Source organism: Arcicella sp. BE140 (assembly GCF_031456255.1).
GTDB lineage: Bacteria > Bacteroidota > Bacteroidia > Cytophagales > Spirosomataceae > Arcicella > Arcicella aquatica.
The window spans coordinates 403,700-519,042 of the sequence record NZ_JAVDUE010000002.1 but is presented as its reverse complement, the minus strand read 5'-3'; the positions used below and the strand labels follow the sequence as shown (position 1 = coordinate 519,042).

Here is a 115,343-nt window from a genome sequence, read left to right as displayed (position 1 = left end):
TAACAACAATATTGGCGTCAGTTACCTGAGAATCAGTGTGGGTGCTTCGGACTTAGACGACCATGTTTTTTCTTATGATGATTTGCCTAACGGACAAACAGATACTGAACTAGCTAAATTCAGCCTTGCTCCCGACCAACAATATCTTATCCCTGTATTAAAACAGATTTTGGCCATCAATCCTGACATTAAAATTCTTGCTTCACCATGGTCGCCCCCAACGTGGATGAAAACCAATGGCAATTCAAAAGGAGGAAGTTTAAAGCCTGAATACTATACTACTTATGCTAAATATCTGGCTAAATATGTGCAAGAAATGAAAAAGGAAGGTATCAGGATAGATGCCATTACTGTTCAGAATGAGCCATTACACCCTGGTAATAATCCAAGTTTGTTGATGTTGCCAGAAGAACAAGCATTGTTTGTAAAAAAACACCTTGGCCCAACTTTCAAAACAGCGAAAATAGATACGAAAATTATTATTTATGACCATAATGCCGACCGTCCAGATTATCCTATCAGTGTTTTAGACGACCCCGAAGCTAAAAAATACATTGATGGCTCGGCATTCCATTTATATGGCGGAAGTATCCACGCTTTGACGGATGTTCACAATGCGCATCCTGATAAAAACCTATATTTTACGGAACAATGGATTGGTAGCCCAGGGAATTTCCCAGGCGATTTAGGCTGGCATATCAAAAGTTTGATTATCGGTGGCCCACGAAATTGGTGTAAAACGGTGTTGGAATGGAACTTAGCCGCCGACCCTAAACAAAACCCACATACTGAAGGTGGCTGTACGGAATGTTTAGGAGCGATTACGATTGATAAAAATAATATTATCCGTAATCCTGCTTATTATATCATTGCCCATGCCTCAAAATTTGTCCGACCAAATTCTGTAAGAATAGCCTCTAACAATACGATGACGTTGACAAATGTAGCATTCAAAACGCCAACAGGCAAAAAGGTATTGATTGTACAAAATGAAAGCATAAAGCCTCAGAAATTCAATATTTCATACCAAGGCAAAAAAGCAGTGCAGACTTTAGAAGCAGGCATGGTGGCTACTTATGTTTGGTAAGTGTGTTTGATGAGTAGTATTTATTAACAAGGTAAATGCTACTCAAAGTTTTATTGAAACATCTAAATATCCGCCTAAACCAAGTTCAACAATTCTTTAAAATTTTTATACCCTTTTTCTAATTTCTCACGCCGTGCTGAGCCACGTTTGCCGTAATACTTATCCTTAAATTCATCAAGGGTTAAAATATTATTTTCTGTTTTCATATTCTTCTTTTATTGCATCAAAAATAACACTTCTAACGATAACACGATTCTTAATCAATTAAAAAATATCCCCCACTATTATCCACAAATCCATTAAAGTCATTATTTTTGTTCATACACTTAATACTTTAATACCATGAACGAAGCCTTTCTACACTTTCTATGGCAATTTCAATATTTTGACAAATCTTGCCTACAAACTACTGACAATGAAACAATTCAAGTTTTAAGAATTGGACAACCAAATACCGATGCTGGGGCAGATTTTCAAGATGCCCGATTATTAATTGACGAGGTAGAATGGGCTGGTACTGTTGAAATCCATGTAAAATCTTCTGATTGGAATATCCATGCCCATGATGCTGATGTGGCATATCAAAATGTAATTCTTCATGTGGTTTGGCAAGATGACCAACCTATCGTGAGAAGCGACCAAACCAAAATTACAACACTGATTCTTTCTGATAAGACGGATTATTCTTTGGCACAAAAATATCAGGCTTTGCTTGAAAGCAAACAGCCAATGGCCTGTTATTCGCAGTTCCAAAAAGTATCTGCCTTGAAAAAATACGCTATGCTTGATAAGGTATTGATGCAAAGATTAGAAAATAAAGCCCTGTTTGTGCATCAGTATTTAGCTGAAAACAAACAAGATTGGGAAGAAACGGCTTATCAAACATTGGCCAAAAACTTTGGGTTTAAACTGAATGCTGAACCCTTTTTTCGCTTGGCAAAAGCTTTGCCCTTAAAAATACTCGCCAAGCATCGTGATAACCTTTTTCAGCTTGAAGCATTGCTTTTTGGGGTAGCTGGTTTTCTATCAGCCAATAGTTTTGAGGACGAATATCAAACAAAACTAGCGAAGGAGTTTCAATTTCTTTCAACGAAATACCAACTGCAAGACAATATACTTGGGACGCACGAATGGAAATATTTACGGCTAAGACCCGCTAATTTCCCGACAGTAAGGCTAGCACAATTTGCTAAGCTCATTCAAGAAAATATTAATTTGTTTTCGGTAATCCTGCACCTCGACAACATCGAAAATGTTTCCAAGACCTTTAAGATAGTACAATCGGGCTATTGGCAAGAACACTATGTTTTTGGGAAGAAAGCAACGGGAAAAGTGGCGATTATTGGTGAAACTTCGGTAGAGAATATCGTCATCAATACCGTTGTACCGTTGCTAGTGGCTTATAGCAAACAAAAAGATGATGAAAGATACCTTGAAAAGGCTATCCGATTTTTAGAAGAATTGCCTGCTGAAAACAATAAAATTACCAAACATTGGCAAACGTTGGATTTGCCAATGAAAACAGCTTTTGATTCCCAAGCGGGTATCGAATGGTTTAATCAGTTTTGTACTATCAAAAAATGCCTTTCTTGTGAAGTAGGCATTAGTTTGTTACGAGAAAAACTATAGTTTCAAGCCAAAAGCTAAATCGCCAGCATCGCCTAAGCCCGGAACGATATAATATTTTTCATTCAGATGGTCGTCAACTGTTCCAACAAAAAACTCGGCTTCGGGCATATTTCGTTGCAAATAAGCCAATCCTTCGGGGGCAGTTATGGCAGCAGCAATAATTACTTTGGCTGGTTTGCCGTAGGCTAATAGTGCTTCATACGACTTTAACAACGATTTCCCAGTTGCCAACATGGGGTCTATTAAAATAATGGTTTTGCCCGTTAGGTCTGGACTTGCCAAATAATCCATTTGAATATCAAAAGTTTCGTCTGCCCGATGCTTACCACGATATGCCCCAATAAAGGCATTTTGTGCCTTATCGAATACATTAATAAACCCTTGATGAAAAGGCAAACTAGCCCGTAAGATAGCTACCAAAACAGGTTGTTGACTCAAAAGTTCTGTTTTAGCAATGGCTAACGGACTTTGAATAAAAGCCTTTTCATAACCAAGCGTTTTAGAAATCTCATACGCCAATACCTCTCCTAATCGCTCCATATTTCTTCTGAAACGCATCGCATCTTGTTGAACGGTTACATCACGCAATTCAGCGATAAAATGATTGGCAATTGTGTTGGTTGAAGTTAAGATGAACATAGAGGAAGATTATTAATAGTGATTGGCGAATCGTCCGCAGTCGCGGTAGTATTCCTAATTATCCGTTATTTACGATAAACATAAACGTTTCTACAATTGTATTGATTACTTAATTGTCTGTCTTTTTAGATACTATTTCAAAGATAATTAACCATTTTTGAACAATCAACTTACTCTATCACAATATCATACTGATACAACAATCCTTTCAGACCATCATAAGAGAATTTGGCTTTTTTGAGGGTATTCTTCTCAGGATTAATCGCAAAATGTTCTGCACTCCTAAAGTCTGCTTTTGACAAATTAGTTTGTTCAAAAACAGTATTCAACAAGTCGCAATGATTGAAGGAAGCTCCCGTCAAATCTGCCTCTGTAAAATTTGCTTCTTGAATTTGGCAATTATCAAATTTCGTTTTCTGAAGTTTCTTTTTGAAAAAGTAGGTATAATTTAACGAGCAATTGTTGAAATATACCGCAAACAAAAACTCTTTACTAATGCTGAAATCTACCCCTATTATTTTACAATCAATAAACTTTACGGTTTTTAAACTGGTATTATTGATGTTAGCACTACTAAGGTTGCAACTTTCAAAAGTACAATCTATAAAATCGTTATTGGAAAGATTAGCATTAGAAAAATCACAGTTTTTAAAGGTGCAGCTATCGTATTCTTTATGGGTAATTGCTTGTTTTGAAAAATCTATTTTCTCAAAAGTTTGCTCATAGAATTCTTCTTTCATTCACGCTTATTGTTTATTAGTGCTTTTATCCAACTTCTGATTAATCTCGTTTAGCAAAGCAAATTGTTTGGCTTGTGTTTCAAAAAGTGTTTTGATTTGTTCTTCTAACAATAAATCCATCTTTTGTTGTAAACTCCTGATTTGGGTTTCTGCTTTCAAGTTAACCAAATAATCGTTTTCGCTTTCTATCCTGTCTTTTTCTTCTTGTCGGTTTTGGCTCATCATAATGATAGGGGCTTGCAACGCCGCTATACATGATAAAACCAAATTCATCAGAATAAAAGGATAAGGGTCAAATCGGAATCTTGCAATTATCAAGCTATTAAAAGCTATCCATACCGTCAGGATGGTAACAAATATGATAATAAACTTCCAGCTCCCTCCAAATTTGGCTACTTTATCAGAAATAGCTTGTCCTCTGGTAACCTTTTCAGTAGGTGGATTCAATTTATCCTCCACAATAAGGCGTTCTGATTTAATCGTATCTTCAACAATTTGGTGAAGCTTTTCAATATGTTGACTTTCTTCAGCTAAAAGCTTGTCTATCTCAGTGTTTTTTTTCATGGGTATGGTTACTAGTTGTGAGTTAGTGGGTTGTGAGTTAGTGAGTTTTTAATTAGTGGGTTGTGAGTTAAGAGGAATTGTAAATTGTTGGTATTACTTATCAACGTAGAAAAGTTAATTAATTATCAATTAAAAATTCACTAACTGATAATTCACTAACTCACAATTCGCAACTCGCTAACTCACAAATTACTAACCAAAAACTCACAATTGAAACAGTTTCTCCAAATGATGGTATTCAATACCAAAATATGCTTTGGTGGCTTTTAGTTTTTCTAAAATCTCTGGATTCTTTTGTTGCGCTTTCGGGTTCCTGATACCTACTACTAATACATTTTTAGGCGTATGGGCATCCGAAATAAACTGAAATACCTTGGTCTTATACCCAAAATATTCCAAAATCATTGCTCTGATACCATCCGTCACCATCTCTGCCTGACGTTCCAGAAAGATACCATATTTTGTCAGGAAGTCTAGTTCATTACTGGCTTTATGTTTTTCGATTTCTCTTCTAATCTGTTTATGACAACATGGTGCTACCACAATCAAATCAGCTTCAGCCGTGATTCCTTTATAAATAGCATCGTCAGTAGCAGTATCGCACGCATGAAGAGCAATTAAAATATTCGTGCCAATGCTATTATAGTCTTCAATGGTGCCTTCTACAAAATTAAGCTTCTCAAAACCCGTATTTTGGGCAATACGATTACACAATTGCACCATATCGGGTCTAAACTCTACGCCTGTTACCTCCGCTTCTAGCTTCAACACATTCGTCAGGTAGTCGTACAAAGCAAAGGTTAAATATCCCTTCCCCGAACCCATATCGGCTACTTTCAAAAGGTTTTGCGTAGGAATATCTTTGATTAACGAGCTTAGAATTTCTACATAATGATTTATCTGTCGATATTTATCTTGTGCATTTTTATAGACATTCCCTGCTTCATCAGTAATCTTCAATTCATGCAAATAAGGCTTTTCTTGCGGTTTTATTAAGCGATTTTTAGCCTTGTCGTGTTCTAAAGAAGTAGCATTAGGATTGGTAGAAGCATTTTTTCGAAGTACTGTTTTCTGATTGATTTTCTCTATAATCAAATCAAACTGTGTGCTAAAAAGCGTAGCAATATTAAAGCCTTCTTGTAAAGCTTTTTCTATTAAACCGATGCCTTCTGCCACACCAAAGTTTTTTACAATATCACGGGTTTTATAGCGATATGTAAAACTAAGTTTCTCTTCTTTTTTTATTAAAACTCTTTTGATATAAATATTCTTGAGTTGTTCTTCAGCCCCTTTATAATTGCCTAATGATATTTTAACGAAAGAATTATCAAGCAGACTTTCGTGAATAGTCTGGATAAATGTCGCTAAGTGTTCTGGTTGATTCATGGTATGTGGATATTACTCAGCGATTTCAAATATTTTTGGCAAGCCCATTTCTCTAGCATAATGCGCTGTGCCATACTTGTAAACATATTCTAACAAAGTGTTAGTATCAGCATGAAAGTCAAACTGAATATCTGGGTGAAGTTTTACGACCTTTTTTAATAAAAAATCAACTCGTTTTACGATATAAAGGGCTAGCGTATCAGACTTTGAATTGTACTTTTCTATCCATTTTAGTTGTTTCTCAAAACAATCTTTCAAGAGCTTCAGCGTCAATTCTACTTCCCCATATTTATCTTTCGTGACTCTTACATGACGAGTAATCTGAGCGTTGGTATTGCGCATATCCATCATCAAATAACCCGATGAGAAAACAGGCGTATCGTATAAAGTATCAATGATGATTTTGATATCTTCTCGCCTCGACTCAATCGTCAGTCCTTCTTCTACCAAGGTAAAGGTTAATTGCTCAATCAATATCTCATCTTTGCCAATAAGCCTCAATAATAATTTATCTTTATCTTTCTGAGGCATCGAAACAATTGCCTGTTGTAGTTCTTTTTCTAATTTTGCCATTCCTAATACAAAAAGTGAAGCAATGATTTGTTGTTATCTTCATAACAAAGTTACGGATAAATGAGTTTTTAAAGTATTAAACTGTAATTACTTGCTCAGGTACATCTTTTCCATGAAACATAAAGGACTATTTTTTGCCATTAGCATTATTTCGCTTTGGGCTTTGTCGCTACTATATTTATTGAATTATCCAATCGATTTCGCTAATCCTTTGGTGTATGTTTTTGTATTAATACAAATGCAGTTGTACACAGGCATTTTTATTACTGCTCACGATGCAATTCATGGCGTAGTGACACCCGATAACAAACGATTGAATAATGCCATTGGCTTTGTCTGTGCTACGCTTTTTGCCTTTAATAATTATTATAAATTATCAAGGAAGCATCATCTGCACCACAAAAACGTAGTGACCGACGAAGATCCAGATTATTATGCAGGAGGATTTTTCAGATGGTATTTGAAGTTTGCCTTAGAGTATGTAACCTTCTGGCAGATTTTGTTAATGGCTATTACTTATAATTTATTGAAGCTGGTGTATCCGATGGAAAATCTCATTCTATTTTGGGAAATTCCTGCTATTCTGAGTACCCTACAGCTTTTTTATTTTGGTACATACCTCCCTCACCGTGGCGAACACGAAGCCCACGACCTCCACAAAGCGCGTAGCCAAAAACTAAACCATGTTGCGGCGTTTATTTCTTGCTATTTTTTTGGTTATCATCACGAACACCATGCTTACCCCTATCTACCTTGGTGGAAATTGGCGGAGGCTAAAGAACAAGAGGAATTAATAATAAAGCATAAAAGGGAAATGTAAATCCCGAAGGGATGTCAGGATTATAGCAATGATTGCATTGTTGTTTACAAAACACTGAAAGGGTGAAATAAAGGTTGTAAAGAATTCCTGTATCACCCCTTCGGAGTTTTATCTTATTTACTATTTCCTTGTCTATAATCCTCACATCCCTTCGGGATTCGCTTTATTCAGCTTTCTAAATTCACTCCACATTCAACACTCAAAACTCATCACTCAAAAGTCCTAACTGTTTCAAATGATGGTCGAGGTGGCGAACATAATCATTTGCCACAAATTCAAGGGTTACCAATTCTTGTCCTAACATAGGGGTCGTTGCATTTCCCCAATTTGTGATAGTGCCATAGTTCTCTTTGGGTAAATTAAGCAACACCCTACAAAAATGCTTGTTTAACAATACCCACAATTGAAGTAAATCTTTGCTATCATAATGTTGATAATCAGCGGCTTTCACCCATTCGTTTTGTCGATAAATGATGTGTGCATTTTCTTGGTATTGCCCCACTACCATTCTGCGAATATTACTTTGGGCAGAATCTATCAGATGTCCCAATACTTCTTTCTTAGACCACTTTTCTGGACTTTCCTTAGCTACTAATTCAGCTTCTGAGCATTGTGAAATATAGTTTTCTACAGCTATAATTCTGGCTTGAAGGGTGGATACTACTGCTTCCATGCTATTGATATTCGGGATGTTTGGCGATAAATTTACGAAGGTTTCCCATCGCTCGCTCTCTTACTTGTTTTTTCAAGAAGGGAGTCCAGCCTAATAGTTTACCTATCATTCCTAATGACTGTGACGACCAGCGATAAAAACTAAATTTATCACGATGCGTGAGAATCTTACCATCTTTAAAAGTAAAACTAGCCTCTATGATATTGTGTACTTTATTGCCCGATTGCGAGAATGTGTACCAAGCCTCCCAGTGTGCCTGCCCTGTATTGTCATCTGCTTTTACATCAGAATATTCTACAATAGTACTTGCCCCTACTCCGCAAAGCATTCGCCACATAGCAGGAATTTCTTTGCCTTTCAAGTCAAAGGCTTCGTCTTTAAAGGTAGCTTCTGGATGATAACAATCACCCATTGTCTTGAAGTCTTTTACCTTAAAAGCTTCATAAAATGTCTGAATTAGTGTTTCGTTGGGGGTCATTGTTTTTTTTAAGCTTTGAGCTATGAGCAGTGAGCTATGAGATTTCTTTAACTTATCAAACCTCTACATTAACATAGTCAAAAATATAATAGTTGAATTTAATTTCTATTTGCTTATAAATAAGTTGAAATTTATGTCAACCTATTTTAGGCAAACACACATAAAATCTCATAGCTCACGGCTTATAGCTTACAGCTAAAAAATTACACCTTTACTTCCTTACCAGTCTTAGCTGCTTTAAAAATTGCTTCAATCAGTTTCATATCTCTTAGCCCTTCTTCACCAGGGGTGATATTGGGTTTGTTATTGATGATAGCATCGCAAATACCCTCCATTTCCAGTACTTGGTGATATACAATTGGCAATTTCATTTCGCCTTTTGATGTTTTTCCTTTTAATGGCCCATAATCGTAAGCTGGCGACATCTCTAAATTTCCATTTTCATAGCCTACATACAAACGTTGCAAACCGCTGTTATAAGTAGTAGTATGATTTGAAACCGCTCCGCTCGGGAATTTCATTTGCCAGAAAAGCGTTTCTTCAATACCCGGCAAATATATGTCTGGTCGTGTTTTTACGGTTTGTGCCGTTACCGAAATCGGTTCTTCACCAGTGGCATACCTAGCCGCATTTAAGGCATAAATACCCACATCCATCATTGGTCCTCCGCCCGACAGTTTAGGGTTCAATCGCCATGCTTTTAAATCACGTAACGGAAAACCAAAACTTGCTTCTACAAAAGTAACCTTGCCAAAATCCTTATCTTTTGCCAAACGCATTACCTCGTTGGTAAATGGCTCGTAGTGCAAACGGTAGCCAATAGCCAACTGAACATTGGCAGCCTTGCAAGCGGCAATCATCTCTTCAGCCTCCTTTACCGAAACTGCCATTGGTTTCTCACAAATTACGTGCTTGCCAGCTTTGGCGGCACGAAGCGTAAACTCGTGGTGCATTGAATTGGGTAATACTACATACACCACATCAATGTCAGGATTATTAGCAATTTGGTCAAAATTTTGATAATTGTAGATATTTTTGTCTGGAATATTATACTTTTTCTTCCAAGTTTCTGCCTTTTCAGGCGTACCTGTCACGATACCAACTAGTCGGCAATTAGTCGTTTTTTCGAGTGCTGGGGCCAATTGATAGGTAGCATAATAGCCCAAACCAACCAAGGCTACTCCTAGTTTTTTCTCAGGAAAGGCTGCCTCAGCCTTTAAAGAAGCAAGCATAGGAACAGTAAGCGACGTAGCCGCAAAGGTTTTTAGGAAATCTCTCCGTGTGTTTTTCATAGTTAATCTGGAATATAAATTGGTTTTTATCGTTTTCAGTATTACAAAGCTATTAGTATCCCAATTGATTTTCTTAATTTTAACGAATACATTTTGAAACTATTCGTCATCGACATCCATTCAATAAATACCTTTATGAAAACATATTTGTGTGCAATTGCCTTCCTCCTATTTACTTGTTCGTTATCAGCAGATAAACCTGCCTATATGCTTTATAGCAAGCAATTAAAAGAGACTTCCTACCAAAAGATGATGAAAGAATTGGCAACAGCCGACATTGTTTTCTTTGGTGAATTACATGATAATTCTTTAAATCATTGGCTTGAATTACAGGTTACTAAAGATTTATTTGCGCTCAAAAAAGAAAAATTGGTACTTGGTGCCGAAATGTTTGAGGCAGATAACCAAACGGTATTGACAGAATACCTCAAAGGTTTTATCACTGCCAAACAATTGGAAACCGAAGCAAAAGTATGGCAAAATTATCAAACTGATTATAAACCTTTACTAGATTTTGCCCTGAAAAATAAGTTGAATTTTGTAGCCTCTAATATTCCTCGCAGATATGCCAGTATGGTTTCAAAAGGTGGATTAGAAGCCCTCAATCAACTATCAGACGATGCCAAAAAGAATATTGCTCCGCTACCCATTGAAGTAGATTTAACCTTGCCTGCCTATGCCGAAATGATGAAAATGGGCGGTATGCACGGCAGTGGTGGTACCAATATTTCAGCAGAAAATATTACTAAAGCTCAAATTATTAAGGATGCCACAATGGCAAACTTTATTTTGAAGAATTGGCAACAAGAACAGTGTTTTTTACATTATAATGGAAGTTATCATTCTAATAATTTTGAGGGGATAGTTTGGCATTTGAAAAGAAAGAATCCAGCGTTGAAAATAGTGACGATTAACACGATTGAAGAAAGTGATATTGAACATCCTTCAGAGAAGGCAAAAAACTCAGCAGATTTTATCATCGCTATCCCTGATGATATGACGAAAAGCTACTGAGGGGCCTAAGGACTAAAGGACTTTATGACTAGAAGACTAAAGGATATTAGACACTAGATATTAGACACTAGATATTAGACACTAGGATGTTGGGAATTAGAGAAAAAAAGTAAATCACTAACTCACAATTCACTCAATCACTAACTAAAAACAATCACTAATTCACAACTCACTCAATCACTAACTAAAAACAATCACTAACTCACAACTCACTCAATCACTAACTAAAAACAATCACTAACTCACAATTAAAAAAATGCAAGACATAGAACCATTTTATAATTGGGAAAACCTTTATGTAGCTTCCAAAGATCCACGTTCACCTTTTTATGAGCGGCTTTATAATACGTCCTATTATGAACATGATATTTATGGTTACTTTATTCATCCTTTTTGGGATGAATTTGAATCGGAAACACTATATTGTAAGATATTATTTTGTGATTACGACCTTCGTTTTGTCATCATCGAAATGTTTGGTGAATGGAATGATACCCTCCACAATGATATTATGTGGTTTAAACGAAATGTGATAGACCACCTCATCAATCAAGGTATCAATCAATTTATCTTGGTGGGCGAAAACGTACTGAATTTCCACGGAAGCCACGAGGACGATTATTATGCCGAATGGTTTGAGGAAGTAGAAGACGGATGGATAGCAGCTTGTAATTTCAGAGACTTTATTCAACAGGAGTGGACAAAATTTCGACTAGACTATTACCTTAATTTTGGCGGAACGCTAGATGTAGTAAATTGGAGAGTATTAGCTCCCCGACAATTTTATGAAGTAATCAAAGCATTAATGACAAGACGATTAAACTAATATTTTCCTTTCAAAACAATGAGCGTAATTTTCACCACTATCACTAAAGACGAAGAAATCTGGCAGTTATTGGATTTACAACAGAAAAACTTAACCCGAAATATTTCAGAGAATGTAGCCAACGACCAAGGTTTTGTAACGGTTGTTCATAACTTCAAATTGCTTTCTCGCATGAATGAGGCCTATCCGCAAATCATTGCCAAGGATGGTGACCAAGTGGTGGGCTATGCATTAGTAATGCCCGAAAGTTTTAGAAATGATATTCCAGTATTGACAGCAATGTTTACGATGCTCGATGAACTGGAGTATAAAGGCAAGTTGGTGAAAGATTACCGCTATTATGCCATGGGGCAAATTTGTGTGGCAGAGGGCTATCGTGGGCAAGGACTTTTTGATGGACTATACGCCAAACATAAAACTGAATTATCAGATAAATTTGAGCTTTGCGTGACTGAAATTGCCAAACGTAATACTCGTTCTTTAGCAGCCCATAAAAGAGTAGGCTTTGAAATTATTCATGAATATTTTGATACTACCTATCCTGAGCTTTGGGAAGTAGTGGTGTTGGATTTGAGGGGATAGATTGTTAATAAAATAACCTCACCCCCTGCCCCTTAAACCGTGGTCTGTGGCACACAGACCACGGTTATAAGTTTTAGCCACAAGTCAATAAGTGCTTCAAAATCAATAACTTATCACTAGCGAGGGACTTAAGTCCCTCGCTAGTGATAAGTTAGGAATTCCTAAACAATCTTTTTGCCAAAGCTAAATCTACCAATCCATTATCTGGAATTTCTAAGAAATACGCTAATTGCCATTGTTGGGTCTTCAAAGCTTGTTTGCTATTGGCAATATCCCAAGGAGGATATACTCTAATAGCTCTCTTTCCCTCTTTATGATTATCAGTCAAAATTCCTTTTTGGAGTAAAACAGCTTTAGGAAAGACAAATTGTCCAAAATGATTGTCGCTTCTGGTGCTAATTACGACTAAATCTATCTCATCATTTATATCATAAGGTTCAATTATTCCTTCGTTATTTCTTTTCCATAAAGTAACAAATTGTCCTGTTTTTGTCGGTGTAATTTTAGCAATACGATATTTGATAGTTAGACTATCAAGCCTAAAATCACAAGCACCATATTCAGCACTTTCAGTTGCTGGAATAGGTTCTGTACAATTGAACCCACATTGATTATACACTAATGCTTTGGCAAGAAGGAAATCTTTATTATTGGTTAATTCGTCTTTTGATTTCATTACTTACTTTTTACTCTTATATATTTCTCCACAATTACGCGGTCTATGCCTAATTTTTCTAGTTTCTCTACGCCTTTCTGGATTAAAGTATCGTTCTGGATTTTCACCACAAAAATGAATTTATTATTCTCCCAATTTTTGTCGATAAAATACTCCAAGTTTTCAGTGTAAACACTGTCTACTAATGTATATTCACCTCCACCTGCTGTAAAAGCAATGGCTGAATCTTGTTTAGCGATTGGATGACTCAAAAAAGCAAAATGACTTGGGTTGATAATCTTAATCATTTTTACTTTCGGATTAAAGGTTGAAAATGAAGTATCTTTTTCAATGGTCTCTGCCGAAACCAATTCCCAAGTTCCGATAATAGGAAGACTCTCGTTTTCTTTAACTTTACAAGCAAACATGGTAGAACATAGCAGCCCCCCTAAAATAATTCTAATTGTTAGTTTCATAGTTTTTAGTTTTTCACAAAAATCAAATTATTCCCTTGAATTTGTAGCTTGTACTGTACAGGTAGAAAACTTAGAATAATACCTAAACAAATAGTAATTACTTAATTGATATGAAAATAAACATTTTAATAGTCCGCTTGATAACCATGACCATTCTTTCCATAAAATGTTAGCCATCTAGCCAAAGAATAAACAATGTGTAATTTGCCTGCTATATCATTTTCTTCTGAATCAGAAGGAGCTCTTTGGTTTTTAAGATATTCTAGATTATTTTCCTTAGCAATATTATCAGCAGTATTCATTAACCTATTGCCATAATCTAATGCTTCTTCAGCAAGTTTGGTTTCCCAAGCTTCGTGTACTAAACTTTCATCTATCAAGCCAATACATGTTGTCAAAAATTCGCCTCTGAATACATGTTCCTCCTGTCCATAAGCAATATAGATAGGTAATCCATCAATCTCTTTTGCCAATTCAAGAATATAATAACCTTTATGTTTTTTGATAAAATCAGATTCAGATAGTTCTTTATTACTATCTTGGTATTTTACCTTAATCCAGTCCTCTGCTTCTTTGTCACGTCCAACTTGGGGAGCTTTAAGAGTTTCATACACTGAAATCTGATTAGCAAACCATTCTTCAAGAAGTTCTTCTTTAGATGGAAGTTTTTTGCCTTTTAATTTATCAAGAAAACTCAACTCAAGTGTTTCTTTCCCTTCTATTACTCTAAAGATTTGATTGAATCTTTTCTCAAATCCTTTTTTGGGTTTCCCCATTGGTATTAAATCTAAGCCCATCGTTTAAATATTTATTTATTAAAATGTAGTTTTTCTTTAAAGCAATTCTCTTTTTATTCAAAGACATGAGACACACTCATGGCATGACTTCCAATTAATCGGCAACTATCATAAAACTAACCAAGTCATGCCATGAGTAATTCACAGACCACGGGTTAGGAAGACGTTATTTCTTAGTCAGGAAATAAAGTTCTCTTTCTAATTCATGTTTCAATTGTGCAACACTTCTCTTCATCATAAAATAGGGCACTAATAACATAATGATACCGTGAATTATAAAAATTGGCAATACACTACTTAAGAATTCACTAGGCATTGTACTAATAAATGAAACAAGGAAGATAGCATATACAATACTTATCAGTATGTAAAAAGGAATTCCAAAAGTATTGAATCCATTTATTTCAGTTTCAATTAAAAGTTTTTCATTTTGTACAGTGTATGTTCCTTCAGCAATAGCCACATTAAATCCTCTATCAAAAAGCTTCTTTCGTTTTTTAATTTTAAAACCTTCATAATTTACTGTGCCTTTAAAGTCTTTTTTACTGGAAGAAAACACCTCAAAAGGATTTAAAAACAGTCTAGTACTACCTTCTTCTACGATAGTATCCATTTTGTTGACGAAGTCATTTCTACTGATTGGGAGGTCGATTGTTAAGGTGTCAATTAGTTTAATCTTCTTTAGGAATTCATCCATATTAATATTTGTTAAGATGTGGTTTATGTTTTGTGACTATGTGGATTATTAGTCCAATGAATTTATGTAAAATAATTGAATCTGTTAATTAAAGGAATAATATATTTATGTACCTAATCCCCCCTTAAACTTTTTAGCCTTTGAAAAATCTAAGACCAGTACAAGGATTATTGTCAACTTCAGATTCCTTACAGAATCCTTCCGTAACTTTGTTTCATCAACCAATTATACATCAGCATTTATCTAAAATCGTATGAATAAATTACTAATTGTAGTGTTACTTGTGATGAGTAACTTTTTTGTCTTTGCTCAAACTAAACCAAGTAACAGTCTATCTGGTAAATTGATTGATGGTACTACTAAAGAGCCTCTCCCTTTTGCTGCTGTTATTGTATTAAAATCGCTTGAAACTGGAAAAGATTCTTTGCTAAAAGGCGTTAATTCCAACGAATTGGGGATGTTTCAACTCACAAACTTGCCTGCTGAAAAACTTAAAATCAGGGTATCTTTTGTAGGGTATCAAAATTATGAACAAGTTGTTGAATTAACCAATCAAGAGACTGTCTTGGCTGACATCGCTTTGTTGCCAGAACCTAAAATGTTGAAGGAAGTTACAGTCACGGCTACCAAAAGTACTACCTCAATGGGGATGGACAAGAGGGTTTTTAATGTAGAACGAAACCTCACTACGGTAGGTGGTACGGCTGAAAATTTGCTACGCAATTTGCCTTCGTTAACCATTAATCCAGATGGTTCTGCCAATTTAAGGAATATGGGGGCTACGATTTACATCAATGGAAAACCTACGCAATTGAGTTTAGCACAAATTCCCGCAGGACAGATTGAATCGGTTGAAGTAATTTCAAACCCTTCGGCTAAGTATGAAGCAGCGGCTTCGGGGGGTATTGTCAACTTGATTTTGAAGAAAAATCGTGAGGCTGGCTATAACGGTACCGCTAGTGTAGGTATTGGCAATAATTCACGGTATGATGGCATGGTAAACCTGAACGTGAATCAAGGAAAATGGAATTTTTCGACCATCTATAACTTTAATGCAACTAAAAACCCGCTGAATGGTTATGCTTATCGTACTAATTTTACCAATACGGGGGCTGTCGCGAGCTATTACAATCAAAATACGGATGTTTCTTTGAACAATCTTTTTCATAATATACGTTTGGCAACAGATTATACCCTTAATAAAGCTAATACGCTTTCGTTGGCTGGTAGTTATGTGACAGGTGAATATAATTCAGAAACCAACCAACAGTACCAGAATTTAGATGCTAGTAAGGCATTAGTAAGTTATGGTGGCAGAACTACGAAGCCACACAACACTTTTAATAATGTTGGTGTTGAGTTCGACTGGAAGCATAATTTTGCTCAGAAAGGAAGAACTTTGAGTTTCGTGAGTTCGTTTACTCGTAATAATTTATCGAATGCGGCTAATTGGTTTACTACGGCATTGAATGCCGATGGGAATACCCAAGCGGGGTTTCCAGAAACGGATATTATTACAGGAAATACCGTGGGAAGCCAGATACTTGCACAGGTGGATTATGTAAAACCTATCAACGATTCCACTAAGCTTGAAATGGGTGTAAGAAGCTATACCTATATACGTGACCAACAATATCTTTTTTCAAAATTAGATGAGGCAAGTAATACCTTGATTCTTCAGAAGGATTTTTCACAGGATGCTAACATTACTGAAACCATCAATGCGCTGTATGTGATGTATGCTACCAAATGGAAAAGGAATATCAGTTTTGAAGCTGGTTTACGCTTTGAGCAGTCGAGCCTGACGGGCATTTCAAACCTTGATGCTAAATCTAATTTTGGCTATAAATTCCCATCAAGCGACGGCTCAAATTTAATTAAAGCGTTATTCCCTTCGCTATCTATCAGTAAAAAACTGAATGCCGACTCGGAGGTTGGTATTAATTTTAGTAGAAAGGTAGGGCGTCCTAATTTCAGACAATTGTTTGTCGGAATTCAGGCTAATGATAAACAGAATATTACGATTGGTAACCCACAAATTCAACCTGAGTTTGTTAATACTGCCGAGTTGAATTATAATACTTCATTAGGTAAAGTAAACTGGCTATCGAGCTTCTATTATATTTATGAAGACAACACCATTAAACCAATCGTACAAGCATCGCCAACAGACCCATCTGTTTATGTAACTACTTTCATCAATGCACAGGCTGATATTCAAACGGGTTTTGACAATACGTTGACTTTTGCGATAGGTAAACGCCTTAACTTCTTAGCCAATTTGAATGTATTCAACATGGTATTGAAATCGGCAGATTATGAAAAAAAGTTGTGGCGTTTTAATAGCAAACTGAACATTACTTATAAAGTAAGCAACAGTATTTCAGCTCAATTGAATTCAAATTATGACAGCAAAGCCCCACAATTACAAGGCTATCGCCAAGGGATAAAAGCGATGGATTTTGCCCTTAGAAAAAGCTTTATGAACAACAAGGCTAGCGTATTGTTTACGATTAATGATATTTTTAATTCAAGAAAACCGATTACGATTTACGACCAGCCAACATCATACCAAGAGTCGATGAATAGACGAGAGGTAAGGTTTTATAAAATCACGTTGCAATTGCCAATAGGCAACAGCACTGCCGCTAAGAAAAAGGAGCAAAAAATTACGCGTCCTGATGTTGATTTTAATAATTAGATTGATTACTGATGGCATGACTTGAAGTCATGCCATCAGTGAAACCTTTCATATTTTTTAAAATTACTCGTCAACGTATACTACAAGCGTTACAAAACACAAACAACTATTTCCACTCCTTGAATGACTAATACTAGATAGTCTTGTAGTGAAATGCCTACCTTTTGCTTTGGTAAAAAATACCACAGCACTGTAGAAGCAAAGCAGAAGCAAATACCACAGCACTGTAGAAGCAATGCAGAAGCAAATACCATAGCACTGTAGAAGCAATGCTAGTATAATAAAACTATTAAAACTTAAGAAAACTATATAAACCATTAAAACAATAACAACAACAATGATAAAAAAAAGTATTGTTGTTAAGATGAATAACAATGCTTTTTTTTGCCTTTGATTGCTATGACAAAATCAAGGGCAAAAATCAGGTAGAAAGGTTTTGTTTTTAAAAGAAAAATCGCTATATTTATATAAAGTTTTACAGCCTGTTATCTTCCGTGTTTTTGCTAAAATCAAAAAATCTTGTGTAGTTTTTATCAATGGAAATATTTAATGTTTCCTAATTAAGCTATTTTTTGTCCCAAAAAAACCTACGATTCCTACCCCGTGAGACCACAGGAGAGTTTTAGAGCCTTGTAACCCTTAATTTGTATTATCATTTAAAAAAGATAACATAGTCTTATTTTAATACAACGATTTCTTTTTAAATAGGACTTTATACATAATTCAACGCTATCACATTCAAGATGAATAAATTTAGGGCATTATTATTGGGTATTATTTTCACATTTTCTTCTTTGTACACTTTTGCTCAATCACCAACTAGCTTCAAATTTGACTTTGGTGCTGGAAAAGTTGCTAAAGGATATACACAGGTCTTACCTGAATCCATTTATACCAAAGAAAAGGGATTTGGTTTTTTGCCAAATGCACCCATCGTTTCAGAAACCAGAAAAGGCAAAGATGCGTTGACCTCAGATTTCTGTACCAGTACACAGTCTTTTTATTTTACGGTGGATATTCCAGAAGGGAATTATAATGTAAAGCTATACCTAGGAGATACAAAAGGTACTTCCACCACAACCGTGAAAGTTGAAAACCGCAGGTTGATGTTGGAGAAAGTAATTACACCAGAAGGAAAAGTGGAAGCCAAAGAATTTACCGTGAATGTAAGAACTCCTCGTATCAATGATACCGAAAGTGTAAAACTTAAGCCTAGAGAATTTGAATACTTGCATTGGGATAATCAGTTGACATTTGAATTCGCTGACGTGAATCCTAAAATTTGTGGCTTAGAAATCACCAAAGCAAATGACTCAGTAATAACTGTTTTTTTAGCGGGTAATTCAACCGTGGTAGACCAAATCCAAGAACCTTATGCGGCTTGGGGACAAATGATTCCTAGATTTTTTAAAGCGAAAGAGGTAGTTTTCGCGAATTATGCTGAATCGGGAGAGACTATCAAAAGTTTTGCAGGTGCCAAACGTTTGGATAAAGTAATGAGCTTGATGAAGGCTGGCGATTACTTCTTTATAGAATTTGCCCATAACGATCAAAAGGCAGGCTCTGGCGTTGAAGCGAATACGACGTACAAGGAATTTCTAAGATCATACATTCAGAAAACAAAAGAAAAAGGTGGTATTCCTGTGTTGGTAACTTCTATGCCTAGAAGAAATTTCGATGATAATGGTAAAATCATCAACACACTAGGCGACTTTCCCGATGCGATGCGTCAGGTAGCAAAAGACGAAAATGTAGCATTGATAGATTTGAATGCGATGAGCAAAGTGCTTTTTGAAACGATGGGTACTGAAAAATCAATGAAAGCCTTTGTGCATTACGAAGCCAATACTTTTCCTGAACAAACAAAGGCTATCCACGACAATACTCACTTTAGCAATTATGGTGCTTATGAAATCGCTAAATGTATTATTGAAGGCATTAAGCAAGCAAAATTAGGCATTGCTACTTCATTAATCAGTGATTTGCCAAGTTTCGACCCTGCTCGTCCAGACGACGAAGCTAGCTTTAGCTTGCCACATAGTCCGCTAGTTCATGTGGTAAAACCTGATGGTAATTAATACGCTCTAATTCAAATAACAATGAAATCAACTATCTTAAAAAGTATCATTATCCTTTGTGTAGTATCGTTCCAAACGTCGGCACAACGCTTAATGGAAAACCTCAACAGAGGTATCATCGCTATCAACCAAGGCGCTGGGAAAGTATTTGTAAGCTGGCGTTTATTGGGGACGGAAGCACCTGATACCAAATTCAACCTTTATAAAACAACTGGCAATGCCAAAGCCATTAAGCTAAATAAAGAGCCTTTGACAAAAGGCACCAACTTTGTAGATGAAAAGGTAGATTCTTCTAAAGTAAATACCTATTTCGTGAAAACTATTATTGGTAAAACAGAAGGAAATGCGAGCGAGTCTTTTGTATTAGCTGCGAATTCACCTGCACAAAACTATCTTTCTATTCCTTTACAAACGCCTGACAGATATACACCGAACGATGCTTCGGTGGGTGATTTAGATGGCGATGGAGTGTATGAAATCATCCTACATCAAGCGGGTATCGCTAAAGATAACTCTCAGAAAGGGGTGACCGACGAGCCTATTTTTGAAGCGTATAAGCTAGACGGCACATTACTCTGGAGAATTAATTTAGGTAAAAACATTCGTGATGGAGCACATTACACGCAGTTTATGGTGTATGACCTTGATGGTGACGGTAAGGCTGAATTTGCTTGTAAAACGGCAGACGGTACAACCGACGGCAAAGGCAAAGTAATAGGCGATGCGAAGGCTGACTATAGAAATGCTGATGGTAAGATTTTAGATGGTCCAGAGTTCTTTACCATTTTTGATGGCTTGACTGGTGCGGCTTTAGCGACTACTGATTATATCCCTGCCAGAGGTGACCTTGGCGGATGGGGTGGCAAAGGTGGAAACGGTGGCAATGACAAATCAGGTAACCGCAGCGACCGCTTCTTAGCGTGTGTGGCTTATTTAGATGGAAAACTACCGAGCGTAATCATGTGTCGTGGATATTATGGAAGAACCGTTTTAGCCGCTTGGGACTGGCGTGGTGGTAAACTAACTTCTCGTTGGGTGTTTGATTCTAAAGATGGCAGTAATCCTTTTTCAGGACAGGGTTATCATAACTTAACCGTAGCGGATGTGGATGCTGACGGCAAAGATGAAATTGTATATGGCTCGATGGTCGTTGATGATAATGGACAAGGGTTGTTTTCGACTGGCTTGCGTCATGGTGATGCCTTGCATGTTACTGATTTAGACCCTTCTCGCCCTGGCTTAGAAGTATTTGGTGTGCATGAAATTGAAGAAAAAACCGAAGGGCCAGGTGCTGCTTTGTATGATGCTAAAACGGGTGAAATCATCTGGCGTAAAAATGAAGGGCAAGACGCTGGCAGAGGCGTAGCTGAAGATATTGACCCTAGTAACGAAGGGGCAGAAATGTGGTGGTCGGGTTCAGGCGGACTGTTTAATGCGAAGGGTGATAAAATTGGTGATAATCCGAGTTCAACCAACTTTGTGATTTGGTGGGATGGTGATTTATCACGCGAGTTATTAGATGGAAACCATATCGACAAGTATAAAGTGGGCAGGCTGTTTACTGCGGAAAACTGTTCTTCGAATAATGGTACAAAATCAACGCCTGCATTAAGTGCGGATTTATTTGGCGACTGGCGTGAGGAGGTAATTTTTAAAACCAACGATAAAAAGGAATTGCGTATTTTTTCAACGACGATTCCTACCGAACACCGTTTACCGACGTTGATGCACGACCCGCAATACCGACTAAGTATCGCTTGGCAAAATGTAGGCTATAACCAACCACCACATACAAGCTACTTCTTAGGAACAGGCATGAAAACACCGACGAAGGCGAATATAAAAGTGAAGTAAGGGGTGAGTTGTGAGTTAGTGAATTGTGAGTTAGTGAATTATGAATGTTATAGCACATCTATAATTCATTCTCCACTAAAACAATCACAACTCACTCAATCACTAACTCTCAATTCACTAACTCACAATTCACTAACTCACAACTAACTCAAACAAAAGAACATGAAAAAAAACATTACAACGCTCTGTCTTCTTGCACTGATAAGTATTTGTCAGCTACAGGCACAGAAACTTCCTAAAAAACAGGAAATGTTAAAGGCTTTAACAGTAGCCAACGATTACTTTATGACAAAATGGGCTGATGTTTCTGCTCCAATTGTGCGTCCTGATAAAACTCGTCCAAGTAATATCTGGACACGTGGGGTATATTACGAAGGATTGATGGCCTTGTACAGTGTTGACAAACAAAAACGTTATTACGACTATGCTGTAGCATGGGGAGAAGCTCATAAATGGGGTTTACGCAATGGTATCAAAACCCGTAATGGTGATGACCAATGCTGCGGACAAACGTATTTGGATTTGTATTTGATTGACCAAAAGCCTGAAAGAATCCGTGATATCAAAGCGTCTATCGATAGTATGGTGAACAGTACTAAAAAAGACGACTGGTCGTGGGTAGATGCTTTGCAAATGGCAATGCCTGTGTTTGCTCGTTTAGGACAAATCTACAAAGATGATCGTTATTACGAAAAGATGTATGAGATGTATATGCACACCAAAACTATTCACGGAGATAAGGGGTTATACAACCCTGCCGAGGGACTTTGGTGGAGAGATAAAGATTTTGACCCTCCTTATAAAACGCCTGCTGGAAAAAACTGTTACTGGTCGCGTGGAGATGGCTGGGTAGTAGCGGCTTTGGTGAGAGTATTAGAAATTATGCCTAAAAATGCGCCACATCGTGAAGAATACCAAAAGACTTACTTAGAAATGATGAAAGCGTTGCCTCCACTTCAACGTGCAGATGGTTTCTGGAATGTGAGCTTAACGGATGAAACTGATTTCGGCGGGAAAGAATTAACAGGTACGGCTTTGTTTACTTATGGCATGGCGTGGGGAGTAAATCATGGGCTATTGAATAAAAAACAATACTTGCCTATCATTGCCAAAGCAAGCAATGCGATGCTGAAAGACTGTGTACAACCTAACGGATTTTTGGGTTATGTACAGGGCACAGGAAAAGAACCTAAAGACGGACAGCCTTTGAGCGTAGATAAACAACCAGATTTTGAAGATTTCGGACTAGGCTGTTTCTTATTAGCTGGTTCAGAGGTTTTGAAGATGAAATAGGCGATTAAGCATTAATCCTTCCTATTAGTGGGTGACTTAAGTCCTATTGATTACCAACATCTTTTAAAAAAATTGAAATGAAGATGTGATTATTGATAAAATTGGTTTAAATAGACTTAAATAGCCTCTCAAACCTCATCCCCCAGCCCCTTCTCCTTCAGAGAAGGGGAGCAGATTATCAAGCTTAAAGCTCCCCTCTCTGAAGGAGAGGGGTTGGGGGTGAGGTTGATACATATTGATTATCAATAACTTATATATTTTTGGGTAATCAGTAGTACTAAAGTCACCTGCTAATAGAAATAAATTTGATAATCAAAGTATAATAACAACAACATGAAACGCATTCTAATTCTATCAAGTATTATTTTTCTTTCTTTTACCTTCTTTAAAAAAGAAAAACCTACGTTGTATATCATCGGTGATTCTACCGTAAGAAATGGCTCGGGTAAAGGTTCTGACGGACAATGGGGTTGGGGAAGTGTAATCCAAGATTATTTTGACACCACTAAAATCCATATCGAAAACCATGCGATTGGTGGCAGAAGTAGCCGTACTTTCTTGACAGAAGGACGTTGGGATAAAATCATGGCTAATCTTAAAAAAGGAGATTATGTGATGATACAGTTTGGTCATAACGACGGCGGAGCATTGAATGATAGTACACGTGCCAGAGGAAGCATCAAGGGAATCGGCGAAGAGACCGAAGAGATTGATAACATGATGACTAAAAAACATGAAACCGTACACACTTACGGCTGGTACATGCGTAAATACATCAATGAAACCAAAGAAAAAGGTGCGCAAGCGATTGTATTCTCGCCAGTGCCACGCAATGTATGGAAAGGTGGAAAAATACCAAGAGATACTTATGGAAAATGGGCAGCTGAAACAGCTAAGACCACAGGAGCTTTCTTTGTAGATTTAAACGAATTGGTGGCTGTAAAATATGAGCAATCGGATGAGGCTACTTTGAAGAAAAACTACTTCCCTATCGACCATACACATACTAATTATGAAGGAGCAAAAGTGAATGCTCAGACAGTAGTGGAAGGCTTGAAAGAAGTGAAAAAATGTAAATTGAATAAATATCTAAAGTAATCATACTGATTGCCAATCTCAAAAAATACTGATGACATGACTTGGATTCATACCATCAATGCTCTTATCACTAGCGAGGGACTTAAGTCCCTCGCTAGTGATAAACCATTTAATTATCAACAACTTACAAACTTATAGATAATCTATAAAACTTAAGTCTCTCTCTCTAGGGATAAGGGTTCCCTACTCTCCACAGAACCATACAAACCAACTTGTACATTTCGACTTATACGCTTAACTTGGAAGACTATGAAAAGTTAACTCGTAAACAATTCCTCCAATGTCCAAACATACTCTGCTGTTATTATGCTGTGTAACGATTTGTTCTTTAAAGTCTGTCAGTGCTCAAAAAAAGGCATCTTTGTATAAAGGCACACCTTATCAAGATGCTTTGTATAAAAAAGGCGCACAGAAAATCCCCGGGAAATTGCAATGCGAATACTATGATTTAGGTGGCGAAGGCATTGCTTATCACGATACCGATAGTGTCAATGCAGGTAGTGGGCGTCTTAATAAAGTAGATGGCAGTTATTTACATTCTTTCCGTATCAACGAATCCGTTGATATTTCATATACTAAATTCCAAAATCCACCGATAGATAATTCAAGCTATAATTTGGCACCCACAAAACCAAATCAATTATACGTGGGTTGGACGATGCCCGGTGAATGGATAAAATACACTATCGACGTTCAACAAGCAGGGACTTATCAATTAGGAATCATGTTTACTGCCAATAAATATGGTGTTATTTCATTTTCGGTAAATGATGTAGATCAAACTGGACAGCTTATTCTTCCATCTACCTTTGTAGACGCCGATACCATCGCTTGGCGACAATGGCATCATTGGAATTATCTTGATGATATAGCAACAGTTAAGCTCCCAAAAGGCATTCAAACATTTACCATTCATACCGTTGATATAGGCAATATGAATTATGATTATATTAACTTTAAGAAGATAGATTAAGTAACTTCTTGTACGATAAAATCATTCACATAATAGGACACCATGAGCTATCAAATTATCACAAAAATACTCTTTATAATATTGGGCATATACCTTATCATTTGTGGATTATTGTTCATGTTTCAAGAAAAGCTCATTTTTTTGCCTCAAAAACTTAATAGCACACATCAATTTAGTTTCTGGCAAGACTTCAAAGAAATGAATTTTAAAATGAAGGATGGAGTATTGCTTAACGGAGTTTTATTCAAAGCGGTTAATTCAAAGGGACTTATCTTTTACTTACATGGCAATGCTGGTTCGTTGGAAAATTGGGGAGAAGTAGCAAAAACTTATACAAGCCTACATTATGATGTTTTCATGCTCGATTATAGAGGATATGGCAAAAGCGAAGGCTCGATATTCAGTGAAGAACAGCTTTTTCAAGACAATCAGGCTGTTTATGATGAATTAAAAAAGACATATTCTGAAAATAAAATAATAGTATTAGGGTATTCAATTGGTACTGGCATGGCGACCAAAATTGCCTCCACCAATCATCCAAAACTATTAATTTTACAAGCCCCATATTTTAGCTTAACAGATTTGATGGAACACTACTACCCTATTATTCCCCCGTTTATACTACAATACAAACTAGCAACTAACCTATATATCAAAGATTGCAAAATGCCTATTGTGGTTTTTCATGGAGATGAGGATGAAATAATTTATTATGGCTCATCTTTAAAGTTAAAAGCATTATTTAAACCACAAGACACCCTAATAACATTACCCAAACAGCATCATAATGGCATCACCGATAATGAGAATTATAGAGTGTACATTCAGAAAATATTGATGGAGAATTAGTAATATTATATTTATTGATGATCTTTATATTATGAATCCCTACAACTAAAAATTATAAGTAACCTTAAAATAAAATTATAAAGTGCCTGGAAAATATCAAAACACCACTGCTGACTTTTTAAAAGCAGAAAATGAAACAGTAATTGGACACCTAGCTATGGGCGTGACAAATCATCAATTATTGATGCAACAGCGAACATCTTGGAATCATCAAATCACATTCTTAAAACAAACACTTAGCTATCTTCCAGATGATTGGGGCGTAATTCTTGAATATCCTATACCAAGGCGTTCAAAACGAATTGATATAATAGTAATAGCTAGAGACTTAATCTTTATCATCGAATTTAAAGATCGTGAAACAAAATATTCTCAAGATGCAATTAGTCAGGTTGAAGATTATTCTCTTGATATAAGAGACTTCCACAAGCAATCTGTATCAAAAACAATCATTCCTATTGTGTGGGCTTCTGATGCTACAGACAAAAGCAATTCTTTTAATGATAATCTTGATTTTGTAAAACCAACATTGTTTGCAAATCAATTCAATTTACACATTGTAATAAAATCGGCATTTAATTTTTTCTCAGACATAACTCGACCTCAAATTAATATAGTGGATTGGAACAATAGTGAATATTTACCTACACCAACTATTATTGAAGCGGCACAACATTTATTTTCTGGACAAAATGTTAAAGAAATTTCGCGTTCTCATGCTGGTTCTGAAAATTTAACAGAAACTACTAATTCTATCTTGAAAGCTATTAAACAAGCTCAAGACAAGAATGAAAAGATAATTTGTTTTATTACAGGAGTACCTGGTGCTGGAAAAACCTTAGCTGGTTTAAATATTGTTCATAACGTTGAAAATCATTCTGGCAAGGGTGTTTTCCTTTCTGGGAATGGTCCTTTGGTAAAAGTATTAACTGAAGCTTTAGCTAAAGATAATTCAGAAAGAAAAAATATATCATTAGTACAATCTAGAAGAGAGATTGTATTTGTTCAAAATGTTCATCAATTTCTGGACTTCTATCATAAAAATGACCAGATTCCTCAAGATAAAATAATATTATTTGACGAAGCACAGCGAGCTTGGAATGCAGAACATTCTAAACGTAAATTTGATAGAGATTTTTCGGAAGCAGAAATGTTATTTAACATTATGAATAGAAATAAAGATTGGGCTGTAATTGTTGCACTAATTGGAAGCGGACAAGAAATAAACACTGGTGAAGCAGGACTAGCAGAATGGGGCAAAACAATAAATACAAAGTTTCCGAATTGGAAAATTTATATTTCACCCGAACTCAAAGAAGGAACTTCAAATATTGCTAATTATAAGCTCTTTGAAACGGCACCCAAAAACCTTTCAATAACAGAGTTGCCTGAACTTCATTTAAAGGTATCTATTCGTTCATATAAAGCAGAAAAACTTTCGCTATGGGTTGAAGCCTTACTGGAAGGCGAACTATTAAAAGCAAAAGACTTATTACAAAATCATTTAAAAGACTATCCTGTTTTCTTAACACGAAACTTAGAAACGGCAAAACAGTTTCTAAGAAACAAAAATCGTGGACACCGAAGAACAGGGCTTATTGCAAGCTCTGGAGCGAGGCGTTTAAGACCTTTGGGACTCGATGTAACTGCTGAAATTGATGTTGCTAATTGGTTTCTAAAACCTAAAAATGATATACGCTCATCTTGTTTCTTAGAACTTCCAGCAACAGAATTTGCTGTACAAGGTTTAGAGCTTGATTGGGTCGGACTTTGTTGGGGTGATGATTTTAGAAAAGAAGTTACAGGATGGTCATTCCATGCATTTAAAGGCACTAAATGGCAAAATGAAAAGAAAGACGAAAGAAAGCAATTTATCAAAAACAAATACCGTGTTTTGCTGACACGTGGACGAGAAGGATTAATAATTTTTATTCCAGAAGGCTCAGCAATAGACAATACAAGGCCTTCAAAAAACTACGACAGTACATATAAGTATTTAAAAGAGATAGGGATTAAAGAGCTATAAACTACAATAAGTTTTTTATTTAAGGAATAAATCATTCCTATTGTATCATTTTGATACAATTTTGTATTATTTTTGAAATGAAAGGCTAATTTTCAATCAAAAACAATCAATCGTATTTTATTTGTATTCCTCCTCGATTATGAAAAATCCAAGATTATTCACCAAAATCATGGCTCAATGTCTATTGATGACTTGGCTGATATTAGGTAATGGTTTGTATTCCTCTGCACAAAGTCCCAACAATAAATTACTTTTCGGGGTAGCTTATTACGACGAGTATATGCCTTACGAACGTTTGGATAAAGACGTTGCCATGATGAAAGAGGCAGGTATCAATGTGGTTAGAATTGCAGAATCAACATGGAGTACCGTTGAGCCACAAGACAATGTCTATGATTTTTCTCATATCGACCGTGTGTTAAATGCCATGCACAAAGGAGGAATCCATGTGATTATCGGGACGCCTACTTATGCCGTACCGACTTGGTTGGTCAAAAAATATCCTTCGGTATTGGCTACTACTGCTCAGGGACAAAACCGATATGGCGTTCGTCAGAATATGGATATTACCAATGAACACTTTAGGTTTCATGCAGAAAGGGTGATTCGTAAAATCATGGAACATGTAAAAGACCACCCTGCCATCATTGGTTATCAGGTAGATAACGAAACTAAACACTACAACACCGCAGGCGATAATGTTCAAAAAGCATTTGTAGCCTATATGAAAGCAAAATACAAAACCTTAGAGGCTATCAACAAAGCTTTTGGGTTAGACTATTGGAGCAATAGAATTAACAATTGGGATGATTTTCCATCGACCGTAGGTTCTATCAACGCTAGTTTAAGTGCCGAGTTTTCTAAATTTCAAAGACAATTAGTGACTGACTATTTGGCTTGGCAGGTGGCTTTAGTAAAAGAATACAGCAAGCCGAATCAGTTTGTCACTCAAAACTTTGATTTCGACTGGCGAGGGATTTCTTATGGTATTCAAACCGATGTAAACCATTTTGATGTGGCCAAAGCAATGGATTATGCGGGCGTAGATATTTATCACCCAACACAGGATTTTTTGACAGGTATCGAAATTTCATTTGGCGGTGATTTAGGTCGCTCGATGAAGAATGGTAAAAACTATTTGGTGATTGAAACAGAGGCACAGGGCTTTCCGCAGTGGGTTCCCTACCCTAATCAATTGCGTTTACAAGCCTTTAGTCATATCGCTTCTGGGGCAAATATGTTGGAATACTGGCATTGGCATTCTATCCATAATTCAGCAGAAACCTATTGGAAAGGCTTATTAAGTCATGATTTTGAACCAAATCCGACTTATAACGAAGCAAAAACCATTGGTAAAGACTTTGAAAAATTGAGTTCAAAGTTAATCAACCTGAAAAAGCAAAATGATGTAGCCATTCTATTTAGCAATGAAGCTCAGACAGCATTCAATGCGTTTAGTTTTGGTTGGGGTGCCAGAGAGCGTTATAATGATATTCTTCGTCCGCTTTATGATGCCCTTTATCGCATGAATGTTGGCACTGATTTTATCGACCCAAGTACTACTAATTTTGAAAAGTATAAACTGATTGTAGTGCCTGCTCTTTATGCTGCCTCTGACGAACTATTGAATCGACTAAATACTTTTACCAAAAACGGAGGGCATGTAGTATATACCTTTAAAAGTGGTTTCTCGGACGAAAACGTAAAAGTAAGAACTAGCCTTCAACCCGGTATCGTCAATGAGGCTTGCGGTATTTCATACAGTCAGTTTACGATTCCCAATAACGTTTCGTTGAAAGGTGACCCCTATCAGGTAGGAACAGCCAACAACAAAGTAAACACTTGGATGGAGCTTATCACGCCAACAACTGCCAAGGTATTGGCGTATTACGAACACCCAGCTTGGGGGAAATATGCAGCCATCACTCAAAACGAATATGGCAAAGGCGTAGCAACCTATATCGGCTGTATGACGACTGAAAAAATTACAGAAGGCGTATTGAAGGAAGCCCTTAAGAAGGCTAATCTTTGGGGAACAAATCAAAATTTATACTTCCCTCTCATCACCAAAGAAGGTACCAATACGGCAGGTAAAAAAATCCATTATTACTTTAACTATTCAGCCGAAAGCAAAAGCTTAAAGTATCCTTATAAATCAGGAAAGGAACTGATTTCAAATACTGGCATTCAGCTAAATCAAAATATTGATTTAGAACCTTGGGGATTTAAGATTGTAGAGGAGGAATAATAGGGTTTATTTGCTTCCCTTCCCGTGGTCTGCGGCACACAGAACACTTACTCCACTTCGTTCTGTATGCCACAGACCACGCAACAACAAAGAAAACAAATAATAACGACAATATTTTTACAGCAACTATAATGACAGATATAGACCAAAAACTTGAAACACTCTACGATTTGTTAATTGATAATTCTGAGCTACTTGAAGCTGAATTAAAAGACTTAATTACTAATCCAAACAAAATTAAAGACACTAACAAATTTGCATCATTATTAAGTGAGCTGCACAATTCAGCTTTTATTAATCCTCTCCTTTCAACTATTAGTATATCTAGCAAAGATGATGTTTGGTTGCCTGATTTTTTATATGCTGTAATAAATTTATTGGAAGAGAGTTCAGAAAATGAAGCATTTGATGTACCAGAAAACCTTATTGAGAATTTACAAGTTTGGATTCTTGAAAACAAGGGTGAACTATCTTGGAAAGCAGTCATCTTATTAAAACTCTGCCAGTCAGATTCAACAGAGGAGATATTTTTGAAAAAATTAGAAGAACGGGATGATTTCTTTTTAACTTATGTAGAATGTGTTTCAGGTCTTTTGAAGTATGATAAAGACAAATATTTTCCATTATTGGTACAAATTGCAAATGATGAAACAAGAAATGGACATCTAAGAGAGTTTTGTACTGAAAATATACTAAAATACAGTTAATTTGTTTCTGTGTGCTAGAGAACATTGAAGATACTACTTAACAAAAACACCCACTATAATATTAGACACCTTGGAAAATACAGAAGAAATACTAGAAAAAAATGATAATGTAGAAATCCAGTATATTATCAGCACCAACAAGTTTATCGTACTTTCAATTCTATCATTTGGATTTTATATAACATGGTGGACATTAAAAAGATGGCGTTTTTTTAGGCAAAAAGACCAGCTAAATATTATGCCTGGAATGAGGGCTAATAATGATATTTTCTTCGTTTATTCATTATTCAATACCATATTAAAATTTGCAAAACAAAAGGGTTATCCTAAAAGCTATTCATCTTTTTTGCTTAGTATTTTTTGTATTCTTTTAGATTTAATTATATTGCTTTTTTCCCCTATTGGTTCCTTAGTATTTTTGTTAGTAATACCAAGGACAATATTGATGATTCCACTAATTAAGGCTCTCAATTTTGCCCAGAAAAACTCTACTGACTTTAGGGTAGTAGAACAATCTTCATTTAATAGAAGGCAAAAAGTACTTTTGTTTTTTGGTGGATTTTATTGGTTAATGATAATATTAGCAATACTTCTGGAAGCAAATTTTATCTGATAATATTTATTGATCTTAATTTTGTTTACGCTATGACATTAATTGCAATATTCTTCCCTTTTCTTTCATTCCTTCTGCGTGGACGAATACTCACTGGGATTATCTGTTTGCTTTTACAGGTAACATTAATTGGCTGGATACCTGCGGCAATATGGGCTGTTATATCATTACAAAATGCTAGAGCAGAACGACGTAATGATAAATTGATTAAAGCTATTAAACATAGGTAAACGGTTGATGTTTTTTCTCTCCGTGTTCTGTGTGCCACAGAACACGGAAATAGAACACAGGCAATAATCAGTCTTCATCATCCATAATAATCAGCTACAAACGCCAGTGGGTCATCAGGCGTTAGGATAATTTTTTCGTCTTCAGTTGTTCTTACCAAAACGGTATTGTCTTTTCTGGTGGCATACCAAGTCATGCTCCCCATTTTGGTATTGGCAAATTTCCCGAAATATCCATAGTATCCTCCTACGCCAAAAGTTTTGAGTGAATAGGCTATTTTTTCAGGATCTAATACCTCCACACTTACGATTTTATATCGCTCTATCTCTAAATCTTTGATGGGTCTGTGAATAATTAGGCTACTATCGTTGATGGTATAACTCATAGGTCGATAAGCATAAGCCAGTCCGAAGACCAACAACAAAAATATTCCTGATATCAATGTAAACGCTAAACCAAGCTCTTTCATTACTGTAAAGAAACTGATGATTGAAACGGCGAATAAGATATTAATCGCAACGGTCGTTACTTTTACGAATTTATCTAAGGAGGCCTTGTGTGTCATATTAGCATGGGTATTTAAATGTAATAATAAACTCTGTACCTTCATTTTCTTTACTAAATACCGATATCGTGGCATTGTTGAGTTCCACAAATTTTTTAACAAGCATTAACCCTATACCAATACCCTTTTCTTTTTTGGTACCATAGGTCGAAATACTTTTGCCTGATTCCTGAAAAATCTTCTTTAATTTTGTCTCTGACATCCCAATACCATTGTCTTTTACAGAAACCCTAGCGGCATCATCGGTAAGCAAATAGCTAATTAAAATTTCACCTTTAGGCTTAGTAAATTTAATAGCATTGGCTATCAGGTTCTGAAAGATAATCCGAACTTGGTCTTGGTCGGCTTTTATCGGTACGGATACCTCGTTATGATGGATAATTTTAATCTTCTTTTCGTTGGCTACAGCTATAAAAACCCCCAGTACTTCATCTATCACCTCTGTTAAAGACAAGTCTATTATTTCTGTTTTCAGTCCTTCTCGCTGGCTATTTGCCCATGTTAGCAGATGGTCAATCATCGCCGAAGTAAGCGTCATTTGTTCTAATACCTTATCGAGCATTAGTTCTTTTTCTTCCTCCTCTAACTCATCTGTTTTAAATAACCTCAAAGCCCCTAACATAGCAGCGAAGGGACTCCTTAGGTCATGCCCAATAATAGAAAACAGCTTATCTTTGGTTTCGTTAGAATTATTAAGGTCTTCATTTTTCTGCTCAATCAATTGTTTCTGAGCGATGATATAATCTGACTTCTTCTGAAGGTCCTGATATAGCTTTTCTGTTTTTTTGGCACTCCTGTAAATCATTATCACTATAACCATCAGGAAGATAGCAATGAGTATAATGATAAGAATAATTAGCCTATTGGTAGCCTCCTGCTCTTGGGCAATCTGGTTCTTTTTAATCAGTACTTCATTTTCTGCTTGTTTTTGTTTCAGATAAAGGGCATTAATCTCCTTTTCCTTCGATTCATTAAATAGGCTGTCGCTATATTGTTTATCCATTAAAAGATATTGATAAGCCTTGCCCGAATCTCCGACGGCACTATAAGACTGATGTAACATTTTTAAGGCTTGCTCTATATCCCACTTGGTGTTTGTCTTTTGGGCTAACAAAAGCCCTTTCTGGCTACACAATACTGCGGCTTTATATTTACCTAATTTGTAATAACATTTCGCCAGACCTGTATAAGCAAAACTATTTTCCCAATCGTTCTGATAACTGGTATTTTTAATGACAGAGGAATAGTAAAAAATGGCTTTATTTAATTGTTCTTTTTGCAGATAATAATCACCAATCCTATTGTCAGCCATAGCCAGCAAATGCTCTTCATTAATTTGCTTACTTACTGACTTAGACAGCATGAGGTAGTAAATAGTGCTATCAGATTTATTTTCTAAGTGACACAAGCCTATATTGAAGTAGTTTGCCGAAAGTCTGTTTAATTTATTGAGGCTTTTGTTAACGGCTGCAGCTTTTAAAAATTCTTTTAAAGCTAAATTAATTTTGTTCTGAGCAAGGTAAATAAGTCCGACGATATTTGAAGCATTAGCAACGCCCAATTTATCATTATTTTGGGTACTAATCCTTAAGGCTATTAGGCTATTGTTCAACGAAATATCATAGTTTCCTTTCATATAATGCATCTTGCCAAGCATGGCATAAGCCCTTGCACGACCTTGATTATAATTTATTTGCTCTGATAATGCCAATGCCTTGTTAGAGTAAATAAAGGCACTATCTGATACCGTTTCCATATACTCTGAAGCAATCGAACTCAATAAATTAATCGTTGCTGTATCAGGTTTTGTCTGGTTTGTAACTGTAAGTTTATTCCATTTAGAGAGCAATTGCTCAAGTTTTTTTTGTTGAGAAAAAACGATGAAAGGACATAAAAGAAGAAGGACTATTAACCTAAAAACTTTCAAAAGCATAATCTTAAAAGGATAATATGGTAAAGGTACTGTTTGGACATTCATTCAGGAAGTTATCAATATGTAGCTTAATTATAAATATAACATAAAGATATTTGATTCTGGAAAACATATCTAATAAATTTAAATTGAAAATTTTGTTTATCCTCTTTGCTTGTTTATTAAACACAAACAAGGGTGCAGTATCGTTAATGTTTTATCCTTTTGTCAATAAAAATCCTATTTTCTGATAATAACTAAAAATTAATATTGTTTATTTCTAGAGATGAATTAACTAAAAAATGTTACCTTAAATTAGAAATAAAAGAATCAGATCCTCATTCAAAACTTCTCTTAAAACTAAAATACTTAAAATTATGAACCCTTCAAACGAAATGCTATCTCTACGTTCTGCCTTTTTTGATAATGCTGAGCTACATTTTTTATTATTTGATAGTGGCTTACATGTATTGGATATGAATGAATCTTTGCTTAAACATTATCACCTACAAAGAGAGGACTTGATTGGGAAACATATATTCGAGATTTCTCAGAATGCTAAAGAGAGAGGCTTGCATGAAAAATATATGGAGGTGATACGTACTGGTAAGCCTATCATCATAGAAGAAAGTATTACTCATCCTATTCATGGGAATCAATGTAATCGATTAAAGGCCTTTAAAGTTGGCGACGGTGTAGGTGTAACGGCATCCAATATTACTGAGTATAAAAATGCAATAGAGTCATTAGAAGTATTTTCTTATAGGCTCTCCCACGATATTAAAAGCCCTATGTCAAGTATTTTAGAGTTAACAAGGCTTACTCTTGACGAGGAAGAACAGATTGATTATAATACATTAAAAACTTATTGCGGACTAATCCATGAAAGTGCCAGTAGATTATTAGCAACCGTAACACAAGTAAATCAATCTTTGAAAATTCAAAAACAGGCTCCTCATTTTGAATTGATAGATTTCAATACTGTAGTAGATGAAGTAAAAAAATCCTTGGCTAGTATGGAAGGGTACAATCATCTTTATTTTAAAGAAACAATAGCATATCCTTTTGATTTTTATTTCGATAAAACCATCATTACCTCTTTATTCCAAAATATCATTGATAATGCCATTAAATATCGAAATATTAGTAGAGAAGATTCTTTTCTAAAAATAGAAATTTCAGGCGATAATGGCTTTGTCAGGATTGTTTTTTATGACAACGGCATTGGCATAAAAAAAGAATACCAAAAAAATATTTTCAAGCTATTTTACCGTGCTACTAAACAATCTGAGGGTACTGGGATTGGTCTTTATACTTTAAGGTATGTGATAGAAAAACTAGGGGGTTTGATTGCATTTGAAAGTACAGAAGGCATTGGTACTATTTTCAGAATTACCTTACCCAATAAAACAGATAATGTTGTATTATAACTAACTACTATATGAAATATAACAGACTGAGACCCATACTATGGACGAATCAATTAATTGAAACAATTGATTTTTATACTAAAATATTAGGCTTTGCCGTAGCTGAACAACATGAAGCATGGGGATGGGCTTCTTTGTACAAAGATGAGGTGGAAATTATGTTGGCTAAACCAAATGAGCATATTCCTTTTGACAAACCCATTTTTACAGGTAGTTTTTACATCAATACCGATAAGGTAGATGAGCTTTGGGAGGAATTAAAAAATAAAGTTGAAGTATGTTATGAAATAGAAGACTTTGAATGGCAAATGCGAGAGTTTGCTATTTATGATAATAATGGGTATTTAATTCAGTTTGGGCAAGATATAAGTGAGAAGATGTAGATTGATTATTAAAAGATTGTATCCCTTACATTTAGCTGGCGACTTAAGTCCTACTGATTACCCACATCTTTTAAAAAGTTGAAATGGAAATGTTATTATTGATTAAATTAGCTTAAATGTACATAACTAGTCTTTAAAACCAAGCGTTGAATCCCTCATCTCTAGCGAGGGACTTAAGTCCCTCGCTAGAGATAATATATTGATTATTAGTTATTTATATACTTATTGGTAATCAGTAGGACTTAAGGCACCGACTAAATATAAAGAGTACAATCCTACAATTTTTTAAATACCAAATCCAACTTAATAGGTATCTCATCAGCGATTAAATCATCTTTAATCGTTGAAATGAAATTGGGTGTTTTATAGGTGATTCCCCATCTGGAACGATAGATACTCAAATCACCTTTGGCAACAACATTATCTTTATTGATATTAATAAAGGCGGTAAAGATAATTTGGTTGGAGATGCCTTTCATAATAAAATTCCCCGTTATCGAATATTTATTAGGTTGTGCTGTTGGCTGGACTTTAGTGATAATAAAGTTGGCCTGTGGGTACTTACTGACTGCAAAGAAATCGTCCGCTTTTAAATGCTCTTCTAAATTTCGTTGCCCTTTTAAATCTTTTTGGTCGGTATTTTTGATACTGTTCATATCAATCACAAAAGTACCTCCTTGCATTTTTCCATCGTTTGATACGATAATATTTCCAGACGAAAACTTTAAAGTACCTTCATGTCCGCCATAACCAAATGCGGGTGTACCTTTCCAAAAAATCTGACTTTCGGTAACTGACAAATTGAATTTTTGTTGAGCATAACCTGATAAATAACCAAACAGCAATAATAAGGTGATAAGCTTTTTCATAGTAAACAGGATTTAGAGAAGTGATATTTTAGCTATCGCCCAATTGCTATTCAACCTTAATTTCATTATGAGGTAAGGCATATTGATCAGAACTGGTTAATAAAACTATTGTATCGCCTTTTTTGCATTTTGTCAACACATTTTGAATATCAATATTAGGGAACACATCTTTAAAAGAAAGCTTTATCGTTCCTGTTTTTTGGTCTTTGATAGCGATACTAAAAGGTATATTATTAATAGCCTTTGCTTTATCCGCTGATAGTTCGACAGTACTGACCGCCAAAGAACCTTTAGCGTTTAAGGAGACTTTGCATTTTGATAAATTATCATATTTCTCAACAATCATTTTGCTGTTTAAGAAGGCAGCAGTACAGTCTGTGAAAGTACTTTGTGCTAGCAAAGAATGGGAAAAGATGAGTAATGAAAAGAAGAGTAATTGTTTCATGATGATTACGAGGATTTTTAACTAAGAGTAGTAAAAGATAGATTGACGAAAGTTTTAGGATATATTTATTCAACACTCACAATAGACAATTTCTATGTTATGCCATCTTACTATTAGGGTGCGACTTAAGTCGCACCCTAATAGTAAGATTTGAGGAATCGTTTTTAATACTTCAAACCTTTTTTCTTATTCATTTACTTTAGTAGCATTTTCAGGCAGAACTTGTTTATCTGTGCTAGCTAATAAAACTGATGCTTCCTTCTTTTTACAGGTAACAGGAACATTGTTAATATTAATTTTAGTAAAGATTTCATTAAATGAAAGCATCTTTTGTGCAGAATACTGGTCTTTGTTAGCAATACGGTAAGGCACTAAGCAAGTAACGGCTTTTGCTTCTTTTTTTGATGACTCAACTGCGCTAGTTTTTACGGCTTCTTTGTTTTTTGATGATGGCTTACAACATTTCTTTTTATTAAATTTTTCAACCATTGTTTTACTATTAAACAATACGTCCGAATATTTTTTAGTAGGTGTTTCTGCTACTAAAGCATAAGAAAATAGCATAAGCGAAAGAGTGAGCATTTTTTTCATGTCGATATTTGTTTATGTTTGAATTAACTGACACAAACCTATCTAATGGAAGGTGGTAGGTAGTAAATCAAATGTAAAAAAGTGTAAAAGCCATGTAAATACAATTGAAACAAGCTATTTATCCTTTAAATTGCCCCTGATTATGAAAACAAAATTTTATATACTATCTGCTGTGCTGGTGATTGGCTCGTTATTTTTTATGGCTACTACTACCAATAAAAATGATGACTATGCAGAAAAACACCTGATAGTGGTGCTACGCGACATCGGGCATCAGTTACTGCTCCATGCAAAAGACTCAACGTCTCGGGTATTGCCCATCAAGAAAATCAAAGACAATACTTTCCAGATTACTTTTCAGAGCAATTTTACGTTCGTGTCTGATACCCTTGTAAGCTTAGTAGATAAGAAATTGAAATCGACTAATTTACCCACAGAGTACATCGTAAATGTGATAGATTGCAGTAATAAAGAATTGATTTTTGCCTATGAGGTAAGTATTAAAACGGACAATATTTTGCCTTGTCTGGGCAGGAAACAACCCGTAGGGTGCTACATGATTCAAATTGAGTTTTTGAAAACAAAATCACTCAGTCTTTACAATTATCTATTGCTGTTAATTCCTTTGGGTATAGTCGGGTATTTTATGCGGGGTAACTATTTTAACCGTAAAAAAAGTACTACACCTACCCCACCGCCTATTTTAGACTATATAAGTATCGGTAAATATGCTTTTTATACTGATAAGAGCATCCTAAAGTTTGATGATGAAACCATAGAACTGTCTGAACGAGAGGCAAAACTATTAGCAATATTTGCCATCAATCAGAACCAATTGATTGAAAGAGAAAGACTTTTGAAGGAGGTTTGGGAAAATGAGGGTGTATTTGTGATAAGTAGAAATTTAGATGTGTTGGTATCGAAACTTCGTAAAAAATTGCAGAAGGATGACTTAGTGAAAATTACAAATCAGCATGGGAAAGGGTATAAATTGGAGGTGGGAGTGTAAAGCTTTCAATCCATAATCTGTAGCAAAAAATCCTTATCACTAGCGAGGGACTTAAGTCCCTCGCTAGTGATAAGGATTGAAAAAATACTCATGGCATGACTTGAAGTCATGCCATGAGTGACAGCATTTCTGTTTAATTAGTCGTAGGTTTCTTAACCTTCAACTCATCGGGTGCATCCTTTGTATAAGTTTTGAAGGTTGACTTATAGTTTTTATCAAACAACGCTTTTATTTCTTTGATATCCACTGAAAAAGATGGATTGAACTGCTCGGAATTCATATAATTTTTTAAGCTGTATAATAATTGACTAGCGACAAAACGTTTGTCAGGGTCAGAACTTAAGTCGGCACTTGAGATTATCAATTTACCTTTTCCTACTTTAGCTTCTAAGATTAACCCCAATTTACGGTTCAAAAACCAAGTATCTATTGGCTGAACAATAGGGCGAAAGCCTGTTGGAAAACTATCCAATAACATCACCTGCGAACGATTGACAATTTCCCACCATTGCAAATTACTATGAAACTCTGTAGGGAAATTTTGGAACGCAGGATGGGCGGGGTCAACTAAAAACCCTAACGTGTGTGGCGGGCGCATCTTGAACCAAGAGGTATTCCAGAAAACAGGTTGGAAATAGTTGACTACTTCTTTGCCTTTTTCTACTTTCCCTGAGGCTTCTAAAAATACTTTTCCACCGTTTTGTAAAACCTCCTCAGCCTTGGCATCCAACTCTTTACAGAAGTAAATTTGGTCGGTATTGACGGTAGGTAGCTTTTCTGGATATACCCAAAACTCCCAATTATTTTTAAAGTTGGTATCATCAATTCGTACTTCAAATACTAATTTCTGAGCCTTCTGAATATTACTCAATGGGAAAGTTACATTACCAATAGTGAAATTGTTTCCAATAGGAATATTCATTTTATCAAATTTTCCTTTGGCGATTATTTGCTTATGCTCATCCACAATTTGCCATGAAATTTGTGCATTTGTGAGAGCTTCTTTGCCAAAATGATACATTTCAATATTGGCTTCAAAGCTTTCTGAGTTCTTGAATACAAATTTTGGAATACGCGCCAAAGGAACGGTGGTATTACAAAACTGTGCAAATTCAGGTTGTGTAATATAGCCTTTCTCTTCCCAGAATGAATCTAAGATGCCTACAAGTGCTGTTCCTTGACCAGAGTAATCGTTTAGTCCCAACATTTGAATCCCTGCTGAAATAGGCGTTCTTAAAGCCATTTCTATTTCAGTTTTATAACTCAATGCTTGTAGTTTCCCCGAAGCCAAAAAGAATTTCTCGCCAAGGTCTCCCATGTCTTTATCTTTCAGGTCTTCTTCAAAAAGCTCGTAGTTTTTGGCTTTATAAACCCCTGTATATTTTTTAATTTCCTTAAAATTCGGGAATACACACCATTGTCCTAATTCATGAGTAAGGTATGGCACTTTAAAATCTTTTACTTTATCCGCAAAGTCTTCATTACTACTCGGTAGCTTATTCCAAGGCAAGCCTCTTGGTCCCGATTTAATCATGTATTCATTGGAAGGGACTAAAGGCCAGCTCATGGCTACTGATGCTCCAGTGTACTTACGACGAGGGTCTTTAGTCTTCCAATAGTTTATAAATTTGGTTAGGTAATCTACTTGTTTGCCTCCTCTTGGCTCATTTCCATAAGCCAACATACAAAAGGAAGCATAATTTCCGTAGGCTTTTGCCATACGGTTGGTTTCGTCCATGATAAATTGGTCGATAGGATGCCCATCGCCCAAAGACGAACCATGATTAGCCCAACTTGGGCCTTCGGGTTGTAAATAAATACCCACTATGTCGGCAGCGACAAAAGCCGCTTCTGGTGGGCAGAATGAATGAAAACGAAAATGGTTTAATCCATAAGCCTTGGCTGTTCTAAACACTTTCTCCCAAGATTTTACATCCATTGGTGCATAGCCCGTTAATGGAAACTGACAGTTTTCTACGGTTCCCCTTAAAAATATAGGGCGACCATTAATTTCAAAGCGAGTACCTTTTATGGCAAAATCACGCATCCCAAACTGCACTTTTCGGGCAGACTGTACCTGTTTTTGCGCAATGACTTCAGCAGATAGATGATACAAGGCTGGGGTGAATTCATCCCAAGTTTGAAAATCATCCCCCATCGGATAGTCGATAGTAATGCTTTTCTCTTGGTCATCTATCTGGAAATCAGTTACAAGTAAATTGGGTGTGTGTGATTTAATGCTGTTGAAACTTTGGGCTTTTATTTTTATTTGCCCGTTAATAGGCTTTTTGTATGCATTTTTCAAAACGATTTTTACCTGAGCCGAGTGTTTTTTCAAATCAGGATAAATCTGAATATCGTCAAACCAAATTTTACCTTCGGCTTCTAATTCTATTTTGCCGACTATTCCATTCCAGTTTCCTTGAGTATGGTCGGTTAAACTGTGTGAATCTTTCCCTACATTAATGGCTTTAATACGGTTATCCACTCTGATAGAGATGGTATGCTTTCCAGTAGAAAGCTTATCGGTCAAATCAAAGGTTTGAGCAACGCACATCGAGTTTTCTAAGCCTATTTCTTCATTATCAATCCACACGCGGGTTTCAGTGTGTGGTCTCTCTAATGTCAGTACAATGCGTTTGTTCGACCAATTTTTAGGGACTACTACTTCTTTTTGATACCACGCTGCCCCAACATAGTACTTAGCAGGTGTCAGCCAAAAAGGAAACTTCAGGTTATCGGGTGTACGGTATTTAGCTAAATGCGGATTAAAATACCATGAGCTATCGTATATACTACCCGTCCATTGTGTATTAATCGTTACGCGGTTGCCCTTTCCATTTTCAAGCATCGAGCCTGGCAATTTGATGGTTTCGGGAAGTTTAGTATTAAACCATTTATCTTTTACGCCAATATCGGTTGAATCAGTTTTAAAACGCCAATCACCAGCCAATGAGATTTTCTGGGCAGAGACCAGATTGCTCACCAACAAGCATACAATAAAGCAATAATGTTTAAACATAAGTTTGAAAGATAATTTTAATGATTTGTCGATTTAGGTTCTCTTTTTTTAGAGCATACAAAGCCTCAATATGCTTGTATAATAACTCCCTTTAGGTATAAGAAACCCTGCCGAACATACTCTCAGCAGGGCTTAGTCTTTACACCAAAAAATCTATTTTATAATGCTTTTGTTATTTTCAATCAAAAATAAGGTAGTCGAACTATCAAGGATATTGCTGAATGTTTCCGTTATGTTGGAAACACGTACTGCTAATTTTGTAAATATTCTTATAAAGAAAAAATATTTTATAAAGAATCTCGTTTCTGAAATACAAATTTAAAATGTACAAATTTGATAACAAATATTGATTATCAAAGAAAAAATACTATCCTGTGCCTTCCTGCTATAGCAGATTCCCTGAAAAGAATCAAACGAAGAACGAAAGATGAACACTATAAAAAATTGTACTTTTACAATATTTACCAACAAAATATATCTAGCGATATTAATTTAATAAAATCTCATTTTTATAAGAAAAATACAACGATTTCAGCATGTCATCGTTATCGGGAACGTTGCCATAAAATCATCAATGGTGTATTTCCATGAAATTGAAAGGCTAAAAAAAACTGTATCCATCCGAAGCTAATTTTGGCATTTATGTATTTTACCATTATTCAAACTAGATGGCAGATGAGAAAGGCTTAAAAAATATTTTTCATTTATTTTTTAACTAAGCCTCAGTACTCGAAAATCATGCTTGAGTTTTACAAAAATGTATCTTCTAAAAAATTATATATTTTCAAAAAATATTACTAAACGCATGACATCACAGGATGCTTCAGGTAAGTCGTTGATTTTTCTTTGCAAGAAATAAAAACCATATTTGATGAAACAGCATAGATCAACAAAAGCCTTTCAAACTTTTTTTCTCTTATCAATTACTTGCTCTTTAAGTTTCGGACAAGCAAAGTGGAAACCTATCACACAACAAACCAAACCTTGGTCACGCTGGTGGTGGGAAGGTAATGCAGTTAATCCCAAAGATTTAACGTATAATATGGAAACCTACCAGAAAGCAGGTCTGGGTGGTTTAGAGATTACACCGATATATGGTGTAAAAGGTGAAGAATCGAAATTTATTGATTTCCTTTCCCCAAAATGGGTAGAGATGTTCAAGCATACCTTGAATGAAGGTACTCGCTTAGGCTTAGGTATCGACCTTGCCAATGCTTCGGGCTGGCCTTTTGGAGGCAGATGGGTAACACCAGAAGATGCTTGTAAGAATGTCAATTTCAAAACATATCAATTAAAAGAAGGTGAAAAGCTTTCGGAAGTGATTACCTTTCAACAAGCACCATTGTTACGATATGTGTTGCCTAAAAAAACAACTGTTTCAGCATTAAAATACCCTGTTTCAAAAAATGAGAATCTTCAAGAATTAGCAATAGACCAAGTAAGATATGAAAGACCATTGCCATTACAAACCCTGATGGCCTATTCGGATAAAGGCGAGGTGCTGAATTTGACGGCTGAGGTTAGTGCTATGGGACAATTAAACTGGCAAGCTCCTAAAGGCAACTGGAAGCTATATGCTGTCTTCCAAGGGTGGCACGGCAAATTGGTAGAACGTGCTGGTCCGGGTGGTGAAGGTGATGTAATCGACCATTTTTCGGATAAAGCCATTCAGAATTATTTAAAAGAATTTGACAAAGCTTTTGCTAACACGGATGTTTCGAGCATGCGTGCTTTTTTCAATGATTCTTACGAAGTAGATGATGCGCGTGGACAGTCGGACTGGACAGAAAATTTATTCCAAGAATTTCAGCAAAGAAGAGGGTACGATTTAAGAAACTATCTCCCTAACCTTTTCAGCAAAGAAAATACAGATTTAAACCATAGAGTGTTGTTTGATTATAGAACGACAATTGGAGATTTGATTCTGGAAAAATACACTGGCGAATGGGCTAAGTGGGCACATGGTCGTGGTAAGATTGTCAGAAATCAGGCACATGGTTCACCTGCGAATACCCTTGATTTATACGGTTTGGTAGATATTCCAGAGATTGAAGGGACAGATTTATTGAGAATCAAATTTGCATCATCAGCTTCCAATGTATTAGGCAAGAAACTAACGTCATCAGAATCTGCCACTTGGGAAAACGAGCATTTCCTATCATCATTAAGTGATGTTAAAAAAGCATTAGATCTATTCTTGGTGGGTGGTGTAAACCATATCTTCTATCATGGCACTAACTATTCACCAAAAGACGAAGCTTTTCCGGGTTGGTTATTTTATGCAGCCGTACACTTTACGCCACATAACCCTTTCTGGAAGAATTTCTCGACATTGAATAGTTACATTGCTCGTACACAGGCATTCTTGCAAGATAGCAAACCGAATAACGACGTATTGTTGTATTTCCCTATTACCGACCGCCTTACTGAGCCTTCTTCAAAAGGTTTATTAGAACACTTTGATGGCGTAACACCTGAATTTAACGGAACCGACTTCAAAGAGGTAGCTCAAAAGATGATTGACCGTGGTTATGGCTTCGATTTTATCTCGGATAAACAAATTGCTAATCTGCAATCTCAAAATCAGCAAATTATTACTGGTGGCGTTGCCTACAAAACAGTACTACTGGCAGAGAGCGAGCAAGTACCTTTGGAAACGTTGGAGAAATTGGTGCAGTTAGCAAAACAAGGAGCTACGATTGTTGTTCATCATAAATTGCCTGCTGATGTACCGGGCTTAGGCAACTTAAACGAACGCAGAGCGAAATTTAAGGCATTGTTAGCAGTATTGAATTTTGCCAAAGTAAACGACAAAGTAAGTCAAGCGAAGATTGGTGAAGGTTCGTTTTTATTAAGCGATGATTTAGAAGCCATGATGACTTATGCGAAAGTGTATCGTGAAACGATGACCGACAGTGGCTTGCAGTTTGTTAGAAAAACCAGTGCGAAAGGCAATTATTACTTTATCAATAACAAGTCTGGAAAACCTTTTGAAGGTTGGGTAAAATTGGAAGTTGAAGCAAAATCTGCGGCTTTGTACAATCCTATGACCGCAGCATTGGGCATGGCAAAGTTCAGAAATGGTAATGAAGTGTATTTACAATTGGCTGTAGGTGAATCGTGCATTGTTGAAACATTAAAAGCAGTAGAAAAAGGTGCTGAATATCCTTATTGGAAAGCAAGCGCCGAGGCCGTAGAGTTGAAAGGCACATGGAAAATATCATTTTTGGATGGTGGGCCAACTTTACCAAAAACGATTGAAACAACAAAGTTAGGCTCGTGGACAAAGGCAGGGAAGGAATATCAAGACTTTTCAGGAACAGCTTCATACCAATTAAATTTTGCGAAGCCTAAAACTGTTGCCAAAGGTTATTTGTTAGACTTAGGTAAAGTAGCAGAAAGTGCTTCGGTAACTTTAAATGGGAAATCATTAGGTACTTTATTAGGCCCTACTTACAAAGTTTTTGTGCCAACTACTTTATTAAAAGCACAAAATGTTTTAGAAGTAAAAGTATCGAATTCAATGGCCAACAGGGTAACGGCTTTGGAAGCAGAGGGCGTAGTTTGGCAGAAGTTTTATAACATCAACGTATCAGCAAGACTAAAACAAAATCTAGGAGATAAAGGCTATTTTACTACTAAAAACTGGGAACCAAAGGAATCTGGATTATTAGAAAAAGTAACTTTAACGCCTGTAGAATCATTGAAATAAAGACTTGAGACTGAGATACGTTGAATACAGATTTGTATTTTCAACCATTTTAAACAATATATCAATCATGTTAAAACGTATCTCGATTTTCACTATTTACCTGTTTATCGCCACTTTTACTAGCTTAACTTTTGCCAAGCCTCAATCGGAGTATTACGAAACTAGGGTATATAGTTTCAAAAGCGTAGAGCAGAAAAAGGTAGTAGAAGATTATTTCAAAGATGCCGCTATTCCTGCGTTCAATCGTTTAGGAATTAGTCCCGTAGGTGTTTTTAATGAAGCTGACCAGAAAGATGGCATTAAGCTGTATGTATTGATTCCTTATAAATCGTTAGACCAGTTTAGTAAAATAGCGAGCAAATTAGCTACTGATGCGGTATATCAACAAGCGGCTAAAGCCTATTTAGATGCCAATTTTGCCACGCCTGCTTACGAACGTTATGAAAGTTCGCTATCGGTAGCCTTTAAAGACTGGTCGAAATTGAAAGCTCCGACTACTACTGCACCAAAGGCTGAAAGGGTATACGAATATCGTTTGTACGAAAGCCACAGCGAGGTAAAAGGATTAAGTAAAATCCACATGTTCAACGAAGGTGGGGAAATCAATATTTTTGTAAGACTAGGATTTAATCCTGTGTTTTATGCACAGACTATCATTGGTGGTAAACAGCCAAATTTGGTGTATATGACTACTTTTGATAACAAAGCATCGAGAGATGAACATTGGAAGGCTTTTGGGGCTGACTCAGAATGGAATCGTATCAAAGGACTTCCTGAATACGACCACGCGATGACCAAAGCCGAAATTCATTTCTTAACACCAACAGATTTTTCACAAATCTAAATGGAGTTGATGAGTTTAGGGTTTATGAGTTAAAAGTTTATGAGTTTAAAGTTCATGAGTTTAAAGTTCATGAGCTTAAAGCTTTTAACTCATAAACCCTAAACTTTAAACTAATAAACTCATAAACACTAAACTCAAAAAATGCAGGAAATTGCTTTTACGATGAAGCTCAAAAAAGGATTTGAGCAAGAATACAAAAAACGTCACGATGAAATTTGGCCAGAATTATCTGAGTTATTAGTAAAGTCTGGTATTATAGAATATGCCATTTATTTAGATGAAGCGTCTGGAGTTTTGTTTGCTGTTCAGAAAAGAGTAGATAATCATACGCTTGACGAATTACCACAAACTGAAATCATGAAAAAATGGTGGGCATTTATGGGTGACATCATGGATACAAATCCAGATAATTCTCCTGTAGTTACCAATTTATCTTGTGTATATAGAATGTCTTAATGACAGATTTTCGAGTGCAGTCGTATCATAAAGAAGCACAGCGTTAATGTTTATCAATGTGAAGATTGATGACTTAATCTGTGCTTTTTTGATGCTGCGGGTTGTTATCTCCGTGAATCTGCGGGTTTATTTTTTGCCCGCTGATATACGCTGATTGTTATCGCTGATTTACGCAGATAAATAAAAATCTCCAAAATCTGCGGGTTGTTATCTCCGTGAATCAGCGGGAAAATTATTTAAAATTCACTAATCCACAATTCTCAACTATCTAGTCTATGAAAAACCTAAAACTATTTTTCATTTGCATTTACGCTTTACTTGTCCAACATACTTTTGCACAAGGTAAAATCGACAGAAAGGCTTTGGTGCAACGCCACACCGTTGTACTATCCAAAATTGACACGCTGGCCTCATTGTCTGTAGGCAATGGAGATTTTGCTTTCACTACCGACATCACTGGTTTACAGACTTTTCCTGACTTTTATGCCAAAGGGATTTCGTTGGGTACTCAATCTGTTTGGGGCTGGCATCGCTACCCAAATACAGAAAACTACAAAATAGAAGAAACCTTTAAAGAAATTAATTCTCATGGTAGAAAAATACCGTATGCCGTACAGGCCTCAAATAGTGAGCGCGCCAAGGCTGCTAATAATTTCCTACGCCAAAACCCACATCGTTTACAATTGGGCAACCTAGGCTTTGAACTCTTCAAAAAAGATGGTTCTAGCGTAAAACCAAAAGATTTAACCAATATACATCAAACACTCAATGTCTACACAGGCGAAATCACCAGTCAATTTGCGGTAGAAGGAATTCCTGTTAAAGTAATTACGGTTGCTCATCAACAAAAAGATTTGATTTCAGTAAAAGTGCAGTCTGAATTATTAAAAACTGGTCAGCTAAAATACCGTTTACGTCTGCCCTACCCAACCAACCAATTTACAGATGAAGGAAATAACTGGAAGAATACAGACAAGCACCAGTCTTCCTTGATGTTATCTACTGATAAATCATTCGTTTTTAAACATCAACTAGATGATACTGAATACTTTATCAAGATAGAAAGTACCCAAACATCAAATGTATTGCAAAGCGAAGCCCATTATTTTGTGGTGAGTCCAGATACGAAAGAAAATACGCTTGAATTTAGTGTATTGTTCTCTGAAAAGCTTCCGAAAGAAACTATTCCAAATTTTACTAACACTTTATTGAGTACAAAAACAGCTTGGAGAACTTTTTGGAGTACTGGGGGAGTCGTGGACTTCGCAGGAAGTACCGACCCAAGGGCAAAAGAGTTGGAGCGAAGAATCATTCTTTCGCAATATCTTACCAAAATTCAGTGTGCAAACAACGAGCCTCCACAAGAGACAGGCTTGACTTATAATTCTTGGTTTGGCAAACCGCATTTAGAAATGCACTGGTGGCATGGTGTTCATTTTGCTTTATGGAACAGAACCGATTTGCTTGAAAAAAGCATGGCTTGGTACAAAAAAGTAGAACCAGAAGCCAGAATTATTGCAGAGAGACAAGGTTTTGAAGGTGTCCGTTGGCAAAAAATGACTGACCCAGATGGGAAAGAAGCACCATCGTCAGTAGGAGCTTATTTGCTTTGGCAACAGCCTCATTTTATTACGTTTGCAGAACTGGCTTATCGTAAACACTTAGATAAAGCCACTTTAGAAAAATATAAAGATTTAGTGTTTAAAACAGCCGACTTTATGGCGTCTTACGCCTATTTCGATGCTGAAAAAGGTCGGTATATTTTGGGCAAAGGAGTAATTCCTGCTCAAGAGCGATTTAAACCTGAAGAGACTTTTAATCCGACATATGAGTTGGCTTATTGGCAATGGGCCTTGACGACAGCACAGGTTTGGCGAGAACGTTTAGGATTGAAAAGAAATGCTAAATATGATGATGTGCTGAAAAAACTATCTCCCCTACCAGTACAAGACGGGGTGTATTTAGCCACAGAAAGCGCTAAGGATTCTTATACCAATCCAGTGTTTTTAACCGACCATCCGAGTGTGCTTTGTACCTTAGGAATGTTGCCTGCCAGTACGATGTTAAACATGACTACAATGCAAAGCACTTTCGATAAAGTATGGAAAATATGGCATTGGGATGATACTTGGGGTTGGGATTTCCCGATGGTAGCCATGACTGCTACTAGATTAGGACAGCCTGAAAAAGCGGTGGATGCCCTCATGATGGACATCAGAACAAATACCTATTTGCCAAACGGACATAATTATCAAGATGCTCGCTTGCGTTTGTATTTACCAGGGAATGGTGGCTTACTATCAGCAGTAGCCATGATGTGTGCAGGGTATGACGGTTGTAAAACAGTTAATCCTGGAATACCTAAAAATGGTAAATGGAAAGTACGATGGGAAGGGCTGAAGAAAATGTATTAATTGATAGTTAGTGAAGATTTAGTTGTGAATGAGTGAATTGTGAGTTAGTGAATTATTACAATAAGTTTGAATCCACTCTTCTAATGTACAATTAAGAACTCACTCAATCATAATTAAAATTTCACTCAATCACTAACTCACAATTCACTCATTCACAACTAACTCACAATTAAACAAATATCTCTCAAAGTAATAAATTATGAAAAAAACGTATTTTGTTTTTGCGCTTTTGTTATCGTCGGTGAGCTCTTTTGCCCAAAAGAATCTTACGCTTTGGTACAAACAACCTGCTCGGAATTGGAATGAAGCCTTGCCTATAGGTAATGGGCGTATTGGAGCAATGATTTTCGGAAGACCTTCCAACGAATTGATTCAGCTCAACGAACAAACACTTTGGTCAGGGAAGCCTATTAATCCTAATCCCAATCCAGAAGCACCAAAGTATCTTCAACAGGTAAGAGAAGCTCTTTTTAATGAAGATTATAAAAAAGGAGAACAACTTACGCATAAATTACAAGGACTTTACTCAGAGGCTTATCAACCACTTGGAGATTTGCTTTTGAAACAAGATTTAAAAGGAGAAGTAAGTAATTATTACAGAGATTTAAACATTGCTGAAGCTACTGCCAGTACACGTTTTAAAGTAGGTGATACAGAATTTACGCGTGAGTTTTTTGTGTCAGCACCTGCACAAGTGATGGTTATTCGCTTGAAAGCTAGTACAAAAGGAGCATTAAACTTTACCGCTTCTACTTTTTCGCCACACCCCGTTCAAAAATCTGTTTTAGGGGCAAGTGAATTAGTTGTTAGAGGTAAAACTCCTGCACATGCCGACCCTAATTATGTAGGTTACAATGCTGTACCTGTTATTTATAAAGACTCTACAGGGTGCGGAGGTGTTCGTTTTGACTGGAGAATTAAAGTTAAATCGACAGATGGCAAAGCAACCACTACTGCTGAAGGCATCACTATTTCAGACGCTAGCGAAGCCGTATTGATTATTTCAGTAGGAAGTAGTTTCAATGGTTTCGATAAATGTCCTGATTCGGATGGAAAAGATGAAAAAGCCATTGCAGATAAATACCTCAAAGCATCATTGCCACTCAGCGTAGATGCCATCAAAAAAGCACATATAGCAGATTATCAGAAATATTTCAATCGTGTGAGCTTCTCTTTGAATGGAAACCCTACTCTTGATTTACCAACCGACGAACGATTGATACAGTATGCTAATGGTGGTAAAGATTCTGCCTTAGAAAGCCTTTATTTCCAATTTGGTCGTTATTTATTGATTTCTTGTTCTCGTCCTGATGGCATACCTGCCAACCTTCAAGGTATTTGGAATAACTCGGTTCGTCCACCTTGGAGTAGCAATTTCACTACCAATATCAACACACAGATGAATTATTGGATGGTTGAGATGTGCAATTTATCTGAATTGCATACGCCATTATTAAAATGGATTGGCTACATGGCTAAAACAGGAAAAGAAACCACCAAGAATTTTTATAATGCCCGTGGCTGGACGGTTCACCATAATTCAGACATTTGGGCTTTATCTAATCCTGTGGGTGACAAAGGCAAAGGGTCGCCTTCGTGGGCCAACTGGGCAATGGGTGGTGCATGGCTAAGTCAACACCTTTGGGAACATTATGCTTTTACTGGTGATAAAAACTACTTGCAAAATACAGCTTATCCCTTAATGAAAGGAGCGGCGATTTTCTGTGAAGATTGGCTCGTTGAAGACAAAAACGGATATTTAGTAACGGCACCCTCTACGTCACCAGAAAACGTTTTTATTACTGAAAAAGGAGAAAAAGGCTCAGTTTCTATCGCTTCTACCATGGATATGGGTATTATCTGGGATTTGTTTACCAATACTATCGAAGCATCAGAGAAATTAGGCATTGATGCTGATTTCAGAAAAGAATTGATTGCTAAGAAAGCAAAACTATTCCCTTTACACATTGGCAAAAAAGGCAATTTACAAGAATGGTATAAAGATTGGGAAGATGTAGAACCACAGCATCGCCATGTTTCGCATTTGTTTGCCTTGCACCCTAGTCGCCAAATTTCACCACTTCGTACGCCTGAGTTTGCCAACGCAGCTAAAAAGACCTTGGAAATTAGAGGTGATGACGGCACAGGTTGGAGTAAGTCTTGGAAGATAAACTTTTGGGCTAGGCTACACGACGGTAATCATGCCTATAAATTAGTGCGTGAACTATTGAAACTAACGGGTATGGAAGGTACTAATTACAACAAAGGTGGTGGTACTTATCCAAATTTATTCTGTGCGCACCCTCCATTCCAAATAGATGGTAACTTTGGGGGTACTTCTGGTATTTCAGAAATGATTATCCAAAGTCAAGATGGTTTAATTAACATTTTACCTGCTATTCCAGACGATTGGCAAGATGGTGAAATCAAAGGAATGAAAGCTCGCGGAGGTTTTGAAGTAGATATTACTTGGAAAAATAAACAGGTAATTCAATTAGTTATCCGTTCATCAATAGGTGGAATTTGCAGTATTAAAACGCCTAATCAATTGAAATTAGCAGGAAAATCAACATTGAAAAAAGCCAAAGCATTTGATGCTTATGATTTTCAAACTACTAAAGGAGGCGTTTATGTGTTAAATAGTTTGTAAGGTATGTAACTTATTAACAAAACGCAGATGGCATGACTTAAAGTCATGCCATCTGTGTTTATATTACTTTATTTTTAGTGAATAGAGTAAATATCTTCAAAAATAGTTCTATAATTATACCATCTCTTCGAGATTAAGGTATTTGTTAAGTCTCAAATTAAATTCGTAAATTAGTTCATTACAAACACATAAATTGTTATTTTCTACAAAACAAAATTCTTATACAATGGAAACGTTTTACACTGATGAGCAAATTTTTATCCCTATAATCTCAGACTATGGATTTAAGGTAACTTTCGGGAATGAAGCTAATACACTCTTTTTACGTAAAGCTTTACAAGCATTAATAAAATCTAAAATACCTATTAAAGAAGTTAAATTTGATAAAAATACTTTTGAGGGAATCTCTCAAGATGGAAGAAGTGGGATTTTTGACTTAGCTTGTACTGATGAAAATAACAATCATTTTATTGTAGAGATGCAATATGGCGAAGCTCCATATTTTGTACAACGCATGAAATTCTATGCATTGCATAAATTCAATGCCATGGTGAAACGAGGCAAATTTGATTATGGAACACTTACTAAAATCTACTGTGTTGCTATTTTAGCAAACAATATTTTCCCTTACCCTCAATTTCATTCAGTTGCTAATCTAAGAAGTGAACAAGGTGAACTTTTTGATGAACAAATGTCGTTTATTACAGTAGAATTAGATAAATTTGTTTTACAAGAGTCTGATTGTCAAACCGATCTAGAAAAACTGATATATACCATGAAAACGATACATACAGTTACAAAACCAACTCAATTCCCTCAATTTTGGGATGAAGAATGGTTGAAAATTGCTATTGATGAATTGGATAGCAGAAAAATGACTCCAGATGAAAAAGCATCTCTTGAGATATTAATAGCTAGAAATGCTGAGGCTGTAAAAGCTGAAAGTAGAAAAATTAAAGAGGCAATTAATAAAAAAAATATTGAAACTATTAACAATGCCTTAGAAATGGGATTGAGTATTGAGCAAACAGCTAAACTAGCGGATGTTTCGCCTGAGTTTGTCAATAACGTTATCCAAAATAATTTGAAATAATATAGATAGTTTATCATGTAAACTTGAAGAGTAACTGATGGCATGACTTAAAGTCACGCCATCGTATTTTATTGAATAACAATTCCAAATATCCCCTAGCTTTCCACGATTCTTCCTGTAAATTTGAGCCCAATTCAATCAAACGCAATAAACATGCAATTAATACCCTTCCTACAAAAAGGCTTTGTACTGTCAAGTAGCAGAGTTACTAAGCTGGCTAGTTTAATTAATCAAGAAGAAGCCTTTTTTCGTCCTTATGATAAGGTAAACCATTTTACATGGGAGCTCGGACATTTAACTTTTGTTCGGAATACTATTATCAAATTATTGAATCCATCTGAACAACTTTCAACTTTTCATAACGAACGTATAACCTTCGCACCGGGGACAGCACTGTTGGAGAATGAAATGTATCCGCCCTTGGATAGTCTAGTAGCTACTTTTCAACAAAGAGGAGAAAGAATTATTGCATTATTAGAGGAGGTAAACCAAGAAAGATGGGATATCGAAAGTCCTTATAAATTACCCGCAGGAAATACAGTGGGCGACCAAGTTTCATTTTTTCTCCTACATGAAAATACACATTATGGAGAGATGAGTTATTTGAAGAATATAATCGTTAGATTGAGAACCGAATAATTTAAAGCTGAGGAGTGAGCCTTTCAAAAACACACTCCTCAACTAATATTACAATTTACTAACTTCACTACTAAACAGAGCCACTACCATAGCTACAACTATGATTACTACACAAGCTAATCCTTTGCAGAAAAATTTTAAACAGTCTCTCATCTTAATTTGAAGTTTATCCCAATATTGAATCCAATTTTATTGGGCTTTATTAATAATAACGAATTTGAATCACTCTGTTGATTCAGTGAATAACTGAAGGTTGGCTCAATAAATAAATAAGCATTATCGCCTATTTGTCTGGTAATACCATAAGCTATATTAGCAAAACCATTGAATTGGTTACTCCCATTAATTTTGTAAGCTCCCTCCACTCCTACATTCACATAATGCGAAAGCGACTCGCCTCTTAGAAAAGTATATTGCAATTCTACCTTAGTACCTAAATAGTAAGCAGATTGTGAATACACTTTTTTAATTTCTGCAAAACTTACATCAACTCCCGTATTGTCAGGCGACTGTACCACTAATGAATCTGTACGTACCTGATAACTAAAACTATGATTGGTTTTGGTAAAAGTCAGCCCCGTTCTAAGCTTAAATCTGTCTGATAAAGTAAATACTAAACCTGCCTGTGTGTAAAAACCCAGTCTGTCAGCATCATCATTTACGGCTATTTGATGCACATAATTAGCGTCGTTTCCATTAGCAGTAATGGTATAGTAATTAATAAGTGGCATCGCACTTACATACCATTCTAATGGTTTAGATTCTTTAAAATATACAGTAGGCTTTGGCCCACGATATCTTATTTTAGGTGTCCTGAAATGATTAGTAAACGGATGATACTCTTTTGAATCAAGTGCAGAGAGCATCTTAAAACGGCTTCCCGCTACTTCACTTAATTGATTATTAGTACTTACTCCATTATCATTAATCGTGTTGTTTGTTCTATCTGAGAATACAGCAGAACGCCCCTTTGTATTGCTTTTGTTAAAGGAATATTTCTGAGTATTATTATATATTGCATTGCCTTGTTGGTCTCCAGCACTTGATAATTCACTTTGATGATTATCTGTGGGTGTAATAGGTGGTACTTCGCCAGTATCAGTTCTATTGCCCTTTTTAGCTTTTAAAACTCCCTGCTTTTTATAAGATACTATGGCTTCTTTTTCAACAGTTATAGCCTCTTTTTTACTGATATTCCCCAATTTAGCTGTATTTATCTTTGAAGATATACCTACTGATTCTTCTGCTAATTCATTACTATTGGGAGCATCATTAGGGTTTTTAGCTATATTTTTTGATGACAAAGTACTTATATCTTCGGTAGGTAAATCTTTAGCTATATTGTCTGATTTTTTCGTTTCAACATTACTGTGTTTATTTTCCTCAATACTTTTCTCTGCTTCTTTCTGACTATTTGCAAATTTTTCTACAGGTTGTTCTATCTTGGCTTCACTATTATTATTCATTTTAGAAGGCAATAAGTACACCCCTATTCCCGTCAGTAATAACAAGACAGCTACAGCGGCAAATTGCCAATATGGTATTTTCCTTGCTGGATTAGCAGGAAGTTGAGGCTCTATTGCTTTCCAGAGCTTGTCGTTTGGTTCTGACTCAAAATCAAACAAGTTATCTCGGAAAAGGTCCTCAAAAGGATCTTTATCTTTATCAAGTGCGCTCATAGCTGATAATTCCCAGTTGTTTTAGTTGCTTTCTAAGCAGTTCTTTTGCTCTTGAAAGCTGTGATTTTGAAGTATTCTCGCTCACACCCAACAGTTCCCCTATCTCTGCATGATTATAACCATCTATCACATAGAGGTTGAAAACCATGCGGTATCCATCAGGCAATTGGTTAATCAGCGAAAGAAGTTCCTCACTTGTAAGTGTTGATAATAGGTTGGGGTAATCATCATTGCTTAGTACAATATTTTCATAGTCTGTATTTTGTTGAAATTTTAAATTAGCATGATAATAATTGATAGCAGTATGTATCACGGCCTTTCTAACCCAAGCACCTACGGCTTTGGGGTTTTCCAGGGAATGAATATTATTAAATATCTTCACAAATGCTTCTTGGTAAATGTCTTCGGCTTCCTCGGGCGTGCGAGTATAACGACGACAAACACCCATCAACTTGCTTTTATACAGGTTATAAAAAGCAGTTTGGGCTTTGCGGTCGTTTTTTTGGCAGGCTTTGACTAATTCCTGTTCGTTGAGCATTTAGTGAGTTTTATTAAATGATGAATTGTTTAAGGAGAATACACCATTTATACAAGGTTTATGGGCTGACTCTTTAAAAATTTATCATTTATTTTTTTATTCTTATGGTAAAATTGGCTTTCAGTATCTCTCCATTAGTACTGGTAATAACATACTTAAATTGATCATTATACTCTTTGCCATCTTGTTGTTTAAGCTTATAAAAAAGCTTTTTGTCTTCAATGCGTATCATTCCATAAATGGGTTGGGTTTCAATAGTTATACTTTTTATACCTACACAACTAGCCAAATATAATCTATAAGGAAGTTCAACCTCTGAACTTTGTATCTGACTAGCCGACAATTCCATTTCACCATTTTTTATAAAAGCCTTACAAGCGGGAATTGTGCGAATCAATATTTCGACAAACATTTTTTGTGGATTATTCCCGTTTTTGTCATAAATCGTGTATTCTAACACATCATTGGCTTCTTGCTTGATTGTCTGGTTGTATTCAATTTCCGAATTGGCATTTACAGTTGCCTTGCCAAACTGTGGATTTATCGAAACCTTTAGGCTCTTTATATCGTAATCATCACAAATTTTATCGTTGTCCAACACTTTAATTTTCTGTACTGAAGTATCGTATTTATCAACCACAATGACATCTGGAATCAAAATATTTTTACACCAATTGCCTTGTACGTCTACCCTAACACCGACAATCCTGCAAACTGGATTACTGCCACCCGTGCATATTTGATAAAAGAAAATATCATCTTGATTTCCACTACTTGGCGTATAAACAATCTTATTTTTAATAATTTCTACCGTGCCAAAAGTAGGTTTGTCTAAAATCGCTAATGAACTAGAATCCACGATGGCATTACAAAAACGGTCGTTTTTCAATACATCCAACACCGTTGGCGTATTTACTTTTACCGTAAAGAAATCTGGGATGGCTCCAGCATTACACGGAATCTTATTGTTATCAGAAGTAATATTTACTTTTATGGTATCGCGTTTAATTGCGTTACCATTTGTCATCTTATAAATCAGCAATTCCGATACTTCGTTTTTCGTAGAATCTGACTTATAAACTAGATACCCTGTTTTTGAAAAAGAATATTTGCCATATTGAGGCGCACTTTCGATTTTAATGGAAGTATATCCTGATGATTTCAATAGTACTTTAAGATCAATAGCAATAAAATTATTAGGGGGTGTATAATAATTTTTTGTATCAATCAACGAAATAGTAGTTAAGGTTGGTTTTATAGTGGGTTCGACTTCAATAATTTCGTCGCACGCACAAACCAAACATAACACCATCATAAAAAATATTCCTACAAAAATTCTCATATTGTTTTCAAAACAGAACAGTTGTGGTTAGTCATTCCTACAACTGTTCTGCCTTTTACTATTTATCTTTTTTAGCTGCTATAAAAGCACCATCTTTATCAAAATAAACATAGTATTTGTCTGTACCAAAGGTAATAACCACTAAATAAGCTTGTGCTACATCGTTATTTAGTGTAATGCTTCCTTTACTGAATACCCAGCCAACATATACTTTATTTAAATAATCTTTAATTACCTGCGGAAGGTCATTGGCAGAGGCAATGCTCTTTTCTTCAAATTTAGGAACTGTTGGTAATTTCGGTTCTAAAACACTGATAAATTTACCACTTCCATCAAAATTGAGGGTAGCAATTTTACCGTCTTTTGAAATAGCTACCGTATAAGAATCTGGCAAGGTATCTTTTAAAATAACAATTCCTTTCTCATACTTCCATCCTGAATAATTAGTACTAAGATAATCTTTAATTGCTTTTGGTAGTTCTGAATCTTTCAAAGTTTTAACTTCAAGCTTCGGCAATTTCAATTTTATCGCGTTCTTACTTTTCAACGTACCTGCACCATCAAAGGTTAGTTCATACAACACATCGCCAATTTTAGCTGAAACAAAATAGGTCTTCGTCCCGTCAGCATTGGTTTTCACAAATGCCCTTTCAAATTCATAGCCGCTCAACTGACTTTGAATATTGGCTGGCAAATCTGTCAAACTCACTGAATAAGTTTTAGGAGCATTTTTTGGATCAGGCTTTTGACTTTTCGGTTCTGTGAAAGAAGCCACAAAAGTACCCGTAGCATCGAAAAGTAACGTTATTCTTTGGTCGTTGAAAGCTATCAAAATTTTATAAGAATCCTTACCGTTGGCATCTTTCCCTATGCCTACTTTTTCAAGCTTATAACCTTTATAATTCGTTTCAAGATATACCTTGATGGCATCTATCAAAGCAGTTTTAGTAGTATCTGCCTTGATGGTATAGGTACTTAAAATTTTGCCTGTAGCCGCAACTGTAGCTTCGTGGGCAACACCGTTTACTGAAAAATCGCAACCATATACTTTATTTGAATCAATCGTTGTTACTAAAAGTTCTGTAGCCGTTGGGTAGTCTTGTTTAATTACTGCCGAAACCTTTGCCACTGCTGCCGCATTGGTTGTTGTTTGGCTTTGGCTCTGTTGATCAAGATTTATGTTTTCTTTACAGCTCGTTAAAATGCTCGTCAATGCGAATGCAAAGACAAAAAGGATTTTTTTCATAATTTCACACAAATTTGGATTACACTTTGATTGAAAAGTTAAAACTGTTTTCCCCTGATTTTTTGATCAGGAAAGTCAAGGGAAGATTTGAGATGCATTTCAAAGAGATAGACAACCCAACCCAATAAAAGGGTTGCATGAACCAAAAATAATTTGCTAAAAGAAGGGAAATAAAAAGGTGTTTATCAAATACTTAGTTAGTTCTTAACATGATGGCGTCTAAATTTCTTCCAGCCTATAAAAGCCAGCACTAAAAATAGAATAACGCCCAATACATACCACATAGTGTAAGATGAATTTAAAGCGGAGGCATCGCCCACCAATACGGCCCCTGCCCAAAAAGTAGGTAATTGATTTTCACCTGTTTGACTTTGTAAGAAGGCTATTTTAGCTTTTTGAAGGGCTACGTCTTTGGTAAAACCTTCAGACAAGTATTGATAAAATAATTCATTTAAGGAATAGGTGGCTCTGTTTTCCACACTCCAAAGCGTTGTTAAGGTAGCAGGAATACCTAATGTGGCAAAACCTCTGGACAAGCTCAGAATGCCTTCGCCAGTGGCATTTCTTCCTACTGCCGTTTTGCAAGCTGATAATACTAATAATTGCGTTTTGAATCTGTTCAATACGCCCAATTCTGATAGTTTTAGAACAGAATCGGCAAAGTAAATCATCGGTTCTTGGTCGCTATTATCTGCTTGGGCATGGGTGTATAAATGTACAATCTGATAGTTATGGGCATTATTAAAGAATGTTTTTTTATCCGCAGCTTGATTGATAAAGGTTTTCCCAAAATAGAAAAAGTCGGCTACTTTTGATAAAGATTTATCCGAATCTGTCAGTTCTGTCTGATTCAAGTTTTTCTGGTATGCTACTGGCGCCATTCCAAAGAATCTCTTTGTCAGGGAGAAGCTTTCATTACTAATATTTTTCAATAAAAATTGTACCGAATAGGTATAACTAATCGCATAATCTTTCAGTAAATATTCAGATTTTCTGGAAGACTTACTCATGGCTTCAAAAGGTAAAAAATATCCATCCTGTGCGATGATTACCCTACCTTTTGGGACATCTAGTTTAGCAAACAGTTGTTGATATAATTGATTCCCTACTTTCAAAAAACCTGAGAAATCAGCATTAGCTTTTTGATTATCGGCACAGTAATTCAAAAATGCTTTTGAATTTTCTTCATAATTTACCAATGAAATCTTCTGTAAATAGGCTTGGTCTGGTAATACTTTCATGGCATAGATGGCCTCGTTGCCTACAAAATATTCTACTAGGCAAATGTCTTCCTTCGTAAATTGTGTAGGTTTTTTAAGATATTTTTTCACATCAGCCAAGCAAGCCGTTGTAGTGTCGTATTTATATTGATAGTAAGTCGGATTTTTGAGTTCTAAGCTTTTAATAAAAGCCGCTTGCTCTTCTTGGGCTTCTAATAATTGATTTTGTAAGGTTGTATTTTTAGCATTTTTGCTATTTTGTCCTACTAGCTTCGTATTATACTCCGTGATTTTTTGCTGTAATGATTTCTCTTTTTGTAAATCTTCAGGCGAAAGTTGTTGCTTGGCACTTAGTTCATTCAGTCGGTCATTTAGCAATACAGCCTTACTTTTCTCGAAAAAATAAAAAGCTTTTTCGTAATTCTTCAATAGGTAACAGGTTTCAATTGCTTGTTCATAAAGATGATGTGTTTTGTTTCGCCAATAAAGTTTCGATTCCGTCCCTGAGTGTTCAAAACGCATTAAATCTACCAACTGATCGGCTACGATATAAGTCTTCAAGGCATTTCTTAAATAATCTTTCCGTTGTGTGGCTTGGTGATATTCCAGCCAAGTATCTGCTTTATCTTGCAGGGTAGTGAGCAAATAAGATTTAAAGTCGGCGGCTTGTAATGATTTGATAGAGGGAATATCTGCCAATTGTTGAGATTTAAAACCGATGGGTGCTACTTCAAAAGCTTTTTGGTAATACTCAAACGCTTTAGGATAATCCTTTTTCTTCCAATACACGGCCGCAATATCATCATAGATAATTACTTTCATGTAGGCATTATCCATTGTTTGCAAGGCCATCAAATAGTTTTGTAGAGCTTGGTCATAGTCTTGCAAATACTGGTAATAGGTAAAACCAATGTCTAAAAAATTCAAAGAGTAACTATAGGTATTGTTACTAAGCTTGTAAAGTTGTTGGCTTTTCCGATAAGATGCGATGGCTTCTTTGTAATGTTTTTGAGCGGTATATAATTGTCCTGCCCAATAATAGGCATAAGGTAAATAACCAAGAGGGTCTTTTTCTTCTAATAATTGTATTACTTCTTTCAGATTATCACTCGCCTTATCGATTTCTGACATCATCGTGAGTGTCTTTACTTTTTCTATCAAACTAAAAGCTAATCCTTCATGATTTTTGGTTTGTTTGGCAAAGCTAATCCCTAAATCTACGCTACTGATGGCCTTTTCAAAATCGCCCATCTTACTAAAGATATTTGCCTTTTGTGCATAGGCTTTTGAAAGATAGTTGGTTTTTTCGAGATTGGTTTTGGCAATAGCAATACACTTATCAAGCTCGTCTAATGATACCTGATAATGCCCTAGCTGGTTTTCATAGCGGGCTAAATAGAAATAATTAACTTCTAAGCCAAAATGATTAACATCGGCCCTGCCAGATTGATTGATTTGAATAGCTTTTTTGGTATAGATAATGGCATTGTCATAATCTTTATCGTTCGCATAGCAATCAGCAATATGTTTTAAGATTGAAACATAAATGGAGTCTTGACCAAAGCATTTTTCACTGCTCTTTAACAATGATAGATAGCTTTTTTTTTGTTGAGCAGGAGCTAGTTTTGAGATTTTTTGAAGGGCTTTAATGGTTTCATTGCGTGAAGGACAATCCGCCTTCGACAAGTAGGATAAGGATAAAATTATAAGGGATAAAATAGCTTTTCTGAACACCAAAGTAATATTTTTAGGTTTTAAAGAGATAATAGGCGATTAAATTAATACTTAAAACCAAGAAAATAATCATTTCAAAAAACTAATTTTCAGTTGAAAAAAATAAACCCTAGTCTAATGCTCAAGACTAGGGTTTACTATTTATTAACATACCTGATAAGCGAAAAATAATCAACTTTAATGAAGTATTATTTAAAAAATACGTTCTAAAAAGCCATTACTACAGGTTTTTATCCTATCATTTATTTTGACAAGTATAAATTACGTTCTCCGTAAACTTTGCGGAAAAAATCATCTTTTAATGAATCGATGAAGTAAATTGCTTCACCCGTCGATTTCATTTCTGGTCCTAATTCCATGTTTACGTTCGGGAATTTATTGAACGAGAATACTGGAATTTTGATAGCATATCCTTTTTTTACTGGGTTGAAAGTAAAGTCTTTTACCTTCGCTCCCAGCATTACTTTAGTAGCATAATTTACATAAGGTTCTTGGTAGGCCTTGCAAATAAATGGTACCGTACGTGATGCACGAGGGTTAGCTTCGATGATATACACTACTTCGTCTTTAATGGCAAATTGGATGTTCAATAAGCCTACAGTGCGAAGTGCCACCGCGATTTTCTTGGTATGCTCTTCTATCTGACGAATTACATTGGCTGATAAATCGAATGGAGGTAATACTGAGTGTGAGTCACCTGAGTGAATACCCGCAGGCTCGATATGTTCCATGATTCCGATGATGTACACATCTTCGCCATCACAAATGGCATCTGCTTCTGCTTCGATAGCATTTTCTAAGAAGTGGTCAAGCAAGATTTTATTGCCTGGAATGTCTCTTAGAATATCTACTACGTGTTGTTCAAGTTCCTGTTCATTGATTACAATCTTCATCGACTGGCCACCCAATACATAAGAAGGACGAACCAATAAAGGATAACCCAAAGAACGACCCAATTCTACGGCATTGTCTGCATCTTCACACACGCCGAATTTAGGGAAAGGAATATCGTTTTCTTGTAATAACGTAGAGAATGCTCCTCTATCTTCGGCTAAATCTAGGGCTTCAAACGAAGTACCGATGATTTTGATGCCGTGCTTAGTAAGTTTCTCTGCTAATTTCAAGGCAGTTTGTCCACCTAATTGTACGATTACTCCTTCAGGTTTTTCATGCTGAATGATTTCGTAAACGTGCTCCCAGAAAACTGGCTCGAAATATAATTTATCAGCAATATCAAAGTCTGTCGAAACTGTCTCAGGGTTTGAATTAATCATGATGGCTTCATAACCTGCTTCTTTAGCCGCCAAGATTCCGTGTACACATGAATAATCAAATTCGATACCTTGACCGATACGGTTTGGTCCTGAACCTAATACTACTACCTTTTTCTTATCTGTTTTTACAGACTCGTTATCTAACGTCTCTGAACCTTGCGAGAAAGTTGAGTAGAAATAAGGCGTTTTAGCTTCAAATTCTGCCGCACAAGTATCAACACATTTATACACACGCTTGATACCTAAGCTATTTCTTTTCTCAAAAACTTCTGATTCTAAACAACGTAGAGAGTAAGCAATCTGACGGTCGGCAAAACCTTTGTGTTTCGCTTCTTCCAATAATTCTTTTGGAACTGAGCTTAGCGTATATTTTTCTAACGTGTTTTCAACTCTTACCAAATCTTCAATTTGGTATAAGAACCACTTGTCGATTTTAGTCGTCTGCTGAATAGTTTTGAAAGAAATACCCATTTTGAAGGCATCATAGATATGGAATAGACGATTCCAAGATGGATTTGCCAAAGAGTGCATAATGGCATCTTGGTCAACCAATCCCTTGCCATCTGCTCCTAAACCATTACGTTTGATTTCAAGCGATTGACAAGCCTTTTGAAGTGCCTCTTGGAAGTTACGACCGATACCCATTGTTTCACCAACAGATTTCATTTGTAAGCCCAACGTTTTGTCAGCACCTTTGAATTTGTCAAAGTTCCAACGTGGTACTTTTACTACTACGTAGTCAAGTGCTGGCTCAAAGAAAGCCGAAGTTGTTCCGGTGATAGCGTTTGTCAATTCATCCAAGTTGTAACCAATCGCCATTTTAGCAGCAATTTTTGCAATTGGATAACCCGTAGCTTTAGAAGCCAAGGCAGACGAACGAGATACACGTGGGTTGATTTCGATAGCGATGATGTCGTCGTTTTCTGGATTTAAAGAGAACTGAACATTACATCCACCTGCAAACTGTCCGATAGCGTTCATCATTTTGATAGCCATGTCACGCATTTTCTGATAAATTGTATCAGGCAATGTCATGGCTGGTGCTACCGTGATTGAGTCTCCCGTGTGAATACCCATTGGGTCGAAGTTCTCAATCGAACAAATGATGATTACGTTTCCTAAATTATCACGTAATAATTCTAACTCGTATTCTTTCCAACCCATGATAGACTGCTCTACCAGTACTTCGTGTGTTGGCGATGCATGCAACCCTTTGTTTAAGGCTGCATCAAAATCTTTTGGATTGTTTACGAAACCTCCACCTGTTCCGCCCAACGTAAATGAAGGACGAATTACTAATGGGAAACCTGTTTCTTGTGCAATCTCTTTACCTTCCAAAAACGAACGAGCAGTACGTCCTTTACAAACGCCCACACCAATTTCAATCATTTTCAGACGAAACTTCTCACGGTCTTCAGTAGTTTCGATTGCTTTAATATCAACACCAATAATGCGTACACCATATTTTTCCCAAATACCCGAAGCATCACAGTCGATGGCTAAGTTCAAAGCCGTCTGCCCACCCATTGTAGGTAAAACAGCATCAATTGGCATGCCTTCAGCTTGGTGTTTTTCTAAGATTTCGATGATTGAATTCTTATCAAGGGGTTTTAGATAGACATAATCCGCATTAAGTGGATCAGTCATGATTGTAGCTGGATTGGAATTAATTAAAGCAACTTTGATACCTTCTTCTCGGAGTGAACGAGCTGCCTGCGAACCTGAGTAGTCGAACTCGCAAGCCTGACCGATGATAATTGGACCTGAACCGATAATCAAAACGGACTTGATGGATGAATCTTTTGGCACTTTTTGTATTAGTTTTTGAGTTGGATAGTTTTAATTTAAAGACATTCTTTAAGGTATTTACTTCCCAATGTTCTATCAAGAGAACAATATCCAAGAATTAAAAAAATTAAAACCACTGATTTTGGAAAGCGATTTGGGTAATTTTTGAAGAGATACTTAACTCGGAGACTAGCGTAATGGATAACTATTAACGAATAACCGATAACGTATCCCCAAAAATTGTACAAAGGTAATAGAAACCAACGAAAGTAAAAGGCTAAGATTTCATTTTAAGGATTAATTAAACTTATTCTTTCTTTAGTTACATTTTAACAAACTACTGTTAATTGGATTAATCTAAGACTTTCTGCTTTAAAAATTTATATTATATACTTAAAATATGATATTAATCTAATAAACTTTATCTTTGCCCCATGAAGTGTATTTTAATAAACATATTTTTTCAAATGAAAATCACATTCTTACTTTTCATAAATTTTTTATTTGTTTTAAATTTTGACAGCCTTTCCCAAAAAAAGGTAGAAATATTATTAATTGGGACTTCGCATAATTACGAACTTAACGTAACCAATGATTTTGATTATGTAAAAGAGGCTGTTAGGAACTTCAAACCTGATATTTTTTGTACTGAATACCTGTCAAAAGACAATGAATCTCAATCAGTCATTGAGACATATTATGGCGAGCGCATGATGCAAAGAAGGGAAATGCTCCTTGCCAAGAATATCATGGCAGAAAAGGAAATTCCTGAAATCATTAAAAAAAGTTACAAAACCTTAAAGGCAAACCCTGATTCTAAACAAGCTAGAATAGATTTAGCCCATGCTTTGTACCTTAGTGAAGACTTAGGCAATGCGCATTATCAGATTTATCAATTGATGAAAGCTGATTTGAACAAAGAAGAAAGTGAATATTTGAGCAATATATTCGATGTAAAAGATTCGCTTATCAAATATACCTGCCGTAAAAATAATGAATATACTAACCTTGTTTTTCCGTTGGCGGTTGAATTGAACATCCAGAAACTATATGGTTTCGATTGTCAACGCTTTGACCCTCTTTGGAATGTAGCTTGGGAAAAATCAGATAGCCTTTACACAGCGTTTGAAGATAAACTAAAAGCAGATACCAACGATTTAAACAGTAAGAAGTCGTTGAAAACGATAGATGCTTTTATGAAAGAATATTATGCAAGTCAAAAAAGACTAAGAGCGGCCTATCAAGAGGGAACACAAATTCATTTTTTCAATACAAAAGAGTTTGATGACCTCGCGGAATGGGGAGATTTTTTAAGAGAAGATATTTATCAATTAGAAGGTTTTCCGATGGAGGCCTACCAAGAGAAAAGAAAGTACTGGCAACAACGGAATGAGCAAATGGTACAAAACACCCTAAAGGCCATCAAGCAAAGTAAAGCTAAGAAGGTAGTGGTTTTTGTAGGAGCTTCGCACAGAAGGCTACTCTCGCAAATGTTTGAACGAAATCCGAATGTAACGTTGAAAACAATTGATCAGGTTAATTAAATTATTTTTATTTTATCAAATAAGGCTTCTGTAGAACACGGAAGCCTTATTTTGTATTATTCCAATATTAACTATATTATATTCAATTTCATTTAATCTTTGAAACATTTTTTGTTAACCACCTGTTTTTCAAATAATTCAATTCTAGTTATCTAGGCGAATTGAACAAGTTATTTTAGAGGATACCGATATTTTATCTTTCGTGTTTCCAATAAATTATCATTAAATTTGCAGCATATTCAAAGTATTAAGACTATTTTTCCTTCTAAAATGAAAATAAACTTTCAGTATCAAGAAAAATTTGAGAATCGCCACAACAATTCAAATGTTGCAGACCGTGAGGAAATGCTCAGCACTATTGGGGTTGATTCTATTGAAACACTCATCAATCAAACTGTTCCTGCTGCCATTCATTTATCTCGTCCATTGAATCTTCCAAAGGCAAAATCTGAAGCCAAATTTTTGAAAGATTTCAAGAAACTATCACAACTGAACGACACTTACAAGTCTCATATTGGGATGGGTTATTACGATACCAATACACCAGCCGTTATTTTAAGAAATATTCTTGAAAATCCGGGTTGGTACACTGCTTACACGCCTTACCAAGCAGAAATTGCCCAAGGTCGTCTAGAAATGTTGTTGAATTACCAAACCATGATTATTGATTTAACTGGGATGGAAATTGCCAACGCTTCTTTATTAGACGAAGGCACTGCTGCTGCGGAAGCCATGACGATGCTTCACGGACAAAGAAAAGCGGTAAAGAAAAATGCTGAAACCATCTTCGTTTCTGAACATTGCCATCCACAAACAATTGATGTACTGAAAACAAGGGCATTGCCATTAGGTATTAAATTATTAATCGGCGACCACCGCACTGTTGACTTAACCCAAGAAGACATTTATGCGATGGTATTGCAATACCCTGCATCAGACGGACAAATATTTGATTATACAGATATTATTGCCGCTGCTCATGAACTAAGTATTAATGTAGTTGTAGCTTCTGATTTGCTAGCGCTTACTTTATTAAAGTCACCAGGTGAAATGGGGGCTGATGTAGTAATCGGTACTTCACAAAGATTTGGTGTGCCTATGGGCTTTGGTGGTCCACACGCTGCTTTCTTTGCGACAAAAGAAGAATTTAAACGCCAGATTCCGGGTCGTATCATTGGTGTTTCTGTAGATGCTGAAGGAAATCGTGCCTTGCGTATGGCTTTACAGACGCGTGAGCAACATATTCGTCGCGAAAAAGCTACTTCAAACATCTGTACCGCACAGGTATTATTATCAGTAATGGCTTCGGCTTATGCTATTTATCATGGGCCAGAAGGCTTGAAAGCAATTGCCGAAAGAGTACACGGTTTGACAAAACTAACAGCACTAGCTTTAGAAAGCTTAGGCTATGATATTGAAACAGATTCATATTTCGATACCATTAAGGTAAGAGTAGGCGAAAATGAAAAACGCTTGAAAATGGAAGCCGTAGCCAATGGTGTAAACTTCCGTTATTACGAAGATTATAATTATATCGGAATCTCGCTGGATGAAACTTGTACAGTAGAAGACGTAGAGACGATTGTTTATATTTTTGAAAAAATTGGCAGAAGAGAAGTAGAACTTTCTACTTTGTTTGACCAAGTAGATTACGCATTCGATGAATCGGTAAAACGTACTTCTTCATATTTAACGCATCCTGTATTCAATAGTTATCATTCAGAACACGAAATGCTTCGTTATTTAAAAGCATTAGAAAACAAAGATTTATCAATGGTACATTCTATGATAGCTTTGGGTTCTTGTACGATGAAATTGAATGCTACTACCGAAATGATTCCTGTTACTTGGGCTGAATTTGGTAACGTGCATCCGTTTGCTCCAAAAAATCAAGTTGGTGGTTATACTCAAATGATTAATGAGTTGAACGATTGGCTTTGTGAAATCACAGGCTTCTCGGCAATGTCATTCCAACCAAACTCTGGTGCACAAGGTGAATATGCTGGTTTGATGGTGATTCGCGCTTATCACGAGTCTCGTGGTGATTTCAACAGAAACATTGCCTTGATTCCTTCGTCTGCACATGGTACAAACCCAGCGTCGGCAGTAATGGCGGGCATGAAGGTAGTAGTAACCAAATGTGATGAAAACGGAAATATCGACCTTACAGATTTAAGAGCTAAGGCTGAACAATATGCTGAAAACTTATCATGTTTGATGGTAACTTACCCTTCAACACATGGTGTTTTTGAAGAATCTATCAAAGAAATTTGCGCGATGATTCATGAGTTTGGCGGACAAGTATATATGGATGGTGCTAACATGAATGCACAAGTAGGCTTGACGTCACCAGCTACCATTGGAGCGGACGTTTGTCACTTAAATCTTCATAAAACATTCTGTATTCCTCACGGTGGTGGTGGTCCGGGTATGGGTCCTATTGGTGTGGCGAAACAATTAGTTCCTTTCTTACCAAGCCATGCTGTCGTAAAAGATACAGGCGGAGAATTTGGTATTACAGCGGTTTCTGCTGCTCAATTCGGTTCAGCATCTATCCTTACTATTCCTTATGCATACATTGCATTGATGGGTGGCGACGGCTTGACGCGTGCTACTGAAACGGCTATCTTGAACGCCAACTATGTGAAAGCTCGTTTAGAAGGATATTATCCTGTGCTTTATACAGGTTCACAAGGACGTTGTGCCCACGAAATGATTTTAGATTGCCGTCCTTTCAAATTATCAGCAGGTGTTGAAGCAGAAGATATTGCTAAACGTTTAATGGACTATGGTTTCCATGCTCCTACGCTTTCGTTCCCTGTAGCTGGTACATTGATGATAGAACCGACTGAATCAGAATCAAAAGCTGAATTAGATCGTTTCTGTGATGCCATGATTAGCATTCGTGAAGAAATTCGTGAAATAGAAAATGGTCAGGCGGATAAAGCAAACAATGTATTGAAACACGCTCCACATACACAATCAGTAGTGTTATCAGAAAATTGGGACAGACCTTACACACGTGAAAAAGCAGTATTCCCTCTTCCGTATGTGAAAGCTACTAAATTCTGGCCAGCCGTTTCAAGAATTGATTCAGCTTATGGCGACCGTAATTTGGTTTGTAGCTGTTTGCCTATTGAAGAATATGCACAGGCGTAAGGCTTGAATCAGATATAATAGTAAAAAAGCCCTTTCTCTTTCAAAGAAGGGGCTTTTTTATGTTCAAAAATACGATTTATCACTAGCGAGGGACTTAAGTCCCTTCGCTAGTGATAATCATGGAAAACTCACCGCAGTATCGTCAAAGTACCATTATATTGAAAAATGGGATGGTCTGGATACAGGATAATTTTATAAATATAAGTGCCTTCATATAGTTGATTTCCTGAGTTCGTTCCATCAAAAGGCGTATAATTCCCTTTTGAATAAAATACTACATTTCCCCATCTATCATAAACATGTATTTCCGCATCAGGATAATTGTTGATACCCGATAATTCCCACTTATCATTTTGCCCGTCTCCATTAGGAGAAAAAGCCGTTGGCACATACACTTTGTCGTAAACTAGCACAGCAATATCATCTTTGACACTGCATCCTCTAGGACTGGTTACTAAAAGTGTATATCGAATACTCTGATTAGGTGATGCAACAGGGTTAGGAGCATTCGGATTATCAAGGCTAGTTCTTGGCAACCATGCATAGGTATAGTCTGAACCGATATAACCCTTTAATGTTACGCTATTTCCTTTGGGTAAATATATATCATTACCCAAATCCAATTTTGGCAATGCTTCAATATAAACTTCTTGGCTAATCTCACTATTTAAACAGCTCAACACCCCATTTATTTTATACTTAATAACGTGCTTACCAAACCCTGCTTTTTTATAATCAAACACTGTAGCTGTTGTATTATCAATCGTAAAAATACCTCCAGACGGAGAGCCTTTTAAAGTAACAGGCTGATAGTCTGTTCCACAAACAGAAGCAACAGTTTCCATTGAAGTAGATGAGTTATTAAAAAAAGCTATTTTAACAGGTGCCGATGTATCATTACAATCCAGTTCGTCGGTAACTTTTAGGGTATAATCTCCGCTAGTCCTCACTTGTATTTCTGTGTCTGTGCCAATCTCACTTCCATTCAAAAACCAATTATAGGTTGTTAGTCCTGTTGGTCCTTTCAAGGTTACTAAATCTCCTTCACAAAACTCTGTCTTGTTTGGGTCGTTAGTGATAGTTGCTTTTGGGTCAGCAATGGTAATTGTAATTTTTTCAACAATTTCAGGACAAGCTCCGGTGTTAGGTACGGCATAGGCAACTTCATGCTTGCCAACACCTGCCGCAGCAGGGCTAAAAGTACCAACGACTTTATCAATTATGCCATCTCCACGATATTCTCCACCAGCAGGCGAGCCATTCAGCTTAAAAGGTGTTGTTTTTAAGCCACAGATAATATCAACGGGGTCTAATTTTACCACAATAGTAGAAAAATAAGTTAACGTGTAAGGTTCTGATGCAGTGGTACAACCATTTTCATCTGTTACGTATAGTCTATAAGTACCTGCTTTTCTGGCTTTTATGCTTAGTCCATCGTCTTTTAAATTAGTATTATTATACTCCCATCTATAAAAGGCAGTCAATATTTGATTGGCATTTAGCTTTACTTCATCTCCTTGACAAATCTGATTAACATTGGGTGATGGCGTAATAATTGATTGCGGTGCTCCCAACATTACCACATCCAAATGTTTTGAATACATTACTATTCCGTTTACATCAATAACTTTCAGCCTATATGGCAGTGCTTCGTTATGACTAACAGAAGGATTATTGGAATTGGGAATGGCAGACCATCCATTTGGGCGAAGAATTTCCCAAGAATAAAAAACATAGTTAGGATTGGGGTCTATATATATTCTGATTTGTCCGCCTGGACAGAGGCCTACTCCATCTTTTTTTAAATCAAAAGCATCGTACACCTGCGATTTAGCCTGCTGAGAAAAACTCAGCAAGACTATCATGAAAGTAAAGTAAGTACGTAATGCTTTTTGAAGATGAAACACTATGTTGATGATTTTTCTTTTTGGAGGTAATTTATGCCCAATAACAAGCCTGACTATTTATAAAAACGACTGGCAGTAATAAATATTATTAATAGTCTGGCTTCTACCAGATTGAAAATTAAGTAATTAAATTGATTAATTACTCATTATCAGCTTTCGGATTCAAAATTAATCATCCTATAGAAAGAAAGCAACTTGAAAAATGAAGAGAAGGCGGTAACTTTGCTGATAGAAATAATCATTAAGCAATCATTCCATGTCTAATAACGATATTTTAAAAAAACTAAGGGTAGCTCTTCAATTAAGAGATGACCAAATTGTAGATATTCTAAAATTGGTAGATTTCAACGTATCTAAAGCTGAAATTGGTGCTTTATTCCGTAATGAAGACCACCCAAATTTTAAACCTTGTGGAGACCAGATTCTAAGAAACTTTTTGAATGGCTTAGTAATCCATTTAAGAGGTCCTAAAGAAGACAAGAAGCCATCGCCAGTTAAGTAGTGCATGTAAAACAAGTGATGCTTATTGTCAGATTAAATTATTGTATATCAATATCTTAAACCAAAAACTCATCACTCACAACTCATCACTTATTACCCGCTTTTTGTTTGCCAATCTTGCTGTTGGCTTTTTGTCAAGAATGTCCAAGCAAGTATTCTGCTTACTTTTTGTCCTTGTGCCATATCAATGGTTTTTACCTCTAAAGCCTTTACCTTTTTTAATAAAGCATATGCCTTTGGCAAGGTAGTTTTCTTGGAAATAAGCGAAGTAAACCACAAGCAATTATTAGCAAACAATGTACTTTCAGCGATCATATTTGCTATAAATGTTTCTTCGCCACCTTCACACCAAAGTTCGTTATTTTGTCCGCCAAAATTAAGTACCTTGTTATTGTTCTTCCCTAAATTTTTCCATTTGCGTTCAGTGCCTGCTTTTGCCTCGGCCATTGAACTATGAAAAGGTGGGTTACACAAGGTTAAATCAAAGTATTCATCTTGTTGAATAATTCCTTTAAAGATGTTTGCAGGGGAAGTCTGCCACCTACATGCTACTGTATTTTTCAAAGAATCATTGGCTTCAATAATTGCCTTGGCTGATGCTATTGCTTTTTTATCAATATCTGCTCCTACAAATTTCCAAGCGTATTCATGGCTACCGATAATGGGATACACGCAGTTTGCCCCAATACCAATATCCAATACTTGTATCTTATTTCCAGTGGGTATATTTCCCTTGTTGGCACTTGCCAGTAAATCTGCTAAATAATGAATATAATCTGCCCGACCGGGGATGGGTGGACAAAGATAATCGGGTGGAATATCCCAATGACTAATACCATAAAAATGCTTCAATAAAGCTCTATTAAGCACTTTTACGGCTTCAGGATTGGCAAAATCTATGCTTTCAACCTCAAATTGATTGTGAAAAACAAATTTTGCTAGCTCGGGTAAACTAGCAATCAATGCCTTAAAATCATATCGAAATCGATGAGGATTTCGAGGATGTAAGCCTGATTTTTCAGAAGTATTTTTTACAGAATCTTTATTCAAGTTCTTTTAGTGATATTTTTAGTGATTGGTGATTAGTCAATAGTGATTAGGTGTGCTTGTCTAAAATAAGTTAAAATTTATGTCAACCAATTTTAGGCAAGAACAAGGAAGAGGTCACTCATGGCATGACTTTGAGTCATGCCATGAGTATTTTAATCTGCTATTCAGAAAAAATTACAGTCTCAAATCAAATAATTCTTTTGAGCGAATCCACACGATGGTTACAATGATTAAGGTCATTGCTCCGCCAAATATTACAGAAGGTACTGTTCCCATTACCTTAGCCAAAAATCCTGATTCAAAAGCTCCTAATTCATTTGAAGAACTCACAAAAATACCATTTACAGAAGAAACCCTTCCTCGCATTTCATCAGGAGTAAAGAAACGCAAAATAGTTTGACGAATTATAACACTTACACTATCGAACACTCCTGTAAAAAATAAAGCAATAACCGATAGCCAGATATTAGTAGATACGGCAAAAACCAATGTAGCCAAGCCAAAGCCTGCAATGGCTAAGAGTAAGTTACGCCATGCTTTACCCAAAGGTGGTATATAAACCATCACAATCATACACAAAACGGCACCAATAGATGGAGCGGCTCTTAGAATACCCAATCCTTCTGCTCCTACATGAAGTACATCTTCTGAATACACTGGTAATAAAGCAATTACGCCTCCAAAAAGCACCGAAAACAAATCTAAAGAAATAGCGTAAAGGATAATTTTTGTTTTGAAAACATACACGATTCCTTCACGAAGTGAGAAGAAGATATTTACTTTTTGTTCATTTTGCTGAGGAATTGGCGGAGCTGTAATCATAGAAATGAGTATCATTACTAACACAAATAATCCTACCACACACCACAAAGCATGCGTAAGCCCAAGATATGCATATAAAAAACCGGCTAGGCCCGGCCCTAAAATTGCTCCTGCCTGCCAAAAAGAACTCTGCCACGTTGCCGCATTAGCAAATACTTCTTTAGGGATTAAAAATGGATTCAATGAGCTTGACGCTGGACTATAAAAACCCCTTGAAAAACCAATCAGCATAATTACGCCATAAACAACCATTAGCATCTGGGCTTGCGTCAGACCACTCGTAGGATTAGTCGCCCAAATTAACACGACTGACCCCAAAGTAATGAAGGCTAAACTGACCTGCATAATGGTTTTCTTATTTCTTCGGTCGGCGAAATGCCCTCCGAATAATGCCAATGAAATATAAGGTAAGGCTTCTGCCAAACCGATTAATCCAAGTGCCAGAGGGTCGTGGGTGATTTTATAAATAGAGTATCCAAGAATTACTTCTTGAATGAGTAATGCCATCGTCACAAAACCGTTGGCAAATATGAAGGCTACAAATTCTGGATATTTTAGGGCTTCGTAAGGAGATTGTTTGGGGGATGAATCTGTCATATTTTTATAATGTACTCATTTTAATGGTTAAGTTGACCACTTTTCAAGAGAAACCCATTAAGAAACCTCTATTTCAAATTGAGGTAATTTCTTAGTACTTATTACATTGACACTATCGCCAAGCTGTATGGTATCCAATACAGTTACCAGTAAATTTTGTCCAAATAATACTCTTTTACCAGCCTTTCTGTAGGTTGATAGTGTATAGAGTGGGTCTTTACCTGTTTTTTCTCCAGACTCTTGGTCAATGGTTGTCATGATACATCTGGCACATGGTTTTACGCCCCAAAAAGTGGCTTTCCCTATCTGTACTTCGTACCAATTTTCTTCTTCATAAGCTTCTCCTCCTTTGAAAACTAAATTCGGACGAAAACGATTCATTTTCACACGCTCATTTAAACGATTATTTAAATCATCTAAAGACGATTGTCCGATTACTAAAAAAGGATAAGCATCAGAGAAAGACGTAATCTCTTCGCCAGTGATGGCATATTTTTTATCTACCTCTCTCCTACTGTCTTCGGGCATATAAACCAACCTTACCTTCATTGCCAAAGCCTTTGAAAACCATTCGTTGGCTTCAGTACTTACTTCCAAGGCATCTATTGTATCATCCCACACTTTTACTTGCACATATTCATGATGATTGGGTGGAGTAAGGCTTACTTTAATAGGCTCAACAATATCTTTCCTATGGGTAATCGTCAGGAATTCAGCATCAATACTAGGCTGAAAAAGCGCTAACTGAGGGAATTGTCTTTGGGTAAGGAAAGTTCCTTCTTCGTTTACTAAAAGCCATCTTCGGTCATGCTCAATGCCTCTTTCAGTAACTTTAGCTTCTTGAAGGCTAATACCAGCAAGCGATTTTACGGGGTAAATCCAGATTTCAGAGAGTTGAAGCATAATATTTATAATTTCCCTCAAAAGTACAAAAACCTGTGGAATTTGATGATTCACACAGGTTTTTGTTTTATTAAAAAGAATGTAATTATACTAATCCCGATTCCCCAATGCTTACTTTATCAGCATTTGGTTTAGTTTTTCGTTACTGCTTTTACCGTGTAACCTTGCTTCTTCAATAAGGATAATACCCCTTTCGTACCTCCTAAATGCCCTGCTCCTACGCCAAAAAAGGTGGTTTTTTCTTTCATGATAGTGGCCATTCTAGGAACCCAATTGGCGTTTCTGGTTTCAAGCAAATCTTTTTCAAAACCAATATCTGATGTAGGCGAGTTGGTTATATCCGTCAGTAATGCTTCTATATCTTGTTTTTTATAATCTTTAATCATCTGCTTTAATTCCTTCTTGCCGTCTGTCCAGTTATCTACCATTTTTACTAGCATCAAATCCGCTTGTTTTTCCATACCCATTTTATCTAGGGCATCAAACTGTTCTTGTACTAATTCAAGTCCTTTTACTTCCTTTTTCTGTTCTTGCGCCATCTTGACAAAAACCTCCTCATAACCTTGCATTGGGCAACCTAACATACTAGGGATACTCATCGAGCTAAGGATAAAAGGCTTCATGCCATCCATAAAAGCGATATTAGTTTTTAAAGAGTCTTTAAAAAACTTGGCTACTTTGGTATAATCTGCTTCCGACATGATTGTTTTCAACGTCTTACCGTCGGGCATCATCATATTTTTTTGCATTTCTGTCATCATCGACGGGTCATCCATATCGATTTCTAAATAAACTTGCTGAGCCAAGGCAAACTTACTTTTTACAACTTCTGGCAAGAAAAAATCATCTTTACAGATAACATGTATGGTACCAAAAATATAGGAAGGTTGTGAAAGTCCATTTCCTGAAATTTCGTAGAGTAATGATTTCTCTTCTTTTTGTCCATAAATCTTAGAGAAATATAGAAAGCTAAAGATTAATGAAATAGTAAAAAACTTAATAGGATTTGCCATTGGGGGAATAAATATTAAAGGTTTTGTTTCTTGCTTGAATGTTTTTTTTGTCCGTGTATGTATCAATATCGCTTAGTCGATGCTCTCTTCTAATTCCGCTAAACAGCTTTTTAGTTTGTCTAGGTGTTGGCCATATACTTTACGAATATAAAATTTAACCCAAAAATAGCCTAAAGGAGAAGTAATTACAGTAATACCTATTAAAAATGTTAGCGATAATTCTTGACCTGTGAGTTCTACGCCCACAACCATTCCATAAAACATCATCGGAAAAAGCAGCACATAATTGATAATCAAGTAGATGCGAACAAATTTAGAAAATTGTTCTACCGTAATCCGCAAAGAAGTAATTAAACTTAATCTTGTTTCAAATGCTTGGAGAGAACGATATTCAAACCAAAAAACCACTAAAGTAACAACAGTAGTAAAAATCAGCGTTGAGCAAACATATTTATGAAAAACGGCAATGTCTGTAAAGAAAATAAAGTATAGGAAGATGGGGATAAACAAAATGCTTATGATAAACTCAAACATCATGTTTTTTTTCAGCCTTGCTATCACATCATTTGATTTACCCTTCATCATTATTGAAAATTCATCGTTTTCAATCACTTGAGCAGACATATTTTCGAGGGATGTTTGTTGCCAAATATTTTTTAATTCGTCTAATTCCATGTTTTGTTTTGGAGCATAATAGTTTTACAATAGTTGTGAAACTATTTGGTATTGGCCATCAAAGTTCTTAGTTTTTCACGTATTCTAGTCATTTTCACTCTTACATTATTCTGACTAATACCGATTATCTCAGCAATTTCTTCATTATTCTTTTCTTCAAAATACAGCATAATAATAGCCTTTTCAATTTCAGATAGTTGGTCGATGGCCTGATACAATACCGCTAGTTTTTCTTCAATGCTGTAATCATACTGATTGTCCGAAATATTGGTAATGGTTTCCGACAATTCTACTCGGATAGGTTTTCTACTTTCTTTTCTAAAATCAGAAATGGCGACATTCAATGAAATTTGGTATATCCATGTCGAAACCTTTGCTTCGTGCCTAAACTTCGGGAATGCTTTCCATAGTTGAATCACAATTTCTTGAAACAAATCTTTTCTATCATCATGGTCACGACGATACATCCCGCACACTTTATGCACGATGCCCTGATGGATTTTGATTAGTTCAACAAATTGATTTTCTACTATTTGGTTCAATACATTGGAGGTTTTGAATGATTAGTCGAACGAAGATTATGATAATTACAGAAAAAAGAGATTATTTTTAATAGTTGTAATTCTTCCTTGTTGAAGTTATTTTGTAGATGATAGCAAAGGGAAAAAACCACATAAAATAAAACGCATACCTACTTCAATCTCTCTAAGATTTTGTTTAAATTGAATGATTCTTAATATCTCTAAAAGTCAATTCAAAATTATGCAAAAACTACTGACAACCTGCTTATTATTCCTCACTTTCTTATCTAATGCTCAAAAACGAAAAACCACTATCCCTGACCGATTTGCGGGTTTAGATACTGCTTTAAACCATATTCTTGCCGACTGGAAAGCACCAGGGTTTGCAGTAGCCATCATTCAAAAAAACAAAGTGGTATATGCAAAAGGATTTGGCTATCGTGACTATGAAAATAAGTTGCCTGTTACACCGAATACTTTATTCGCAATCGGTTCGTGTACAAAGGCTTTTACATCTTCGTTAATTGGTGTTTTACAAAAAGATGGTAAACTAGAATTAGACAAACCTGTGAGTAATTATTTACCTGAGCTAAAGTTCTACAACGATGATATGAATAATAAAATCACCCTTCGTGATATGATGACCCATCGTACAGGACTTCCTAGACATGATTATTCTTGGTATTTTTCCCCTACCTCTCGTGATAGTATTTTAACACGCATACGCTTTTTAGAGCCTTCTACTGGTATTCGTGAACGCTGGCAATACAATAATTTCATGTTTGTGGCTCAAGGTATCGTAGCAGAAAAACTTACTGGCAAAAGCTGGGAAAATAATATTAAAGAGCGTTTTTTTAAGCCCCTCAATATGACAAACTCTCATTTCTCTATCAAAGAATTTGATAAAAGCAGTGATGCTGCTAAAGGTTATGGCTTAAAAAAGGATAGTTTAATCTATCGCTTAGATTATTTTAATATCGATGAAATGGGCCCTGCAGGGAGTATTAATAGTAATGTATTAGAAATGGCTAATTGGGTTTCTACTTGGATTAATGGCGGTAAATTTGAAGGGAAAGAAATTCTATCTCCTCAATATGTTGCTGATGCGATTTCTTCTCAGATGGTCATAAATGGTGCTTTGCCCAGTAAAGAAACGCCCGACCTACACCTATCTACTTATGGATTTGGGTGGATGCTATCTTCATATCGTGGACACTATCGGGTAGAACATGGTGGAAACATTGATGGCTTCAGTGCAAATACCTCTTTTTTCCCAAGTGATAGTTTAGGTATTGTTGTGCTGACAAATCAAGATGGTTCTGCTGTTCCTACGCTTGTCCGTAATATCATTGCCGACAAGATGCTCGACCTTAAATATTATAATTGGAGTGGAGAACGGTTGAAAACATATAAAAAAGCGATCAAAGAATCAAAAGAAGCTAAAAATAAACCAACAAGCAACCGAAAAACGAATACGAAACCTTCGCATAGCCTAAGCGACTATACTGGTATATTTGTCAGTGATGGTTATGGAAAATTAAATGTCAATCAAAAAGGAGATTCATTGTTTTTACAATCGCCCAACCATCAATGGTGGCTTTCACATTATCATTACGATACTTTCTTGAATTTTGACACGAGATATGGTATTGATACTACGAACAAAAGTTCTATATTTTTTCAATTCAACACTGGTGTTAACGGTGAGATTGAAACATTATCAGCCATCGGATTGGAACCTACTATCGGTAAACCTGTTGTGTTTAGTAGAGTGATTCCTGTCAAGCCCATTTCGGCAGAAGAATTGAAAAAGTATGTAGGCGAGTTTGATTTAGGAGGTGTTACGATTAAAACGTATGTTAAGAATGACAAAACGCTTTATGTCTTTATCCCCGGTCAGCCCGAATATGAATTAGCCTCTATTGGCAATCACAAATTTAACCTTGTCAAGTTGAAGGGTTACAGTGTTTTGTTTGATATAACGCCAAGTCTGGAAGTTACTGCGATTACTTTTGTTCAACCCAATGGTAATTTTAAAGCGACTAAGAAGAAATAAGGAACAAAAACGAGGCTATCTAATAAAGAAAGATAGCCTCGTTTTTGTTCCCTTTAACTCAGCACTCAAAACTCCAATTACTTTACTTCCATCAAGCAAATCTTAGCAGTCTTTTCTGTGACTTTAAATCTATCATCGATTCTAAAGCCAATTACCCAAACTATCGAACCGTTTGATGTAAGCAGATAGACATCTTTTTTCAAATTCAAAGGTACTTTTTGGTCAATCAGAAAATCACTGATGAGCTTTTTCTTGTTCATTCCTAACGGACAAAACCAATCGCCTTCCTTCCATTTACGTAGCTGTAACGGAAAGCGAATCTTGTCAGCATCCAAACAAGCTACCTTTTTAGCTGTCGGCACTACAAAATCTTCTTCTATTTCAGTAAACTCTCCGATATTTAGCATTCTATCACCAAACTCTACTACCACATTATTTTTCTCGATGGTTTTGCTGGTAAAAGCCTGTAGATTTTTGGGGGTAATGACCAATTCAGTACGGTCTTTTACTAGCGTATGTGTTGGCGTAAGAAACATTTTGCCTGCTTCTTTATCAAAAGCCTCAACAATATCCTGACTTTGTTGATAGCTAAAATTATAAGGCTTCAACAATTCTGCTAGTTTAATCACAGGTTGTGAAAGCGTTTGAATGGCTTTATAATTCACATAAATTGCCTGCGAATCTGACCAAGTGATTTGCTTTTTGAGCATTTCCATTTCTTGCTCAAAAATATCTTCTACCGCCGTAATTCTTTCTACGGTTTGCTGAATCGTATTTTCAAGATTAGGATTAATCTGTTTTAACAAAGGCACTACTTCATTACGAATCAGGTTACGTTGATATTTATTAGATTCATTAGAAGAATCTTCACGCCAGATAATCTGATTTTCTACGACATAATCAAAAATACTTTCTTTTTCAGCAAACAATACTGGACGAATGATATGCCCATTTTTTACCCTGATACCATGCAAACCTGCTATGCCCGTCCCTTTGGTCAAATTCAGCAATACCGTTTCTAGTACATCATTTTGATGATGCGCCGTAGCGATATAGTCGAACTGATGTTGGGTTCTTATTTTTTCAAACCATTCATACCTTAAGATACGCGCAGCCATTTGCGTAGAAATCTTTTCATTTTCGGCAAAATCAGTCGTTTGAAAGGTAGTCACATAAAAAGGTACTTTGTATTTAATAGAAAGTTTCTTCACAAACATTTCATCTTCATTCGATTCCTCGCCACGAAGTCCAAAATTGCAATGGGCAATCGCAAAGTTAAGTTTGGCTTTGCTGAAAAGGTCGCACATCACGACAGAATCCATACCACCACTTACCGCTAAAAGTACTTTTTGAGACGGTTGAATAAGATTTTGTTTGTTAATAAACGTTAAAAACTCGTTGAGCATGATTTTATTTGGCTAATTTTGCAAGCACAAGATTTATGAAATATTCCACAAAAATACATCAAATAAAAGTAATTCCAGAATCGATGAAAGCATTTGAAATAGTCAAATCCATTTCCAGTACTTTATCGTATATTTTCATAGGATTAATTTTATCGTTTTTTACTTTTTTTTCAACTAATGCTCAAACTCCTGCTGGAAGCCAAGTAGAAATCATCAAAGCCGACAGTTTGATTGGTCAGAACCAGCCATTTATGCAAATGAAGAAGCTGATTGGCAATGTCGCTTTGCGACAAGGTACTACCCTGATGTATTGCAATCTGGCAATTTTGAACGAAACAACGAATATTCTTGAAGCTTACGGAAAAGTAAAAATTATTCAAGCAGATACGGTCACGATTACTGGGGATACTGCCTATTATTTCGGAAATGAAAGAAAAGCAATCATCAATGGACATGTGAAGTTAGACGATAAAACGATTTTATTGACTACCAATAAGCTAGATTATAATTTGAATACTAGTATTGCTTATTATAATACTGGTGGTAAAATCATTGATAAAAAAAGTACGCTTACCAGTAAGGAAGGCTATTATAATACGGTTACAAAGCTTTTTGATTTTAAAACGAATGTACATGTTATCGATAAGGATGGTAGCCTAACGGGCGATTCCTTGCGGTATAGTACCTTATCCAAAGAAGCTTTTTTTATAGCCCCTACGTTGGTTGTTAATAAAAAAGATACAACATACGCCAACCCCGGTAGCCAATATAATACTATCACAAAGATTTCGAACCTCAAGGGGCGGTCGACTGTAAAAACGGAAGATTATGTCATGACGGCCGATACGATGATTTATGACCCGCCAACCGAAATTGGTATTGCGATTGGGAATATTCATTTTGTCTCGAAAAAAGACAAGGCTATCCTCACGGGCGACCGTGGTAGATATTCGAAGAAAACTGGGGTTACCAGAGTATTCGGACATGCTTTATTGAAGAATGTTTTTGAGAATGACACACTTTTTTTAACGGCCGACACCTTGGTTTCATTGGATAACAAAGAAACCAAAACCAAGAAAATGTATGCTTATAAAAGAATAATGATTTCTAAAAGTGATTTTGCGGCAAAGTGCGACTCGCTGAGTTATAATGTTTCAGACTCAACTATTTATTTTTATCAGAAACCTATTCTCTGGAATTTAAAAAATCAATCTGAAGCAGACTCAATCAATATTTTACTGAAAAGAAATAAAATCAGTGTGATGAATATGAAGGGCAAGTCTTTTGTGATTGCAACGGATACACTAACAAATTACAACCAGATAAAAGGGCGTAAAATGGTGGTTAGGTTTACGGATGATTCTAAGATTGAAAAAGTGAACGTAGAGGGTAATGGGGAAAGCATCTATTACGCAATTGATGAAAAAAATACCCTAACTGGGATGAATAGAGTACAATGTGGGAAAATGAATATGAATTTTGCTAAAAATAAGATCTCTCGCATAGCTTTTTTAGCTAAACCAGATGGTAAGTTTATTCCGCCCAAAGAAGTAAAAGAAGACGATAAAGAGTTGGATGGATTCAAGTGGCGAATCAGCGAAATGCCAAATAAAGCAAGTATTTTAGCAAGAGTTGCACGTCCTATTATTACCCCTTCATTAACTGCTTCAAAGGATTCTGTCTTGATAAAAAAGGTAGAAAAAAAGATAGAAAAGAAAATTAATGAATTGCCACATAATAAAATAAATAAAAAATCGTTGCCGAAACTTTGAAAATTGAATTTTTTTAATATATTTTTGTTTTATAAATAAAATACTTAAAAGTCAAAGCAACCTTTCAAACGATTTTTAGGTCTATGATAATATAGACACTTAAAAATATTTATTAATTGACTAATGTTGTCTTCATAAAGAAATACTAAATGAAATGAAACCTATACTCTTTAATACAAAAGCTTGGTTAATTTGGGGATGCTTGATATCATCGATATCAGGGATTGCTCAAACTACTGAGAATCGCTATAAAAGTCGCTTGGATGTTAAGCCAAAGCAAAAGACTATGAGCCAGATTACGAGCTCGTCATCTTATAAAAAGATGCCTTTTTCATATTTCCAGCCATCGCACCTTTCTCTTGATAGGAATGTAAACTATCAGCGTGCTGCCATTAGTCAGTATTTTACTAATTCTTTGATGGTACAAACGCCTAAAAACTACGCTACTAAAAATGAAGCTCAAGTGGTTGCATCAACTACTTCTGTTGAAACCAAAGTAGAAGAATCATTTAGTGCTGACGATAAACTTTTCAACAACGACAAAATATCTATTTGGAATATCTATCCTAATCCAGCGGATGATATTGCAACGATTAAATATAATATCTCGTCACAAGTAAACGAAGTAAAAATCACTTTTTACAACGTTTTGGGAAGCGAGATTAAAGAAGAAGTTTTAGATAAAGATGCCTCAAGAAAAGAGATTTCTACTAAAGATTGGGGAAATGGCATTTATTTATATCAACTGTCTGCTGATGGCAGATCACTGGTAACCAAAAAACTTTTGGTTAGACACCAGTGAATAGAAGCTAAAGACTAACAAAAAACCACTTTCGCGTTGAAAGTGGTTTTTTTGTGCCCTTCATTATGATGTTGCCTTTAGTTTTTGATACAAGGCTAATACTTGGTCTAACAAAGGCTCTTTTTCGTCATTGTTAATTACAAAATCAGCAATTTTCAATCGTTCACTTTCTGATATTTGTCTGGCTATGATGTCTTCAATGGCGGCTTCTGTACGTCCGTCTCTTGCCTTTACACGCTTTATTCTGAGGGCTTTTGGGGCATCTACCACAATTACTTTATCAAAGGCATTTCCATCTCCTGCTGCTTTCATGAGCGCAGCTTCATACAATACAAATGAATGTTGTTGATGGTCTTCAATCCATGTTCGGGCATCTTGCCGAACTGCTGGATGTATAAGTGCATTTAATTGAAGTAGTAAATCTGCATTATTGAATACTTGCGAAGCTACCCATTCGCGGTTGTAGTCGCCACTGGTAGTATAAGCTCTTTCGCCTAATAATTGAATAATCGAATTTTTGAGGGAAACATTATGAGCGACAAGCCATTTAGCACGCGTATCGGCTTCATAAATAGAAATACCTAGTATAGAAAAAATCTTACAAACAAGGCTTTTGCCCGAACCTATCCCTCCTGTAATGCCAATTACCTTTGCCATTATTTCAATAATTCTTCAACTTCAAAACTTACACTTACTTTGCTCTTATTAGTTTTCAATATGCCGTTTTTAGCAAAAGGAAGCCCTATTTCATCATCAAAATTATCTTTAATCTGTTGTCCAGGCACTTTAATATAAATTGTGCTATCCATATCTTTCAATATAGATTCTGGGCCTTCAATGGTCAAGACTCTTGGATTAAGATTAATCACACTCGATACTACATAATGCTCTTTCAAGGGAATATGTAAGCTATCTATTTTTAAGGTAAAATCTTTCTTGATTTTTTTATCAAATTCTATCTCAAAGCGGTCGGCTACGATATAATTTACCTGTACATCTCTAATATACTCCGCAATAGAATCTGTGAGCATACCAGTATTCAAAAACTTAGTTTTCAGTGGCTTGTTGATAGCATACTGAATAGGCGTTTTATTGAATGAAAATGATTTACGTAATAAATCCCACCCGCTACCAGAAACATTGACAGAAATTTTTTCAGGAAGTGGCTGAGTCGGTATGTAAAGGGAATCGTCGTAAGTAATACGAATAGGAAAGGAAATTTTTTGTGAATAGCCTTCTTTGTTCAAGGCATTCATTATCCAAAAAATAATAGCAGCGAATAGGCTCACTATTACAGCTTTGAAATCAGTTTTTTTAGGAGCGGGTTTCATCTGAAAGAATTTACAAATTGAAGTTATCTCAAAAGATAGACTATATACAAATTATATTCCGATAAAACCTCATCCCCAACCCCTTCTCCTTCAGAGAAAGGGCTGGGGTTGAGGTTGAAAGTCAAAGAATATTTAGTGTTCTTTTCTTTTAACAATCTCTTCAATTAAGGAAATGACAAATTTTATTCGCCAATCTGCGCAGAAGAGTCTTTAGAAATGGCTGTTTTCAAAAACACCATTCTTACTCCTTTGCTTGAATCTACTTCTAATACAACTGTTTTTTCTCTTACAGAAGTAACAGTACCGTGCAAACCACCAATCGTTACTACTTTATCGCCAGCCTTTAATGCATCAACGTATGCTTGTTGCTCTTTCTGTTTTTTTTGTTGAGGACGAATCATGAAAAAATACATGACAACGAACATACCACCAATTAATAAAAGAGAAGATGCACCACCTCCACCGAGCATTCCTTGTAATAAAATACTGTTAAACATATTTGTTTTTTGTTTGATTAAATATTCTTGGGAGTCTTACTATTTCTTTAGTACTTCTACTTTAAAAGAAAAAGTATTTTCGGCAGGAGTAGTATTTGCTATCGCTGTTACTGTTTTACTAAGCTTTCCTTCTTTGCCTTTACTATCAAATTTCACCTTAATAAAGCCTTGCTCACCCGGTTGAACTGGTGAAGTAGAGTACGAAGGCGTAGTACAACCACAAGATGCATTTACACTACTTAGCACTAATGGCATATTACCCGTATTTCTAAATTTATAAATGTGAATAATGGTATCGCCTTGTGTAATTACACCTAAATCTACCGATTGTGAATCAGCTTGCATCACAGGAAATTTATCACTTGTCGGTTTATAGGCAGACGCAGAGTCTGCCATTGTCTGGCTATCGTTCTTTTGTTTATTTTGACAAGCAAAAAAAACACTAATCCCCAATGCCAAAATGATTGCTTTTTTCATACGATGAATATTCGAATTAATTTCAAAATTAGGCTTTAGCTTTAATCTGACTCATCATGCTTTCTACATCCTCTAATAAACGTTCTGCTTTTTCACGTGCTTCATTTACTACTTTCTTACCTTCAGATTTTGCCATTGTTTCAGGAATTTCTTTTCCATCAATCAAATCTGAAATTAAACCTTGTAGTTGGTCACGATACTTTTGAAGTTGATAAAACAGTTTGTTACGGGTATTTTCTCCTTTATCAGGTGCATATAGAATTCCTAAGGCAGCTCCAACGGCAGCTCCAGTCATGAATGCCCAAAATGTTTTTGATGATTTACTCATTGTATTGCAAGTTATCGGTTAAAAAATCAAATTTATAGATTATGCCTGTTGCGTTGTTCAAATAACCATTATTTATTATCAATCAATCCTCGTCCCGACTTTCTGATGATTCCTTCTTTCTGTAATTTCTGCGAAAGTACGTCTAATAAACCATTTATAAACTGCCCTGACTTTGGTGTTGAATAGTTTTTTGCCAATTCAATGTATTCGTTGATTGATACTTTTACTGGAATACTCGTAAAATGAATCATTTCTGCCAAGCCCAACTTTAAGATAAGCATATCTGTCATCGCCAGACGGTCGCCTTCCCAGTTTTGTGTTTGGTCGGTAATGATTTTCTCATACGATTCATCGTTATCCAACACATTATTAAAAAGGTCTACGAAGTAATGCTTATCCTCGTCCCAATTTAATGCCAAAGGCTGTAATGCCAAATCCTCCACTTTCTCAATCTTAAAAGTCTTTACACAAAGGCTTTTAAGCACATCCTTATTTTCGTTCCAATTTAGGTCTTTTTCCTCAAAATAATCAGCAATAAGGTGATGTTTCAGTATGAAAGTTTTTACAAGATACTGAACCAACGCCAAATCTTCCTCAAAAGTATGTTTTGTTATACGAAGGTACGACTGGAAAGTTGTATCAGGCAAGATTGCTTCTAAGAAAAGTTTACGCAAAAGGTTTTGGTCTTCTTCTCCCCATTTAGCATTGCTCCTGATAATACCCGTAGTAAACATTGGTAAATTTTTCAAAGCCATCAATACTTGATTTCTGGCTAATCTTGACGTACGGTGGTCTGTTTCAACTAAACGACGTTGCTCATCCCAAACAGCAATTTCAGTAATTTCCAACAACAATTGAAGCATTTTCAGATAAGCATCATATACTCCTTCCACCTCCGCTACCATGTTATCAGTAATCGTAGCTTTGTCTTTTTTCACATAACTTTTATATGATTCAAGGGCATGTCTTGCTGCATTTTTAGCCTCAGCAGGAATGGTATCATCTGTCGATTTCAGATTGAATAGCTCCTCAAAACGTTGTTCAGCTAACTTACGCAAAGCATCTAGCTTTAGCATTTGTTGCTCTTTAGGAATCATTAAGTCAAGATTTGGGAGAAAAGAATCAGCAATTTGGTCAAATGCTAACTGATAATCAGCACGTTCCGCTTGGCGGAAGGCATAAAGGCTTTGAAATGCCTTTGTTCGGAGAAGTCGTCTGTTTACCATTGGGTAATTTAGAAAGAACGTTTTGGTAGTGAAGCTTCGGTAAAGTAATATTACTTTATCCAAAGAGGGTGCAAAATTAGTATTTTTTAAAGAAAAAAGCATTATTCAAGCACAAAATTTTCAATATAAATGATAATTTTACTGAATACTAAAAGTACATAATGGATGAAACCTTTACTTTCCTCCGTTGGTTATTGAAATATGAAATCCCTAAAGCATCTCAACCAATACTTTCTCAAATATAAATGGTACCTTATTCTAGGTACACTTTTTACTTTCATTTCAAATCTTTTTGGTGTAGTTCCTGCTCAAATTGTACGCTATGCACTTGATTTGGTTAAAGAAACCATTGATTTATACTTTCTGTATGATGGCTTTGCTTCGCAAAAAATGGTCTATGAATTCTTTGCCTTTTCAATCTTGTTGTATGGGTCATTAATTATGGTGCTGGCTTTATTAAAAGGATTCTTCCTTTTTTTAGTACGCCAGACTCTCATCGTAATGTCCCGCCATATTGAGTTCGATTTAAAGAACGAAATCTATCAGCATTACCAAACCCTTCCACTGAGTTTCTATAGAAAGAACAACACTGGCGATTTGATGGCGCGTATTTCAGAGGACGTCAATAAAGTACGAATGTATGTGGGGCCTAGCTTAATGTATGGTCTAAACCTTATTTCAGTATTTATTCTGGTGGTTTGGTACATGCTTTCGGTGAACGAGAAACTTACTTGGTATGTATTATTACCTGTTCCTTTTCTGTCGGGTAGTATATACTTTGTTAATACCATCATCATGCGAAAGTCTGAACAGATTCAAGCAAACTTATCTAAGATTTCTACTTTTACACAAGAGGCATTTTCGGGTATTAGAGTCTTGAAGGCTTTTGTACAAGAAGAGCCCTCAACGATAGCTTTTACGAAACAAGCCAACGTTTATCGGGAAAAATCGTTAGATTTAGTAAAAGTTGATTCACTCTTTACACCATTGGTTTCGGTGTTGGCTGGTCTTAGTTCTGTGATAGTAGTATATGTGGGTGGCTTAGAAGTAATGGCTGGCAGACTTACCGCTGGAAGCATCACCGAATTTATTTTGTATGTCTATATGCTGACGTGGCCAATGATTGCCTTGGGTTGGACAACCTCGCAAATACAACGAGCAGCAGCTTCTCAGCAAAGAATCAATGAGTTTTTGAATGTAAAAACTGATATTGTTTCGAAAGAAGATATTCGTCATACTGTTGAAGGGGCTATTGAAATGAAAAACGTTAACTTCACCTATCCAGATTCGGGGATTGTGGCTTTAAAGGATTTCTCTATGACGATTAAGCCTGGCGAATCTATTGCTATTTTAGGCACAACAGGCTCTGGGAAAAGTACAGTAGCCAATTTGCTTTGTAGAATGTATGATGCCTCCGCAGGAGAAATAAATATTGACAGCTTGCCCATCAAAAGCTTGAATGTAAATATGTATCGTTCACAAATTGGATATGTGCCTCAAGATGTTTTCTTGTTTTCAGACTCTATCCGAAACAATGTGAGTTTTGGAAGTAGTGACATGACCGAAGAAACCATCATTAAAGCTGCCAAAGACGCTGATTTATACAATAATGTGATAGATTTTCCTGAAGGTTTTGATACGGTTTTAGGAGAAAGGGGTGTAACTTTATCTGGCGGACAAAAACAACGCTTATCTATTGCACGTGCCATCGCACGTGAACCCAGAATCTTAATATTGGATGATTGCCTTTCAGCCGTAGATACCAAAACTGAAAACCAGATTTTGAATAATCTACAAGAAATTATGAAAGGTAGAACATCAGTTATTATATCGCACAGGGTTTCTTCTGCCAAATTAGCAGATAAAATCATCATGCTCGACGATGGCAATATCATAGAACAAGGTACGCATGAAGAACTGATGAATGCTAATAATGTGTATAGAGAACTCTACGAAAAACAATTACAAGTAGAAGAGGTATGAGTTGTGAGTGATGAATTATGAATAATGAGTTTAATACCCAAGCGTGCTTTATTTTATATCTGCTAATTAGTCTTATAATATCATAAAATCATTTTATCGAATGAATAGCAATTGGTCTAGAAAAGAAATCTATAAAGTATTAGAAGTAACACGAGGTAAAAAAAGCACTGCTTCGTTAGTATTCAACGCTATTTTATTAACAACGATTTCTCTGAACACCTTTGCTATCATCTTGCATTCGGTAAAAAGCCTAAGGCATGATTTTGTTTCTTTCTTCAGTGATTTTGAATACTTCTCAGTTATCTTCTTTACAATAGAATATTTCGTTCGGCTGTGGGTGTGTGTTGAGAATGAAAAATATCGCCATCCTCTTTGGGGCCGAATCCGTTATATGTTTTCAGCAGGGGCATTGATTGATTTACTGGCAATTATGCCTTTCTATTTATCTAATTTCACGTCAGATACTGGCTTAATCAGGATACTTCGTTTATTCAGAATTTTCAGGCTATTCAAATTTTCAAGATATGTACATGCCTTAAAAGTAATTGAAAGTGTATTTAAAGAAAAACGAGAAGAACTTATCTTAAGTTTTGTCTTTTTTATATTTACATTACTAATTTCGTCTGCTACGATGTATTATATTGAAAACCAAGCACAACCAAATATTTTTTCAAGTATTCCAGCTACTATTTGGTGGGGTGTTACTACGATTACTTCGGTAGGATATGGAGATGCCTATCCCATTACACCACTAGGAAAATTATTAGGAGGCATCGTTGCAGTTGCAGGCGTTGCGATGTTCGCCTTACCAACGGGTATTTTTGTGTCAGGCTTTAATGAACATATAAAATCTTCTAAACAAGATAAAAAAGACTTTAAGTTTTGTCCTCATTGTGGGGAACAATTATCTTAAAGTCCTTCTATATTATTTACTCAGTTTTCTGTATGCTTCAGAATTATTAGGATCAAGCGAAGTAAGCAATGGCACTATCTTTTTCCTTTCATCAAGCGGTGCATCGCCATAGATATTCAATAATTCCGTAGATTTTGCTTCAAAGAAAAGACGATACCAAATTTGTCCAGGTCGGTTTTGAATTACCTGCTTAATGGTATTCAAGTATTCCGTTATTTGTTTTCTACTAGCTGCTGGGTCAGTAGCATAATTATCCATCGCAATGCGATGATAAGTATAGAAGCCCTCACGTAGGCTTTGTAGCTGTTGATTCAACAGATTTTCGGCCACCCAATATCTACTACGAATATCATTTGAAGACGACCAACCTCCACCTGCATTTTGAGCTAAATTCACTACGTTCAATGCTTTCTGAGCGGCATTAATACCTCCCATTTTTTCAAAGGAATCATAATCATAAGCCAAAGCTATGTAGGCATAAAAGGCTAATATCTGCGTTAGGTTGTCGTTATAATTATTATCATTATAAGTAAGGGGCGTGCCTGAGATATATTTGAATACGAAATTTCTATCTACATAATTTAAAATGACAGTTTCATAAGCAGAACCATATACGGGACGAGTAACCTGAAAACGAGCGTTGGCTTCATAGTCTCCAGTGGCAGTAGCTTTAGTAATAATCAAGGCTAATGAACAATTGATTTTCTCTTCAGGTGCAAAGTTATCATTTGTCCAACGACGGTTGTTCATAAATTCTTGCATGACATTCTGCAATTCTGTATAAATCTGTGTAGCACCACGCTGTTCATTTACCTGTATTTGGTCTGTAGAAATCGTTACTCTACAATTAATCTCTTGGGCTTGTAGGGGCTGTGACAAAGCCAATACTCCCATTATAGCCATCACCCAACAAAGTGTATATTTATAAAAAGTATAATATGTAATGCTATTTTTCATCAATGCTATTTTTCGAAATTGATTCATTTACTTTCTATTCACTCATCATGGTATTAATGATGGTGTCTATAATGTCCTGAGCTACATCTTGTTTTGATTTCAAATCAAACTCAATGATGCTATCATCTTTTTTGATAATGCTTACTTTATTAGTATCGTGCCCAAAGCCCGCACCAGCATCTTGTAAGGAATTCAGGACAATCATATCAAGATTTTTAGACTTGATTTTCCCTTTTGCATTGTCAACTTCGTTATCCGTCTCCAAGGCAAAGCCAATCATCAATTGGTCTGAACGTTTTTGTTTCCCCAAAGTTTTGGCAATATCAGTCGTCTTGATAAGCTCTATACTAAACGTATCTTCTTTCTTTTTTATTTTCTTATCTGCCACCATCGCAGGGGTATAGTCGGCTACGGCTGCGGCCAGAATAATAATATCTGCTACCTCAAAATTTGCTTGCGTAGCAATATACATTTCTTGGGCTGAATGTACTTTTATTAAATTGATGCTTTCATCTGGTTTTTTCAAAGCCACTTGTCCGCTTACTAGCGTTACTTTTGCACCCGCTTTGGCTAGTTTGTTCGCAAGGGCATAGCCCATTTTTCCAGTAGAATGATTACTGATAAAACGAACAGGATCGATGGATTCTTGGGTTGGTCCTGCGGTAATCAGTATATTTTTGTTGGCTAATACAGGATTGATCGAAAAATGTTTTTGCAGGACTTCCAGTAATTCTTCGGGTTCGGCCATACGCCCATCTCCTACTAAGCCACTGGCTAATTCGCCATAGCCTGCCTTGATGATGTGGTTTCCATATTCTGTCAGCTTTGCAAGGTTTAATACAGTACTCGGATGTTTGTACATATCCAAGTCCATAGCAGGAGCAAAATATACTTCACATTTAGCCGAAAGATAAACGGCAGTCAGCAAATCATCGCAAATGCCATTCGCACATTTAGCCAATGTGTGGGCTGTTGCGGGGGCAATCAGCATCACGTCGGCCCATAAGCCTAAATCAACATGATTATTCCATTGCCCAGTTTCATCTTTTACAAAAGCCGACAAAACTGGATTTTTTGAGAGTGTCGATAATGTAAGTGGTGTAATAAATTCTTTAGAGACCTCTGTCATTACAATCTTTACCTCTGCCCCTTCTTTCACCAAAAGCCTAGTGAGTATCGCAATTTTATAAGCAGCAATGCTACCCGAAACACCTAATAATATTTTCTTGCTTTTAAGCATCTTATTCAACACTGGTTTATGGATACAAACTTAATCAAAATCAAAAAGGTCAAATGTAAAACATCTGACCTTTTTGATTAATAATTGATAGAAAGTTCCTAGTCTTCCGATTTATCATCGTTTTTCGGCAAAGTGAAAGTAAATTTATCTTCCATAAATTCGTCGATAGCTAATGAAGTTGGCTTTGGCAAACGCTCATAGAATTTTGAAATTTCAATTTGCTCACGATTTTCAAAAATTTCTTCTAAGTTATCTACAGAAGAAGCAAACTCTGATAATTTATTGTTCAATTCTTCTTTAGACTTCAAAGCAATTTGTCTTGCACGTTTCGAGATGATTGCTACGGCTTCATACGTATTTCCTCCTGCTTTAATAGCGAGTTTATCTACGTCTCTGGTAATGATTGATGGATTCGTTGCCATATCTTTGGTTGTTCTACTGTTTCTTGTTAAATGTTTTTACTAAAATACTGATTACTTCTGTTTGTCGCCAGCACCCACTTTAGACGTATTAGATTTCTCTTTGTCTCTAGCGGCTTTGTACTCTGCTTCAAGTTTTGCAATTCTGTCACTTTCTTTAAAGCTAATGTCATATAATTTCTCAGCTTTTTTCAAGAAGTCACTCTTAGGATATTTATCCACTAAATCTTGATAATACTTAATAGCATCATCAAAACGTTCTTTTTGTTTACTTTCAATGGTACTTTGAGCCAAATCAAATTGTGATTGAACTTTTAAGAAGGCTAACTCTTCGTTATAATCTGAATCGGGATAATCTTTCTGAAAATTATTGATTTCAATGACAGCAGATTTCAAAGTAGCAATATTGAATTCACTGGTTTTATAATAGAGCTTTACTTTTTCGTAAGACTTCTTCTCTAATTTCTTTCTTAGCTCCTTAATCAAATCAGACGTTTCTTCTCTAAACTTACTGTCCGAATAGTTATTAATGAAATTTTGGAGTTCATTAATCGCCGTAATCGTCCCACTTTGGTCAAGATTGAACTGCGGAGAATTTTTATATAATGAATAAGCAGACATATATACTGCTTCCTCATAATATTCACTTCTCGCAAATGTTTCAGCAAAACGTTTGAAATGGAAATTTGCCATTTCATAATTGCCAGTGTGATAATCGCAATAAGCTTGATAAAACGTAGCGATTTCCTGTTGGTCTGTTCCCGTTAAAATTGGCAACAATTCCTCAAAGAGTATGCTTGCTTTGTCGTATTGACCTTTCTTGAAAAAACGAATAGCTGCGTCATACTTTTTCTTCTCATCAGTCATCTTTCTGATTTTTTCGAAATTGCTACACGCACTGAGGGTCAAAGCAAACAGTATAAATAATAAAAATTTGTGAGTTCTCTGCATAAGTTCGCAAAGTTAAGTAATTTTTGGGAGTTTGAAAATCAATACTTGTATTTGTTAATCAGAAATTAAGCAAAGTCAAATTTCGTCATTAAAAAGACCGTAACCATTAGTTTTCAATAAGTTTTAACGAATTTTAACAAATAATCTTATTCTGTTGGGCTAATAGATTTTATAAAATAGACTGTTTTGCCTTTTTTACATTGTTTATCGCTGTAATTTTTCCTGACTTAACTTTTTATTGATAAGTTGATAGGCTTTAAATATTCAGATACAGTTCTATAGAGTTCTCTTTTTTTTTAACGCCTTCCCTACAAGAAAGTACAAGTTTATATCACTAATTTAATATTTTCGGGTTTATCAATCAGTACAAATCACGATAATATTGCTTTTAAGTGAAAAGTATTTTTGAAACTATTGTTCATAAACCATATTTTCCATGTCAAATAAATTATCCACTAAACTTCGTTTTGGAATCCCAACAGTTTTGCTCGGTGGTGCATTGCTCACCACTGCATATCAAAACTCCCCTTCCAGTCGCTTTATTAATCATTATGTAGATTCAGTATTGACAGAAGCTCAAAAAAGATTACCTGATAATTCGCTGGAAGGTGTAAAGATGACAGATGGATTAACAGTAAAAACTTTTGCGACTGAGCCGATGTTGATAAACCCCACAGATATTGATGTGGATGCGAAAGGAAGAGTTTGGGTATTAGAGGCTTATAACTATCGCCCTAATATCACTTTAAACCCAACCAAAAAAGAAGGAGATAGAATAGTTATTCTGGAAGATAAAGATGGAGACGGCAAAGCAGACGGCAGTAAGGTATTCTATCAGGATGCCTCCTTGAATGCTCCTCTGGGCATTGCAGTATTAGGAAATGTAGTATTGGTTTCACAAAGCCCTTATGTTTGGAAATTAACTGATACTGATGGTGATGACAAAGCTGATAAAAAAGAAATTTTGTTTCAAGGCATCGGTGGCGAACAACACGACCACGGTATGCATACGTTTGTTTTTGGACCAGATGGTAAGCTTTATTTCAACTTCGGAAACGAGGGTCGTCAGTTAAAAGATGCGAACGGTAATATTGTGAAAGACCAATTTGGCAAAGAGATTTCGCCTAAAAACTACCAAGAGGGCATGGTATTCCGTTGTAATTTAGACGGTTCGGAAGTAGAATGTTTAGGACAAAATTTCAGAAATAACTATGAGGTAGCGATTGATTCTTACGGTACAATGTGGCAATCGGATAATGATGATGATGGCAACAAAGGGGTAAGAATTAATTATGTAATGGAATATGGCGATTTTGGGTATAAAGATGCCATGACGCACGCTTCATGGCCAAGTAATCGTACAAATATTGAAGAAGAAATACCAAGACGCCACTGGCATTTAAATGACCCCGGAACCGTACCAAACCTTTTACAAACAGGTTCGGGCTCACCAACGGGTATGATTGTGTATGAGGGCAATTTATTACCAAGTGCTTTTCAAGGGCAGATGATTCACTGCGAACCGGGACATAATGTGGTGCGTTCGTATCCAGTTCAAAAATCAGGTGCTGGCTATACTGCTGACATTGTGAATATCATGAAACAGGAAAAAGACCAATGGTTTCGTCCTGCTGATGTTTGTGTAGCTCCTGATGGTTCGTTAATCGTAGCCGACTGGTATGACCCAGGCGTGGGAGGACACCAAGCAGGTGACCAAACACGTGGAAGGATTTACAGAATTGCCCCTAGCAATACGCCTTATAGCGTTCCAAGTTTAGATTTATCAACTCCTACTGGTGCTATTACGGCCTTAACAAGTCCTAATATTGCTACGAGGTATTTGGCATGGGAAGCCCTGACTAAATTTGGCAAAAGTGCTGAACCCGAATTATTGAAACTGTGGGCATCAGATTACCAAAGAATGAAAGCACGTGCTTTCTGGGCTTTGTGTAAAATTGTTGATGGTAAAAAATATGTAGAAATTGCTTTAGCAGATGCGAATCCAGATATTAAAATAGCAGGCTTGAGGGCAGCACGCCAGTTGAAACTAAATGTGATTGAGTACGTAAAACAATTGGCAACTAGCAACGACCCACAAATTTTGAGAGAATGTGCCATTGCACTACATGGCAATACTTCTGCTGAAGTTCCTACTATTTGGGCAGACTTAGCATCAAAGTATGATGGTAAAGACCGTTGGTATCTTGAAGCATTAGGCATTGGTGCAGACAATAATTGGAATGCTTGCTTTGCAGCTTACCTCAAAAAAACACCAGACCCAACGTTAACCCTAGCGGGAAAAGACATTGTTTGGCGTGCTAGAACAACGGAATCTGTAAAGTTTTTGGCTAGCTTGGCAACCGATAGTCATATCAGCTTAAAAGAACGGTTACGTTATTTCAGGGCTTTTGATTTTATCAAAGGCAAAGAGAAGTCTGAAACATTATTATCATTATTAAAAGGCAATGCTACAGACCAAAATGCCATTAATAAACTTGCATTAAACCATTTAGATGTAGACTTTGTAAGAACCTCTCCCCTAGCCAAACAATCGCTCAGTAAATTATTGAGTACCTTGAGCGGGAAAGAATACATAGAATTACAAACTAAATATTTGTTACCTGAGGAAAACTCACGCTTGTTAAGCATGGTCAGTAAAGGCGAAATGCCACGTCAGGCAGCAGAGGCTTTGATAAAATCACCAGAAGGATTAATCATGGTAAAACAAATCATCAATGACCCTAAAAAAGAAGTATTGGCACTTCAATTATTAAACGGCATTAAATCAAATGGTGGACAAGTATCGATAGACATTCTGAAGGGTTTGATGCTTAATAAAACACGTTCAGTGAGCATTCGTCGCGAAGCCACACGAGCTATTGGCGATAGCGACAGCGGACAAAATTTGATTTTAGCATATTTGAAAGAGGGTAAAATTGAGAAAGATTATATTCCTTTTGCCGTAGAGGGTGTTAGTAAGGCTTGGCGTAGAAATGTACGTATTGAAGCATCAAAATATTTAGGAGCATCAACAAGTACGGCTAAAAAACTACCTCCTGTAACAGAATTGGTTGCTTTAACGGGCGATGCTAAAAAGGGAGCTGCGGTGTTTGCTAGCAATTGTTCGGTATGTCATCAAGTAAATGGTGAGGGGATGGATTTTGGGCCAAAGCTTTCTGAAATTGGGTCAAAACTAGGGAAAGATGGTCAGTATTTTGCCATTATGTATCCAGATGCAGGTATTGGTTTTGGCTATGAAGGATGGGACATTAAAATGAAGGATGGCTCTACCATGAGCGGTATTATTGCTTCAAAAACTGAAACAGATATTAGTTTGAAAATGCCAGGAGGAATTGTTCAGAATATCAAAACCAGTGCTGTAAAATCAATGAAGATGATGAATAATTCAATGATGCCTACGGGATTGATGGACGGAATGAGCAAAGAAGAGGCAGTAGATTTAATTGAGTTCTTGACAAGCTTGAAGAAGAAGTAAAATAAAGCTGTGAGCTTAATAACTATGAGTTATGAGCTTATTACTGATTACACAAATTTTTATAAATTATTAACAATCAGACTCTTATCACTAGCGAAGAACTTAAGTCCCTCGCTAGTGATAAGGGCTTCACGTAGCATGAGGTCTTCAACGTTTGGTTGTAAAGGCAGTTGATGAGCTTTTGATAACCCACATAAAAAAGGCTTGAAGTTTTAAAACTTCAAGCCTTTTTTGATGCAATATATTTAATAATACTATCTCAATAACTCAATCCAACCTTTTAATTTAACCGTTGGATAACTAGGGTCTAACATCAAGAATTTCACTTCTGCATTATAGAAATAAGTTCCTACTGGCAATTCTTTTCCGTTAGTGTCAGTACCATTCCAAGCTAATTTTGGTCCAGCATATTCATATACTTTTTGTCCAGCACGATTATACACGCTAAACGTTAAGTTCTGAACAAATCGTGGGCATCTCATTGCTTGGAAAATATCGTTCTTGCCGTCGCCATTAGGTGTAAAGACATTTGGCAATTCAAAACTCGGACAGTTATCCTTGCAAACTTTATTACTTGGCGCACTTTCGGTACCATATTTATCTGTAGCAGTCACATAATAACAACCCAAATACGAATCATTTTTTATATGGGTAAACGTCTGAGCAGGCGGTGTTGGGCTAGTTACTTCACCAACTTTCGTGTAAGTGCCATCTGAACTTTCAGCATAATATATCGTGTATTTTACAATATCCTTCGTACAATCACTTCCAGAAGCAGATTTATCTGGATTAGTCCACGTCAATTTATTCTCGAATGATGTTAAATCACAATTGGTATTATCCTTTTTGTATTTATCACAATCAAGTAAATCAATGGTCAATTGTGGAGCACAAGGCACAATATCACTCAAAGGCGTTGCACAGATAATCTGCGAGAAGTTATAATAGATATCAGGTTTAATCCTTGCATCTCCGTAAGTACCTACTGTTTCTACTTTATAACAATAGCTAGAATCTTGCGACATTTTTGCAAGCGCTATTCCGTCGGCAGCATAAGTATCTGCCCCTGTATCAGTAAAGGCAAAAGTCCCTGCTGTAGTGACAGGCACATCAGCAATACGGTTAAATACGCCTGAACCCGAACGCGTTTCTCTATAAACTCGGTGAATTTGGTTTTCGTTTTTCCAAGGTACGATAGCTTGCCATGACAAACGAACTGACTTTTTATCTGGTGTTGCAGCCAAACGCACGCTACTTGCTTTATCTGTACTATCCAACAACGTTAAGCCTGTATTACTGGTATAATAAAATGCAATGCGATAGGTATAAGCATTAGCCGTTGTATTCAAGTTTTTATCTACAAAAATTGTATCAGCCTTACCCGACAAATCAGTATCGATATTTGGCGAAACTTGTACAAAGTTTGTTCCGTTCAATCCTGTTGCTCTTGACAAACGATATTGATATGGTCCTTTGAAAACATTTTTATCTAATCCAAGCGGGCGAGTCCATTTTATGGTCATCTCTCCAGTCGTAGCATCCGTTTTATCTACCGTTACGTTCGTCATGACAGACATCTGTATTGGCAAGTTCGTACAAGCTTGGTCAGAAACAATGCTTTCAGCTTTGTTAATTCCATTCGTAAACTCAACTACTGTTCTATAGCTATAATCAGTATTTCGTTTTAAGTTTTTATCAACATAACTTGTTGCAGATACAGGCACTCTAGCTACTTCTACATATCCTAAATTAGCTGGCAAACCTGTACTACATGTAGTAGGAGTATAATTAGTACAACCCTCTTTACGATAGATAACAATTTCTGATCCTGCATTTTGACAAGTGTAACTATCCCAAGTTAATGTGATTGTTTTATTGGCAGCATCGCCAGTTGCTTTCAGGTTTTTAATTCTTGGCGCTACTATCCTAATCTTCCATATTTTACTATCTACCAAGCTAGGAATAAGCCCACTCCGTGGTAAATCCTGTGCTTTAAAGAGAATATCATAAGGTTCTTGACGAATATGATTACAACCCGTTTGCCATACAAATCTACCAGAAGCTGGCGATGCTTGATTAGCAGTTGAAGTAAACGTAGCATATTGTGGCCCAATAAAAGTAGTACCATCTGGTAATCTATAAACAGCTCCTGTTGAGATGATTGTCATATTATCTACTCTTCCAGAGTTAGAAGGCGTATCAGTAGCAGTAATCGTTTGGCTAATTAATGTACCCGCCTCCACGCATATATCATCAGGTACTTTAATCACTGGAGGTTTGTTATCAGCATCTTTTACTTCAATTTGCATATCTCTTTCTGTAATAGAAATCAATACGCCATTTCGCCACTCTTCTACATAAAATGCACAGTTATACAATCCGATTTCTTGTGGTACATCCCAAATCAAATCGCCTGTTAAGGCATTAATCGTAAAGCTACTTGGTGTAGTAGCTACTTCATTAGGCTGGCGGAAACCCGGTACTGAATCTCCTTTTCTATCAGTACAGTTATCTTGATCACCTCTTCTACAAAAAGTAAGACGGTAGGCCAAACTATCACCATCTACATCAATGGCATTAGGGTTATGAATAAATTTTTGTCCGACAACGGCCGTTAAATCAACCGCAGGATTTAATAACACTGGCGTAGAGTTAAGTCCTAGCCCTGGGTTTACCTTAAAAATAGTTTCAACATAAAAGGCCACTGCATCAGATGCCCCACCGATGTTTCTAACGCCTTGGTTTCGGTTAGAAATCGCCACAGTTACTTTATAATCTGCCGCACCTGCATAGGTATAAATTGCTTTATAAATACCTTTCCCGATTCCGTTACCAATGTCTTCCCCATTACCACCACCGTTAATACGAGGAGCACGAATACTACCAATACCATCACCAAAACAAAAAGACGCATCACGTTGGTCTTGCCACGCCCTAAAGCCTGTGTTTAAGTCACAATAAATTGTTAGCGTAAACTCATAAGTAAAGGAAGTTGAAGAAATTCTTTTTACAGAAATTTCTCCGCCTCTCATGTGTGTTGCGAAAGACTCTGTAGTGGACAGTATCAGTAAAAGGCCTAATACAAAAAGGTAAAATTGTTTAAATCTCATAAAAATTTAGAATATAAAATTCGGATGATTTGCCTACAAGTTAAATATTATTTTTTTGGCTAACTAACGAAACAAAAAATCGAACATTAAGTTAAATTACAAGAGCCAACAGGAAGGCTCTTCAAAATTAATGTTTAACAATAAAAACAAGATCTAAGTCTTATTTTATTGTAAAAAAACGTAAAAACATTATAAATAATTGCTAAAAAGTGATAGATAATTTGATACACAATTGTTTGGGTCGTAGTTTTGGGGAGGATATTTAGTTTTAAAATACTAGATACTAATTATTCGTGACATTTATCCTTTCAAAGAATCAAATTCACCCATAGTTATTATCTACTCACCTAAAACTATTAACCATTTTAATGATAACTAAAACAATTAAAAGATGTCTTGGGTAACAAAAACACTAACGAGTTCACTGGGTAGAAAACTACTGATGGCCATTACGGGATTATCGTTGATAGGCTTTCTTGTGGTTCACTGTGGAATCAATGCATGTATTTTTTTAAACGACGGTGGCGAAACTTTCAATGAAGCAGCAGAATTTATGGCACACAACTGGCTAATTAGGACTGCTGAAGTAGGCTTAATGCTAGGCTTTATTATCCACATTGTGGATGGATTAATGCTCTGGAAAACAAATTCAGAGAAGCGTCCTGTAAAATATGCTGTCGTAAAAGGAGAAGCTAATTCTACATGGTACTCACGTTCTATGGGCCTTTTAGGTTCATTATTACTGATTTTCCTAATTATTCACCTTCGTCATTTTTGGGTAGTTAGCCGTTTTACTGATGAGATTACAAGTGGAAGAGAAACTCTTTTCGGTGAGATGAAGGAAGTTTTTGAAAACCCAATTGTTGTTGTTGTTTATGTGTTGGGTTGCATTTCTCTGGGCTACCATTTATTACATGGTTTCCAAAGTGCTTTTCAAACGATGGGATGGAATCACCCGAAATATACTCCATTTGTTAAGTCTTTGGGTACTTGGTTTTCGATTATCGTACCCATTATTTTCGCGGCAATGCCAATAGCAATGTATTTCGGATGGATTGCATAATGAAAAAATGTATTTGATATAAATATATACATTTCATTATATTCTTTCATCACTCCATCACACGATTCTCAATCATAATTCTTAATCAAAAATTATGTCAACTAAATTAGATGCTAAAATACCAGGAGGACTATTACCAGAAAAATGGACAAAGTTCCGTTCTACTGTACCCTTGGTAAACCCCGCAAATAAGCGGAATATTGAAATTATTGTTGTAGGAACTGGCTTAGCTGGTGCTTCTGCGGCAGCCTCTTTAGCTGAAATGGGATATAAAGTTAAGGCTTTCTGTTTCCAAGATTCTCCTCGCCGTGCACACTCAATCGCTGCACAAGGTGGGGTTAACGCTGCTAAAAATTACCAAAATGATGGTGACTCTGTTTACCGTCTTTTTTATGATACTATCAAAGGTGGTGACTACCGTGCTCGTGAAGCAAACGTTCACCGTTTGGCTGAAGTATCTGGTAACATCATTGACCAATGTGTGGCTCAGGGTGTTCCTTTTGCACGTGAATATGGTGGATTGTTGTCTAACCGTTCTTTCGGTGGTACACAAGTACAACGTACTTTTTATGCAGCAGGACAAACTGGTCAGCAATTATTGTTGGGTGCTTATTCTGCGTTACAACGTCAAGTTGGTTTAGGTAATGTAGAATTGTTTACTCGCCACGAAATGATGGACGTAGTAGTGATAGACGGCAAAGCGCGTGGTATCATTGCTCGTGATTTGATTTCTGGTAAATTAGAACGTCACTTTGGGCATGCTGTGTTGTTGGGTACGGGTGGATACGGAAACGTATTTTACTTATCTACTAATGCAATGGGGTCAAACGTAACGGCGGCTTGGAAAGCGCATAAAAAAGGTGCTTTCTTCGGAAACCCTTGTTATACACAAATTCACCCTACTTGTATTCCTGTTTCTGGCGACCACCAATCAAAGCTTACTTTGATGTCGGAATCGTTGCGTAACGATGGACGTATCTGGGTACCATTAAAACAAAATGATAATCGCCCAGCCGCTCAGATTCCAGAGGAGGAACGCGATTATTACTTAGAGCGTCGTTATCCTGCTTTCGGTAACTTAGTACCTCGTGATATTGCGTCGCGTGCGGCTAAAGAACGTTGCGACGAAGGTTATGGTGTGGGTGCTTCTAAAAAAGCGGTTTATCTTGACTTCGCTGCGGCTATCTTACGTTATGGACGTGGAGAGGCTACAAAAAAAGGGATGCACAATGCTACTACCGAAGAGTTGCAAACAATGGGTAAAGAGGTTGTGAAAGAGAAATACGGTAACTTGTTTGATATGTACAAGCAAATTACTGGTGAAGACCCTTACGAAGTGCCAATGCGTATTTATCCTGCGGTTCACTATACAATGGGTGGACTTTGGGTTGATTATAACTTAATGACTACAGTTCCAGGGCTTTATGCAATGGGTGAAGCCAACTTCTCTGACCACGGTGCTAACCGTTTGGGTGCATCTGCTTTGATGCAAGGCTTGGCTGATGGTTATTTCGTAATTCCTTATACTATCGGTGCTTATTTATCTGGGGATATTCGTACTAAAGCGATTCCAACAGATGCTCCTGAATTCGTTGCTGCTGAAAAGGCTGTTCAAGATACTATCGACAAGTTGATGTCTATCAAAGGGACTAAATCTGTTGATTATTTCCACAAGAAATTAGGTTTAATTATGTGGGATAAATGTGGGATGGCTCGTAACGAAAAAGGATTGAAAGAAGCTATCGCTGAAATTCAAGAAATCAAAAAACAATTCTGGTCGGATGTTCGTATTCCGGGCGATGCAGATGAATTTAACCCTGAATTAGAAAAAGCAACGCGCGTAGCCGACTTTATCGAACTAGGAGAATTGATGTGTATTGATGCCTTGAACCGTAACGAATCTTGTGGTGGTCACTTCCGTGAGGAATACCAAACAGAAGAAGGAGAAGCCCTTCGTGATGACGAGAACTACGCTTACGTAGCTGCTTGGGAATACAAAGGCGACTCTCAATTCGAACTACACAAAGAGGAATTGGTTTATGAGAATATTAAGATTGCTCAGAGAAGTTACAAATAATTTGAAAATTTGATGATTTGAAGATTTGAAAATGAAAGTTTTAGAAGTATAAGGCTAACAATTTGAAAGAGATGTTTTATTTTAGTATATCATAAAACACCTAAGATTAAAAACCTATACTTTATGCGAAACGACAAAGAAAATCTTATTGTAAGCAAAACACTTTTATTTTCAATACAAATCATCAAATTCAGTGAGATATTAGAAACCAATAGAAAATTTGTTATTGCCAAACAATTATTGAGAGCAGGAACATCTATTGGAGCAAATGTTTGGGAAGCTCAGAATTCAGAAAGTAAAGCAGACTTTATTCATAAGATAAAAATTGCTGCGAAAGAAGCCGACGAAGTAACATATTGGCTAAAACTTTGTGAGTTATCAGAATCCTACCCGCAACCAGAACAAATTATCATTGAAGAATTAACTCAGATTATTCGAATACTATCAAGAATAATTAGTAGCTCAAAAATGGATAAAAAATAATTTTTCATCTAAACATTATTTTTATCCATTTTCAAATCTTCAAATTTTCAAATCTTCAAATTGATTCAGAAATGGAAGGAAATATGAATTTGACGCTAAAAGTTTGGCGTCAGAAAAATGCAAATAGTGAAGGCAATTTTCAGCAATATGATGTGAAAGGCATCTCTGAAGATATGTCATTCTTAGAGATGTTCGATGTATTAAACGAACGTCTTATCACCGAAGGCGAATCTCCAGTAGCTTTCGACCACGACTGCCGTGAAGGTATCTGTGGTATGTGTTCAATGTACATCAATGGTCAACCACACGGGCCAAACAAAGGGGTTACAACTTGTCAGCTTCACATGAGAAGCTTCAAAGATGGTGATACTATCACCGTTGAACCTTGGAGAGCTAAGGCATTCCCAATCGTAAAAGATTTAGCTGTAAACCGTTCAGCTTTCGACCGCATCATTTCTGCAGGTGGATATATCTCGGTAAACACTGGTAATGCACAAGATGCAAACTCGTTACCAATTGCTAAACCAGATGCAGACGAAGCTTTCGCAGCAGCAGCTTGTATCGGTTGTGGTGCTTGTGTAGCTGCTTGTAAAAATGCTTCGGCAATGTTGTTTACATCAGCAAAAATTTCACAGTTGGCTTTACTTCCACAAGGACAAGCTGAACGTGCTATTCGTGCTGAAAACATGGTGGCTCAAATGGATGTCGAAGGCTTTGGTGCTTGTACTAACACAGGTGCTTGCGAAGCTGAATGTCCAAAAGGTATTTCACTAGAAAACATCGCTCGTATGAACCGCGAGTATTACGGAGCAGTACTTACTTCGAAATAAGCTTTCAGTGTTTAAATATCAAACCCCCATTTGCTAACTTAAATTTTGCAAATGGGGGTTTTTATGTAGAAGCACTCTAATACAATACATTAACAGGACGTTGCTATTCTCTGATAATTGTTTTATCTGATAATGCCATGTGGGCAATTTCATCTTTTCGTTTAAAAGAAACCCCATTATGCTTTTGCATATAGCGAATCAATTCATTAGTGGCTTTTACCATTTGAGGTGTCCCTCCGATTCGGTCATGAAAACTAATTGACATTTGTCGCCTTTTGAATTCAGCTTCCTCGTACAATTGATCAAACTCAAACTTTACTTGGTTCATAAACTGATCCACCGAAAAACTCTTCCCTTCTATCAGCAAAATATCATTATTACGTAAAGTATAGGGTACTACTACAAAATCTTTATGGTTTACTTGAATCACAAAAGGTTCGTCTCTGCTCAAGTCATCAATATGGTATTTAAACCCAAGCTCTTGCAGAATATTCAATGTATTTTCTCCTCTTCTCAACCAATTGGCATTATATCCAACAGGATTAAAACCTGTCACTTTTTTAATAGCATCTACCCCATCTTTAATAAACTTCTTCTCTTCCCCATAAGTCATATTATATTGCGAAGCCCAATTCATTCCATGTGCTGCTGCTTCATGGCCACGTTCTACAATTTCCTTTGCTAAATGTGGATTGTTGACTACAGCCGCACCTACCATATGCGAACTTACTTTAATGCCTAACTTATCCCAATTATCCAACATCCTAGGAATGCCCTCTTTATACCCATATTGATACCACGTATTGGCAGGTAAATCTCTATATCCTTTTTGTAGATTTTGTGGAAACGGACTTTCAGCATTTTCTGGCTGACCACCTGCCTCAAACTGCATTGAGACAGAGACTACTAACCTAGAACCATCTGCCCATTTTGTTTTTCCATTGGCTTTAACCTGACTATTGTATTCTTGATTAGAAGCTAACCCTGCATTACTTTGAAGCATCCCTGCTAAACCTAGCAAACTTCCTTGCTTGATAAAATTGCGTCTTTGATTCATTGCTAATTATTTTTAAAAAGAATGGTGTCTAATGCATACTCATTACTATTTATTACAAACTGTAACAAAACAGCAAAGAAAGCTGCATGAATTAACTGACTAGGAACGGCTTCCCAATTCTCGATTAAACAAGTACCTAAAATAAGCATGGTCATTAATACCCCTCCCGCTATCAAAGCGGTTTTGGTAAATAAACCCAAAAGCAATAAAGTACCAATGACAAACTCGGCTACAGGCAAAGCATAGCTAAAGGGTACTATCATAGGTTTTGGGAGTATGGCATTTTCGAAGCTTTTTACCATCCAGCCACTAAAGACCGCTAATTTTGGTAAACGTACTAGCCCATGCCCAAACATACTTGCTCCGATGGCAAGCCTCAATAAAAGAAAAGTTATTGTATTCATTTTTTATGTTATTTTAATGATACAAAACTCTAAAACTTCTCTATTTTCAAGCTGTACAATCATTGGTTTTGTTTGTACATTTACAGGCATGGAAAGAAAGCATTTATATCATCCTTTTGAAATTGATTTCTTGGAAACACAAGAATATGTGGCTAAAGAACACAAGAATAGCTTTTTTGAAATGGTATTTATCCTAGAAGGTGAAGGGATACAAACGATTAATAACCACAAATTGCCCTATAGTAACAATAAGCTATTTCTGATTTTTCCTGAAGATAAACATGGCTTCGAAGTACATAGCCCCACAAAGTTTTTCTTTATTCGTTTTAATGATAGCTATCTGAAAAGCCAGCGTAAAGAGTGGATTCATAAAGTAGAATACATTTTTCATAACCACAATCATTTGCCAGGTTGTATTCTAAAAAATGTAATAGACAAGCCTCTGATTCGTGCGTTGGTAGAAGCCTTAATGAACGAACGTACAAACCAATTTCCTCAACAAAACGAAGTGGTAGCTCAACTGGTTAATACCATTATAACAATAGCAGCAAGAAATATTACTTTGATGGATAAAGTAATATTAAAAAATACGAATCAAGAAGGAACTATCGCTTTAGTAAATTATATCCATCAGCATATTTATTCTCCTGATGAGTTAAGAGCAGAAAAAATGGCAGAACACTTCAATATTTCGCTTACTTATATCAGCGAATATTTCAAGAAACACGTTGGCGTTAATCTTCAACAATATATTACCGATTATAAAATTAAATTAATTGAAACCCGACTTCGCTTTACCGATATGCGAATCAATGAAATAGCCTATGAATTTGGCTTTACTGACGAAAGCCATTTGAACAGGATTTTCAAAAAATATAAAAGTAAAAGTCCTACAGAATTTCGGAAAACTAACCAAACCCTCAATTAAATGAATGCCTAAACTCTAGTGGAGAAACATTAGTTTTGTTTTTAAATAGTTTACTAAACGATTGTGGATGCTCGAACCCTAATTGATAGGCTATTTCGCTGACAGATAAAGAGGTTGTTGTCAATATCTCTTTTGCTTTTTCAATCAATTTAGTATGGATATGATGTTGGGTACTCTGCCCTGTTAAACTCCTAAGCATATCGCTTAAATAGTTGGCAGATACATTCAATTGTGCTGAAAGGTATTGAACCGTTGGTAAGCCTAATTGTTGATTTTTACCTGAATCAAAATAACTTGCCAGCAACTCATCTAGTTTTATTAAAAGTTCGTCATTGGCCGTTTTACGAGTAATAAACTGTCTATTATAATATCTATTGCAATAATTTAGCAATAGTTCGATATGAGAAACAATGACATCCTGACTAAACTTATCAATTACTGAACCGTATTCCAGTTCAATATTTTTAATGATAGTATCAAGCATAGCCTCCTCTTTTTCAGAGAGATGAAGTGCCTCGTTGACAGCATAAGAAAAAAAGCCATACTCTTTAATCGTCTTTTGTAAGGAATAATTACGGATAAAATCAGGATGGATAACCAACCACCAGCCTTTTAGAGCAATATCTTCCGTTACGACCGTTGAGATGACTTGCCCCGGAGAAAAGAACGTCATTAAGCCTTCATCAAAATCATAATAGTTTTGCCCATACTTTAGCTTGCCTGTAAAGTCCTTTTTGATACAAATAGAATAAAAGTTATAGATAACACTCTTCATATTATCATCAAAATGACAATTAATACTGTTCATGCTAATTACGCTCACCAAAGGATGTTCGGGCTTAGGTAAACCTAATAAGCGGTGCAATTCAGAAATTGAATTGATGATATATGGCTGATTGGTTTCTTTCTTCATTTTCATAATTGTTTCAAAAAAGATAAAATGGGGAAAGCCATTAAAAAGCCTAGACTTTCCCTAAAATTTGATACTTACTATCCAACCATCGACATTCCCCAAGCATCGTAACGGTCACCAGTTGATGTACCTAATGGAACGATACTCTCTAGTCTGTCTAATTCATCTTTGCTCAACTGAATATTGACTGTCTCGATATTTTGCTCAACATATTTCACTCGTTTTGTTCCAGGGATTGGTAAATGTCCTTTAGAGATAATCCAAGTAATTGCTAATTGAGATGGACTAATACCTTTTTCGTCGGCAATCTTTTTGATTTCACTCACCAATTCAAGGTTTTTATAGAAGTTTTCACCTTGAAAACGAGGGATACTTCTTCTAAAATCATCCGCAGGAAAATCATCTGGACTTTTAACATCTCCTGAAAGGAATCCTCTGCCTAAAGGAGAATAGGCTACAAAGCCAATATTTAATTCCTCTAATGTTCTTAAAATTCCTGCTTCTTCAACAGTCCTTTCAAATAAAGAATACTCTGTTTGTATGGCAGTTAATGGATGTACACTATGTGCTTTCTTGATGGTTTCAGAAGACACTTCCGAAAGTCCGATATAACCTACTTTGCCTTCTTTTACCAACTCAGCCATTGCCCCAACAGTATCTTCGATAGGTGTATTAGGGTCTAGTCTATGAAGATAATATAAGTCGATATAATCTGTTCCAAGGTTTTTCAACGAACGCTCAACGGCTTTTTTAACGTATTCAGGCTTACCATTGATTTGCCAAGTCAGTTGTTCATTGTCGTCAATTTCAAACCCAAATTTTGTAGCAATAATGTATTTATCTCTATTGCCTTTGATAGCCTTTGAAATCAGCCTTTCGTTTTGCAATGGGCCATACAAATCGGCCGTGTCTAGGAAGTTCCCTCCTAATTCTAATGAACGATGAATAGTAGCAATTGATTCAGCCTCATCAGCTTTTCCATAAATATCTGCTCCAGCTATTTGGGTCATACCCATACAACCTAAGCCAATTTTTGGCACTATTAATCCTTGATTCCCTAATGCAATTTTATTTAAACTGTCCATGATTTAATTTTTTAAATGAGTGTTTAGCTTTAACACGACAAAGGTCTATAAACACTCATTCAAAAAAGTAGCCAAATCCCTTGAAGTTGTATCCAAAATGAGGTAGACCTAGCTATCAATGATTATCTTTTAAACCTGTTACTGACCGACTAATTCAGTAGATTGTCCAGAGATTTAGCTTTACAAAGCATCACATCAATCCTTAAATGTTATTTATATGAAATTGAGACTGTCTTCTATTCTCCTACTATTTTCCGTTTTCAGTGGCTTTTCTCAGAAAAACAATTCATCATTTGAGTTTACACAAACCATCAATATTGTCTATTCTTCGCAAAACCCTTTAGTAAATACTACTGCTCAGTTATTTAAACAAGACATTGAACAGGTTTTTGGGGTAAAAGTAAATCTTAATCCTAAAAACGATAATCAGCATAATACTCAGATTATCCTAAGAATCGTTGGCGACAAAGCTCCTGTTGAATTGAAAAATTCACTAGCACAGAATGATAGAAAAATAGCAGGTCAATGGGAGGTATTTAGTTATAGCAACCAAAGTAAAGCGAAAAAACAAACGCTGATAATTACAGGTAGCAATGCCCGAGGATTGGCTTATGGTGTATTCGAGCTTTCTAAGAAATGGGGCGTAAATCCTTGGTATTTTTGGGCAGATGTACCGATTGCTAAATTAGCGAGTAAAAAAGTTATTATCAAAGACACTATCAGTGCAGAACCTTCGGTAAAATACCGTGGAATTTTCATCAATGATGAAGACTGGGGCTTACAACCTTGGGCTGCCAAAACATTTGACACCCAAACAAAAGATATAGGCCCTGCTACTTATGCCAAGGTTTTTGAATTATTACTCAGGCTAAAAGCCAATATCATTTGGCCAGCGATGCATCCTTCTACAAAAGCCTTCTATCATTTCGCTGAAAACAAAGAAATAGCTAAAAAGTATGGAATCGTTATGGGGACTTCTCATGCAGAACCAATGATGCGAAACAATGTAGATGAATGGATAGATAAAACCATGGGCGACTATAATTATTTCACCAACAAGGATAAAATTATTAACTATTGGGAAAGTAGGATTCAGGAAATAAAAGATTATGAAAATTTTTATACCCTAGGGATGCGTGGCAAGCATGACAGCGGTATGGAAGGGGTGAAAGATATTAACAAAGCTGTAGAAACAACCGAGGAAATTATAGGGATCCAAAGAGATTTGCTAAAGAAAAACCTCAACAAGCCATTGGAGGACATTCCCCAAACGATGACACTCTACAAAGAGGTATTGCATCTTTATGAAAATGGCATGAAAGTACCCGACGATATTACGCTAATGTGGCCTGATGATAACTATGGATATATTAAAAATTTAAGCAACGAAACCGAAAGAAAACGCAAAGGAGGCTCAGGAGTTTATTATCATATTTCATATTGGGGCAGACCACACGATTATCTTTGGCTAGGCACTACTCACCCTGCTTTGATTCATTTTGAAATGAATAAAGCTTATGAAATGGACGCTAGAAAGATATGGATAGTGAATGTCGGAGATATTAAATCCAACGAGTATGGTACACAACTATTCTTAGATATGGCTTATAATATGAAGCCTTTTCAGCAAGAAAAAAGTATTAAAGAACATTTGTGTAGCTGGACTTATTCATTGCTAAAAAGTACTAAACCTGCTGATTTACTGTGGCAATATTATCAATTGGCCTTTGTTCGTAAACCTGAATTTATGGGTTGGAGCCAAACTGAGCCTACAAGGGCAACACATCCAACGGATTTTAGCGCTACTGAAGTAGACCAAAGATTAAAGGATTATGTACAATTAGAAAAAGAAACGCTTGAAAATCGCCCTATTGATAAATCTTTGGTTGATGCTTATTTTCAGTTAGTTGAATATCCTATTTTGGCAGCTAGTGAGATGAATCAAAAATTCCTGTATTTGGATAAGTTTTATGAAAAACCTATTGAACAAAGAGATAATGCAGATGAAAATCTAAAGGCTTCGATAAAAAGTTATCAAGACATTCAAGAGTTGACAAGTTATTATAATAACCAATTATCTGGCGGGAAATGGAAATTCATGATGGATGCTTCACCCAGAAATTTGCCTGTATTTAATAGTCCAGAGAAGTTATTAAAAGTTGAACAGAAGAAGGCTGTTGTCTCACAAAATACTATAAAGATTCCTGCTGGAGACTTTATCTCAGTAAAACAAGGAGCAAAAGCATTTTGGAAAAAGATAGCTGAACCTAGTTTTTCAGGCTCATCAGTCGCAAGTTGTCCTTTTCAATTAGGTACATCGCTTGATAGCACCCATATCAGCGAGCTTCCTACGTTAACGTATCAATTCAATGTAAATGAAAAATCAGCGTTAAATTTAACCGTCGTAGCATTGCCTTTGCATCCCCTCCAGTTTGGTATAGGACAAAAAATAGGCATACAGATTGATGACCAAAAAGTACAATTTGTTAATTTTCAGACGTACGACAGAAGTGAAGAATGGAAACAAAATGTGTTAACGAATACCGCTAAAAGAATATTAAAAACAAAGGAATTAAGTTCGGGAGAACATACTTTGAAGATTTTTATGATTGATGCGGGTGTGGTACTTGATCACTTTTTGTTGAGTTTTAATTAATTTATCCATGTATTATTTAAAGCATCTTGTTAGCAAAGATAATTTCTTTGTTAACAAAATGCTGATGAGGTAGTTTATCTTTCTAAGGTAATAATTTACCTATTTGTCTCTCTCTACATCAATAATCGCCTTTAATATCACTCCTATACAGAATTTATCAGCCTTTTTGTTTTCTGTTTTATATAATTTTCCAATCTTTGAGCAATCTTGTATTCGATTATATTAAAACCAATTAATTTTTATGAATAAAGTCTATTTGAGTGATTCTGGTCCAAAGGTTTCTGAGGCAATCTATGGGTTTTGGAGATGGACAGACAATGGTTCTGAGACTGTTGCTAATATGGAGAGGATTGTTAATTTATGCTTGGAATTAGGTATCAATACTTTTGACCATGCAGATATTTATGGCAATTATACCATCGAAGAATATTTTGGGAAACTCATTCAGCAAAAAGCAATCAAAAGAGAAGAGATTGTCCTTTTCAGCAAATGTGGCGTTCGTAAGTCTGACAAGGGTTATACTTATTTTGACAACAGCGAAAAGTATTTGTTAGAAAGTGTAAACAACTCTTTAAAAAGACTTAAAACTGACTACCTCGATATTTTCTTGTTGAATCAAATCGACATGATTAGTAATCCAGAGGAAACAGCACAGATATTAAGAGAGTTGGTAAACAGCGGTAAAATCAAACACGTAGGTGTTAGTAACTTAACCGTATTTCAGCATCAATTATTAGAATCGTATTTACGTAAGCCTATCGTAACGAACCATATTGAGCTAAACCTTATCAATACCACAGCGATTGAAGATGGTAGATTAGATTTTATTAAACAACGTTTCAGCAAACCTTTGGCTTGGGCGCCATTGGCTGGTGGTAAGATTTTGGATGGTACTGATGCTAAATCTTCTATCATAAGAGCCAAATTGACAGAAATCGGAGAAAAATATGACGCTAATGTTGAGCAAACTGCTGTGGCTTGGCTTTTACAACTAGGTACTTTGCCGATTATTGGTTCACTATCTGAGGAAAGAATCCGTAATGCTGTAAGTGCTACAGAAATTAAATTGAGCCATGAAGATTGGTATGAGATTTATAATTTGGCAATGATGAAGTAAGTATTTCTGTTTGCTTTATTGCTTATAAAAAAGGCAAGTGAAACAAATATCACTTGCCTTTTTGCTCTATCAAGTCCCATAGATTACCATATAAATCTTTGAAGACAGCTACAGTTCCATAAACTTCTTCAACAGGTTCTCTAACAAATTTAACGCCTACACTTTTCATATACTGATAATCTCTCCAGAAATCATCTGTATTTAAAAACAAGAACACTCTACCTCCCGATTGATTACCCACTGCTTTCATTTGCTCTTCATTAGCAGCTTTTGCTAATAGCAAACAAAACCCATTTGAGTTTTGTGGACTTACTAAAACCCATCTTTTGGTTTCACTCAATTGAGTATCTTCTATAAGGTTAAATTGCAATTTCTTTGTATAAAATTCAATTGCTTCATCATAGTCATTTACAACCAAAGCCATTTGTATAATACTCTGTTTCATTAGTATCTAAGGTTTATAAACATGCAAACCATAAAAACAGTATTGTAATTATTAATTCTTGTATTCTCTCAAATATTTAACTGGCACATTATCAGTAAGCCAGACACCATTGTCAGATAAATAGAACTCAAAGCCATCCGAATGCATAAGCTCTGCTAATACTTCAAACACAAACGGTTTTCCATGTCGCTTACCTACCATCAGCGCAGTATCAACATCTTTACTTAAATGAACGTGGTGGCGACGTTGTTTTTTTAACCCAGTTTGTAAAATTAATGCTATTGATTTTTCACTTGTCCCATGATAGAGAATTACTGGAGGAGTCTGAGGGGAATAACCAAGTTCAACTTCAACGGAATGCCCTTGATTAGCCCTTATTTTATCAAAGGTCTCATTAAAAGCAAATCGTTTTTTAGCATTTGTATCAACAATAAATTTAAGTACCTCTATATCAAAATCATACCCAAACTTATGCGCATTTTCAATTAATTTATCAACACTTGTCCAACCATTTTCATCAAGATTTATTTGAATAGTTTCTGGTTTATGGCGCAATACTAAGCTTAGGAATTTACTAATCTTTGTATTTTCTTTTTCGTTTATCATTGTCGTGTATTAACTCATTTACTTATTTTTAAAGGTACTAAAAGCAGATACAATTTCACATAATATAACCATAACTTTATTATTGGTATCAATTCTTTATACAATAAAAAAGGCAAGTGAATTTCTTCCTTTGCCTTATACTTTATATTGATGTAATTTCTTATCTACGGAAGCACATAAACAGTCAATCCTCTAGCTCCATGTGCCCCAATTACTAAACTTTGTTCAATATCGGCTGTTTTAGAAGGTCCTGAAATAAAGGTTCCGAAGCCTGTTTCATCTACTTTTATGCGTTCATACGCTCGGTGCATATTAGTTACGATTTCAGAACCTTTGATAATCATCACTAAGTACTGGGTAATCATCGGTAATACTCTATGAGGTATCTGTTTTTCAGAAACCCAAATAGCTCCATTTTCTGCTACTCCAAAATCGCCTCTGATGATGGCTAAATTCAGGGTTTCTAGTTCGTGGGGGTCACTAATATTCAAACTAAAGTCGGCTAACTCAGCTAATTCCTCTACTGTAGAAGCAATATTTGTTACACCTTGGTAATGTGCTTGAATATCTGCTTTTATTTCTTCATAAGAGTTCACAGCAACGGCTTTCCCTCCTACAAAACTGAGAATTTCAGCAAACTTATTGAAATTATTTTCATAAACTGTTTCAAACTTAAATTGAACAGTCAACTCCTTGTATTCGGGCTGGTTTTGTTTGATAAGCGATAATATTTTTTCTCTGCTTGACATCTTTTTTTATTTTTTTGGATTTTTGGACTGGAGGACTTTAGGATGGTAGATACTAGATGGTAGATTTTAGACGCTAGACTAGAGGACTTTAGGACTTGAAGAACGCTCTCTAATACCCGTGGTCTGTGTCTTCACAGACCACAGCGAACGACATTGGACGATAGTGGTCTGTGAGGACACAGACACGGGTAGGAAAAATCTTTTGTCTAAAATCTAATGTCTTTAATCTTTAAGTCCTTTAGTCTAACGTCTTCAAGTCCTAAAGTCTTCAAATCTCACAATCCCTTTTCACGAATATACCAGTCTCTAAAGCTTTCTTTAGGTGGCTCAGGCATTTCTCTTTGGTTGTACCAAGGGTTCAGTCCATTATTCACCAAGAAAGGAGTATTTTTCATAAAGAATCTTCCAAGTTTACCAGCCGTTCTAAAGAATTTAGGTGAGTTTAACACCATCGCCATTGAATTAATCCCCGCAGCTTTTACTTTAGAAACATGTCCCCCCTGCACCAATACTTGGCGCCATTTATATAACTGGTCATGAATATCGATTTTAACGGGACAAACATTTGAGCATGAACCGCAAAGCGTAGAAGCAAAAGGTAAATCTGCATTCTTTTCCATATCCAAATTGGGTGCTAGAATAGAACCAATAGGACCCGCCACAGCCGAGTGATAACTAAAGCCCCCTGAACGACGATACACTGGACAGGTATTCATACAAGCCGCACAACGGATACATTTCAAAGAATTTCTAAAATCTGGACGACCCAATTGCGTAGTTCTGCCATTATCTACCAAGATAATATGCATTTCTTGTCCTCCTC

96 protein-coding genes (2 of these 96 running past the window's edge) are annotated in these 115,343 nt (G+C 36.1%); 44 read left to right on the top strand and 52 right to left on the bottom strand.

All coding sequences use genetic code 11. From position 1 onward, the window contains the following. Positions 1-1,087 carry the 3' portion of a glycoside hydrolase family 30 beta sandwich domain-containing protein gene (locus tag J2Y60_RS05495; protein WP_309914458.1) on the top strand. Its footprint begins 314 nt before the window's first position, so only the last 1,087 of its 1,401 coding nucleotides appear in the window; the start codon falls outside the window, past its left edge; the stop codon is at positions 1,085-1,087. A 74-nt stretch (positions 1,088-1,161) separates the two neighbouring features. Here the strand turns inward: J2Y60_RS05495 and J2Y60_RS05490 are convergent, their stop codons facing one another. Next, complete coding sequence (locus tag J2Y60_RS05490) at positions 1,162-1,293, bottom strand: hypothetical protein (protein ID WP_309914455.1); 132 nt, start codon at positions 1,291-1,293, stop codon at positions 1,162-1,164. Positions 1,294-1,429: 136 nt separating this feature from the next. Here J2Y60_RS05490 and J2Y60_RS05485 point away from each other — a divergent pair, with 136 nt between their 5' ends. Next, a complete protein-coding gene (locus J2Y60_RS05485; RefSeq protein ID WP_309914452.1) occupies positions 1,430-2,716 on the top strand; it encodes a DUF2851 family protein in 1,287 nt (428 codons plus the stop codon). On the opposite strand, the gene upp is transcribed toward J2Y60_RS05485, so the two are convergent. The 5 genes from upp to J2Y60_RS05460 form a co-directional block, all read right to left on the bottom strand. Beyond that, a complete protein-coding gene (upp, locus tag J2Y60_RS05480) occupies positions 2,711-3,355 on the bottom strand; it encodes a uracil phosphoribosyltransferase (protein WP_309914449.1) in 645 nt (214 codons plus the stop codon). The genes J2Y60_RS05485 and upp overlap by 6 nt on opposite strands. Positions 3,356-3,525: 170 nt before the next feature. Then, positions 3,526-4,095 carry a pentapeptide repeat-containing protein gene (locus J2Y60_RS05475; protein WP_309914446.1) on the bottom strand — a complete coding sequence of 190 codons (570 nt, stop codon included), beginning with the start codon at positions 4,093-4,095 and terminating at the stop codon, positions 3,526-3,528. Positions 4,096-4,101: 6 nt separating this feature from the next. Next, positions 4,102-4,659, bottom strand: coding sequence for a DUF1003 domain-containing protein (locus tag J2Y60_RS05470; RefSeq protein WP_309914443.1), 558 nt, complete (start codon positions 4,657-4,659; stop codon positions 4,102-4,104). A 204-nt stretch (positions 4,660-4,863) separates the two neighbouring features. Then, positions 4,864-6,045 carry an SAM-dependent methyltransferase gene (locus tag J2Y60_RS05465; RefSeq protein WP_309914439.1) on the bottom strand — a complete coding sequence of 394 codons (1,182 nt, stop codon included), beginning with the start codon at positions 6,043-6,045 and terminating at the stop codon, positions 4,864-4,866. Positions 6,046-6,057: 12 nt separating this feature from the next. Next, positions 6,058-6,618 (bottom strand): hypothetical protein, encoded by a 561-nt coding sequence (locus J2Y60_RS05460; RefSeq protein ID WP_309914436.1) that lies wholly within the window; start codon positions 6,616-6,618, stop codon positions 6,058-6,060. A 112-nt stretch (positions 6,619-6,730) separates the two neighbouring features. On the opposite strand from J2Y60_RS05460, the gene J2Y60_RS05455 reads away from it, so the two are divergent. Beyond that, a complete protein-coding gene (locus tag J2Y60_RS05455; protein ID WP_309914434.1) occupies positions 6,731-7,438 on the top strand; it encodes a fatty acid desaturase in 708 nt (235 codons plus the stop codon). Between the two features lie 199 nt (positions 7,439-7,637). Here the strand turns inward: J2Y60_RS05455 and J2Y60_RS05450 are convergent, their stop codons facing one another. The 3 genes from J2Y60_RS05450 to J2Y60_RS05440 all read right to left on the bottom strand — a co-directional run bounded on the left by J2Y60_RS05450 (position 7,638) and on the right by J2Y60_RS05440 (position 9,881). Further along, positions 7,638-8,111: a DinB family protein gene (locus J2Y60_RS05450; RefSeq protein ID WP_309914431.1), complete on the bottom strand. Its 474-nt coding sequence runs from the start codon at positions 8,109-8,111 to the stop codon at positions 7,638-7,640. A 1-nt stretch (position 8,112) separates the two neighbouring features. Beyond that, positions 8,113-8,589, bottom strand: coding sequence for a nuclear transport factor 2 family protein (locus J2Y60_RS05445; RefSeq protein WP_309914427.1), 477 nt, complete (start codon positions 8,587-8,589; stop codon positions 8,113-8,115). Between the two features lie 203 nt (positions 8,590-8,792). Then, complete coding sequence (locus J2Y60_RS05440) at positions 8,793-9,881, bottom strand: Gfo/Idh/MocA family oxidoreductase (RefSeq protein ID WP_309914423.1); 1,089 nt, start codon at positions 9,879-9,881, stop codon at positions 8,793-8,795. A gap of 135 nt (positions 9,882-10,016) precedes the next feature. Here J2Y60_RS05440 and J2Y60_RS05435 point away from each other — a divergent pair, with 135 nt between their 5' ends. The 3 genes from J2Y60_RS05435 to J2Y60_RS05425 all read left to right on the top strand — a co-directional run bounded on the left by J2Y60_RS05435 (position 10,017) and on the right by J2Y60_RS05425 (position 12,303). Beyond that, positions 10,017-10,895, top strand: coding sequence for a ChaN family lipoprotein (locus J2Y60_RS05435; protein ID WP_309914421.1), 879 nt, complete (start codon positions 10,017-10,019; stop codon positions 10,893-10,895). A gap of 256 nt (positions 10,896-11,151) precedes the next feature. Beyond that, positions 11,152-11,721 (top strand): hypothetical protein, encoded by a 570-nt coding sequence (locus J2Y60_RS05430; RefSeq protein WP_309914418.1) that lies wholly within the window; start codon positions 11,152-11,154, stop codon positions 11,719-11,721. Between the two features lie 18 nt (positions 11,722-11,739). Further along, positions 11,740-12,303 carry a GNAT family N-acetyltransferase gene (locus tag J2Y60_RS05425; protein WP_309914415.1) on the top strand — a complete coding sequence of 188 codons (564 nt, stop codon included), beginning with the start codon at positions 11,740-11,742 and terminating at the stop codon, positions 12,301-12,303. A 151-nt stretch (positions 12,304-12,454) separates the two neighbouring features. Here J2Y60_RS05425 and J2Y60_RS05420 read toward each other — a convergent pair whose 3' ends face one another. From J2Y60_RS05420 to J2Y60_RS05405, 4 genes are all read right to left on the bottom strand, one after another. Then, on the bottom strand, positions 12,455-12,979 hold the full coding sequence (locus J2Y60_RS05420; protein ID WP_309914411.1) for a MepB family protein: 525 nt from the start codon (positions 12,977-12,979) through the stop codon (positions 12,455-12,457). Beyond that, positions 12,979-13,434: a hypothetical protein gene (locus J2Y60_RS05415; RefSeq protein ID WP_309914407.1), complete on the bottom strand. Its 456-nt coding sequence runs from the start codon at positions 13,432-13,434 to the stop codon at positions 12,979-12,981. The genes J2Y60_RS05420 and J2Y60_RS05415 overlap by 1 nt, the downstream gene beginning before the upstream one ends. A gap of 125 nt (positions 13,435-13,559) precedes the next feature. Further along, entirely contained in the window at positions 13,560-14,231 is a 672-nt protein-coding gene (locus J2Y60_RS05410) for a hypothetical protein (protein WP_309914405.1), read from the bottom strand. Positions 14,232-14,397: 166 nt separating this feature from the next. Continuing rightward, positions 14,398-14,928 (bottom strand): hypothetical protein, encoded by a 531-nt coding sequence (locus tag J2Y60_RS05405; protein ID WP_309914401.1) that lies wholly within the window; start codon positions 14,926-14,928, stop codon positions 14,398-14,400. A gap of 253 nt (positions 14,929-15,181) precedes the next feature. On the opposite strand from J2Y60_RS05405, the gene J2Y60_RS05400 reads away from it, so the two are divergent. From J2Y60_RS05400 to J2Y60_RS24760, 12 genes are all read left to right on the top strand, one after another. Beyond that, positions 15,182-17,629 (top strand): TonB-dependent receptor domain-containing protein, encoded by a 2,448-nt coding sequence (locus J2Y60_RS05400; RefSeq protein ID WP_309914398.1) that lies wholly within the window; start codon positions 15,182-15,184, stop codon positions 17,627-17,629. 743 nt (positions 17,630-18,372) lie between these two features. Continuing rightward, positions 18,373-19,707, top strand: coding sequence for a rhamnogalacturonan acetylesterase (locus J2Y60_RS05395; protein WP_309914395.1), 1,335 nt, complete (start codon positions 18,373-18,375; stop codon positions 19,705-19,707). A 21-nt stretch (positions 19,708-19,728) separates the two neighbouring features. Further along, complete coding sequence (locus J2Y60_RS05390) at positions 19,729-21,561, top strand: rhamnogalacturonan lyase (RefSeq protein WP_309914392.1); 1,833 nt, start codon at positions 19,729-19,731, stop codon at positions 21,559-21,561. A 162-nt stretch (positions 21,562-21,723) separates the two neighbouring features. Continuing rightward, positions 21,724-22,854 (top strand): glycoside hydrolase family 88 protein, encoded by a 1,131-nt coding sequence (locus J2Y60_RS05385; RefSeq protein ID WP_309914389.1) that lies wholly within the window; start codon positions 21,724-21,726, stop codon positions 22,852-22,854. Between the two features lie 333 nt (positions 22,855-23,187). Continuing rightward, a complete protein-coding gene (locus tag J2Y60_RS05380; RefSeq protein WP_309914386.1) occupies positions 23,188-23,952 on the top strand; it encodes a rhamnogalacturonan acetylesterase in 765 nt (254 codons plus the stop codon). Positions 23,953-24,232: 280 nt separating this feature from the next. Next, positions 24,233-24,925, top strand: coding sequence for a carbohydrate-binding protein (locus J2Y60_RS05375; protein WP_309914383.1), 693 nt, complete (start codon positions 24,233-24,235; stop codon positions 24,923-24,925). 117 nt (positions 24,926-25,042) lie between these two features. After that, on the top strand, positions 25,043-25,774 hold the full coding sequence (locus J2Y60_RS05370) for an alpha/beta fold hydrolase (protein WP_309994560.1): 732 nt from the start codon (positions 25,043-25,045) through the stop codon (positions 25,772-25,774). A gap of 82 nt (positions 25,775-25,856) precedes the next feature. Beyond that, positions 25,857-27,800 carry a DNA/RNA helicase domain-containing protein gene (locus tag J2Y60_RS05365; protein WP_309914377.1) on the top strand — a complete coding sequence of 648 codons (1,944 nt, stop codon included), beginning with the start codon at positions 25,857-25,859 and terminating at the stop codon, positions 27,798-27,800. Between the two features lie 139 nt (positions 27,801-27,939). Continuing rightward, positions 27,940-30,048 carry a beta-galactosidase gene (locus tag J2Y60_RS05360; protein ID WP_309914374.1) on the top strand — a complete coding sequence of 703 codons (2,109 nt, stop codon included), beginning with the start codon at positions 27,940-27,942 and terminating at the stop codon, positions 30,046-30,048. A gap of 131 nt (positions 30,049-30,179) precedes the next feature. After that, positions 30,180-30,755: a hypothetical protein gene (locus J2Y60_RS05355; RefSeq protein ID WP_309914371.1), complete on the top strand. Its 576-nt coding sequence runs from the start codon at positions 30,180-30,182 to the stop codon at positions 30,753-30,755. A 70-nt stretch (positions 30,756-30,825) separates the two neighbouring features. Next, positions 30,826-31,368 (top strand): hypothetical protein, encoded by a 543-nt coding sequence (locus tag J2Y60_RS05350; RefSeq protein ID WP_309914369.1) that lies wholly within the window; start codon positions 30,826-30,828, stop codon positions 31,366-31,368. A 32-nt stretch (positions 31,369-31,400) separates the two neighbouring features. Further along, positions 31,401-31,598 (top strand): YqaE/Pmp3 family membrane protein, encoded by a 198-nt coding sequence (locus J2Y60_RS24760; RefSeq protein WP_409014208.1) that lies wholly within the window; start codon positions 31,401-31,403, stop codon positions 31,596-31,598. A 77-nt stretch (positions 31,599-31,675) separates the two neighbouring features. Here the strand turns inward: J2Y60_RS24760 and J2Y60_RS05340 are convergent, their stop codons facing one another. Both J2Y60_RS05340 and J2Y60_RS05335 read right to left on the bottom strand, forming a co-directional pair. Further along, on the bottom strand, positions 31,676-32,161 hold the full coding sequence (locus J2Y60_RS05340) for a PH domain-containing protein (RefSeq protein ID WP_309914362.1): 486 nt from the start codon (positions 32,159-32,161) through the stop codon (positions 31,676-31,678). A gap of 1 nt (position 32,162) precedes the next feature. Then, positions 32,163-34,139 carry a tetratricopeptide repeat-containing sensor histidine kinase gene (locus J2Y60_RS05335; protein ID WP_309914359.1) on the bottom strand — a complete coding sequence of 659 codons (1,977 nt, stop codon included), beginning with the start codon at positions 34,137-34,139 and terminating at the stop codon, positions 32,163-32,165. 311 nt (positions 34,140-34,450) lie between these two features. On the opposite strand from J2Y60_RS05335, the gene J2Y60_RS05330 reads away from it, so the two are divergent. Together J2Y60_RS05330 and J2Y60_RS05325 are read left to right on the top strand one after the other, a co-directional pair. Further along, positions 34,451-35,503 carry an ATP-binding protein gene (locus J2Y60_RS05330; protein WP_309914356.1) on the top strand — a complete coding sequence of 351 codons (1,053 nt, stop codon included), beginning with the start codon at positions 34,451-34,453 and terminating at the stop codon, positions 35,501-35,503. Between the two features lie 11 nt (positions 35,504-35,514). After that, positions 35,515-35,886, top strand: a complete 372-nt coding sequence (locus J2Y60_RS05325; protein ID WP_309914353.1) for a VOC family protein — start codon at positions 35,515-35,517, stop codon at positions 35,884-35,886. 275 nt (positions 35,887-36,161) lie between these two features. On the opposite strand, the gene J2Y60_RS05320 is transcribed toward J2Y60_RS05325, so the two are convergent. The 3 genes from J2Y60_RS05320 to J2Y60_RS05310 form a co-directional block, all read right to left on the bottom strand. After that, the gene (locus J2Y60_RS05320) at positions 36,162-36,755 is read right to left on the bottom strand and encodes a YceI family protein (RefSeq protein WP_309914349.1); all 594 of its coding nucleotides are present in this window, start codon (positions 36,753-36,755) and stop codon (positions 36,162-36,164) included. Between the two features lie 46 nt (positions 36,756-36,801). Then, positions 36,802-37,200, bottom strand: a complete 399-nt coding sequence (locus J2Y60_RS05315) for a hypothetical protein (RefSeq protein ID WP_309914346.1) — start codon at positions 37,198-37,200, stop codon at positions 36,802-36,804. A gap of 186 nt (positions 37,201-37,386) precedes the next feature. Next, the gene (locus J2Y60_RS05310; protein WP_309914344.1) at positions 37,387-37,791 is read right to left on the bottom strand and encodes a hypothetical protein; all 405 of its coding nucleotides are present in this window, start codon (positions 37,789-37,791) and stop codon (positions 37,387-37,389) included. A 142-nt stretch (positions 37,792-37,933) separates the two neighbouring features. On the opposite strand from J2Y60_RS05310, the gene J2Y60_RS05305 reads away from it, so the two are divergent. After that, positions 37,934-38,800: a helix-turn-helix domain-containing protein gene (locus tag J2Y60_RS05305; RefSeq protein ID WP_309914343.1), complete on the top strand. Its 867-nt coding sequence runs from the start codon at positions 37,934-37,936 to the stop codon at positions 38,798-38,800. Between the two features lie 133 nt (positions 38,801-38,933). Here the strand turns inward: J2Y60_RS05305 and J2Y60_RS05300 are convergent, their stop codons facing one another. Beyond that, positions 38,934-41,822 carry a sugar-binding domain-containing protein gene (locus J2Y60_RS05300; RefSeq protein ID WP_309914339.1) on the bottom strand — a complete coding sequence of 963 codons (2,889 nt, stop codon included), beginning with the start codon at positions 41,820-41,822 and terminating at the stop codon, positions 38,934-38,936. A gap of 871 nt (positions 41,823-42,693) precedes the next feature. On the opposite strand from J2Y60_RS05300, the gene J2Y60_RS05295 reads away from it, so the two are divergent. The 7 genes from J2Y60_RS05295 to J2Y60_RS05265 all read left to right on the top strand — a co-directional run bounded on the left by J2Y60_RS05295 (position 42,694) and on the right by J2Y60_RS05265 (position 53,630). Next, positions 42,694-45,534: a glycosyl hydrolase gene (locus tag J2Y60_RS05295; protein WP_309914337.1), complete on the top strand. Its 2,841-nt coding sequence runs from the start codon at positions 42,694-42,696 to the stop codon at positions 45,532-45,534. 67 nt (positions 45,535-45,601) lie between these two features. After that, positions 45,602-46,378 carry an NIPSNAP family protein gene (locus J2Y60_RS05290; protein ID WP_309914333.1) on the top strand — a complete coding sequence of 259 codons (777 nt, stop codon included), beginning with the start codon at positions 45,602-45,604 and terminating at the stop codon, positions 46,376-46,378. 141 nt (positions 46,379-46,519) lie between these two features. Continuing rightward, positions 46,520-46,834, top strand: a complete 315-nt coding sequence (gene rhaM / locus J2Y60_RS05285; RefSeq protein ID WP_309914329.1) for an L-rhamnose mutarotase — start codon at positions 46,520-46,522, stop codon at positions 46,832-46,834. Positions 46,835-47,109: 275 nt separating this feature from the next. Continuing rightward, complete coding sequence (locus tag J2Y60_RS05280) at positions 47,110-49,248, top strand: hypothetical protein (protein WP_309914327.1); 2,139 nt, start codon at positions 47,110-47,112, stop codon at positions 49,246-49,248. Positions 49,249-49,447: 199 nt separating this feature from the next. Further along, complete coding sequence (locus tag J2Y60_RS05275) at positions 49,448-51,898, top strand: glycoside hydrolase family 95 protein (protein ID WP_309914324.1); 2,451 nt, start codon at positions 49,448-49,450, stop codon at positions 51,896-51,898. 193 nt (positions 51,899-52,091) lie between these two features. Continuing rightward, on the top strand, positions 52,092-52,991 hold the full coding sequence (locus J2Y60_RS05270; protein ID WP_309994558.1) for an Rpn family recombination-promoting nuclease/putative transposase: 900 nt from the start codon (positions 52,092-52,094) through the stop codon (positions 52,989-52,991). Positions 52,992-53,144: 153 nt separating this feature from the next. Then, on the top strand, positions 53,145-53,630 hold the full coding sequence (locus tag J2Y60_RS05265; protein WP_309914319.1) for a DinB family protein: 486 nt from the start codon (positions 53,145-53,147) through the stop codon (positions 53,628-53,630). A 149-nt stretch (positions 53,631-53,779) separates the two neighbouring features. Here the strand turns inward: J2Y60_RS05265 and J2Y60_RS05260 are convergent, their stop codons facing one another. The 6 genes from J2Y60_RS05260 to carB form a co-directional block, all read right to left on the bottom strand. Then, the gene (locus J2Y60_RS05260) at positions 53,780-55,309 is read right to left on the bottom strand and encodes a hypothetical protein (protein ID WP_309914317.1); all 1,530 of its coding nucleotides are present in this window, start codon (positions 55,307-55,309) and stop codon (positions 53,780-53,782) included. After that, positions 55,296-55,847, bottom strand: a complete 552-nt coding sequence (locus J2Y60_RS05255) for an RNA polymerase sigma factor (RefSeq protein ID WP_309914314.1) — start codon at positions 55,845-55,847, stop codon at positions 55,296-55,298. The genes J2Y60_RS05260 and J2Y60_RS05255 overlap by 14 nt, the downstream gene beginning before the upstream one ends. 88 nt (positions 55,848-55,935) lie before the next feature. Then, positions 55,936-57,189 (bottom strand): hypothetical protein, encoded by a 1,254-nt coding sequence (locus J2Y60_RS05250; protein ID WP_309914310.1) that lies wholly within the window; start codon positions 57,187-57,189, stop codon positions 55,936-55,938. A gap of 58 nt (positions 57,190-57,247) precedes the next feature. Continuing rightward, the gene (locus tag J2Y60_RS05245; protein ID WP_309914308.1) at positions 57,248-58,435 is read right to left on the bottom strand and encodes a PepSY-like domain-containing protein; all 1,188 of its coding nucleotides are present in this window, start codon (positions 58,433-58,435) and stop codon (positions 57,248-57,250) included. A gap of 197 nt (positions 58,436-58,632) precedes the next feature. Next, a complete protein-coding gene (locus tag J2Y60_RS05240; RefSeq protein ID WP_309914305.1) occupies positions 58,633-61,341 on the bottom strand; it encodes a CHAT domain-containing protein in 2,709 nt (902 codons plus the stop codon). Positions 61,342-61,631: 290 nt separating this feature from the next. Next, complete coding sequence (gene carB / locus J2Y60_RS05235; protein WP_309914302.1) at positions 61,632-64,472, bottom strand: carbamoyl-phosphate synthase large subunit; 2,841 nt, start codon at positions 64,470-64,472, stop codon at positions 61,632-61,634. 446 nt (positions 64,473-64,918) lie between these two features. Here carB and J2Y60_RS05230 point away from each other — a divergent pair, with 446 nt between their 5' ends. Next, positions 64,919-65,995: a DUF5694 domain-containing protein gene (locus J2Y60_RS05230; RefSeq protein WP_309914299.1), complete on the top strand. Its 1,077-nt coding sequence runs from the start codon at positions 64,919-64,921 to the stop codon at positions 65,993-65,995. A gap of 270 nt (positions 65,996-66,265) precedes the next feature. Then, positions 66,266-69,154 carry an aminomethyl-transferring glycine dehydrogenase gene (gene gcvP, locus J2Y60_RS05225; RefSeq protein WP_309914296.1) on the top strand — a complete coding sequence of 963 codons (2,889 nt, stop codon included), beginning with the start codon at positions 66,266-66,268 and terminating at the stop codon, positions 69,152-69,154. Between the two features lie 128 nt (positions 69,155-69,282). On the opposite strand, the gene J2Y60_RS05220 is transcribed toward gcvP, so the two are convergent. After that, positions 69,283-71,061 (bottom strand): gliding motility-associated C-terminal domain-containing protein, encoded by a 1,779-nt coding sequence (locus J2Y60_RS05220; protein WP_309914294.1) that lies wholly within the window; start codon positions 71,059-71,061, stop codon positions 69,283-69,285. Positions 71,062-71,317: 256 nt separating this feature from the next. Between J2Y60_RS05220 and J2Y60_RS05215 the strand changes: the two genes are divergently transcribed. Continuing rightward, a complete protein-coding gene (locus tag J2Y60_RS05215) occupies positions 71,318-71,563 on the top strand; it encodes a DUF1456 family protein (protein ID WP_309914291.1) in 246 nt (81 codons plus the stop codon). Positions 71,564-71,655: 92 nt separating this feature from the next. Here the strand turns inward: J2Y60_RS05215 and rlmF are convergent, their stop codons facing one another. The 6 genes from rlmF to J2Y60_RS05185 all read right to left on the bottom strand — a co-directional run bounded on the left by rlmF (position 71,656) and on the right by J2Y60_RS05185 (position 77,164). Continuing rightward, a complete protein-coding gene (gene rlmF / locus J2Y60_RS05210; protein ID WP_309914288.1) occupies positions 71,656-72,612 on the bottom strand; it encodes a 23S rRNA (adenine(1618)-N(6))-methyltransferase RlmF in 957 nt (318 codons plus the stop codon). A gap of 174 nt (positions 72,613-72,786) precedes the next feature. Then, positions 72,787-74,031 carry an MFS transporter gene (locus J2Y60_RS05205; protein WP_309914285.1) on the bottom strand — a complete coding sequence of 415 codons (1,245 nt, stop codon included), beginning with the start codon at positions 74,029-74,031 and terminating at the stop codon, positions 72,787-72,789. A gap of 57 nt (positions 74,032-74,088) precedes the next feature. Next, the gene (locus J2Y60_RS05200) at positions 74,089-74,934 is read right to left on the bottom strand and encodes an MOSC N-terminal beta barrel domain-containing protein (protein ID WP_309914284.1); all 846 of its coding nucleotides are present in this window, start codon (positions 74,932-74,934) and stop codon (positions 74,089-74,091) included. 131 nt (positions 74,935-75,065) lie between these two features. Continuing rightward, positions 75,066-75,947, bottom strand: coding sequence for a TraB/GumN family protein (locus J2Y60_RS05195; protein ID WP_309914281.1), 882 nt, complete (start codon positions 75,945-75,947; stop codon positions 75,066-75,068). A 72-nt stretch (positions 75,948-76,019) separates the two neighbouring features. Continuing rightward, a complete protein-coding gene (locus tag J2Y60_RS05190) occupies positions 76,020-76,622 on the bottom strand; it encodes a hypothetical protein (protein ID WP_309914278.1) in 603 nt (200 codons plus the stop codon). Positions 76,623-76,663: 41 nt separating this feature from the next. Then, entirely contained in the window at positions 76,664-77,164 is a 501-nt protein-coding gene (locus J2Y60_RS05185) for a sigma-70 family RNA polymerase sigma factor (protein ID WP_309914275.1), read from the bottom strand. 220 nt (positions 77,165-77,384) lie between these two features. On the opposite strand from J2Y60_RS05185, the gene J2Y60_RS05180 reads away from it, so the two are divergent. Continuing rightward, positions 77,385-79,199: a serine hydrolase gene (locus J2Y60_RS05180; RefSeq protein WP_309914271.1), complete on the top strand. Its 1,815-nt coding sequence runs from the start codon at positions 77,385-77,387 to the stop codon at positions 79,197-79,199. 77 nt (positions 79,200-79,276) lie between these two features. On the opposite strand, the gene tilS is transcribed toward J2Y60_RS05180, so the two are convergent. After that, positions 79,277-80,605 (bottom strand): tRNA lysidine(34) synthetase TilS, encoded by a 1,329-nt coding sequence (gene tilS / locus J2Y60_RS05175; protein WP_309914268.1) that lies wholly within the window; start codon positions 80,603-80,605, stop codon positions 79,277-79,279. Between the two features lie 35 nt (positions 80,606-80,640). Between tilS and J2Y60_RS05170 the strand changes: the two genes are divergently transcribed. Both J2Y60_RS05170 and J2Y60_RS05165 read left to right on the top strand, forming a co-directional pair. Continuing rightward, on the top strand, positions 80,641-82,377 hold the full coding sequence (locus J2Y60_RS05170) for an OstA-like protein (RefSeq protein WP_309914265.1): 1,737 nt from the start codon (positions 80,641-80,643) through the stop codon (positions 82,375-82,377). A gap of 154 nt (positions 82,378-82,531) precedes the next feature. Beyond that, a complete protein-coding gene (locus J2Y60_RS05165; RefSeq protein ID WP_309914262.1) occupies positions 82,532-83,179 on the top strand; it encodes a T9SS type A sorting domain-containing protein in 648 nt (215 codons plus the stop codon). A gap of 63 nt (positions 83,180-83,242) precedes the next feature. Here J2Y60_RS05165 and coaE read toward each other — a convergent pair whose 3' ends face one another. From coaE to nusB, 6 genes are all read right to left on the bottom strand, one after another. Next, entirely contained in the window at positions 83,243-83,836 is a 594-nt protein-coding gene (gene coaE / locus J2Y60_RS05160; protein ID WP_309914260.1) for a dephospho-CoA kinase, read from the bottom strand. After that, positions 83,836-84,510 (bottom strand): hypothetical protein, encoded by a 675-nt coding sequence (locus J2Y60_RS05155; protein WP_309914258.1) that lies wholly within the window; start codon positions 84,508-84,510, stop codon positions 83,836-83,838. Before J2Y60_RS05155 ends, coaE begins: the two co-directional genes overlap by 1 nt. A 182-nt stretch (positions 84,511-84,692) precedes the next feature. Continuing rightward, a complete protein-coding gene (yajC, locus tag J2Y60_RS05150) occupies positions 84,693-85,007 on the bottom strand; it encodes a preprotein translocase subunit YajC (protein ID WP_309914255.1) in 315 nt (104 codons plus the stop codon). 39 nt (positions 85,008-85,046) lie between these two features. After that, positions 85,047-85,484: a DUF1573 domain-containing protein gene (locus J2Y60_RS05145; RefSeq protein ID WP_309914252.1), complete on the bottom strand. Its 438-nt coding sequence runs from the start codon at positions 85,482-85,484 to the stop codon at positions 85,047-85,049. 28 nt (positions 85,485-85,512) lie between these two features. Next, positions 85,513-85,812: a YtxH domain-containing protein gene (locus tag J2Y60_RS05140; protein WP_184130374.1), complete on the bottom strand. Its 300-nt coding sequence runs from the start codon at positions 85,810-85,812 to the stop codon at positions 85,513-85,515. Positions 85,813-85,880: 68 nt separating this feature from the next. Then, positions 85,881-87,140, bottom strand: coding sequence for a transcription antitermination factor NusB (gene nusB, locus J2Y60_RS05135; protein WP_309914249.1), 1,260 nt, complete (start codon positions 87,138-87,140; stop codon positions 85,881-85,883). 99 nt (positions 87,141-87,239) lie between these two features. Between nusB and J2Y60_RS05130 the strand changes: the two genes are divergently transcribed. Together J2Y60_RS05130 and J2Y60_RS05125 are read left to right on the top strand one after the other, a co-directional pair. Next, on the top strand, positions 87,240-89,021 hold the full coding sequence (locus J2Y60_RS05130; RefSeq protein WP_309914246.1) for an ABC transporter ATP-binding protein: 1,782 nt from the start codon (positions 87,240-87,242) through the stop codon (positions 89,019-89,021). A 100-nt stretch (positions 89,022-89,121) separates the two neighbouring features. Then, positions 89,122-89,934 carry an ion transporter gene (locus tag J2Y60_RS05125; RefSeq protein WP_309914244.1) on the top strand — a complete coding sequence of 271 codons (813 nt, stop codon included), beginning with the start codon at positions 89,122-89,124 and terminating at the stop codon, positions 89,932-89,934. 12 nt (positions 89,935-89,946) lie between these two features. Here J2Y60_RS05125 and J2Y60_RS05120 read toward each other — a convergent pair whose 3' ends face one another. The 4 genes from J2Y60_RS05120 to J2Y60_RS05105 form a co-directional block, all read right to left on the bottom strand. After that, positions 89,947-90,918 (bottom strand): DUF4835 family protein, encoded by a 972-nt coding sequence (locus J2Y60_RS05120; protein WP_309914242.1) that lies wholly within the window; start codon positions 90,916-90,918, stop codon positions 89,947-89,949. A 7-nt stretch (positions 90,919-90,925) separates the two neighbouring features. Beyond that, positions 90,926-92,131 carry a bifunctional phosphopantothenoylcysteine decarboxylase/phosphopantothenate--cysteine ligase CoaBC gene (gene coaBC / locus J2Y60_RS05115; protein ID WP_309914239.1) on the bottom strand — a complete coding sequence of 402 codons (1,206 nt, stop codon included), beginning with the start codon at positions 92,129-92,131 and terminating at the stop codon, positions 90,926-90,928. Between the two features lie 98 nt (positions 92,132-92,229). Then, complete coding sequence (locus J2Y60_RS05110; protein WP_309914236.1) at positions 92,230-92,553, bottom strand: DNA-directed RNA polymerase subunit omega; 324 nt, start codon at positions 92,551-92,553, stop codon at positions 92,230-92,232. A gap of 51 nt (positions 92,554-92,604) precedes the next feature. Continuing rightward, positions 92,605-93,501, bottom strand: a complete 897-nt coding sequence (locus J2Y60_RS05105) for an outer membrane protein assembly factor BamD (protein ID WP_309914233.1) — start codon at positions 93,499-93,501, stop codon at positions 92,605-92,607. A 436-nt stretch (positions 93,502-93,937) separates the two neighbouring features. On the opposite strand from J2Y60_RS05105, the gene J2Y60_RS05100 reads away from it, so the two are divergent. Then, positions 93,938-96,997: a PVC-type heme-binding CxxCH protein gene (locus J2Y60_RS05100; RefSeq protein ID WP_309914230.1), complete on the top strand. Its 3,060-nt coding sequence runs from the start codon at positions 93,938-93,940 to the stop codon at positions 96,995-96,997. 254 nt (positions 96,998-97,251) lie between these two features. Here the strand turns inward: J2Y60_RS05100 and J2Y60_RS05095 are convergent, their stop codons facing one another. Continuing rightward, positions 97,252-100,107, bottom strand: a complete 2,856-nt coding sequence (locus J2Y60_RS05095) for a gliding motility-associated C-terminal domain-containing protein (protein ID WP_309914228.1) — start codon at positions 100,105-100,107, stop codon at positions 97,252-97,254. Between the two features lie 391 nt (positions 100,108-100,498). On the opposite strand from J2Y60_RS05095, the gene J2Y60_RS05090 reads away from it, so the two are divergent. From J2Y60_RS05090 to J2Y60_RS05075, 4 genes are all read left to right on the top strand, one after another. Beyond that, a complete protein-coding gene (locus tag J2Y60_RS05090) occupies positions 100,499-101,170 on the top strand; it encodes a succinate dehydrogenase cytochrome b subunit (RefSeq protein WP_309914225.1) in 672 nt (223 codons plus the stop codon). 94 nt (positions 101,171-101,264) lie between these two features. Beyond that, complete coding sequence (locus J2Y60_RS05085) at positions 101,265-103,247, top strand: fumarate reductase/succinate dehydrogenase flavoprotein subunit (protein WP_309914222.1); 1,983 nt, start codon at positions 101,265-101,267, stop codon at positions 103,245-103,247. A 123-nt stretch (positions 103,248-103,370) separates the two neighbouring features. Further along, on the top strand, positions 103,371-103,730 hold the full coding sequence (locus tag J2Y60_RS05080; RefSeq protein WP_309914213.1) for a four helix bundle protein: 360 nt from the start codon (positions 103,371-103,373) through the stop codon (positions 103,728-103,730). 83 nt (positions 103,731-103,813) lie between these two features. Further along, the gene (locus tag J2Y60_RS05075) at positions 103,814-104,560 is read left to right on the top strand and encodes a succinate dehydrogenase/fumarate reductase iron-sulfur subunit (protein ID WP_309914681.1); all 747 of its coding nucleotides are present in this window, start codon (positions 103,814-103,816) and stop codon (positions 104,558-104,560) included. Positions 104,561-104,663: 103 nt separating this feature from the next. Here J2Y60_RS05075 and J2Y60_RS05070 read toward each other — a convergent pair whose 3' ends face one another. After that, positions 104,664-105,617, bottom strand: a complete 954-nt coding sequence (locus tag J2Y60_RS05070) for a polysaccharide deacetylase family protein (RefSeq protein WP_309914210.1) — start codon at positions 105,615-105,617, stop codon at positions 104,664-104,666. A 2-nt stretch (positions 105,618-105,619) separates the two neighbouring features. Then, complete coding sequence (locus J2Y60_RS05065) at positions 105,620-106,021, bottom strand: DoxX family membrane protein (protein ID WP_309914206.1); 402 nt, start codon at positions 106,019-106,021, stop codon at positions 105,620-105,622. A 16-nt stretch (positions 106,022-106,037) separates the two neighbouring features. On the opposite strand from J2Y60_RS05065, the gene J2Y60_RS05060 reads away from it, so the two are divergent. After that, positions 106,038-106,949: an AraC family transcriptional regulator gene (locus J2Y60_RS05060; RefSeq protein WP_309914204.1), complete on the top strand. Its 912-nt coding sequence runs from the start codon at positions 106,038-106,040 to the stop codon at positions 106,947-106,949. On the opposite strand, the gene J2Y60_RS05055 is transcribed toward J2Y60_RS05060, so the two are convergent. After that, complete coding sequence (locus tag J2Y60_RS05055) at positions 106,942-107,862, bottom strand: helix-turn-helix transcriptional regulator (protein WP_309914202.1); 921 nt, start codon at positions 107,860-107,862, stop codon at positions 106,942-106,944. The two genes, J2Y60_RS05060 and J2Y60_RS05055, sit on opposite strands and share 8 nt — an antisense overlap. 77 nt (positions 107,863-107,939) lie before the next feature. Continuing rightward, positions 107,940-108,947 carry an aldo/keto reductase gene (locus J2Y60_RS05050; RefSeq protein ID WP_309914199.1) on the bottom strand — a complete coding sequence of 336 codons (1,008 nt, stop codon included), beginning with the start codon at positions 108,945-108,947 and terminating at the stop codon, positions 107,940-107,942. Between the two features lie 217 nt (positions 108,948-109,164). On the opposite strand from J2Y60_RS05050, the gene J2Y60_RS05045 reads away from it, so the two are divergent. Further along, the gene (locus tag J2Y60_RS05045; protein WP_309914197.1) at positions 109,165-111,603 is read left to right on the top strand and encodes a glycosyl hydrolase 115 family protein; all 2,439 of its coding nucleotides are present in this window, start codon (positions 109,165-109,167) and stop codon (positions 111,601-111,603) included. A 241-nt stretch (positions 111,604-111,844) separates the two neighbouring features. Then, complete coding sequence (locus J2Y60_RS05040; protein WP_309914194.1) at positions 111,845-112,720, top strand: aldo/keto reductase; 876 nt, start codon at positions 111,845-111,847, stop codon at positions 112,718-112,720. Positions 112,721-112,769: 49 nt separating this feature from the next. Here the strand turns inward: J2Y60_RS05040 and J2Y60_RS05035 are convergent, their stop codons facing one another. The 4 genes from J2Y60_RS05035 to J2Y60_RS05020 form a co-directional block, all read right to left on the bottom strand. Then, a complete protein-coding gene (locus J2Y60_RS05035) occupies positions 112,770-113,165 on the bottom strand; it encodes a VOC family protein (protein ID WP_309914192.1) in 396 nt (131 codons plus the stop codon). 51 nt (positions 113,166-113,216) lie between these two features. Beyond that, a complete protein-coding gene (locus tag J2Y60_RS05030; RefSeq protein WP_309914189.1) occupies positions 113,217-113,771 on the bottom strand; it encodes an RNA 2'-phosphotransferase in 555 nt (184 codons plus the stop codon). Between the two features lie 164 nt (positions 113,772-113,935). Then, positions 113,936-114,520, bottom strand: a complete 585-nt coding sequence (locus J2Y60_RS05025) for an LUD domain-containing protein (RefSeq protein WP_309914187.1) — start codon at positions 114,518-114,520, stop codon at positions 113,936-113,938. Positions 114,521-114,795: 275 nt separating this feature from the next. Continuing rightward, on the bottom strand, positions 114,796-115,343 hold the final stretch of the coding sequence (locus tag J2Y60_RS05020; protein ID WP_309914184.1) for a lactate utilization protein B. 829 nt of this gene lie beyond the right edge of the window; only the last 548 of its 1,377 coding nucleotides appear in the window; its start codon lies off the right edge, out of view — the gene reads right to left on this strand; the stop codon is at positions 114,796-114,798.

Excerpts from the sequence above, each read along its gene's own strand:
- J2Y60_RS05490 (WP_309914455.1), bottom strand. The coding sequence starts at position 1,293 with ATGAAAACAGAAAATAATATTTTAACCCTTGATGAATTTAAGGATAAG.
- J2Y60_RS05485 (WP_309914452.1), top strand. The coding sequence starts at position 1,430 with ATGAACGAAGCCTTTCTACACTTTCTATGGCAATTTCAATATTTTGAC.
- upp (WP_309914449.1), bottom strand. The coding sequence starts at position 3,355 with ATGTTCATCTTAACTTCAACCAACACAATTGCCAATCATTTTATCGCT.
- J2Y60_RS05475 (WP_309914446.1), bottom strand. The coding sequence starts at position 4,095 with ATGAAAGAAGAATTCTATGAGCAAACTTTTGAGAAAATAGATTTTTCA.
- J2Y60_RS05470 (WP_309914443.1), bottom strand. The coding sequence starts at position 4,659 with ATGAAAAAAAACACTGAGATAGACAAGCTTTTAGCTGAAGAAAGTCAA.
- J2Y60_RS05465 (WP_309914439.1), bottom strand. The coding sequence starts at position 6,045 with ATGAATCAACCAGAACACTTAGCGACATTTATCCAGACTATTCACGAA.
- J2Y60_RS05460 (WP_309914436.1), bottom strand. The coding sequence starts at position 6,618 with ATGGCAAAATTAGAAAAAGAACTACAACAGGCAATTGTTTCGATGCCT.
- J2Y60_RS05455 (WP_309914434.1), top strand. The coding sequence starts at position 6,731 with ATGAAACATAAAGGACTATTTTTTGCCATTAGCATTATTTCGCTTTGG.
- J2Y60_RS05450 (WP_309914431.1), bottom strand. The coding sequence starts at position 8,111 with ATGGAAGCAGTAGTATCCACCCTTCAAGCCAGAATTATAGCTGTAGAA.
- J2Y60_RS05445 (WP_309914427.1), bottom strand. The coding sequence starts at position 8,589 with ATGACCCCCAACGAAACACTAATTCAGACATTTTATGAAGCTTTTAAG.
- J2Y60_RS05440 (WP_309914423.1), bottom strand. The coding sequence starts at position 9,881 with ATGAAAAACACACGGAGAGATTTCCTAAAAACCTTTGCGGCTACGTCG.
- J2Y60_RS05435 (WP_309914421.1), top strand. The coding sequence starts at position 10,017 with ATGAAAACATATTTGTGTGCAATTGCCTTCCTCCTATTTACTTGTTCG.
- J2Y60_RS05430 (WP_309914418.1), top strand. The coding sequence starts at position 11,152 with ATGCAAGACATAGAACCATTTTATAATTGGGAAAACCTTTATGTAGCT.
- J2Y60_RS05425 (WP_309914415.1), top strand. The coding sequence starts at position 11,740 with ATGAGCGTAATTTTCACCACTATCACTAAAGACGAAGAAATCTGGCAG.
- J2Y60_RS05420 (WP_309914411.1), bottom strand. The coding sequence starts at position 12,979 with ATGAAATCAAAAGACGAATTAACCAATAATAAAGATTTCCTTCTTGCC.
- J2Y60_RS05415 (WP_309914407.1), bottom strand. The coding sequence starts at position 13,434 with ATGAAACTAACAATTAGAATTATTTTAGGGGGGCTGCTATGTTCTACC.
- J2Y60_RS05410 (WP_309914405.1), bottom strand. The coding sequence starts at position 14,231 with ATGGGCTTAGATTTAATACCAATGGGGAAACCCAAAAAAGGATTTGAG.
- J2Y60_RS05405 (WP_309914401.1), bottom strand. The coding sequence starts at position 14,928 with ATGGATGAATTCCTAAAGAAGATTAAACTAATTGACACCTTAACAATC.
- J2Y60_RS05400 (WP_309914398.1), top strand. The coding sequence starts at position 15,182 with ATGAATAAATTACTAATTGTAGTGTTACTTGTGATGAGTAACTTTTTT.
- J2Y60_RS05395 (WP_309914395.1), top strand. The coding sequence starts at position 18,373 with ATGAATAAATTTAGGGCATTATTATTGGGTATTATTTTCACATTTTCT.
- J2Y60_RS05390 (WP_309914392.1), top strand. The coding sequence starts at position 19,729 with ATGAAATCAACTATCTTAAAAAGTATCATTATCCTTTGTGTAGTATCG.
- J2Y60_RS05385 (WP_309914389.1), top strand. The coding sequence starts at position 21,724 with ATGAAAAAAAACATTACAACGCTCTGTCTTCTTGCACTGATAAGTATT.
- J2Y60_RS05380 (WP_309914386.1), top strand. The coding sequence starts at position 23,188 with ATGAAACGCATTCTAATTCTATCAAGTATTATTTTTCTTTCTTTTACC.
- J2Y60_RS05375 (WP_309914383.1), top strand. The coding sequence starts at position 24,233 with ATGTCCAAACATACTCTGCTGTTATTATGCTGTGTAACGATTTGTTCT.
- J2Y60_RS05370 (WP_309994560.1), top strand. The coding sequence starts at position 25,043 with ATGTTTCAAGAAAAGCTCATTTTTTTGCCTCAAAAACTTAATAGCACA.
- J2Y60_RS05360 (WP_309914374.1), top strand. The coding sequence starts at position 27,940 with ATGAAAAATCCAAGATTATTCACCAAAATCATGGCTCAATGTCTATTG.
- J2Y60_RS05355 (WP_309914371.1), top strand. The coding sequence starts at position 30,180 with ATGACAGATATAGACCAAAAACTTGAAACACTCTACGATTTGTTAATT.
- J2Y60_RS24760 (WP_409014208.1), top strand. The coding sequence starts at position 31,401 with ATGACATTAATTGCAATATTCTTCCCTTTTCTTTCATTCCTTCTGCGT.
- J2Y60_RS05340 (WP_309914362.1), bottom strand. The coding sequence starts at position 32,161 with ATGACACACAAGGCCTCCTTAGATAAATTCGTAAAAGTAACGACCGTT.
- J2Y60_RS05335 (WP_309914359.1), bottom strand. The coding sequence starts at position 34,139 with ATGAATGTCCAAACAGTACCTTTACCATATTATCCTTTTAAGATTATG.
- J2Y60_RS05330 (WP_309914356.1), top strand. The coding sequence starts at position 34,451 with ATGAACCCTTCAAACGAAATGCTATCTCTACGTTCTGCCTTTTTTGAT.
- J2Y60_RS05325 (WP_309914353.1), top strand. The coding sequence starts at position 35,515 with ATGAAATATAACAGACTGAGACCCATACTATGGACGAATCAATTAATT.
- J2Y60_RS05320 (WP_309914349.1), bottom strand. The coding sequence starts at position 36,755 with ATGAAAAAGCTTATCACCTTATTATTGCTGTTTGGTTATTTATCAGGT.
- J2Y60_RS05315 (WP_309914346.1), bottom strand. The coding sequence starts at position 37,200 with ATGAAACAATTACTCTTCTTTTCATTACTCATCTTTTCCCATTCTTTG.
- J2Y60_RS05310 (WP_309914344.1), bottom strand. The coding sequence starts at position 37,791 with ATGAAAAAAATGCTCACTCTTTCGCTTATGCTATTTTCTTATGCTTTA.
- J2Y60_RS05305 (WP_309914343.1), top strand. The coding sequence starts at position 37,934 with ATGAAAACAAAATTTTATATACTATCTGCTGTGCTGGTGATTGGCTCG.
- J2Y60_RS05300 (WP_309914339.1), bottom strand. The coding sequence starts at position 41,822 with ATGTTTAAACATTATTGCTTTATTGTATGCTTGTTGGTGAGCAATCTG.
- J2Y60_RS05295 (WP_309914337.1), top strand. The coding sequence starts at position 42,694 with ATGAAACAGCATAGATCAACAAAAGCCTTTCAAACTTTTTTTCTCTTA.
- J2Y60_RS05290 (WP_309914333.1), top strand. The coding sequence starts at position 45,602 with ATGTTAAAACGTATCTCGATTTTCACTATTTACCTGTTTATCGCCACT.
- rhaM (WP_309914329.1), top strand. The coding sequence starts at position 46,520 with ATGCAGGAAATTGCTTTTACGATGAAGCTCAAAAAAGGATTTGAGCAA.
- J2Y60_RS05280 (WP_309914327.1), top strand. The coding sequence starts at position 47,110 with ATGAAAAACCTAAAACTATTTTTCATTTGCATTTACGCTTTACTTGTC.
- J2Y60_RS05275 (WP_309914324.1), top strand. The coding sequence starts at position 49,448 with ATGAAAAAAACGTATTTTGTTTTTGCGCTTTTGTTATCGTCGGTGAGC.
- J2Y60_RS05265 (WP_309914319.1), top strand. The coding sequence starts at position 53,145 with ATGCAATTAATACCCTTCCTACAAAAAGGCTTTGTACTGTCAAGTAGC.
- J2Y60_RS05260 (WP_309914317.1), bottom strand. The coding sequence starts at position 55,309 with ATGAGCGCACTTGATAAAGATAAAGATCCTTTTGAGGACCTTTTCCGA.
- J2Y60_RS05255 (WP_309914314.1), bottom strand. The coding sequence starts at position 55,847 with ATGCTCAACGAACAGGAATTAGTCAAAGCCTGCCAAAAAAACGACCGC.
- J2Y60_RS05250 (WP_309914310.1), bottom strand. The coding sequence starts at position 57,189 with ATGAGAATTTTTGTAGGAATATTTTTTATGATGGTGTTATGTTTGGTT.
- J2Y60_RS05245 (WP_309914308.1), bottom strand. The coding sequence starts at position 58,435 with ATGAAAAAAATCCTTTTTGTCTTTGCATTCGCATTGACGAGCATTTTA.
- J2Y60_RS05230 (WP_309914299.1), top strand. The coding sequence starts at position 64,919 with ATGAAAATCACATTCTTACTTTTCATAAATTTTTTATTTGTTTTAAAT.
- gcvP (WP_309914296.1), top strand. The coding sequence starts at position 66,266 with ATGAAAATAAACTTTCAGTATCAAGAAAAATTTGAGAATCGCCACAAC.
- J2Y60_RS05215 (WP_309914291.1), top strand. The coding sequence starts at position 71,318 with ATGTCTAATAACGATATTTTAAAAAAACTAAGGGTAGCTCTTCAATTA.
- J2Y60_RS05205 (WP_309914285.1), bottom strand. The coding sequence starts at position 74,031 with ATGACAGATTCATCCCCCAAACAATCTCCTTACGAAGCCCTAAAATAT.
- J2Y60_RS05200 (WP_309914284.1), bottom strand. The coding sequence starts at position 74,934 with ATGCTTCAACTCTCTGAAATCTGGATTTACCCCGTAAAATCGCTTGCT.
- J2Y60_RS05195 (WP_309914281.1), bottom strand. The coding sequence starts at position 75,947 with ATGGCAAATCCTATTAAGTTTTTTACTATTTCATTAATCTTTAGCTTT.
- J2Y60_RS05190 (WP_309914278.1), bottom strand. The coding sequence starts at position 76,622 with ATGGAATTAGACGAATTAAAAAATATTTGGCAACAAACATCCCTCGAA.
- J2Y60_RS05180 (WP_309914271.1), top strand. The coding sequence starts at position 77,385 with ATGCAAAAACTACTGACAACCTGCTTATTATTCCTCACTTTCTTATCT.
- tilS (WP_309914268.1), bottom strand. The coding sequence starts at position 80,605 with ATGCTCAACGAGTTTTTAACGTTTATTAACAAACAAAATCTTATTCAA.
- J2Y60_RS05170 (WP_309914265.1), top strand. The coding sequence starts at position 80,641 with ATGAAATATTCCACAAAAATACATCAAATAAAAGTAATTCCAGAATCG.
- J2Y60_RS05165 (WP_309914262.1), top strand. The coding sequence starts at position 82,532 with ATGAAACCTATACTCTTTAATACAAAAGCTTGGTTAATTTGGGGATGC.
- coaE (WP_309914260.1), bottom strand. The coding sequence starts at position 83,836 with ATGGCAAAGGTAATTGGCATTACAGGAGGGATAGGTTCGGGCAAAAGC.
- J2Y60_RS05155 (WP_309914258.1), bottom strand. The coding sequence starts at position 84,510 with ATGAAACCCGCTCCTAAAAAAACTGATTTCAAAGCTGTAATAGTGAGC.
- yajC (WP_309914255.1), bottom strand. The coding sequence starts at position 85,007 with ATGTTTAACAGTATTTTATTACAAGGAATGCTCGGTGGAGGTGGTGCA.
- J2Y60_RS05145 (WP_309914252.1), bottom strand. The coding sequence starts at position 85,484 with ATGAAAAAAGCAATCATTTTGGCATTGGGGATTAGTGTTTTTTTTGCT.
- J2Y60_RS05140 (WP_184130374.1), bottom strand. The coding sequence starts at position 85,812 with ATGAGTAAATCATCAAAAACATTTTGGGCATTCATGACTGGAGCTGCC.
- nusB (WP_309914249.1), bottom strand. The coding sequence starts at position 87,140 with ATGCTTTTTTCTTTAAAAAATACTAATTTTGCACCCTCTTTGGATAAA.
- J2Y60_RS05130 (WP_309914246.1), top strand. The coding sequence starts at position 87,240 with ATGAAATCCCTAAAGCATCTCAACCAATACTTTCTCAAATATAAATGG.
- J2Y60_RS05125 (WP_309914244.1), top strand. The coding sequence starts at position 89,122 with ATGAATAGCAATTGGTCTAGAAAAGAAATCTATAAAGTATTAGAAGTA.
- J2Y60_RS05120 (WP_309914242.1), bottom strand. The coding sequence starts at position 90,918 with ATGAATCAATTTCGAAAAATAGCATTGATGAAAAATAGCATTACATAT.
- coaBC (WP_309914239.1), bottom strand. The coding sequence starts at position 92,131 with ATGCTTAAAAGCAAGAAAATATTATTAGGTGTTTCGGGTAGCATTGCT.
- J2Y60_RS05110 (WP_309914236.1), bottom strand. The coding sequence starts at position 92,553 with ATGGCAACGAATCCATCAATCATTACCAGAGACGTAGATAAACTCGCT.
- J2Y60_RS05105 (WP_309914233.1), bottom strand. The coding sequence starts at position 93,501 with ATGCAGAGAACTCACAAATTTTTATTATTTATACTGTTTGCTTTGACC.
- J2Y60_RS05100 (WP_309914230.1), top strand. The coding sequence starts at position 93,938 with ATGTCAAATAAATTATCCACTAAACTTCGTTTTGGAATCCCAACAGTT.
- J2Y60_RS05095 (WP_309914228.1), bottom strand. The coding sequence starts at position 100,107 with ATGAGATTTAAACAATTTTACCTTTTTGTATTAGGCCTTTTACTGATA.
- J2Y60_RS05090 (WP_309914225.1), top strand. The coding sequence starts at position 100,499 with ATGTCTTGGGTAACAAAAACACTAACGAGTTCACTGGGTAGAAAACTA.
- J2Y60_RS05085 (WP_309914222.1), top strand. The coding sequence starts at position 101,265 with ATGTCAACTAAATTAGATGCTAAAATACCAGGAGGACTATTACCAGAA.
- J2Y60_RS05080 (WP_309914213.1), top strand. The coding sequence starts at position 103,371 with ATGCGAAACGACAAAGAAAATCTTATTGTAAGCAAAACACTTTTATTT.
- J2Y60_RS05075 (WP_309914681.1), top strand. The coding sequence starts at position 103,814 with ATGAATTTGACGCTAAAAGTTTGGCGTCAGAAAAATGCAAATAGTGAA.
- J2Y60_RS05070 (WP_309914210.1), bottom strand. The coding sequence starts at position 105,617 with ATGAATCAAAGACGCAATTTTATCAAGCAAGGAAGTTTGCTAGGTTTA.
- J2Y60_RS05065 (WP_309914206.1), bottom strand. The coding sequence starts at position 106,021 with ATGAATACAATAACTTTTCTTTTATTGAGGCTTGCCATCGGAGCAAGT.
- J2Y60_RS05060 (WP_309914204.1), top strand. The coding sequence starts at position 106,038 with ATGATACAAAACTCTAAAACTTCTCTATTTTCAAGCTGTACAATCATT.
- J2Y60_RS05055 (WP_309914202.1), bottom strand. The coding sequence starts at position 107,862 with ATGAAGAAAGAAACCAATCAGCCATATATCATCAATTCAATTTCTGAA.
- J2Y60_RS05050 (WP_309914199.1), bottom strand. The coding sequence starts at position 108,947 with ATGGACAGTTTAAATAAAATTGCATTAGGGAATCAAGGATTAATAGTG.
- J2Y60_RS05045 (WP_309914197.1), top strand. The coding sequence starts at position 109,165 with ATGAAATTGAGACTGTCTTCTATTCTCCTACTATTTTCCGTTTTCAGT.
- J2Y60_RS05040 (WP_309914194.1), top strand. The coding sequence starts at position 111,845 with ATGAATAAAGTCTATTTGAGTGATTCTGGTCCAAAGGTTTCTGAGGCA.
- J2Y60_RS05035 (WP_309914192.1), bottom strand. The coding sequence starts at position 113,165 with ATGAAACAGAGTATTATACAAATGGCTTTGGTTGTAAATGACTATGAT.
- J2Y60_RS05030 (WP_309914189.1), bottom strand. The coding sequence starts at position 113,771 with ATGATAAACGAAAAAGAAAATACAAAGATTAGTAAATTCCTAAGCTTA.
- J2Y60_RS05025 (WP_309914187.1), bottom strand. The coding sequence starts at position 114,520 with ATGTCAAGCAGAGAAAAAATATTATCGCTTATCAAACAAAACCAGCCC.